The 115,343-nt window shown below is 62.6% G+C and carries 97 protein-coding genes and 5 pseudogenes (1 of these 102 running past the window's edge); 68 read left to right on the top strand and 34 right to left on the bottom strand.

Features of this window, described 5'->3' with window-relative positions:
- The 3 genes from ACAX43_RS07785 to ACAX43_RS07775 all read left to right on the top strand — a co-directional run.
- On the top strand, positions 1–1,806 hold the 3' portion of the coding sequence (locus ACAX43_RS07785; protein WP_370707834.1) for a type I secretion system permease/ATPase. Its footprint begins 321 nt before the window's first position; 1,806 of the gene's 2,127 nt are visible here — the last part of the coding sequence; its start codon lies off the left edge, out of view; it ends in the stop codon at positions 1,804–1,806.
- A complete protein-coding gene (locus tag ACAX43_RS07780) occupies positions 1,806–3,239 on the top strand; it encodes an HlyD family type I secretion periplasmic adaptor subunit (RefSeq protein ID WP_370707833.1) in 1,434 nt (477 codons plus the stop codon). Before ACAX43_RS07785 ends, ACAX43_RS07780 begins: the two co-directional genes overlap by 1 nt.
- Positions 3,240–3,360: 121 nt before the next feature.
- Positions 3,361–4,743, top strand: coding sequence for a TolC family protein (locus ACAX43_RS07775; protein ID WP_370707832.1), 1,383 nt, complete (start codon positions 3,361–3,363; stop codon positions 4,741–4,743).
- A 181-nt stretch (positions 4,744–4,924) separates the two neighbouring features.
- Here the strand turns inward: ACAX43_RS07775 and ACAX43_RS07770 are convergent.
- Positions 4,925–5,257, bottom strand: a pseudogene (locus ACAX43_RS07770) (GNAT family N-acetyltransferase); the annotation flags it as partial.
- 73 nt (positions 5,258–5,330) lie between these two features.
- Complete coding sequence (locus ACAX43_RS07765; protein WP_370707831.1) at positions 5,331–6,776, bottom strand: NAD-dependent succinate-semialdehyde dehydrogenase; 1,446 nt, start codon at positions 6,774–6,776, stop codon at positions 5,331–5,333.
- A 375-nt stretch (positions 6,777–7,151) separates the two neighbouring features.
- On the opposite strand from ACAX43_RS07765, the gene ACAX43_RS07760 reads away from it, so the two are divergent.
- The 4 genes from ACAX43_RS07760 (at position 7,152) to ACAX43_RS07745 (ending at position 11,364) form a co-directional block, all read left to right on the top strand.
- Entirely contained in the window at positions 7,152–7,355 is a 204-nt protein-coding gene (locus ACAX43_RS07760) for a cold-shock protein (RefSeq protein ID WP_007181784.1), read from the top strand.
- A 303-nt stretch (positions 7,356–7,658) separates the two neighbouring features.
- Entirely contained in the window at positions 7,659–9,080 is a 1,422-nt protein-coding gene (gene hpnJ / locus ACAX43_RS07755) for a hopanoid biosynthesis associated radical SAM protein HpnJ (RefSeq protein WP_370707830.1), read from the top strand.
- Positions 9,077–10,261 carry a bacteriohopanetetrol glucosamine biosynthesis glycosyltransferase HpnI gene (hpnI, locus tag ACAX43_RS07750; RefSeq protein WP_370707829.1) on the top strand — a complete coding sequence of 395 codons (1,185 nt, stop codon included), beginning with the start codon at positions 9,077–9,079 and terminating at the stop codon, positions 10,259–10,261. Before hpnJ ends, hpnI (ACAX43_RS07750) begins: the two co-directional genes overlap by 4 nt.
- 80 nt (positions 10,262–10,341) lie before the next feature.
- Positions 10,342–11,364 (top strand): flippase-like domain-containing protein, encoded by a 1,023-nt coding sequence (locus ACAX43_RS07745; protein WP_370708303.1) that lies wholly within the window; start codon positions 10,342–10,344, stop codon positions 11,362–11,364.
- A 110-nt stretch (positions 11,365–11,474) separates the two neighbouring features.
- Here the strand turns inward: ACAX43_RS07745 and ACAX43_RS07740 are convergent, their stop codons facing one another.
- Both ACAX43_RS07740 and ACAX43_RS07735 read right to left on the bottom strand, forming a co-directional pair.
- A complete protein-coding gene (locus tag ACAX43_RS07740; RefSeq protein WP_370708302.1) occupies positions 11,475–12,878 on the bottom strand; it encodes an ATP-binding protein in 1,404 nt (467 codons plus the stop codon).
- Complete coding sequence (locus tag ACAX43_RS07735; protein ID WP_370707828.1) at positions 12,875–13,534, bottom strand: response regulator; 660 nt, start codon at positions 13,532–13,534, stop codon at positions 12,875–12,877. The genes ACAX43_RS07740 and ACAX43_RS07735 overlap by 4 nt, the downstream gene beginning before the upstream one ends.
- Positions 13,535–13,861: 327 nt before the next feature.
- Here ACAX43_RS07735 and ACAX43_RS07730 point away from each other — a divergent pair, with 327 nt between their 5' ends.
- From ACAX43_RS07730 to hpnK, 3 genes are read left to right on the top strand one after another with little or no spacing between them, the layout of a single operon-like run.
- A complete protein-coding gene (locus tag ACAX43_RS07730) occupies positions 13,862–14,212 on the top strand; it encodes a hypothetical protein (RefSeq protein ID WP_370707827.1) in 351 nt (116 codons plus the stop codon).
- Positions 14,213–14,224: 12 nt separating this feature from the next.
- Positions 14,225–15,487 (top strand): bacteriohopanetetrol glucosamine biosynthesis glycosyltransferase HpnI, encoded by a 1,263-nt coding sequence (hpnI, locus tag ACAX43_RS07725; protein ID WP_370707826.1) that lies wholly within the window; start codon positions 14,225–14,227, stop codon positions 15,485–15,487.
- Complete coding sequence (gene hpnK / locus ACAX43_RS07720) at positions 15,477–16,301, top strand: hopanoid biosynthesis-associated protein HpnK (RefSeq protein WP_370707825.1); 825 nt, start codon at positions 15,477–15,479, stop codon at positions 16,299–16,301. The genes hpnI (ACAX43_RS07725) and hpnK overlap by 11 nt, the downstream gene beginning before the upstream one ends.
- 828 nt (positions 16,302–17,129) lie before the next feature.
- On the opposite strand, the gene ACAX43_RS07715 is transcribed toward hpnK, so the two are convergent.
- Genes ACAX43_RS07715 through ACAX43_RS07705 form a run of 3 tightly spaced genes read right to left on the bottom strand, consistent with a single transcriptional unit; the run spans position 17,130 to position 22,793 of the window.
- Positions 17,130–20,180: an efflux RND transporter permease subunit gene (locus ACAX43_RS07715; RefSeq protein WP_370707824.1), complete on the bottom strand. Its 3,051-nt coding sequence runs from the start codon at positions 20,178–20,180 to the stop codon at positions 17,130–17,132.
- Positions 20,177–21,313, bottom strand: coding sequence for an efflux RND transporter periplasmic adaptor subunit (locus tag ACAX43_RS07710; protein ID WP_370707823.1), 1,137 nt, complete (start codon positions 21,311–21,313; stop codon positions 20,177–20,179). Before ACAX43_RS07710 ends, ACAX43_RS07715 begins: the two co-directional genes overlap by 4 nt.
- Entirely contained in the window at positions 21,303–22,793 is a 1,491-nt protein-coding gene (locus tag ACAX43_RS07705) for a TolC family protein (protein ID WP_370707822.1), read from the bottom strand. The genes ACAX43_RS07710 and ACAX43_RS07705 overlap by 11 nt, the downstream gene beginning before the upstream one ends.
- A gap of 212 nt (positions 22,794–23,005) precedes the next feature.
- On the opposite strand from ACAX43_RS07705, the gene ACAX43_RS07700 reads away from it, so the two are divergent.
- The 3 genes from ACAX43_RS07700 (at position 23,006) to ACAX43_RS07690 (ending at position 25,809) form a co-directional block, all read left to right on the top strand.
- Positions 23,006–23,665, top strand: coding sequence for a response regulator (locus ACAX43_RS07700; RefSeq protein WP_370707821.1), 660 nt, complete (start codon positions 23,006–23,008; stop codon positions 23,663–23,665).
- Positions 23,665–25,029: an ATP-binding protein gene (locus ACAX43_RS07695; RefSeq protein ID WP_370707820.1), complete on the top strand. Its 1,365-nt coding sequence runs from the start codon at positions 23,665–23,667 to the stop codon at positions 25,027–25,029. The genes ACAX43_RS07700 and ACAX43_RS07695 overlap by 1 nt, the downstream gene beginning before the upstream one ends.
- Positions 25,030–25,104: 75 nt before the next feature.
- Positions 25,105–25,809 carry a ProQ/FinO family protein gene (locus ACAX43_RS07690; RefSeq protein WP_370707819.1) on the top strand — a complete coding sequence of 235 codons (705 nt, stop codon included), beginning with the start codon at positions 25,105–25,107 and terminating at the stop codon, positions 25,807–25,809.
- Between the two features lie 17 nt (positions 25,810–25,826).
- On the opposite strand, the pseudogene ACAX43_RS07685 reads toward ACAX43_RS07690, so the two are convergent.
- Positions 25,827–27,175, bottom strand: a pseudogene (locus ACAX43_RS07685) (TAXI family TRAP transporter solute-binding subunit).
- A 329-nt stretch (positions 27,176–27,504) separates the two neighbouring features.
- On the opposite strand from ACAX43_RS07685, the pseudogene ACAX43_RS07680 reads away from it, so the two are divergent.
- The 18 genes and pseudogenes from ACAX43_RS07680 (at position 27,505) to ACAX43_RS07595 (ending at position 44,510) form a co-directional block, all read left to right on the top strand.
- Positions 27,505–27,847 (top strand): annotated as a pseudogene (locus ACAX43_RS07680) (copper resistance protein CopC).
- Positions 27,848–28,006: 159 nt separating this feature from the next.
- Positions 28,007–29,062: a HoxN/HupN/NixA family nickel/cobalt transporter gene (locus ACAX43_RS07675; protein ID WP_370707818.1), complete on the top strand. Its 1,056-nt coding sequence runs from the start codon at positions 28,007–28,009 to the stop codon at positions 29,060–29,062.
- A 338-nt stretch (positions 29,063–29,400) separates the two neighbouring features.
- Positions 29,401–30,459: a hypothetical protein gene (locus ACAX43_RS07670; RefSeq protein WP_370707817.1), complete on the top strand. Its 1,059-nt coding sequence runs from the start codon at positions 29,401–29,403 to the stop codon at positions 30,457–30,459.
- 48 nt (positions 30,460–30,507) lie between these two features.
- Positions 30,508–32,322 (top strand): nickel-dependent hydrogenase large subunit, encoded by a 1,815-nt coding sequence (locus ACAX43_RS07665; RefSeq protein WP_370707816.1) that lies wholly within the window; start codon positions 30,508–30,510, stop codon positions 32,320–32,322.
- Positions 32,319–32,885, top strand: a complete 567-nt coding sequence (locus tag ACAX43_RS07660; RefSeq protein WP_370707815.1) for a NifU family protein — start codon at positions 32,319–32,321, stop codon at positions 32,883–32,885. Before ACAX43_RS07665 ends, ACAX43_RS07660 begins: the two co-directional genes overlap by 4 nt.
- Positions 32,882–33,520: a DUF5947 family protein gene (locus ACAX43_RS07655; protein ID WP_370707814.1), complete on the top strand. Its 639-nt coding sequence runs from the start codon at positions 32,882–32,884 to the stop codon at positions 33,518–33,520. Before ACAX43_RS07660 ends, ACAX43_RS07655 begins: the two co-directional genes overlap by 4 nt.
- Positions 33,513–34,160 carry a DUF6084 family protein gene (locus ACAX43_RS07650; protein WP_370707813.1) on the top strand — a complete coding sequence of 216 codons (648 nt, stop codon included), beginning with the start codon at positions 33,513–33,515 and terminating at the stop codon, positions 34,158–34,160. Before ACAX43_RS07655 ends, ACAX43_RS07650 begins: the two co-directional genes overlap by 8 nt.
- Positions 34,157–35,587: a hypothetical protein gene (locus tag ACAX43_RS07645; protein WP_370707812.1), complete on the top strand. Its 1,431-nt coding sequence runs from the start codon at positions 34,157–34,159 to the stop codon at positions 35,585–35,587. Before ACAX43_RS07650 ends, ACAX43_RS07645 begins: the two co-directional genes overlap by 4 nt.
- Positions 35,584–36,159: a hydrogenase maturation protease gene (locus ACAX43_RS07640; RefSeq protein WP_370707811.1), complete on the top strand. Its 576-nt coding sequence runs from the start codon at positions 35,584–35,586 to the stop codon at positions 36,157–36,159. The genes ACAX43_RS07645 and ACAX43_RS07640 overlap by 4 nt, the downstream gene beginning before the upstream one ends.
- Positions 36,160–36,176: 17 nt before the next feature.
- Positions 36,177–36,278 (top strand): hypothetical protein, encoded by a 102-nt coding sequence (locus tag ACAX43_RS07635; protein WP_370707810.1) that lies wholly within the window; start codon positions 36,177–36,179, stop codon positions 36,276–36,278.
- 24 nt (positions 36,279–36,302) lie between these two features.
- Positions 36,303–38,714, top strand: a complete 2,412-nt coding sequence (gene hypF, locus ACAX43_RS07630) for a carbamoyltransferase HypF (protein ID WP_370707809.1) — start codon at positions 36,303–36,305, stop codon at positions 38,712–38,714.
- A gap of 62 nt (positions 38,715–38,776) precedes the next feature.
- Complete coding sequence (locus tag ACAX43_RS07625) at positions 38,777–39,100, top strand: HypC/HybG/HupF family hydrogenase formation chaperone (protein ID WP_370707808.1); 324 nt, start codon at positions 38,777–38,779, stop codon at positions 39,098–39,100.
- Positions 39,087–39,803, top strand: a complete 717-nt coding sequence (locus ACAX43_RS07620; RefSeq protein ID WP_370707807.1) for an SIS domain-containing protein — start codon at positions 39,087–39,089, stop codon at positions 39,801–39,803. The genes ACAX43_RS07625 and ACAX43_RS07620 overlap by 14 nt, the downstream gene beginning before the upstream one ends.
- A complete protein-coding gene (gene hypD, locus ACAX43_RS07615; RefSeq protein ID WP_370707806.1) occupies positions 39,800–41,080 on the top strand; it encodes a hydrogenase formation protein HypD in 1,281 nt (426 codons plus the stop codon). The genes ACAX43_RS07620 and hypD overlap by 4 nt, the downstream gene beginning before the upstream one ends.
- Positions 41,077–42,168: a hydrogenase expression/formation protein HypE gene (gene hypE / locus ACAX43_RS07610; RefSeq protein WP_370707805.1), complete on the top strand. Its 1,092-nt coding sequence runs from the start codon at positions 41,077–41,079 to the stop codon at positions 42,166–42,168. The genes hypD and hypE overlap by 4 nt, the downstream gene beginning before the upstream one ends.
- Before the next feature lie 18 nt (positions 42,169–42,186).
- Positions 42,187–42,516 (top strand): hydrogenase maturation nickel metallochaperone HypA, encoded by a 330-nt coding sequence (hypA, locus tag ACAX43_RS07605; protein WP_370707804.1) that lies wholly within the window; start codon positions 42,187–42,189, stop codon positions 42,514–42,516.
- Positions 42,516–43,484, top strand: a complete 969-nt coding sequence (gene hypB / locus ACAX43_RS07600) for a hydrogenase nickel incorporation protein HypB (RefSeq protein ID WP_370707803.1) — start codon at positions 42,516–42,518, stop codon at positions 43,482–43,484. The genes hypA and hypB overlap by 1 nt, the downstream gene beginning before the upstream one ends.
- A 279-nt stretch (positions 43,485–43,763) precedes the next feature.
- Complete coding sequence (locus ACAX43_RS07595) at positions 43,764–44,510, top strand: glucose 1-dehydrogenase (protein ID WP_370707802.1); 747 nt, start codon at positions 43,764–43,766, stop codon at positions 44,508–44,510.
- A 60-nt stretch (positions 44,511–44,570) separates the two neighbouring features.
- Here ACAX43_RS07595 and ACAX43_RS07590 read toward each other — a convergent pair whose 3' ends face one another.
- The 8 genes from ACAX43_RS07590 to ACAX43_RS07555 form a co-directional block, all read right to left on the bottom strand.
- Positions 44,571–45,764 carry an amidohydrolase family protein gene (locus tag ACAX43_RS07590; RefSeq protein ID WP_370707801.1) on the bottom strand — a complete coding sequence of 398 codons (1,194 nt, stop codon included), beginning with the start codon at positions 45,762–45,764 and terminating at the stop codon, positions 44,571–44,573.
- Positions 45,765–45,850: 86 nt separating this feature from the next.
- Positions 45,851–48,727 (bottom strand): Hsp70 family protein, encoded by a 2,877-nt coding sequence (locus ACAX43_RS07585; RefSeq protein WP_370707800.1) that lies wholly within the window; start codon positions 48,725–48,727, stop codon positions 45,851–45,853.
- Positions 48,724–50,574, bottom strand: a complete 1,851-nt coding sequence (locus ACAX43_RS07580; RefSeq protein ID WP_370707799.1) for an Hsp70 family protein — start codon at positions 50,572–50,574, stop codon at positions 48,724–48,726. Before ACAX43_RS07580 ends, ACAX43_RS07585 begins: the two co-directional genes overlap by 4 nt.
- Entirely contained in the window at positions 50,571–51,146 is a 576-nt protein-coding gene (locus tag ACAX43_RS07575) for a DUF2760 domain-containing protein (RefSeq protein WP_370707798.1), read from the bottom strand. The genes ACAX43_RS07580 and ACAX43_RS07575 overlap by 4 nt, the downstream gene beginning before the upstream one ends.
- A 499-nt stretch (positions 51,147–51,645) precedes the next feature.
- Positions 51,646–54,171, bottom strand: a complete 2,526-nt coding sequence (locus ACAX43_RS07570) for a fused MFS/spermidine synthase (RefSeq protein ID WP_370708301.1) — start codon at positions 54,169–54,171, stop codon at positions 51,646–51,648.
- 240 nt (positions 54,172–54,411) lie between these two features.
- Positions 54,412–56,094, bottom strand: a complete 1,683-nt coding sequence (locus tag ACAX43_RS07565; protein WP_370707797.1) for an arylsulfatase — start codon at positions 56,092–56,094, stop codon at positions 54,412–54,414.
- Positions 56,095–56,205: 111 nt separating this feature from the next.
- Positions 56,206–57,273: an HAD family hydrolase gene (locus ACAX43_RS07560; protein ID WP_370707796.1), complete on the bottom strand. Its 1,068-nt coding sequence runs from the start codon at positions 57,271–57,273 to the stop codon at positions 56,206–56,208.
- Between the two features lie 83 nt (positions 57,274–57,356).
- Positions 57,357–58,478, bottom strand: coding sequence for a formylglycine-generating enzyme family protein (locus ACAX43_RS07555; RefSeq protein ID WP_370708300.1), 1,122 nt, complete (start codon positions 58,476–58,478; stop codon positions 57,357–57,359).
- A gap of 393 nt (positions 58,479–58,871) precedes the next feature.
- On the opposite strand from ACAX43_RS07555, the gene ACAX43_RS07550 reads away from it, so the two are divergent.
- From ACAX43_RS07550 to ACAX43_RS07525, 6 genes are all read left to right on the top strand, one after another.
- Entirely contained in the window at positions 58,872–59,831 is a 960-nt protein-coding gene (locus tag ACAX43_RS07550; RefSeq protein WP_370707795.1) for an AAA family ATPase, read from the top strand.
- 96 nt (positions 59,832–59,927) lie between these two features.
- Positions 59,928–60,857, top strand: a complete 930-nt coding sequence (locus ACAX43_RS07545) for a DUF58 domain-containing protein (protein WP_370707794.1) — start codon at positions 59,928–59,930, stop codon at positions 60,855–60,857.
- Positions 60,854–61,384 carry a DUF4381 domain-containing protein gene (locus ACAX43_RS07540; protein ID WP_370707793.1) on the top strand — a complete coding sequence of 177 codons (531 nt, stop codon included), beginning with the start codon at positions 60,854–60,856 and terminating at the stop codon, positions 61,382–61,384. The genes ACAX43_RS07545 and ACAX43_RS07540 overlap by 4 nt, the downstream gene beginning before the upstream one ends.
- Positions 61,371–62,408, top strand: coding sequence for a VWA domain-containing protein (locus ACAX43_RS07535; RefSeq protein WP_370707792.1), 1,038 nt, complete (start codon positions 61,371–61,373; stop codon positions 62,406–62,408). Before ACAX43_RS07540 ends, ACAX43_RS07535 begins: the two co-directional genes overlap by 14 nt.
- A complete protein-coding gene (locus ACAX43_RS07530; protein ID WP_370707791.1) occupies positions 62,398–63,990 on the top strand; it encodes a VWA domain-containing protein in 1,593 nt (530 codons plus the stop codon). Before ACAX43_RS07535 ends, ACAX43_RS07530 begins: the two co-directional genes overlap by 11 nt.
- Complete coding sequence (locus tag ACAX43_RS07525) at positions 63,987–65,330, top strand: BatD family protein (protein ID WP_370707790.1); 1,344 nt, start codon at positions 63,987–63,989, stop codon at positions 65,328–65,330. Before ACAX43_RS07530 ends, ACAX43_RS07525 begins: the two co-directional genes overlap by 4 nt.
- Positions 65,331–65,361: 31 nt before the next feature.
- Here ACAX43_RS07525 and ACAX43_RS07520 read toward each other — a convergent pair whose 3' ends face one another.
- A complete protein-coding gene (locus ACAX43_RS07520) occupies positions 65,362–66,336 on the bottom strand; it encodes a helix-turn-helix domain-containing protein (RefSeq protein WP_370707789.1) in 975 nt (324 codons plus the stop codon).
- A 93-nt stretch (positions 66,337–66,429) separates the two neighbouring features.
- On the opposite strand from ACAX43_RS07520, the gene ACAX43_RS07515 reads away from it, so the two are divergent.
- Positions 66,430–67,674, top strand: coding sequence for a DUF1479 domain-containing protein (locus ACAX43_RS07515; protein WP_370707788.1), 1,245 nt, complete (start codon positions 66,430–66,432; stop codon positions 67,672–67,674).
- Between the two features lie 83 nt (positions 67,675–67,757).
- On the opposite strand, the gene ACAX43_RS07510 is transcribed toward ACAX43_RS07515, so the two are convergent.
- Positions 67,758–68,813 (bottom strand): LacI family DNA-binding transcriptional regulator, encoded by a 1,056-nt coding sequence (locus ACAX43_RS07510; protein WP_370707787.1) that lies wholly within the window; start codon positions 68,811–68,813, stop codon positions 67,758–67,760.
- 197 nt (positions 68,814–69,010) lie between these two features.
- Here ACAX43_RS07510 and ACAX43_RS07505 point away from each other — a divergent pair, with 197 nt between their 5' ends.
- The 5 genes from ACAX43_RS07505 (at position 69,011) to ACAX43_RS07485 (ending at position 75,373) form a co-directional block, all read left to right on the top strand.
- The gene (locus ACAX43_RS07505; RefSeq protein WP_370707786.1) at positions 69,011–70,036 is read left to right on the top strand and encodes a TRAP transporter substrate-binding protein; all 1,026 of its coding nucleotides are present in this window, start codon (positions 69,011–69,013) and stop codon (positions 70,034–70,036) included.
- Positions 70,037–70,123: 87 nt separating this feature from the next.
- Entirely contained in the window at positions 70,124–72,010 is a 1,887-nt protein-coding gene (locus ACAX43_RS07500; RefSeq protein WP_370708299.1) for a TRAP transporter large permease subunit, read from the top strand.
- 116 nt (positions 72,011–72,126) lie between these two features.
- Positions 72,127–72,666, top strand: a complete 540-nt coding sequence (locus tag ACAX43_RS07495) for a VOC family protein (protein ID WP_370707785.1) — start codon at positions 72,127–72,129, stop codon at positions 72,664–72,666.
- Positions 72,663–73,961, top strand: a complete 1,299-nt coding sequence (locus ACAX43_RS07490; RefSeq protein ID WP_370707784.1) for a ribulose-bisphosphate carboxylase large subunit family protein — start codon at positions 72,663–72,665, stop codon at positions 73,959–73,961. Before ACAX43_RS07495 ends, ACAX43_RS07490 begins: the two co-directional genes overlap by 4 nt.
- Before the next feature lie 41 nt (positions 73,962–74,002).
- Positions 74,003–75,373, top strand: coding sequence for a four-carbon acid sugar kinase family protein (locus ACAX43_RS07485; protein ID WP_370708298.1), 1,371 nt, complete (start codon positions 74,003–74,005; stop codon positions 75,371–75,373).
- On the opposite strand, the gene fusA is transcribed toward ACAX43_RS07485, so the two are convergent.
- Complete coding sequence (gene fusA / locus ACAX43_RS07480; RefSeq protein WP_370707783.1) at positions 75,368–77,419, bottom strand: elongation factor G; 2,052 nt, start codon at positions 77,417–77,419, stop codon at positions 75,368–75,370. The genes ACAX43_RS07485 and fusA overlap by 6 nt on opposite strands.
- 204 nt (positions 77,420–77,623) lie before the next feature.
- Between fusA and ACAX43_RS07475 the strand changes: the two genes are divergently transcribed.
- Positions 77,624–78,109 carry an aminoacyl-tRNA deacylase gene (locus ACAX43_RS07475; protein WP_370707782.1) on the top strand — a complete coding sequence of 162 codons (486 nt, stop codon included), beginning with the start codon at positions 77,624–77,626 and terminating at the stop codon, positions 78,107–78,109.
- Positions 78,110–78,191: 82 nt separating this feature from the next.
- The gene (locus ACAX43_RS07470; RefSeq protein WP_370707781.1) at positions 78,192–78,929 is read left to right on the top strand and encodes a BON domain-containing protein; all 738 of its coding nucleotides are present in this window, start codon (positions 78,192–78,194) and stop codon (positions 78,927–78,929) included.
- A 109-nt stretch (positions 78,930–79,038) separates the two neighbouring features.
- Here the strand turns inward: ACAX43_RS07470 and ACAX43_RS07465 are convergent, their stop codons facing one another.
- Genes ACAX43_RS07465 through ACAX43_RS07450 form a run of 4 tightly spaced genes read right to left on the bottom strand, consistent with a single transcriptional unit; the run spans position 79,039 to position 83,667 of the window.
- Entirely contained in the window at positions 79,039–79,809 is a 771-nt protein-coding gene (locus ACAX43_RS07465) for an ABC transporter ATP-binding protein (protein ID WP_370707780.1), read from the bottom strand.
- On the bottom strand, positions 79,797–81,605 hold the full coding sequence (locus tag ACAX43_RS07460) for an ATP-binding cassette domain-containing protein (RefSeq protein ID WP_370707779.1): 1,809 nt from the start codon (positions 81,603–81,605) through the stop codon (positions 79,797–79,799). Before ACAX43_RS07460 ends, ACAX43_RS07465 begins: the two co-directional genes overlap by 13 nt.
- A 3-nt stretch (positions 81,606–81,608) precedes the next feature.
- On the bottom strand, positions 81,609–82,508 hold the full coding sequence (locus tag ACAX43_RS07455; protein WP_370707778.1) for a branched-chain amino acid ABC transporter permease: 900 nt from the start codon (positions 82,506–82,508) through the stop codon (positions 81,609–81,611).
- A 25-nt stretch (positions 82,509–82,533) separates the two neighbouring features.
- Positions 82,534–83,667, bottom strand: a complete 1,134-nt coding sequence (locus ACAX43_RS07450; RefSeq protein ID WP_370707777.1) for a branched-chain amino acid ABC transporter substrate-binding protein — start codon at positions 83,665–83,667, stop codon at positions 82,534–82,536.
- Between the two features lie 324 nt (positions 83,668–83,991).
- On the opposite strand from ACAX43_RS07450, the gene ACAX43_RS07445 reads away from it, so the two are divergent.
- Both ACAX43_RS07445 and ACAX43_RS07440 read left to right on the top strand, forming a co-directional pair.
- The gene (locus tag ACAX43_RS07445) at positions 83,992–85,236 is read left to right on the top strand and encodes a D-amino acid dehydrogenase (protein ID WP_370707776.1); all 1,245 of its coding nucleotides are present in this window, start codon (positions 83,992–83,994) and stop codon (positions 85,234–85,236) included.
- Complete coding sequence (locus ACAX43_RS07440) at positions 85,233–86,009, top strand: Asp/Glu racemase (RefSeq protein ID WP_370707775.1); 777 nt, start codon at positions 85,233–85,235, stop codon at positions 86,007–86,009. Before ACAX43_RS07445 ends, ACAX43_RS07440 begins: the two co-directional genes overlap by 4 nt.
- Before the next feature lie 30 nt (positions 86,010–86,039).
- On the opposite strand, the gene ACAX43_RS07435 is transcribed toward ACAX43_RS07440, so the two are convergent.
- Positions 86,040–86,585, bottom strand: a complete 546-nt coding sequence (locus ACAX43_RS07435) for a hypothetical protein (RefSeq protein WP_370707774.1) — start codon at positions 86,583–86,585, stop codon at positions 86,040–86,042.
- Between the two features lie 521 nt (positions 86,586–87,106).
- Between ACAX43_RS07435 and phaP the strand changes: the two genes are divergently transcribed.
- The 8 genes from phaP to ACAX43_RS07395 all read left to right on the top strand — a co-directional run bounded on the left by phaP (position 87,107) and on the right by ACAX43_RS07395 (position 93,000).
- Positions 87,107–87,658: a TIGR01841 family phasin gene (phaP, locus tag ACAX43_RS07430; protein ID WP_370707773.1), complete on the top strand. Its 552-nt coding sequence runs from the start codon at positions 87,107–87,109 to the stop codon at positions 87,656–87,658.
- A gap of 252 nt (positions 87,659–87,910) precedes the next feature.
- The gene (gene phbB, locus ACAX43_RS07425; protein WP_370707772.1) at positions 87,911–88,654 is read left to right on the top strand and encodes an acetoacetyl-CoA reductase; all 744 of its coding nucleotides are present in this window, start codon (positions 87,911–87,913) and stop codon (positions 88,652–88,654) included.
- A gap of 97 nt (positions 88,655–88,751) precedes the next feature.
- Positions 88,752–88,904: a hypothetical protein gene (locus ACAX43_RS07420; RefSeq protein ID WP_370707771.1), complete on the top strand. Its 153-nt coding sequence runs from the start codon at positions 88,752–88,754 to the stop codon at positions 88,902–88,904.
- 131 nt (positions 88,905–89,035) lie between these two features.
- The gene (locus ACAX43_RS07415; RefSeq protein ID WP_370707770.1) at positions 89,036–89,230 is read left to right on the top strand and encodes a hypothetical protein; all 195 of its coding nucleotides are present in this window, start codon (positions 89,036–89,038) and stop codon (positions 89,228–89,230) included.
- Between the two features lie 580 nt (positions 89,231–89,810).
- Positions 89,811–90,623 carry a protein-L-isoaspartate O-methyltransferase gene (locus ACAX43_RS07410; RefSeq protein ID WP_370707769.1) on the top strand — a complete coding sequence of 271 codons (813 nt, stop codon included), beginning with the start codon at positions 89,811–89,813 and terminating at the stop codon, positions 90,621–90,623.
- Positions 90,624–90,944: 321 nt separating this feature from the next.
- Complete coding sequence (locus ACAX43_RS07405; protein ID WP_370707768.1) at positions 90,945–91,415, top strand: universal stress protein; 471 nt, start codon at positions 90,945–90,947, stop codon at positions 91,413–91,415.
- Between the two features lie 234 nt (positions 91,416–91,649).
- The gene (locus tag ACAX43_RS07400) at positions 91,650–92,108 is read left to right on the top strand and encodes a universal stress protein (protein ID WP_370707767.1); all 459 of its coding nucleotides are present in this window, start codon (positions 91,650–91,652) and stop codon (positions 92,106–92,108) included.
- A 130-nt stretch (positions 92,109–92,238) separates the two neighbouring features.
- Complete coding sequence (locus ACAX43_RS07395) at positions 92,239–93,000, top strand: hypothetical protein (protein WP_370707766.1); 762 nt, start codon at positions 92,239–92,241, stop codon at positions 92,998–93,000.
- Positions 93,001–93,167: 167 nt separating this feature from the next.
- Here ACAX43_RS07395 and ACAX43_RS07390 read toward each other — a convergent pair whose 3' ends face one another.
- The gene (locus tag ACAX43_RS07390; RefSeq protein WP_370707765.1) at positions 93,168–93,434 is read right to left on the bottom strand and encodes a hypothetical protein; all 267 of its coding nucleotides are present in this window, start codon (positions 93,432–93,434) and stop codon (positions 93,168–93,170) included.
- A gap of 575 nt (positions 93,435–94,009) precedes the next feature.
- Between ACAX43_RS07390 and ACAX43_RS07385 the strand changes: the two genes are divergently transcribed.
- A complete protein-coding gene (locus ACAX43_RS07385) occupies positions 94,010–96,097 on the top strand; it encodes a Na/Pi cotransporter family protein (protein WP_370707764.1) in 2,088 nt (695 codons plus the stop codon).
- A gap of 1,234 nt (positions 96,098–97,331) precedes the next feature.
- On the opposite strand, the gene ACAX43_RS07380 is transcribed toward ACAX43_RS07385, so the two are convergent.
- From ACAX43_RS07380 to ACAX43_RS07355, 6 genes are all read right to left on the bottom strand, one after another.
- Positions 97,332–98,321, bottom strand: a complete 990-nt coding sequence (locus tag ACAX43_RS07380; RefSeq protein WP_370707763.1) for a 4,5-dihydroxyphthalate decarboxylase — start codon at positions 98,319–98,321, stop codon at positions 97,332–97,334.
- A 24-nt stretch (positions 98,322–98,345) separates the two neighbouring features.
- Positions 98,346–99,707 (bottom strand): MFS transporter, encoded by a 1,362-nt coding sequence (locus ACAX43_RS07375; RefSeq protein WP_370707762.1) that lies wholly within the window; start codon positions 99,705–99,707, stop codon positions 98,346–98,348.
- 308 nt (positions 99,708–100,015) lie between these two features.
- Complete coding sequence (locus ACAX43_RS07370; protein ID WP_370707761.1) at positions 100,016–101,005, bottom strand: ornithine cyclodeaminase family protein; 990 nt, start codon at positions 101,003–101,005, stop codon at positions 100,016–100,018.
- 2 nt (positions 101,006–101,007) lie between these two features.
- Entirely contained in the window at positions 101,008–101,556 is a 549-nt protein-coding gene (locus ACAX43_RS07365; RefSeq protein WP_370707760.1) for a hypothetical protein, read from the bottom strand.
- A gap of 42 nt (positions 101,557–101,598) precedes the next feature.
- Entirely contained in the window at positions 101,599–102,492 is an 894-nt protein-coding gene (gene dapA / locus ACAX43_RS07360; RefSeq protein WP_370707759.1) for a 4-hydroxy-tetrahydrodipicolinate synthase, read from the bottom strand.
- Positions 102,493–102,520: 28 nt separating this feature from the next.
- Positions 102,521–103,645 (bottom strand): cupin domain-containing protein, encoded by a 1,125-nt coding sequence (locus ACAX43_RS07355; RefSeq protein WP_370707758.1) that lies wholly within the window; start codon positions 103,643–103,645, stop codon positions 102,521–102,523.
- Between the two features lie 266 nt (positions 103,646–103,911).
- Here ACAX43_RS07355 and ACAX43_RS07350 point away from each other — a divergent pair, with 266 nt between their 5' ends.
- Positions 103,912–105,147 carry a citrate synthase gene (locus ACAX43_RS07350; protein ID WP_370708297.1) on the top strand — a complete coding sequence of 412 codons (1,236 nt, stop codon included), beginning with the start codon at positions 103,912–103,914 and terminating at the stop codon, positions 105,145–105,147.
- A 225-nt stretch (positions 105,148–105,372) separates the two neighbouring features.
- Here ACAX43_RS07350 and ACAX43_RS07345 read toward each other — a convergent pair whose 3' ends face one another.
- From ACAX43_RS07345 to ACAX43_RS07335, 3 genes are all read right to left on the bottom strand, one after another.
- The gene (locus tag ACAX43_RS07345) at positions 105,373–105,945 is read right to left on the bottom strand and encodes a hypothetical protein (protein ID WP_370707757.1); all 573 of its coding nucleotides are present in this window, start codon (positions 105,943–105,945) and stop codon (positions 105,373–105,375) included.
- A gap of 804 nt (positions 105,946–106,749) precedes the next feature.
- Positions 106,750–107,895 (bottom strand): WD40/YVTN/BNR-like repeat-containing protein, encoded by a 1,146-nt coding sequence (locus tag ACAX43_RS07340; protein WP_370707756.1) that lies wholly within the window; start codon positions 107,893–107,895, stop codon positions 106,750–106,752.
- Positions 107,896–107,929: 34 nt separating this feature from the next.
- Positions 107,930–108,199, bottom strand: coding sequence for a MoaD/ThiS family protein (locus ACAX43_RS07335; RefSeq protein WP_370707755.1), 270 nt, complete (start codon positions 108,197–108,199; stop codon positions 107,930–107,932).
- A 466-nt stretch (positions 108,200–108,665) separates the two neighbouring features.
- Here ACAX43_RS07335 and ACAX43_RS07330 point away from each other — a divergent pair.
- The 11 genes and pseudogenes from ACAX43_RS07330 to ACAX43_RS07280 form a co-directional block, all read left to right on the top strand.
- Positions 108,666–110,357: pseudogene (locus ACAX43_RS07330) on the top strand (phage integrase family protein).
- A gap of 212 nt (positions 110,358–110,569) precedes the next feature.
- Complete coding sequence (locus ACAX43_RS07325; protein WP_370707754.1) at positions 110,570–111,265, top strand: tyrosine-type recombinase/integrase; 696 nt, start codon at positions 110,570–110,572, stop codon at positions 111,263–111,265.
- 161 nt (positions 111,266–111,426) lie between these two features.
- Positions 111,427–111,681 carry an AbrB/MazE/SpoVT family DNA-binding domain-containing protein gene (locus ACAX43_RS07320; RefSeq protein ID WP_370707753.1) on the top strand — a complete coding sequence of 85 codons (255 nt, stop codon included), beginning with the start codon at positions 111,427–111,429 and terminating at the stop codon, positions 111,679–111,681.
- Positions 111,681–112,043, top strand: a complete 363-nt coding sequence (locus ACAX43_RS07315; protein WP_370707752.1) for a type II toxin-antitoxin system PemK/MazF family toxin — start codon at positions 111,681–111,683, stop codon at positions 112,041–112,043. The genes ACAX43_RS07320 and ACAX43_RS07315 overlap by 1 nt, the downstream gene beginning before the upstream one ends.
- Before the next feature lie 235 nt (positions 112,044–112,278).
- Positions 112,279–112,506 carry a hypothetical protein gene (locus ACAX43_RS07310; protein ID WP_370707751.1) on the top strand — a complete coding sequence of 76 codons (228 nt, stop codon included), beginning with the start codon at positions 112,279–112,281 and terminating at the stop codon, positions 112,504–112,506.
- On the top strand, positions 112,503–112,997 hold the full coding sequence (locus tag ACAX43_RS07305; RefSeq protein ID WP_370707750.1) for a hypothetical protein: 495 nt from the start codon (positions 112,503–112,505) through the stop codon (positions 112,995–112,997). Before ACAX43_RS07310 ends, ACAX43_RS07305 begins: the two co-directional genes overlap by 4 nt.
- A 22-nt stretch (positions 112,998–113,019) precedes the next feature.
- Positions 113,020–113,358, top strand: coding sequence for a hypothetical protein (locus tag ACAX43_RS07300; protein ID WP_370707749.1), 339 nt, complete (start codon positions 113,020–113,022; stop codon positions 113,356–113,358).
- A gap of 68 nt (positions 113,359–113,426) precedes the next feature.
- Positions 113,427–113,714, top strand: a complete 288-nt coding sequence (locus tag ACAX43_RS07295) for a hypothetical protein (RefSeq protein ID WP_370707748.1) — start codon at positions 113,427–113,429, stop codon at positions 113,712–113,714.
- A gap of 55 nt (positions 113,715–113,769) precedes the next feature.
- Positions 113,770–114,453, top strand: coding sequence for a DUF4145 domain-containing protein (locus ACAX43_RS07290; RefSeq protein ID WP_370707747.1), 684 nt, complete (start codon positions 113,770–113,772; stop codon positions 114,451–114,453).
- Between the two features lie 82 nt (positions 114,454–114,535).
- The gene (locus tag ACAX43_RS07285; protein ID WP_370707746.1) at positions 114,536–115,213 is read left to right on the top strand and encodes a hypothetical protein; all 678 of its coding nucleotides are present in this window, start codon (positions 114,536–114,538) and stop codon (positions 115,211–115,213) included.
- A 10-nt stretch (positions 115,214–115,223) separates the two neighbouring features.
- Positions 115,224–115,343 (top strand): annotated as a pseudogene (locus tag ACAX43_RS07280) (IS5/IS1182 family transposase); the annotation flags it as partial.

The following is a 115,343-nucleotide window of genomic DNA, read 5'->3' as shown; positions in this document are numbered from 1 at the left end:
CCGCGCGCACAACCGCTCAATGAAGTGATCGACCGCTCCAATGGTCGCATGCTGCTGTTCACCTCCCGTGCATCGCTCGCAAGCAACCTGGCCCGTTTCGACTTCTCGTGGTTTATTCCCGCCGTCGTCAAATATCGGCGACTTCTTCTTGAAGTGCTGCTCGTCTCGATGGTCTTGCAGGTGTTCGGGCTAGTCTCGCCGCTGATGTTCCAGGTGGTGATGGACAAAGTACTCGTCAACCGGGCTTACAGCACGCTTAACGTGGTTTGCGTGGCGTTGCTCGTCAGCTCTGTATTCGAAGTGCTGCTTACGGGCGTACGAAATTACGTCTTCTCACACACTACCAATCGGATCGATGTCGAACTTGGCGCGCGGCTCTTCCGTCATCTGCTGGCATTGCCTCTTGCGTATTTCGAAGCGAGGCGAGTAGGTGACACCGTCGCACGCGTGCGGGAACTTGAAAGCATCCGCAGCTTTCTCACGGGCCAGGCGTTGACGGCATTCATCGACTTGATCTTTTCGGTGATCTTCCTCGGCGTGATGTGCATCTACAGCGTCTGGCTGACGCTGATTGTCGCGATCTCGCTCCCCGTCTATGCCGCTATTTCCATGACACTGAATCCTCTGCTACGGGAGCGGCTCAATCAAAAATTCGCGCGTGGAGCCGACAACCAGTCGTTTCTGGTCGAAGCCGTGTCCGGGGTGCCGACGGTCAAGGCAATGGCGATCGAGCCGCAGTTCACCCGCCGCTGGGATAATCAGCTCGCCGCCTATGTCACGGCGAGTTTCCGGGTCAACGCGTTAGGGAACGTCGGGCAACAGCTCATTCAACTGGTGGGCAAACTGGTCACGCTGGCGACACTGTTCTTCGGTGCCAAGCTCGTGATTGACAGCAAGCTGACCGTTGGCCAACTGATCGCGTTCAACATGATGTCGCAACGCGTCAGTGCACCCGTACTGAGGCTGGCCCAGCTTTGGCAGGATTTTCAGCAGGTCGGAATCTCGATGCAGCGTTTGGGCGATATTCTTAATACGCGCACGGAACTGCCGCCAAGCCGCCAGGCGCTGCCTGCGGTGAAAGGAAAAGTCAGCTTCGAGGACGTGCGCTTCCGCTACCGCGTGGACAGTCCGCCGGCGCTCAATGGGGTCAGCCTGACGATTCTGCCGGGAGAAATCGTCGGCATCGTCGGCCGGTCGGGATCGGGGAAAAGTACGCTAACCAAACTCATGCAGCGCCTCTACACGCCCGGAAGTGGACGCGTGCGTATCGACGGAATCGATCTCGCGCTGGCCGATCCGGCGTGGCTGCGGCGACAGATTGGTGTGGTGCTGCAGGAGAACCTGCTTTTCAATCGCTCGATTCGCGAGAACATCGCCGTGACAGATCAGGGCGCGTCGCTTGACGTGGTGATCCATGCTGCCAGGCTCGCTGGCGCGCACGACTTCATCTCGGAGCTACCCGAGGGGTACGACACGGTTGTAGGAGAACACGGTTCCACGTTATCCGGCGGACAGCGTCAGCGCGTTGCCATCGCACGCGCGCTCGTGACCAACCCACGCATCCTGATTTTTGACGAAGCCACCAGCGCGCTCGACTTCGAGACCGAACGGGTGATCCAGAACAACATGCGTGCGATGTGTCAGGGCCGCACGGTCATCATCATTGCGCATCGATTGAGCGCGGTGCGTCATGCCCACCAGATCATCGCGATGGACAAAGGCCAGATTGTCGAGCGCGGCAGCCACGACGAGTTGCTGGAGAAGAACGGCTATTACGCGCACCTTGTCTCTTTGCAAAACACCTGATGCCCCCACATTTCCTGACGTTGCGCGCCATTGCTGATCTATGCAGGCGCTACGGCGCGACTTTCCGTTCAGTTTGGGCGATCCGAGATCAACTCGATACGCCGGAGCGCACGGCACAGGAACTGCAGTTCCTGCCCGCGAATCTCGAACTGGTCGAGACCCCGTCGCACCCTGCGCCACGGTGGACGATGCGGGTCATCGTTGCACTTAGTGCCCTGATTTTGCTGATTGTTATATTCGGTAAGCTTGATATCGTCGCAACCGCCAAAGGCAAACTGATCCCGGCCGCACGCGTGAAAACCGTTCAACCGGCTATCACAGGGGTCGTGCGACAGATTCTGATTCGTGACGGTGAGCGTGTCACGCAAGGACAGGCGCTATTGGTTCTCGACGCGACCCAAGCCGCTGCCGATGCACACAAGGCGCGCTCCGCACGGATCGACTCCGCGCTATCGGCTGCACGTGCGCGTGCGCTTTTAGGCACGCTCAAAACGGGGCAAGTCCCGGCACTCGCGACGGTGGAGGGCGCTTCGCAAACGCAGCAGGAAGAAGCGCAACGCTTCGCTGAAGGACTGTATCGGGAATACGCCGATAGGCTCACCGTATCCCGGGCGGCGCTTCTGAAGCGCGAAGCCGAGTTGGCAACCATCCAGCAGCAAGTGGCAAAGTTGCGCGCAACCGTGCCGCTTGCACGTAGTGAAGCCAACGACTACAAGACACTTGCACGTGATAAGTACGTGGCGCAACACGACTATCTTGGCAAGGAGCAGACCGCCCTCGAACAGGAGCACGAACTCGCTGCCCAGCAAAGCCGTGCACGCGAACTCACTGCGGGCATAGCCGAACAACGTGCGACGATTGAACAGACAACCTCCCAGTTCTCGCGCGAACAACTTGACGCACTAAATAAGTCGACCGGGCAAATCGCGCAGAACAGCGACGACGAGACCAAGGCGACGACGCGTCAAGGGTTGCTGACGCTCTACGCGCCCGTCGCCGGTACGGTCCAGCAGTTGTCGGTACACACGCTTGGCGGAGTCGTGACCACGGCGCAGGCGCTGATGGAAGTGGTACCGGACGACGCGGTGGAGGTCGAAGCCAACGTCGAGAACAAGGATGTGGGTTTCGTCAATGTCGGGCAGGACGCGATCGTCAAGATCGACGCTTTCCCGTACACCCGCTACGGCTATCTGACAGGCAAAGTGATTTCCGTCTCGAACAATGCTGCGCCATTGAAAGACAGAAAGCAGCAGTTGACCTTTACGACGAGGGTAAGCCTGCCCACCAACCAGATACGAGTCAACAACAAGTCGATCAATCTGACGCCCGGCATGGAAGTGACAGCCGAAATCAGAACCGGCCGACGTAGTGTCGCAAGTTATTTTCTCGATCCGCTAGTGGAGACTGTCGGGGAGAGCTTGCGTGAGCGTTGATCTCCGGGTTGGCAAACCCTTTCGAATGCGACTGCGGCCGCGTTGGCTTCCGGGTTCCGTGTCCGGTGCGATCCGTCTGCTGGGGGTGCTATCGCTGTCGACTGGAGCACCGGGAGCAGCGATGGCTCTGGATGTGTTCAGGACTGGCAATGACGTTTCCGAAACACCGGCTGCAGGGTTTGTCTCGGCTAATGCCGGCAATGCCGGTTCGCCCTGTGTGTTCGACGCGCCGGGACAGCCACTGCGTCTCGACGAGGCCGTGAATCGGGCGTTATGCAACAACCCCAGGACACGCGAAGCGTGGGGGGACGTCAAGCTACAGGCCGCGGGCGTTGGCGCGGCAAAGGCGGCGTATTTGCCGAATGTTTCGGCTACGTGGCAGGAAGTGCGCGACGATTCAGTCACCGATGTGAGCGGCTATCCACGCCTCAGTTCAGCGAACCGGTCAACGGTCCACTCCGGTTCGGTTTCGCTCAATTGGGTGTTATATGACTTTGGCGGCAGACGGGCTGCGTTGCGCAATGCGCAGGAACTGCTTGCTGCGGCCCGTGCGAATCAGGACGCCACGCTGCAAGCCACATTCTCTTCTGTGGCGACAGATTACTATTCGGCGCAGGCTGCAACCGGGCAGTTGGCCGCCGCGCAGGAAACGGAGCGTATTGCACACGACAGCTATGCCGCCGCGTCCGCTCGTGTAAATCACGGTGTCGCGGCAATTTCCGATCAGTTGCAGGCGCAGACCTCGTACGCACAGGCTACCTTCAACAGGGCAAAGGCGGCGGGGAACCTGCAAACAGCGCTCGGTACGCTGGCCGCCGATATGGGTCTCAGCCCGACTCAATCCATCACTCTGCCTGCGGTTGAAGATGGTGTGGTGCCCGATAGCGACTTCACCGAAGCGGTCGCTGAGATGATCGCAGACGCGGAACGCATGCATCCGAGCGTCGCGGCTGCCAAGGCGACACTCGAAGCAGCGGTTGCCAGGGAGCAGCAGACGCTGTCCCAAGGTTTGCCTAACGTAAGCTTCGTTGCGAAGTACAGCCAGAACAACCAGCCTGCCAGTCTGGGGCTCGGCGAGCCGCAATTTCCTGCGACTGGACATGACTGGTACGTCGGTGTCCAGGTACAGATTCCATTGTTCGAAGGTTTCGGCCGGACCTATCAGGTCCGGCAAGCGCACGCTCAGGTGGAAGTCCAGCAATATAGGCTCGATGAAGCCCGGCAGCAGGTTGGGCTCGATGTCTGGAAGAGCTATCAGGCACTGCAAACGGGTATCGAAAACGTGGGGAACGGTATTGTGCTGCTGCAGATCGCCCAGCGTTCTTTCGACGCCGCGAAGCACCGATATGTCGCCGGTGTTGGTAACGTTCTTGAGTTACTCAACGCCCAATCCTCATTGTCGGACGCTCACCGCCGCCGTATCCAGGCGCTGACGGACTGGCGAGCAGCGAGACTCGACCTCGCGGCGAAGATGGGACGTCTGGCACTACATGATCTGCGTTGAAAGCCGCTAGAGACAGCCGCTGTTCATAGCGCTTCAGTCTAGTACGGGAAAAGCTTTCGGCGCTCCTGCGAAACTGGTGTGGCGCGTGACGAAGGTGTCAGCGTGTGGCATTTCACCATCGCCCAAGCTTCCCCTCCAACATCACCTTCACCTCCGCCCACTCCTCATCGATGATGCTAAAGCGCACCGATTTGCTTAACCACGTGTGGCCGATTTCCAGCTTCCGGTTCGTCCGGTCGATCTTCCAGACCCGCGTGCTGCCGACAATCGCACCCGTATCCCGTCTGACGATCACGAAAGGCATCACAGTACCGGCCTCGCGTCCGTCGAGCGCGGTAGCAATATAGCTGCCGATGGTTTCAGGGCCCGGCACGACAGTCAGCTTCAGGGTCCACAACTGACCGTCCGCGGCGGCGTCGAGCAGACCCTGTGCGTGTTCCTGCTGAAGCGGCCGGAGCTCCACAGAGCGTCCCGTCAGCGTTGGTTGCATAGGTTCAACGGTGTTGTCGTTCATAACAAGAAAAAGGTCCGCGAACGAGCGCTCGCGGACCTGGCACAGTGAGCCGGTAAAAGTCTAAAAACCCGCCTTAAACCGCCATCACCGAAACCGCCTTCGTGACCAGATAGCCGTCCATCGCTTCCGGACCCCCTTCCGAACCGTAGCCCGAATCCTTAACGCCGCCAAACGGCATTTCCGGCGAAGGCGTGGCAGGCTGGTTGATCCACAGCATGCCGACTTCCATCTGTTGCGACAGCAGATGCACGTTGCGGAACGACTTCGTGAACGCATAACCCGCGAGACCATACGGCAGACGATTCGCTTCAGCGATCGCTTCTTCGAGCTTGTCGAAACCGCGGATCGCCGCGATCGGGCCGAACGGCTCGTTGTTGAACACGTCCGATTCGAGCGACACGTTGGTCAGCACAGTGGGCGCGAAGAAGTTGCCTTCCGAGCCCACGCGTTCGCCGCCCGTCTCGACCTTGGCGCCGGTCTTGCGCGCGTCGTCGAGCACTTTGCTCATCGCGGTGAGACGGCGCGCGTTGGCGAGCGGCCCCAGGGTGGTGCCTTCCGCGAGACCATCGCCAAGCTTCAGGCTCTCGGCGTGCTTGACCAGCGCGGCAGCGAATTCCTCGCGAATGCTGTTGTGCACCAGAAAGCGCGTCGGCGAGATGCAGACCTGGCCGGCATTGCGGAACTTCGCGCCACCGGCCGCTTTAACCGCCAGCGCCACGTCGGCATCCTCGGCCACGATGACCGGCGCATGACCGCCCAATTCCATCGTCGCGCGCTTCATGTGCGCGCCGGCGAGTGCCGCCAGCTGCTTGCCGACCGGCGTCGAGCCGGTGAACGTGACCTTGCGGATCACCGGATGTGGAATCAGGTAGCTGGAAATCTCCGCCGGATCGCCGAACACGAGGCCGACCGTGCCCGCCGGCACGCCGGCTTCCACGAACGCCTGCAGCAGCGCCGCCGGCGACGCCGGGGTTTCCTCCGGCGCCTTGACGAGGAACGAGCAGCCGCTCGCGAGCGCCGCGCTCAGCTTGCGCACGACCTGGTTGACCGGGAAATTCCACGGCGTGAATGCCGCCACCGGGCCGATCGGCTCCTTCAGAACCAGTTGCTGCGCCGCCAGGTTGCGCGACGGCACGATGCGGCCATAGACGCGGCGGCCTTCATCGGCAAACCATTCGATGATGTCGGCCGCGGCCAGCACTTCGACCCGTGCTTCGGCGAACGGCTTGCCCTGTTCCTGGGTCATCAGGCGGCCGATGTCGGAGGCGCGCTCGCGTACCAGCGCGGCGGCTTTGCGCATGGTGCTCGCGCGTTCGTTGGCCGGGATCTTGCGCCAGGCTTCGAAGCCGCTTTGCGCGGCGGCCAGTGCCCGGTCCAGGTCGGCGATGCCGGCATGGGCCACCTTGCCGATGGCCCGGCCGGTGGCCGGATTGATGACGTCGAGGGTTTTGCCGCCGGCGGCATCGCACCACTCGCCGTTAATCAGAAGTCGGGTATCGGTATAGCTCGAGGTGGCCATGCTGGGTTCCTGTAAGTGGGACAACGATAGGTCGCGCGGTCGTGAGTGAAAAAGCTGTGAGTCAACGGGCTGGACCAGCGCGGCCAAGGATGGACTGCCGATAACAATCATCTTATCTGATTGCGCGCGATCGCATCGCTGGGTGCCCACGGCGGATGCGCGGCATGCGCCTGGCGGCGCCCGTTGCGGCAGCGCGGAAATGACTGCCTGAGCGGCGTCGCGCAAACAGGCGTAAAGTCAAGCCGCAGTAGCAGAAACCGGCGGGAGCCAGCGGCGTTAGACGGTGCTTGAAGTAAGCAGGAGCAACGCTCGAAAGCAGCAGGCGAAAGACGGCGAACGCAACCCGATCAACCCAGCTGCAAACGAGGAATCGACATGCCAACCGGTACAGTGAAGTGGTTCAATGACGCGAAGGGCTTTGGCTTTATCACACCGGATGACGGTGGCGAGGATCTGTTTGCCCATTTTTCAGAAATTCGCAGCGAAGGATTCAAATCGCTGCAGGAAAACCAGAAGGTCAGCTTCGAAATCAAGCAGGGACCCAAGGGCAAGCAGGCGGCCGACATCAAGCCGGTGTGAAAGCAGTGGCCGGTCCGCGCACGCAGGTGGGCGGCCGGCAAATTTTCGTTGCGGCAAGGGCGATTCATTCACGTTCATTATGTGAATCGCCAGCCTCTTTAAATGCAGAAGCGCGAGCTGGGCAAAGCCGGAAGTAAGCCGCTGGAACAACGCGGCAGGACGTATTTTTCTTAAGGTTTCCTTCAGCTTTGCTCCGTAGTATTTGCGCGATTCCCTGTGCCCTCGTGTATCCTGCGGGCAATAGTTCCGATCGTTTTCCGACAGAAAGCTGAAAGCGCCGATCAAAGGCTTGCTGGAGCATCCATGAAAACCCTGTTCTTGCAGGCGCCGTCGTACGACGGCTTCGACGGTGGCGCGGGTTCGCGCTACCAGGCCAAGCGTGAAGTTCGCTCGTTCTGGTATCCGACGTGGCTCGCGCAGCCCGCCGCGCTCGTCCCCGATAGCCGTGTACTCGACGCCCCGGCGGACGGCCTGTCCGTCGAAGCAACACTCGACATTGCGCAGCAATACGATCTGGTGGTCATCCACACCAGCACGCCGTCCTTTCCCACCGACGCCCTGTTCGCCGAAGACCTGAAGAAGCGCAAGCCTTCGCTGCTGATCGGCATGGTCGGCGCGAAGGTCGCGGTCGATCCGCACAATTCGCTGACGGCAAGCGAGGCGATCGATTTCGTCTGCCGCGAAGAATTCGACTTCACCTGCCAGGACGTTGCCGAAGGCAAACCGTTCGCCGGGATCAAAGGTCTGAGCTATCGCGCCCCCGACGGCTCGATCGAACACAACGAAGCGCGCCCGATCCTCGAAAACATGGACGAGCTGCCGTTCGTCGCGCCGGTCTACAAGCGCGATCTGAAGATCGACAACTATTTCATCGGGTATCTGAAGCACCCGTACGTGTCGATCTACACGGGCCGCGGCTGCCGTTCGAAATGCACCTTCTGCCTGTGGCCGCAAACGGTGGGCGGCCATCGCTACCGCACGCGTTCGGTCGAAAACGTGCTCGAAGAAGTGAAGTGGATTCGCGACAACATGCCTGAAGTCAAGGAGATCATGTTCGACGACGACACCTTCACCGACTTCAAGCCGCGCGTCGAGGAAATCGCCCGTGGTCTCGGCAAGCTCGGCGTGACGTGGTCGTGCAATGCCAAGGCGAACGTGCCCTACGCGACGCTGAAGATCATGAAGGAAAACGGCCTGCGCCTCCTGCTGGTGGGCTACGAGTCCGGTGACGACCAGATTCTGCTGAACATCAAGAAGGGGCTGCGCACCGACATCGCCCGGCGCTTTAGCGAGGATTGCCGCAAGCTCGGCATCAAGATTCACGGCACGTTCATTCTGGGGCTGCCCGGCGAGACGCAGGACACGATCCAGAAGACCATCACGTACGCGAAGGAAATCAATCCGCATACGATTCAGGTCTCGCTCGCGGCGCCATATCCCGGCACGACGCTCTACAACCAGGCGGTCGAAAATGGCTGGCTGGAAGAGAACAAGGTGATCAATCTCGTCAGCAAATCAGGCGTGCAGCTCGCGGCGATCGGCTATCCGCATCTGTCGCGTGACGAGATCTACCACCAGCTCGAGAACTTCTACAAACGCTTCTATTTCCGTCCGTCAAAGATCTGGGAAATTCTGCGCGAGATGCTCACGAGCTGGGACATGATGAAACGGCGCTTGCGTGAAGGCGTCGAATTCTTCCGCTTCCTGCGCGCCCACGAAGCGTGAGCGCCGTGCATCTGCTTGCCGTCGCGCTGGGGTACGCGTGTGCGGCGAGTGCGGTTTTCGGCGTCGCCTACACGGTGTTGGCCAGTGCGCTGATCGGCCGGTTCTTCGCGAGAGCGGTGTCCGAGCCGACCAGTTTTCCACCGGTCACGATCGTCAAACCGTTGCACGGCAATGAGTGGGCGCTGCTCACCAATCTGTCGAGCTTCTGTCGGCAGGACTATCCGGGTCCCGTGCAATTCCTGTTCGGCGTGCACGATTCGGCCGATCCGGCCTTGCAAGCCGTCGACGATCTGCGGCGCCTGCACCCCGAAGCGGACATCACGGTGGTTGCCGACGCGCGCCTGTATGGTCCGAACCGCAAGATCAGCAACATCCTCAATATGCTGCCGCAGGCACGGCACGACGTGCTGGTGTTCGCCGACAGCGACGTGAGCGTTGGGCCGGATTATCTGCGCAATGTGATCGGCGAATTGCAGAAGCCCGGCGTCGGACTCGTCACCTGCGTGTATCGCGGCGCGCCCGATCCCGGTTTCTGGCCGCGCATGTCGGCCAAGGCCACCAACTATCAATTCTTGCCCGGTGTGGTCACGGGTCTTGCGCTCGGTCTCGCGCGCCCGTGTTTCGGGCAGACCATCGCGATGCGGCGCGATACGCTTGAAAAAATCGGCGGGTTCACGCCCTTCGTGAAGCACCTGGCCGAGGACCATGCAATCGGCGAAGCCGTGCGCATGATCGGCGAGAAGGTGGTGATTCCGCCGTTCACGATCGCGCATGCCTGCGTCGAATCGAGCGCGACGCAATTGATCGCGCACGAACTGCGCTGGAGCCGCACGATTCGCAGCATCGACCCGCTCGGCCATCTCGGCTCGGCGCTGATTCATCCGCTCGCGTTTGCGCTGCTCGCCATGGTCTTCTCGGGTGGCGCGTTCTGGTCGTGGCCGCTCGCGCTGGTCGCCATCTGCGCTCGGCTCGTGCTGAAACGGCTGTCCGATCGCGCGTTGCGTCAGGCACACGGCGACCTGTGGCTATTGCCGATATGGGATATCGTGTCGTTTGCGATTTTCGTGGCAAGCTTCTGCTCCTCGCGCGTGATCTGGCGGGGTTTCAGCTTCAAGGTGGATGGCGACGGCCTGTTGTCGGCGGCACAGGACGGAATGACGGATGAACAGCAGGTTGGGTAAGCCATGATGGGTGGGTCTTTCGAACAGGACGGTGTCAGCAGGGCGGCGGGAGTCAGGCACGCGCGAAGGATGGCCGCGTGATGAAGCATCTCGGCCGCGTCGCCGCGCTTGCCGGCTTACTGGTGTCACTGTGGCTGGTCTGTCACGACAACCCCGGCGCCGTGCTCGACGCGCTGCGTGCCGCGGGCGCGGGTCTCTTGCTGGCAGCGATCGCGCACGTGCTGCCCATGCTCGCCAATGCCTGCGACTGGCGCTCGCTGATTCGCGGCGCGAACCGGCCGGGCATCGCCAATATGCTGCATCTCGTCTGGGTGCGCGAATCCGTCAATAGCATGTTGCCAGTGGCCCGTATCGGCGGCGAGGTAGTGTCGTTCCGGATGCTCAAGCGTTGGGGCGTGCGGCCGCCCACGGCGGTCGGCAGCATCATCGTCGATATGCAGCTCACGGTGATCAGCCAGTTGCTGTTCACGATGGTCGGCATCGGTTTTCTGTTCGCGCACGCCCACTCCGACACGCTGCGGCTCGCCGGGCAATTGGCGTGGGGCGTCGTGGTGCTGACGCCGCTGCTGGTGTTGTTCGCCCTCGTGCAGCACGCCAGTCCGTTCGAGCGCATCACGCGCATGCTCAATCGCATGACGAGCGGCAAGCTCGCCGCGCTCGTCGGGCAGTCCGCGCAGATCGATCAGGCCATCAAGCTGATCTGGCGGCGGCGCGGCGTGGTGTTGCGCTATCTGTTCTTCTGGCAACCGCTGCAATGCTTCCTGACGTCGCTGGAAATCTGGCTCGCGCTGTACTTTCTCGGCGTGCACGTGACGCTGGTCGAAGCGGTGGTGATCGAATCGCTGATCCAGGCGATCAGCAGCGCGGCTTTCTTCGTGCCCGGCGGCCTGGGCGTCCAGGAGGGCGGTTTCATTCTGATCGGTGGCGCGCTGGGCCTCGATCCTTCCATCTGCCTCGCGCTTGCCGGCGCGCGGCGCATTCGTGACCTGCTGATCTTCGTGCCCGGGCTCGTGGCGTGGCAATTTGCCGAGTCGTCGAATCGCGCGCCGAAGCGGGCGGAACGCGCAGGACAGACCGCGGTGAGCGAGGCAGGTCAGCGCTAGGGCGGCACGAACGCGAAACGCTTCCCTTGTTCGCCCGACTCCGCAAAGGTCTTGTCCGCGGTTTCCGCAGCAGTCGTATCGGTTGCCTCAGCGACACCCAAAGGACGCCCTCAGCGCCCGCCCGCATAAGCAGGAAACGACACTTCGACCGCGAGGCCGCGCTCGTCGATGCCCGCGCCGAGACGCAGGCTCGCACCGAAATGTTCCGCGATCCGCGCCACGATCGAGAGGCCGAGCCCGCTGCCGGTTGCGTGAGCGCCGGTCGCGCGGAAAAATCGATTCGTCAGGCGAGCGAGATCGCTGGGTGCGACGCCGGGACCGTCGTCGCGTACGGTCAGCTGAACCCGGTCGACGTCATGCTGTACCGCCACCTCCACGGTGCCGCCGGTGTGCCCAAACTTGATCGCGTTATCGAGCAGGTTATCGAGCAGGATGCCGATCAGCACGGGCTCCGCCTTGATCTCGGCGCGCAGGTCGCCAGTGAGCGTCACACGAATGTTTTTCTGCCGCGCGTTGCGTTCATTGGCAAGCAGCGCGTCTTTTGCCACCGCTGCGGGCCTGAGCGGCGCCGTCGACATTTTTTCGTGCGCGTCCAGACGCGCAAGCAGCAGCAATTGCTCCGCGAGCCGCGCGCTGCGATCGACGCCTTGCACCACGCGTTGCATTGCCAGCTGCCGTAGCGCCGTGTCCGGTTCGGCCAGTGCGACTTGCGCCTGCACCTTGATCGCGGCAAGCGGCGTCTTCAGTTCGTGGGCGGCGTCGGCGGTAAACGCGCGTTCGCGCTCGATGGAGTGCCGCAGGCGCGACAGCACGAGATTGATTGCATCGACGAGCGGCCGCACCTCGGTCGGCGCCCGGCCGATGTCGACCGGTTCCAGCCGGTTGATATCGCGCGCGCGGATTGCGCCCGAGAGGAGCTTCAGCGGCGCGAGACTCCAGCCGATGCTGAACCACACCAGCAGCGCCAGCACCGGTAGCGCCAACAGCGTGGGCCGGGCGATCCGGCTCGCGACGCCGCTTACCAGATCGCTGCGCGTATTGGCCGGTTCGAACACGCGCACGGTGTGGCCGAGCGGGGTGTCGCGCAAGGTGAACGAGTGCCACAGCTGACCGCCCAGCGTGATGGTTTGCGCGCCGCTTGCGGCCGGCACGGGCAGGTCCCACGCCTGCAGTGCATGCAATTGCGGGCTGCCCGCCAGCACCTCGCCGTTCGCGTTGCGCACCTGGAATAGCGCGTCGCGCGGCAGGGAGTCGTCGTCGTCGCTATCGTTGGCGCCGGGCTCGCCGCCTTTTTCTTCCTCGCGCACGTCGATGCGCGCATTGGCAAGCGTGGTCAGATTGCGCTGGTCGAGCAGTGCGAGGATTTGCGCGAGCTCAGCGAGGCGCGCCTGTTCCCATTCGGCGACTTCGCGCGTGGCTTGACCGTAGCTCGATATCAGCGCGATGCCCCAGATCAGCACGATGCTGGTTAAGACCAGCAGCATCAGGCGCCGGCGGATCGATGCCGACATCAGGCTTTCTCCACCACATACCCGATATTGCGCACGGTTCTGATCAACTTGGCACCGAGCTTTTTGCGCAGATTGGACACGTGCACCTCGATCGCATTGCTTTCGATTTCTTCCTGCCATCCATACAAACTCTCTTCAAGGCGCGAGCGCGACTGGGGGATCCCCTGATTGATCAACAATTGCATCAGGATCGCCCATTCACGCGAGGTGAGGGACACGCGCGTTTCGCCAACTTCGACGGTTTGCGCGGCGGGATAGACCGTCAGGTCCTGATAGCGGATGATCTCGACACTGCGGCCTTGCGCGCGGCGCAGCAGGGCCCGGCAACGGGCGATCAGTTCGGTCAGGTCGAAAGGCTTGCCGAGGTAGTCGTCAGCGCCGGCTTCAAGGCCGTCCACGCGGTCGGCCACCGTGCCTTTGGCGGTCAGCACCAGCACCGGCACGTCCTTGCCGGCGTCGCGCAGCCGCCTCAGAAGCTCCATGCCCGACACCCGTGGCAAGCCGAGATCGAGCAGTACGAGCGCATAGGCGGTGGTGTCGAGCGCGAGACCGGCCTTGTGGCCGTCACGCGCCCAATCGACGGTGAAACCGGCTTGACGGAGTCCCGCTTCGATACCGCAGCCGATCAGGTCGTCGTCTTCTACGAGGAGTACGCGCATGGATAAGAGATTCCGTTCGATGTTTATTGCATGGCGGCAACCGCTTTTAAGCACGCGCCGAACCGCGCATTCGAAGTGTAACCAGCATATTGCTTACATGCTTTATACCTCTTTCTTCCTTAAGGTTACCTTCAGCTTGAATCGATACTATCGGCATTCAGCGGTTTAATGCCGCGCGCTCATCCTGGGCGCGCAAACTACGTCGTGTAATCAGAACATCGCGACTTAATCGTAAGCACATCGATGGAATGTACGGCCGGTGCTGGTGACCGGAAAATCGCGCTGCTGCGTATCGCCGTGCATCCCGTCAGGTCACGAGGCCACGCCATGAAGCCAGTCACTGTCGACATGCTGCGAGCCCATCTGATGGCGGCTTCACTCACGGCTATGGGTACCGAAGTCTTCGCTTTGCTGGCGCTGCTGGTCTTGCCGGTGTCCCGGCAGGTCTTCGGTTCCGCAACGTTCCAGCTCCTTGCGCTCGCGCTGATTATCGGCGGCGTGATCGTGATGCGGCGATTCGCGTATGCCGCCTTCGAGCTCGCCATTCAGAGTCGTCATGCGATCCCGCATATCGGGCCCACGCGGCCAGTGTCGGTCGCGGCGAATTGTCCGAGGCGCTGGCTCGTCATTCTTCATTTGCGCTTTACGGGCAGACCGTTCGTGCTGGCCGGGTACTGACGGAACCAGGCGATGGCAGCGCACGCATTGACGACATGCCAATGGGTTCTGCTAGCCGGCTGCATGGCGGCTTCGCTTTACGCGATGCTGGCGGCGGTGGCCATGCCGTTCTTCGCGGCGCGCCGCGCCGGTGCCGCGAGTGCCGCCACCCGGGCGTCGCATCCGCTGCATCCCTTCGCCAATGTGGGCGTGAGCGTGCTCAAGCCGCTGTGCGGCGCCGAGCCGCGTCTTTACGAAAATCTCAGGACTTTTTGCGACCAGCGCCACGGGCATTTCCAACTGGTGCTCGGGGTGTCTTCACCGGACGATCCCGCCATCGCCGTAGTGCGCCGTTTGCAGGCCGCCTTTCCGATGCACGACATCGAGCTCGCGGTCGATACCCGCGTGCACGGCAGCAATCTCAAGGTTAGCAATCTGATCAACATGGCGGAGCGGGCGCGTCACGACGTGATCGTCGTTGCCGACAGCGACATTGCTGTCGAAGCCGATTATCTCGACACCGTGGCCGCGCCGCTCGCCGATCCGCGTGTGGGCGTGGTGACCTGTCTTTACGTGGCGCAGGGCGTCGGCGGCTTCTGGCCGCGAGTGGGTGCGCTCTTCATCAACGAGTGGTTCGCGCCATCGGTGCGCGTCGCGCACGCGGCCGGTTCGCGCCGCTTCGGTTTCGGCGCGACGCTCGCTTTACGTCGAGCGACACTCGAGCGTATCGGCGGTTTCGACGCGCTAAAAAATTGTCTCGCGGACGATTACTGGCTCGCCGAACACGTGCGCGCGCTCGGGCTTCGCACGGTGCTCTCGCGCGTGATGGTGGCCACCGATGTCATCGAGCCAAACTTTTCGGCCTTGTGGCAGCGCGAGACACGCTGGCTGCGCACGATCCGCTCGGTGAACCCGCTGGGCTTCGCGTTTCTGTTCATCACGTTCCCGACGCCCTGGCTCTTTGTCGGCGCATGGCTCACTAGCGGCTTTGCGGGAGGGGCGTTTGACGGAGTACACCTGTGGGCGGCGCTTGCGAGCGGCGCCAGCACGGCAGCGGGTTTTGCCGCGCGCATGCTGCTGCATCTGCGTGCCGCGCGTCATGAACGCACTTTCTGGCGCGACCTGCCGCTTGTGCCGTTGCGCGATACGTTGCTGACATTCCAGTGGCTTGCCGGTGCGTTCGGCTCGTACGTGGTGTGGCGCGGCGCGCGCGTGCCGGTCGAGGCATCCGCGTCGGCGGCGCGCGGTGCGGGGTTGGGTGTGATGGATGTCATGGAGACTTCGGATGGCGGCTAAGCCACGCGGGCTGATTGTCACTGCCGACGATTTCGGCCTGCATTCACGGGTCAATCTGGCAGTCGAACATGCGCACCGGCACGGGGTGCTGACGACCGCGAGCCTGATGATCGGCGCACCTGCCGCGCGCGATGCGGTGGCGCGCGCCCGCGCACTGCCAGGGTTGCGAGTCGGGCTGCATCTGGTGCTGGCCGACGGCGATGCGGTCGCGCCGCGCGCGGACATATCCGCATTGCTCGACGGGCATGGCCGCTTTGGCGACAACATGGTGCGAGACGGGGTACGGTTTTTCTTTTTGCCGCATGTTCGGCAACAATTGGCGCGAGAGATTCGCGCGCAGTTCGAGGCGTTTGCCAGGACCGGTTTGACGCTCGATCACGTCAACACGCACAAGCATTTTCATTTGCATCCTACGGTGCTCGGATTGATTCTGGAGATTGGCCGGGAGTATGGGATGCGGGCCATGCGCTTGCCGTTCGAGGTTAGCGCGCCGCTGTGGTTGAGGCCGTGGATTTCACAGGTGCGGGCGAAGCTGGATCGTGCTGGGGTTGTGCACAACGATTATGTGGTTGGGATTGCTGATAGTGGGCGGATGGATGAAGCGGTGTGGCTTGCTGCGCTCGCCAGTTTGCCCGATGGAGTAGGGGAGATTTATTGTCATCCTGCCTTTGCCGGCGATCGGGCGTTGAGTCGGGGGATGCTGGAGTATCGGCATGCGGATGAGTTGCAGGCGCTCTTGTCGCCAAGGGTCGCTGCTGCGATTCGGGGGGTGGGTGTTAGGGTGGGTGGGTTTGGGGATGTGTTGGGAGTGTAAGTTTTTTTTTGCCTGCTCGGCGTTTGTTGGTGGTGGTTTTTATGGCTTTGGCCTTTTCTTGTTTTGTTAGTGGTCTATTGGCGTTGCCCCTGTGCGGGGCGGCACTTACTTCTCTTTGCCGGCTGCAAAGAGAAGTAAGCAAGAGAAAGCAGCTCAAACCGCTAATGCTAAGCGGCTCCCGCAGCCCGCAAACGGTAGTGGCTCCGTGGAATCCGTGTTCTCGCACATTCGGCGTTAGTGACAAAGGCGTCATACTTCCGGCGGCGCTGCGCGCGCCGAAGGGTGCTTCATCAAACCACTCACTGCGTTTTTACGCTGGCGTTTCGCTTGGTGCGGTAACTCACCGTTGCGTTGCCCCTGACTTTGCGGGGCGTCCCCCTTTATTCGATATCCGAAATTTTCATGGGTATGCGCAACCTGGCGGCAGCTCGTGGGGCAACGGCACCTCGAAGTACGGCCACATTTCAGCGCCTCGCCGAGGCGAAGCCGACGGCCCTCGCTGCGCCGAGGCGAAGCCCCTGGTTTCCCATGCAGACCGGTCCGCGACGCACGCAGTGCGGAGTGGGAGCTGATGACACCTTTGTCACTCGGGGTTGACGGTACGAGAGCCCGGATTCCACGGGGCCACTACCCCCTCCAAGCCAAGGGGGCCGCTTAGAATTAGCGGTTTGAGCCGCTTTCTTTTGCCTACTTTTCTTTGCGGCGGCAAAGAAAAGTAGGTGCCCCCCCGCACAGGGGGAACGCTAATAAACCACAACCAATTCAAGGAGAGGCCAATGCCATAAAAACCCCCACAATAAGCGCCGCCGCCAAAGGCAAAACCCCCCTTTATAAAACCCGCTTCGTCATCAACAACTTCAACAACACAGGCAACAACAACAAAACCAACGGCAACTGCACAATAAGCCCAGAAATAATAGCAATCGCCAGAGGCTGCTGCATAGCCGACCCTTGCCCAAGAGCAAACGCCAGCGGCAACAACGCCAGAATAGCGGCAATCGTGGTCATGGCAATCGGCCGCAACCGATTCCGCCCAGCGGCGATCAGCGCTTCCTCAAACACCGCGCCTTCATCCCTGATGAGCCCCTGCAACTCGGATACGTAAAAAATCGCCACCTCGGTCACGATACCGATAATCATCGTCATCCCCATCATCGCGGAGATGTTCAACTCGATTCCGGTGATCCATAACCCAATAAACACCGCGCCCGCTCCCAGCAACGGCATCGCCATCACCGCCAGCGCGACGCGGAAGCGCTCGTACAGAAACAGCAGCAACCCAAACACCAACGCAATCGCAGCGCCGAACACGGTCAACAAACCCTTGAACGCAATCTGCTGTTGCTGGTACAAGCCGCCCAATTCGTAATACACGCCGCTCGGCAACAAGCTCTTGTCGCTAAGCGTCTTCTGCACGTCGGCGATCGTCGAGCCCAGATCGCGGCCATCGATACGTGCCGTGACGGCCACCATCCGCTTGAGGTTGTCGCGGCTGATTTCCGGCTGGCCGGTCACGGTCACCTGATCGGCGACACGACGGAGCGCGAACAGATGGCCGTCAGGCGCGCGAATCTGCAACTGGCCCAGTTGCGTATCGGTCAGCTTCAATGCGCCGGCCACGTGCACTCGCACGCCGACTGTCTTCGGCCCGGTCTGGAATTGCGTCGCCACGTTGCCTTGCACCATGTCGGCGACCGCCTGCGCAATCGACTGCGGGTCCATGCCCTCGGCCGCAGCAGCGTCAGGCCGGATGTGCAGTTCGAGCGCGTCGCCGGCCGGGTTGATGCCGTCGTTCACGTCCACCACGCCTTGAATCTTGCCGATCTGCGCGGCCACTTTGCGTGCAGTCGTGTCGAGCGTGTTCTGGTCGTCGGAATAGATCTTGATCTGCACCGGCTGCGGTACCGCGGTCAGGTCGCCGATCAGGTCCTCCATCAACTGCGCGAGTTCGATACTCACGCCAGGCACCTGTGTCTCGATCTTCGAGCGGATTTCTTCCATCACCGTTGCGATCGGCTCTCGACCGCTCGACTTCAAGCGCACGAAAAAGTCGCCCCGGTTGGGCTCGTTCAGGTCGCCGCCGAGACCGGCGCCCGTGCGGCGCGAGTAAGTCGCGACATTCGGGTTCGCGCTGATGATGCGCTCGACCTGTTTCATCAGCCGGTCGGTTTCGGTGATCGAGGTGCCCGGTTCGGTGTGGTAGTCGAGCACGAAACCGCCTTCGTCCATGCTCGGCATGAAGCCGCTGCCCACCCGCGTGAAGGCGAACGCGGCCACCACGATCAGCGGCACCAGCCCGAACAACACGAGAATCGGCCGCGCCGTGACGCGTTCGATCAGAAACGCGTAGCGCCGGTTCATCCATGTCGCGAAGCGGGTTTCCTTGTGCTCCTCGGCGTCTTTCGGTTTCAGCCAGCGGTCGCACAGAATGGGCACCGCGAGCCAGGTGACGAGAAACGAAATGAACAGGGCGCTTGCCATCGTCACCGAGAGTGCTTTGAAAAACGCACCTGTCACGCCCGACAGAAACGCGAGCGGCACGAAAATGATCAACGTCGCCGCCGATGAACCGGCAAGCGGCCGCGTGAATTCGAGCGCCGCCGCCATCACGCGGCCGTGGAACTTGTGCGCGCCGGCTTCGCGCATGCGTCGCACGATGTGTTCGATCATGACGATCGCATCGTCGATCACGAGGCCCACCGCCGCGGCCATCCCGCCGAGCGTCATGATGTTGAAGCCCATGCCGAACACGTCGAGCAACAGGATCGTCGCCGCCATCACCACGGGCACCAGCGCGACGGCGATCGCGGTGATCTTCCAGTTGCGCAGGAAGGCAAACAGCGTGAATGCCGCCAGCACCACGCCGATCATGATTGCGTCGCGCACGCTGGTCGCCGAGGCGACCACCAGTTCGCTCTGGTCGTACCAGTTCGAGAGATGCACGCCCGCCGGCATCTGATGCTGGAAGTCGGCGAGCTTCGCGCGGATGCCCTTGGCCATCGTCACGCTGTTGGCGCCCGGCTGCTGATAGACGTTGAGCAGCACGGCGTCCTGACCGTCGGCGGTGACGCGCATCCACTGCGGCACCACGCCCTGACGGACCGTTGCGATGTCGCCGAGGCGTATTTGGGTCGCGCCGTTGGCCGACACCACCACGTTGCGCAGTTCGTCGAGTCGCGTGATGGTGCTGTCGGCAATCACGAGGTACAGCTTGTCGTGATCTTCGATGCGGCCAGTGGCCATCAGCACGTTGCTCGCGCCGATCGCCCTGGAGACATCGGAAAGCGCGATTTTGTACGCGGCGAGGCGCGCCGGATCGATCGCGACTTCGAACTCGTCCTGCGCCCCCCCCATCACATCGACGCGCGCCACGCCTTCCACTGACGACAACAACGGCCGCATCTGGAACTGCGCCAGATCGTGCAACGCTGAGAGCGACTGTTGCTTCGAGGTGAGGCTGTAGGCGAGGACTGGAAAGACCGTGGGGTCCATGCGCCGCACCTGCATCGAGGTGCCTTGCGGCAGCTTCGCGAGAATTTCGCTGATCGCCGACTGGGCCTGCAACGTGGCTTGCGCCATGTCGGTGCCCCAGTCGAAATTGATCGAGATTTCGGCCGCGCCGCGGCTCGTTTTCGACTCGACGTCGCGTACGTTCGGCACGCGGCGCAAGGCTTCCTCGACCGGCATCGTGACGAGCGCCGCCATTTGTTCGGCGGGGCGGTCGCCCGCGTCGAGCGCGACCACCGCGCGCGGAAACGCGACGTTGGGGAACAGCGAAATCGGCAGGCGAAACGCCGTGAGCGCGCCCGCGAGCGCCAGCAACGCGATCACGAACAGCAGCGAGCGCCGGTGCTTCTGCATCCATTGACCGAAATTCATCGCGGCGCGCCTCCGCGTGCTTGCACCGCCATGCCGTCCTTCAACTCATAGTTGCCGCTGACAACCAGCCCTTGCGCGGCGTCGATCGGACCGTCCACGCCGTACTGATTGCCGTTCTCGACCTGCGTGACGACCGCCACGCGGTGCGCCTTGTTTTGCGGCGTGATCTGGAATACGTAGGCGCCCTTATCGTCCTTCAGCACGGCGGCGCGCGGCACGACCCAGTGCATGCCGCTTTTCGTGGCGATGTCGGCGCTGACACGGGTGCCCGGAATGAACGCGGTCTGTCCGAGCGGGACGTTCGCGCCAACGTTGACGAGCTGGCTTTGCTGATCGACCGATGCGCCGACCAGCACCACGTGGCCGTCCGCCGCGGCCTTCGCGAGCGAGGTGGACAGGCCGTGCAGCGTGACCATGTCGCCGGCGTGGATGGCGGTGACGTCCGACGGCTCGACCCCGAGCATCACGTTCGCACGGGCATCGCGGCCGTTGCCGCCGGCCAGTTGCAGGATCGCGGCGCCGGGCTGCACCTGATCGCCCTGAGCCGCCGAGATCTGCAAAACCACGCCGTCGAGCGGCGCCACGATGATCTTGTTGCCGCTTGCGACACCCGTCTGGTTCTGCGCGGCGAGGGCCTGCTGCGCGTCCTCGGCGGCCTTGCGCGCGGTGGCGAGCTGCGATTGCGTGGCCAGGCCCTTGTCGTACAGCGATTGCGTGCGTGCCAGTTCGCCTTGCGCCAGCGTGACGGCGCTTTTCGCCTGCGTGGCGGCAAGCACCACGGCAGGATCGGCTTGCACGACGAATAGCGGCGTGCCGCGCGTCACGCGCTGGCCGGCCTGCACGCGCATCTGCACAATGCGCGCGATGTACGGCAGATTGATGGTGGTGAGGTTCGATACGGAGGCCGCGACGATGCCATACGCACGGACCGGTTGCGCGATGGTGGCGCGCTGCACGCGTACGGTTTGCACGGATACGACGGCTTTGTCGGCGGTATTGTCGGCAGCGGGGGCACTGGCTCCGCTGGCCGCACCGGCTGCATGGACGACGGCGCTCATCAGCAAAGCGCAGGCAAGCGTCATCGCATACGAGGCGACGCGCGGCCGCCGCGTCGGAAGTTGACTATTTCGCATGAGTTTCCGTGAAGGTCTGAGCGGAAGAAAAGGCGTCGGGAATCGCGCTGCCCAGCAGCGCCTGCAATCCGACGCGTTGTTCGGCGAGCGATTCGCGCAGCGTGGCGACGTCGATCCGTTTGGTGAGCGCGGCGCTTTGCGCGTCCGTGTAGGCGCCGAGCGTGAGGTTGTGTTCCGCGTAGGCCGCGGCCGCATGCTGCGCGGCGACATCGACGTCGGGCAGCGCGGCTTCGGTCTGCTGCAATTGCCGCGTGAGAATGACGCTGTCCGCGCGCAGATGGGCGACATCGGCGTAGGCCTGATTCAGGCGCGTCTGATATTCGTCACGCAGACGCTGACGCGTCGCTTTTTCGATCGCGACGTTGCCCTGGTTGCGGTTGAAAATCGGCAGGCTCAGATTGATCTGGAAGCCGGTGGTGTAAATGTTCGACGTGTCGCGCGCGCGCACGAAACCCACCGACAGGTTCGGGAACTGGCTGAGAATGGCCGCGCGGTATTTCTGCTCCTGCGCTTCATAGCCCGCTTGCAGGGCGATCAGGTCCGGGCGGCGCTGTGCGAGCCTGGCGAGCGCTGCGTCGAGCGTCGTGTCGGATAGTCCGGTGGTGTCTTCGTTGCCGGTGAGCTGCAGTTGCACCTCCGGCGAAAGACCGAGCAGCGCGTTCAGATCGTGATGTGTCTGTTCCGCCGCGCGCTCGGCGTCGATATATTGCTTGCGCGCGTCGCTGTAGGCGGTGAGCGCGGCCGTCAGTGTGTCGTCGGTCAGATCGCCGTCGCGGTGCGCTTGGGCCATGCGCTCGTAGCGCGTGCGCGCGAGATCCCGCTGCTGTTGCAGGAGCGGCAGCGCGTCCTGCTGGAAGCGTGTCTTGATGAACAGCTGCCGCGCCTGGGCGACGATCTGCCATTCCTGCCACAGTAAGCCGAGATCCGTCCTGGCCACTGTCGCGTCGGCGGATTGTTTGTTCGCGCTGCGCAGCACGATGGCCATCACGTCGATGCTCAAGCCGTAATTGAATGCTCGAGTGGTGCCGGTCGCGCCCGGATAATCGCTCGACACGCTCAGTTGCGGATCGGGCAACAGCCCGGCTGAATAAGCCTGAGCGCGGGCGATGCCGAGGTCGTCGCGAGCCACCTTCAGATCGGGATTGTTCGCCACTGCGAGCATCGCGACTTCCTCGATGTCGAGTCCGTCGGACGGATCGAAACGATGCGCGGCCAGTTCGGGCAGCGGCATGCTCGACGGGTCCACGCGGATGCGTTCGAGCGAACGGGCCGAGGTCGACGTATCTTGCGGCGCCAGCGGCTCAGGGTGATACCACGTGCAGCCGCCGAGCAGCATCGCGCAAATCGGTGCAAGGACGCGCAGCCGGGCCGCGGGGGTGGCCGCCCATCTGGCCGCCAGCGCAGCCACCGGCGTGGCCGGCCGCCTGGCTGATGAGGTCGCCGCTGAAATGGCCGCGGGTGCGGCGTTGAAAACGGGCAAAATCCGGCTCCTGAACAAAAAGGGGGGGCAGCCGCGAGCGGATGCCGCAGAGGTGCCGATTCTGCTGATCGGGAGCTTAAGGAACGCTTAACGGAAATTAAGCGTCCCATAAGTATCCCTTCAGCGTTGCTTAAGCCTCCCATAATGAAGGCATAAGGAAACGTTAAGCTGACGGGCCGGATAATGCGGGCAAATTGAAGAGAGGAGAGACCATGCGTCTGCTACTGGTCGAAGACGACGACATGATCGCGGAGACGGTATTGGGCGCGATGCGGCGCTCGGGCTACGCGATCGACTGGGCCGAAGACGGCCGCGCGGCAGAGTTGTCGCTGGGTAACGGCGTGTACGACCTCGTGCTGCTCGACCTCGGCTTGCCGAAAAAAGACGGCATCGACGTACTCAATGCCTATCGCAAGAGCGGCGGCGCCGCGCCGGTGATCATTCTGACCGCCCGCGACGCGGTCGACGAACGGATTCGCGGCCTCGATGCCGGCGCCGACGACTACCTGATCAAACCATTCGACCTCGACGAACTGGCCGCGCGCGTGCGCGCCCTATTGCGGCGGCGTACCGGCCAGAAGCAACCCATCTACGCGCACGGCGAGCTCACACTGGACCCCGCGGCGCACGAAGTCACCAAAGATGGCGAGCCGTTGCCCCTCGTGCCGCGCGAGTTCGCGCTGCTGCAGGCGCTGATCGAAGAGCCCACGCGGGTGTTCACCAAGGCCGAACTGGAAGAAAAGCTGTACGGCTGGGGCGAGGAGGTGGGCAGCAACACCATCGAAGTGCACGTGCACAGCTTGCGGCGCAAGATCGGCGCGGAGCAGGTGGTGACGGTGCGCGGCGTGGGCTATCGTCTGAAGAGGTGCTGATGACGTCGATTCGCCGCTGGCTGCTGGGCTGGCTGATTTTTGGGCTGGCAGCGGCCTCGGGCGTGGCCGGCTACGGCATCTTTCATACCGCGCGCGAGGAAGCCAGCGAACTGTTCGACTACGAGCTGCGCACGGTGGCGCTGTCGTTGCCGTTGAATCTCGCGAGCGCCGGCGACGGCGAACACCGCAGCCCCGACATGGGCGATCTGGCCGACGACCGGGTCGTCATCGAAATCTGGGACCGTACCGGCAAGCTCGTCTATCACTCGATGCAGGCGCCGGTATTCGCGCGCTTACCTGCGGGCTTCAGCACCGTCGAGCGCGGCGAGAACCACTGGCGCACGTTCGGGTTGGAGCAGCAAGACCGTTACGTCCAGGTGGCGCAGCCGATCTCCGTGCGCGAGGACCTGGCATTGCAACTGGCGCTCCATACGTTATGGCCGCTCGGTGTGCTGGTGCCGGTGACGATCGTGCTGGTGCTGCTGGTGGTGGCACGAGGGCTGGCGCCGATCGGCGGACTGACGCGCGCGTTGACGACCCGCTCGATCGATTCCCTGGAGCCGTTTCATCTGGACGGCGCCGTGCCGATCGAAATCAAGCCGCTGGTGGAAGCGCTCAACGATCTGCTACAGCGGCTGAACGCGGCGTCGCAGGCGCAGCGCACGTTCATTGCGGATGCCGCGCATGAGTTGCGCTCGCCGCTCGCCGCGCTGAAGTTGCAATTGCAGGCTGCTTCGCGCGATGGCTCGTTAAAGGGCGAAGGGCAAACCCTGGAGCGTGTCGAGGGGCGGGTCAACCGGATCATTCATCTGGTGCAGCAGTTGTTGACGCTGGCGCGTGAGGATGCGCATCCGGTGACATCGAGGGTGCCGGTGAGTTTGCGCCGGATCGGCGAGCAGGCCGTGGGGGATTGTTCGTTGCTGGCGGAGACTAAGGAGATCGATCTCGGGCTTGAATGTGAGGGCGCGCGCAGCGGTAATGATGCTTATACCGTGCTGGCTGAGCCGCATGGGATGAGTGTTTTGTTGGGGAATCTGATCAACAATGCGATTCGGCATACACCACGGGGTGGGCGCGTTGATGTGATCCTCAAGCGGTCCGGCGAGCGGGTGGGATTTGACGTCGTGGATAGTGGCTCCGGAATACCGGAGGCTGAAATCGAGCGGGTTTTCGATCGGTTTTATCGCGGGGAAGAGGCTCAGGGCGAAGGTAGCGGGCTCGGTCTTGCCATCGTGTCCCGGATCGCCGCGCGGCATCAACTGCACCTTTCCATGCGGAATAACGATGGACGGGCTGGGTTGTGTGTGTCGGTTTTTGGCCTGACGGCGTGTGAGCTTGCGGGTCCCGTTCCGGTTAAAAGTTGAGTGGACGCGGTCGCCGGGCGCGAGCGTGTTTCCACACGCTGATACAATCTCATCTTTCTCGATTGATTGTGCGCTATGGGTTTCGAACAACTCGCTGAATTGAAGAAGCAACTGGCCGCGGCCCGCGCCGAAGCTGCGCCGGCGGCCAAGCCTGTCGCCAAGCCCGGCGCGAAGCTTGCCCGCAAGCCTTCGCCGCCGCGCCGCGCCGCGCCCGCTCCCAAGGTTGACGCGAAGCCTGTGGACCCGGTCGTGAAATCGATCGGTAAGCTGCAAAAGCGCTTCCCGAATGCCTTCCCGAAGAATCCGGCCCCCAAGCTGCCGCTGAAGGTCGGCATCTTCGAGGACCTCGTGGTTCACGCGAAGGAACTGTCGTTGACCGAAGCCGAACTGCGCGACGCGATCAAGACGTGGTGCCGTGGCAGCCGCTACTGGAAGTGCCTGGTCGAAGGCGCCGCGCGTGTGGATGTCTCGGGCGGCGAAGCGGGCAAGGTAACGGCGCAGGAAGCGGCCGGCGCACAGCGTCTGCAGGCGCATCGGGCGAACAAGGGTGCGCCTAAAGCGGCTGCCTCGCTGGCCGGCGCGTCCGCCGTTGCTTCGGCCGAAGCAGCAACCAACGCCCCAACCAACGCACCAACCAACGCACCAACTGAAGCACCAACTGAAGCAGCGGCCACCCCGCAAGGCGACCCGGATAGCCAGCCGCAGGGCGGCTCGACGGACACCCCGGCCGTCGATTCGACCACACCGCCGGCAACACCCCCGGCCACCACCGAAGCATAAAGAGGCCCCCACCCCGTCTAGGGGTGGCTGTCTTGCCGCGCCGCCCCCAACCGGCTGCGCACGAAGCCGACGTGCTCGCGCAGCACATAGAACGCGTCGGCATAGGCAAGCGGCATGCGCAAGCGGTTAAGCGACGCCTCGATCTGATCGAGTTCCTCGAAAAGCTTCTTGCGCTCTTCCTCGGTCGAATCGGCGAGTGCGCCGCGTTCGATCGCAATCAGCGAACCGTAATAGCGGTAAATGCGCGAACGCACGCGCCACCGGTACAACGCCGGGATCAGCCGCATTGCCGGAAACAGCAGCACGGCCATCGGCAGCAGCAGAACGAGCGTGCGGTCGCCGATGCTCGCGAGCCAGAACGGCAGCGCGCGGTATAGAAAGCTCTTGCCGGTCTTGTAGTAGCGCTGCGCATCTTCACTGATCTGATATTCATGGGCGACCGGGCTCGGGAATTCCCCCGCGTGCTGCAACAGCCCCGGCATGCCGTGCACTTCCTGCGCGGCCTCGATCAATAAGTCGGAAATGGCCGGATGCAGATGGGTCCGGGCCACGAGTTCGACCGTCGGGCTGATCAGATGGATGGTCTCGGGCGGAATTCTGCGCTTGAGATCCAGCACGCCGGGCGGCAGGTCGATCTCGTCGAGATACGGAAAGAGGCGCGTATAGGCGCTGGCTTCGTCGAAATTCATGACGGAGATGCCGGGCACTTTCAGGAGCCGCAGCATCAAACCCCGTGTGGCCGAGTCGCCGTTCAGGATCGCTGCGTCGACATTGCCCGCCACCAGTTGCGTGGCGGCCTGCAAGCCATCGCTTGGCACCAGCACGGTGTCGCCATCCGGTTCGATGCCATTTGCATCCAGCAGTTTGAGCGCCAGCAGGCGCGTGCCGCTGCCTTCGCGGCCAATTGCAATGCGTTTACCTTCCAGTTGTGAAAGCTGGGTGATACCCGTGCCGCGATAGAACACCACTACCGGAATATAAAAAACGCTGCCGAGCGACATCAGCGAAGACGTATCGAGACCATCGGCCACGCCGCCTTGCACGAGCGCGAGATCGACATGTTGTTTCGGGTCCAGCAGACGACGCAGATTCTGCACCGAGCCATCGGATTCGAGCACGTTCAGCGTGATGCCGTTCTGGGCGAGGATCTTCTTGTACTGATCGGCGGCAACGAGGAAGGAACTGTCGTGCGGGCCCGCGCTCATCGTGATCGTTTTCGGCGGTGCCGGATCGACCACCCAGACGATCAGCGTGGCCATCAGCACAACGAACGCGGCCACGATGACGTAAGGCAAGGTGTGATCGCGCCACGCCGCATGCAATGATCGCCGGGAAAGTGCGGGGGACGCGGGCGATGCGCTTTCATGGACACTCCATGCCGATGCCGGGATGACGCATTGTCCACTGTCCGCAGCGGGTTTGCCGTTGGCAGTTTGCTCTATTGCGGCGTCCGCCTGAATGCACGATAGGCCATGGCATAATCCGCGACAGCTTCGAATCGTGTTGCCGAGCGCATCTTGGGTCGTTTCCCTCGAAAGATTCGAGTCGCACTGGCGCGATGCCATGAACGCATCGCGATGTCGCCGTATGTCTTTTCGACTGTGGGCTCCGATGTCGTCACTCTTTCAGTAACCGAGGAGCCACGCGATGAAAAACGATCGACATGACGGGCTGCGTGCCGCACGGAATGTGCCGATGCTGATCGCAGGGCTCGCGTTTGCGAGCGCCGCTTTTGCGCATGTGTTTCCGCAGAAGCAGGAGCCTCGCGCGGGCGCGACGGTGGCGTCGCCCGCGCAGGTCCGCGCAGGTCCGCGTGATTTTCGACGGGCCGCTCGAGCCGTCGTTCAGTTCGCTGACGGTCACGGACGCGAGCGGCAAACAGGTCAACACGGAAAAATCCGGGGTCGACGCGCATCAGGCGGCGGCGATGGCGGTGCCGCTGCCGCCGCTCGCGCCTGGCCACTACATCGTGCACTGGGTAGCCGTGGCCTCCGACGGGCATCGCACGCATGGCGATTATGCGTTCGATGTGAAGTAGTCTGAAACAGTGGTGCGTTGCGTCATCGCCGGGGGCGATGACGCAACATGTCCGATCCCGCCTGGGATCGAACGCACGCGAAAAGTACTATCATCGAAAACAGGCATCAAGGGCCACGCTGTGCAACGCAGCAGCTTTTTGCCTCAGGGGAGAGAACTCATGACGGAGTTTGTGAAGGCACTCCTCGGCGAGGAAGGCGGCCATCAGCGCCGGCAGATCGCGTGGCTCTACGCGTTACTCCTTGCGTTCAATATTGCGGCATGGGTGGCGGCCTTCGTGGCGTTTCGCGGCTACCCGCTGCTGATGGGCTCCTGCCTGCTCGCATACTCGTTTGGTTTGCGGCATGCGGTGGACGCGGATCACATCGCGGCGATCGACAACGTCACGCGCAAGCTGATGCAGTCCGGCCAACGCCCGGTGACGGTGGGGCTGATGTTCTCGCTGGGACACTCCACCATCGTCGTACTGGCGACGCTCGGCATTGCGGCGACCGCCATGGCATTGCAAAGCCGGATGAGTGGTTTCAAGGAAACCGGCGCCATGATCGGCACGCTCGTGTCGACGTTCTTCCTGTTTGCCATTGCGCTCCTGAATCTGATCGTACTGCGCTCGGTGCTGCGCGCTTTTCGTCGCGTACGCCGGGGCGAACCTTACGTCGATGAAGATCTCGACATGCTGCTCGCCGATCGCGGCTTTCTCTCACGCATCTTCCGGCCGCTCTTTCGCCTGATTACCCGGAGCTGGCACATGTACCCGCTCGGCTTTCTGTTCGGCCTCGGTTTCGATACCGCAACCGAAGTCGGACTGCTCGGCATTTCCGCCGCCGGAGCCGCGCAAGGCATGTCGATCTGGTCGATTCTGGTGTTTCCCGTGCTGTTCATGGCCGGCATGACGCTGATCGACACCACCGACAGCATCCTCATGCTGGGCGCCTACGGCTGGGCCTTCGTGAAGCCGGTCCGCAAGCTCTATTACAACATCACCATCACGACGATTTCGGTGTTGGTGGCGCTGCTGGTCGGCGGCATTGAAGGACTCGGATTGCTGGCCGACAGACTGCATCTGAGTGGCGGATTCTGGCAGGCGGTGGGTAGTCTGAACGAGAACTTCGGCATGATCGGCTACGCGATCATTGGCGTGTTTCTGGCGAGCTGGTTATTGTCGGCGGCGGTTTACAAATGGAAGCGCTTCGAAGAAATGGAGATCCGTTCCTGAGCGTTTCGAACTCGCCCGCACGCAATGACATAAACCCTTAAGGGCTATTGTCAGAGAATTGCGGAACGCCCAATGGCCGGTAGGTTGGACCGCGCTACGCTGTGTGAGCGGGTGACGAAAATTGGGTTATTTCGCATCGCTGAACTATACTCCAACAAGTTTTTCGGGCTCATCACGGTGGGCACCATTCGAACTAGAACATGCAGCCAATCCGATCCTTTTGTCCGCGTTATGCGGAAATTTTTGCGGATCGATTGCTGGACACGTGACTGCCGTGCGGCACTCGCCACGTATCTTTGCCTGACGAAAAAGAACGCGGTTCGCAGTGGAGACACATCATGGCAGAAGCAGACAACGTCCCCTATGGGCGCAAGACTCAGCACGCGCCGGCTCTCAAGGAAGTGCACATCATCTGGATCACCGCGGGCCTCGGCTGCGACGGCGATTCAGTATCGATTACCGCGGCGACTCAGCCGAGCATCGAGGACGTCATTCTCGGTGCGATTCCCGGTTTGCCGAAGGTGCATTTGCATAACCCCGTACTGGCGTATGAAAACGGCGATGAGTTTCTCAAGCCGTTTCATCAGGCCGCGCGCGGGGAGCTTGAGAACTTCGTGCTGGTAATGGAAGGCTCGATTCCAAACGAACGTATCAATCGCGAGGGATATTGGGCCGCATTGGGCACCGACCCCGATACGCAGGAACCGATCACGATTCCGCAATGGCTTGACCGGCTCGCACCGCGCGCCCTGGCGGTAATCGGCGCGGGCACCTGCGCGACTTACGGCGGCATTCACGCAATGGAAGGTAATCCGACCGGCTGCATGGGCCTTGCCGATTATCTCGGCTGGGACTGGAAGTCGAAAGCGGGCCTGCCGATCGTCAACGTGCCTGGGTGTCCGGTGCAGCCGGACAACTTCATGGAGACGCTGCTCTATCTGCTGTATCAGCTAGCCGGCCTCGCGCCGATGATTCCGCTCGACGAAGCATTGCGGCCGAAGTGGTTGTTTACCCGCACCGTTCACGACGGCTGCGACCGCGCGGGCTCATACGAACAGGCGATCTTCGCGACCGAATACGGCAGCCCGAACTGCATCGTCAAGCTCGGCTGCTGGGGGCCGGTCGTGCAGTGCAACGTGCCCAAGCGCGGCTGGATGGCAGGCATTGGCGGCTGTCCGAACGTGGGCGGTATCTGCATCGGCTGCACGATGCCGGGCTTTCCCGACAAGTTCATGCCGTTCATGGATGAGCCGCCAGGAGCGGTGCTGTCGTCGAATCTCATCAAGAGCTATGGTCCGCTGATTCGCAGCCTGCGCAAGCTGACCAAAAACACGCTCAACGACGAGCCGAAATGGCGTCACAACCGTTCGGAACTCACCACCGGCTACCGTCGCTGATCCGGCGGCGTATTGGGCTGAATTCGACTTGTCAGCAGGGAGAAGGTCATGGCCGTTAGCACTGCACCTGAAGCGACCACAAGCACCCAGGCAGCGCCGGGCAAGCTGGTCGAAATGAATTGGGATCCGATTACGCGGATCGTCGGCAGTCTGGGGATTTACACCAAGATCGATTTTGCGAACCGCCGTGTGGCGGAGTGCTACAGCACGTCGTCGATCTTTCGCGGCTACAGCATTTTCATGAAGGGCAAGGACCCGCGCGACGCGCACTTCATCACAAGCCGCATTTGCGGGATCTGCGGCGACAATCACGCAACGTGCTCCGTCTACGCGCAGAACATGGCGTACGGCGTGAAGCCGCCGCCGATTGCCGAGTGGATCGTGAATCTGGGCGAAGCGGCCGAATACATGTTCGACCACAACATCTTCCAGGATAACCTGGTGGGTGTGGATTTCTGCGAGAAGATGGTCAAGGAGACCAATCCCGGCGTGTGGGACAAGGCGCAGAAAACGCCCGCGCCGCATGCGGACAAACATGGCTATAAGACCATCGCGGACATCATGACCGCGCTCAATCCGTTCACTGGCGAGTTCTATCGCGAGACCTTGATGGTCAGCCGCTATACGCGCGAGATGTTCTGTCTGATGGAAGGGCGCCACGTGCATCCGTCGACGTTGTATCCCGGCGGTGTCGGCACTGTGCCGACCATTCAGTTGTTCACCGATTACATCACGCGCCTGATGAAGTACGTCGAGTTCATGAAGAAAGTCGTGCCGCTGCATGACGATCTGTTCGACTTCTTCTACGAGGCGCTGCCGGGTTACGAAGAAGTAGGCCGGCGCCGCGTCCTGCTCGGTTGCTGGGGCTCCTTCCAGGACCCGAACGTGTGCGACTACAGCTACAACTCGATGACACAATGGGGCCGCGGCATGTTCGTCACCCCCGGCGTGGTGGTGGACGGCCAGCTGGTCACGACCGATCTCGTCGACATCAACCTGAACATCCGTATTCTGCTGGGCAGTTCCTATTACGACGACTGGGATCACGAAGAAACCTTCGTCAAGAACGATCCGCTCGGCAATCCGGTGGACCGCAAGCATCCGTGGAATCAGACCACGCTGCCACGTCCGCAAAAGCGCAAATTCGACGGCAACTATACGTGGGTCATGTCGCCGCGCTGGCTCGACAAGCGTACCGGCGATCATCTCGCGCTCGACACCGGCGGCGGTCCGATCGCACGCTTGTGGGCGACGGCGCTGGCCGGGCTCGTCGATATCGGCTATATCAAGGCGACCGGCCACAGCGTGAAGATCTATTTGCCGAAAACCGCGCTCAAGCCCGAAGTCGAATTCGAATGGAAGATTCCGAAGTGGAGCAATGCGCTGGAACGCAATCGCGCCCGCACGTATTTTCAGGCGTATTCAGCCGCGGCGGCGCTGCACTTCGCGGAGATGGCGCTGGGCGAACTGCACGCCGGCCGCACTCGCACCTTCAGCGATTTCAAGGTGCCGGAAGAAGGCATCGGCTGTGGTTTCCATGAAGCGGTACGCGGCGTACTCTCGCATCATCTCGTGATCCGCGGCGGCAAGATCGCCAACTATCATCCGTATCCGCCCACTCCGTGGAACGCCAATCCGCGCGATATCTACGGCACGCCTGGACCCTATGAGGACGCGGTGCAGAACACACCGATCTTCGAAGAGAACGGGCCGGACAAGTTCAAGGGTATCGACATCATGCGCGCGGTGCGCAGCTTCGATCCGTGTTTGCCGTGCGGCGTGCATATGTATGTCGGTAATGGCAAGACGATCGATACGACGCACTCGCCGACCTTCGGCGTGATGCAGGGAGCGCACAAGTGAGCGACGAAGGCGCGGTCGCCGCCCAGCAACACCGCATCGACGAACTGATTGTGGCGCTGGAAGCGCTCGACGATCCGCGCGCGCGCGAGCCTGCCAGGGAATTGCTGCAGGTGGTGCTCGATCTGCACACGAACGGACTCGCGCGCCTGATGGAGATCGTGTCGGCGGCGGGCGTGATGGACGAGGCCATGATCGAAGCGTTCGAGCGCGACGCCGGCGTGTCGGCGTTGCTGCTTTTGCACGGCTTGCATCCGCAGGATCTGCCGACCCGCGTCTCGCGTGCGGTGGAAAAGATGCGGCCATTGCTCGGCGCACAGGGCATTCAGATCGAATTGCTCGACGCCGCGGAAGAGGCCGTGCGCGTAAGGGTGGCCGGCCGCTTGCAGGGCAAACATAATTCTGTAGGCGAGTTGCAGCAGGAAATCGAACGCGCGATCTTCGAAGCGGCGCCTGAAACGATGCGCGTCGACATTGCAGGTCTGCCGGACGTCAATGTGCATGAACTGCACTTTGTGCCGCATCACACCGAGACAGCAAGCCGGACCGAGGCCGGCGCGCAATGACGCCCGCCGCCGCTACGACACGCGGCTGGGTCGCGCGGTTACGCCATTTCGTGCGCAAAGCCGACGACATGCAGTGCGAGTTGTGCGGCCTGCCGCTTTTATCCGATCATCAGCATCTGTTCGAAACCGCCAAACGGCAGCTCTTTTGCTGTTGCCGTGCGTGTGCGCTGCTGTTCGGCAGTCAGCAGAACGCGCGCTATCGACCCGTGCCGCGCGACGCGCATTATCTCGATGGCTTCCGGATGAGCGATTCGCAATGGGATGCGTTGGCGATTCCCATCGATATCGCTTTCTTCTTTCATGACAGCGCCGCGCAACGCGTCGTGGCGCTTTACCCCGGCCCGGCCGGCGGCACGCAATCGCTGCTGGCGTTGCAAGCGTGGGACGAGCTGGTTGCCGACAATCCGTTGCTCGCGCAACTACAACCCGACGTCGAAGCACTACTCGTGAATCGCAGCGAAGGTGCACGTGAATATTATCGTGTGCCGATCGATCAGTGTTACGCGTTGACCGGGGTGATCCGCGCGCGTTGGCGCGGACTTTCAGGCGGCAGGGAGGCGTGGGATTCGATTCATCGCTTCTTTGCCGCGCTGAAGACCCATGGTCGTGTACCGGAGGGCTTGCTTCATGCCTGATCTCGGGTTCACTGTCGAATCAGCGGAAGTCGTCCCGTTCGCCGCAGCGCCGCTGCTGACGTTCAGGTTGCACATCGCCAATACGCCGGCGCAGGAAGAGATTGCCAGCATCACCTTGCAATGCCAGATCCAGATAGAAGCAACGAAGCGTCGCTACGCGCCCGCCGAGCAATACGGACTCGAGGACCTGTTCGGCACGCCGCCGCGTTGGGGCGAGACGCTACGCACGCTGCTATGGACACATACCACGGCAATCGCGCCACCGTTCACCGGCGAATGCACGCTCGATTTGCCGGTACCGTGCAGCTACGATTTCAATGTGGCCGCAACCAAATATTTTCACGGCCTCGAAGAAGGCGAAATTCCACTCATGCTGCAATTCAGCGGCACGGTGTTCTATCGCGAAGCCGACGGTGCCTTGCAGGCCGCGCCGATTCCGTGGCACAAGGAAGCGCCGTACCGGCTGCCGGTTGCGCTATGGCGCGACATGATGACCCACTACTACCCGAACGGTACCTGGCTGTGTTTGCACCGGGAAGTGTTCGATCGCCTCTCGCGTTTCAAAAGCCGGCGGGGTCTCACGAGCTGGGAGCAGGCGGTGACGAGCCTGCTCGACGGCGTCGAGGAGGACATATCGTGAACGCGGTCGAGAGTGTGGTTCAGGCGGTGCTGTACGAAGGCTACATGCTGTACCCGTATAGGCCGACCTCGGTGAAGAACCGGCAACGTTGGACCTTCGGCGGCGTGTATCCGCGCGCCTATGCCGAGGCGTCCGGCAGCGATCCGTGGGTGACGCAGACCGAATGCCTGCTGCGCGGCGATGAGCGCACCCGCGTGGCGGTGCGGCCCGGTTTTCTGCAGGTAATCGAGCGGGCGGTGCTGGATGTGGCGGATGGGGCCGCCGCGCGGCCGGAGTCGGGTGAGCCGTCGTGGCGCACCGTGCCCGCGCTCGATATCGACGAACGGCGTTACACCGCGTGGCAGGAGGCGGCCGAGCGGCACATCGCCGTGCCGATTCTGATCGTGGGCGAATTGCTGAACACACCGTTGGAGATTGCGTTTTCATTTGACGCCGGCAGTGAACTCGAACCGCTTGGGGACAAGCACGGCACGCTACGTGGCGCACTGCGGCGTACGCGTGCTTCGCTGCGCGGCCATGTCGAACTGTGTGCCGTTAGCGTGGCGGCCGGAGTCTATCGTTTGAAGGTGCGCATCGTCAACGAGACGCCGCTCGACAATGCACGCAGCCTGAAGCGCGATGCGGCGTCGCTGTATGCACTGGTGTCCTGTCATACGGTGCTGACCATCGAGGGCGGCACATGGATTTCGTCGATCGACCCGCCCGACGAACTGGCGGCGGCCGCTGCTGCATGCCGCAACATCGGCGTATGGCCTGTATTGGTGGGCGATGAGCAACAGCCCGACACGATGCTCGCTTCGCCGATCATTCTCTACGATTTCCCGCAGATCGCGCCTGAAAGTACCGGCGATCTGTTCGACTCGACAGAGATCGACGAGATCCTCACCCTGCGCATTCTCACCATGACCGACGACGAAAAGCGCGAAGTGATCGCCACGGACGAGCGTGCGCGTGCGTTGCTCTCGCGCACCGAAAGCCTCGGCGCCGAGCAGATGGAGAAGCTGCACGGCACCTTGCGCCAGGTGCGGGCACTCGACGCGGCGAGCGTGGATGCATTGACACCGCTGGACGATCCCGCCATGCCGGTCTCGCCATGGGCCGAGCTCGACGCACGGCCGCATCTCGCTTGCGTGCGGGTGGCGGGCGTCGAGATTCGTATCGGCGATCAGGTGCGCTTGCGGCCACGCGGCCGGGCGGACATCTTCGATATCACGCTGAGCGGCATGGTGGCCACGGTCGAATCGATCGAACGCGATTTCGACGACCACGTCCACGTTGCCGTCACGATCGACGACGACCCCGGCAAGGATTTCGGCATGCAGCGCATGCCCGGTCATCGCTTCTTCTTCGGGCCGGACGAGATCGAGCCGCTGGGCGAAGCGTCCAGTCCGGCCGGCCCATCCAGTCGCAAAGGAGGCCACGCATGAGTGCGGTTCTGGTGGCCGGTATCGGCAACGTGTTTCTCGGCGACGACGGCTTCGGCGTCGAAGTGGTGCGCTGTCTGCGGGAGAAACTTGCCACGGGTGAGTTGCCGGCCTTGGGCGACGGCGTGAGCGTCGCGGACTTCGGCATTCGTGGCATCGATCTTTGCTATGCGCTGCTCGACGGCGTGGACAGCGCGATTCTGATCGACACGACGCAGCGCGGTGGTGCGCCCGGCACCTTGTATGTGATCGAGCCGTCTGTTGAAGATGCCGTGAGCGATGAGCCGGGCGATCCGTACGCGGTGCCGATTCTGAGGTCGCCGCACGAAATGGATCCCGCCAAGGTGCTGCAAACGGTTCGAATGTTGGGCGGCAGTTGCGACGACATCGTCGTGCTCGGTTGCGAGCCGCAGGATTTCGGTTTTGAAAACGGCGAAGAAGGACGGATGGGGTTGAGCCGCGCGGTGGCGGCGGCGGTCGAGCAGGCGGTTGAACTGACCGTGAAGCTGGTGACCGCAAGGATGGAGCGGCTGAGTTCTTGTGAGGCAGGCCGCCATGGATACGGTGTGAAATAGCTGAAGTGGGAGGCGTCATGAAAGGCTTTCTGAAGTACCTTTTATTGCCGGCGCTGGTAGTCGGCGTGCTCGCGAATATGAAGGACATCAAGCGTTATATCCGCATCCGCAACATGTAAGCGGTAGCAGCCAGGGAGTTGGCGATGAGCACGCACGCACAGTCTGCCGGGCCGTCTTCGACCCAGCGTTCGGCGGTCCCCGCACCCGTCGGCGAGGAAATCCGGGTGCGTGGACTGGTGCAAGGCGTCGGCTTCCGGCCGACCGTGTGGCGCATCGCGCACGCGTGCGGGGTGGTTGGCGACGTGCGCAACGATAGCGACGGCGTGCTGATTCATGCATGGGGCGACGCCTGGACGTTGCAGCACTTCATCGATAGCCTGAGCGCGGAGTGTCCGCCGCTCGCGCGTATCGACGCGATCGAAAGGCATCGACTGAGCGAAGCGGCGGCGGACAGCGACTTTCGGATCGTGGCGAGCGTGACCGGCCATGTGCAGACTGGCGTCACGCCTGACGCAGTGATCTGCGCGGACTGTGCCGCCGAGATTGCCGACCCGGCGAACCGCCGCTACCGTTATCCGTTCACGAACTGCACGCATTGCGGTCCGCGTCTTTCGATCATTCAGGCCATTCCCTACGATCGCGCTAACACGACCATGGCCGCGTTCGACATGTGCGACGCGTGTCGCGCCGAGTATGAGAATCCCGCCGACCGCCGCTTTCATGCGCAACCGGTGGCGTGTCCTTCATGCGGCCCGCGTGTCTGGCTGGAGGGGCGGCACGGCGCGCGGAGCGATGGCGACGATCCTTGTCGCGCGGCGAGTCTCCTGTTGCGCCATGGCGCGATCGTCGCGATCAAGGGACTAGGTGGTTTTCAGCTCGCCTGCGACGCCTGCGATGAAGTCGCGGTCGCACGTTTGCGTCAACTGAAGCGGCGCGAGCGCAAACCGTTTGCGCTGATGGCGCGCGATCAGCAAGCAGTACGCCGCTATTGCACGCCCGATCAAACAGAACTCGCACTGCTGCATGGCACAAGCGGACCCATTGTCATCATGCGTGCCGACGGCGCCGAGTGTGTCGCGCCGAGCGTTGCGCCAGGTGTGGGCACGCTCGGCTTCATGCTGCCGTCCACGCCGCTGCATTGCTTGCTGATGGAGTCGGTCGATTCAGCGCTCGTAGTGACAAGCGGCAACACCAGCGACGAGCCGCCATGCATCGACAACGCGGATGCCCGCGCGCGTCTGGGCCGGATCGCGGATGCCTTTCTGATGCACGATCGCGACATCGCGCGGCGGGTCGACGATTCGGTGACCCGCGTGGTGCAGGGTGAACCGCGCGTATTGCGGCGCGCGCGAGGCTATGCGCCGGCGCCGTTGCTATTGCCCGAGGGTTTCGCGGAAACGCCGGCTGTTCTGGCGATGGGCGGCGAGTTGAAAAACACTTTCTGTCTTGCACGCAACGCGCAGGCCATCGTTTCGCACCATCTGGGCGATCTGGAAGACGCATTGACTTACGCGGACTATCGCCGCTCGGTGGCGCAGTATCTGCGCCTGTTCGAACATGAGCCGCAGGTGGTGGCGCTCGACTTTCATCCCGAGTATCTGTCGCGCAAGATCGGCTACGAGCTTGCGCGGACATGGCAAATTCCCGTGGTCGAGGTGCAGCATCATCACGCGCATCTGGCCGCGTGCATGGCCGAAAACGGCGTCGCGTTCGATGCGCTGCCGATGCTGGGTATCGCACTCGATGGTCTTGGTTATGGCGACGACGGCACGCTATGGGGTGGAGAATTCATGCTGGCGGATTATCGTGGCTTTACTCGTCTCGGCATGCTCAAGCCGGTTGCGATGCCCGGCGGCACGCGCGCCATCGACGAACCGTGGCGCAACGCTTATGCGCATCTGCTGGCGGCATTCGATTGGAATGGCTTTACGCGTCGATACGCCGGACTCGACGTGCAGCAGTTCCTGAGCAGCCGCCCGCGTGCCGCGCTCGATACGATGATTGCGCAAGGCGTCAATAGCCCGCTGGCAAGCTCGGCGGGCCGCCTGTTCGACGCCGTGGCCGCCACGCTCGGCGTGTGCCGGGAACGTGTGCTTTACGAAGGGCAGGCCGCCATCGAACTGGAGGCGCTGGTCGATCTGCAGGCGCTGCGGAACGACAGCGACGCTCACAGGTATCCATTCGAAATCACCCGCACCGTGCCGGACGGTTTGCACTGCATCGAGCCGCGGCCAATGTGGGAAGCCTTGCTCGACGACCTGCAGCGCGGCACCTCCGTGCCGGTGATCGCGGCGCGGTTTCACAAGGGGCTGGCGATCGCGATCGTGCGAATGGTCGAATGTCTCGCCGACCTGCTGACGGGGTCGGTTGACGCGCGCAGTGTCGCGCTGTCCGGCGGTGTTTTCCAGAATCGCATCCTGTTCGACCAGGTGGCCGGCCGGCTCGGTGCGGCGGGTTTTCGCGTGCTGACGCACCGGCAGGTGCCGGCCAACGATGGTGGCGTGTCGCTCGGGCAGGCGGTCGTGGCGGCGGCGCAGCAATGCGATGGCGCCTGAACGCGGTGCGCAAGCAGCGGTGCGGAAGTAGCGGTGTAAAAGCGGGTTAAGGGGAGAACACCATGTGTTTAGGCATCCCAGGGCAGATCGTCGAAGTAACCGACGCAGCGAACGACCTCGCGCTCGTCAACGTGGGTGGCGTGCGGCGCGTGATCAACATCGCCTTCGTGATCGACGAAGGACGGCCGGCGAGTGCGTGCATCGGCCAATGGGTACTGGTGCACGTGGGCTTCGCGATGAGCCGGCTCGATGAGAGGGAAGCGGCGCGCACGCTCGCGTTATTGCATGAACTGGGCGTGGCGCAGGGCGAGATGGACGACATGGACGAACAGCGCGCCATGAACGCGCGAGCGCAAACCAACGGAGACCGGCATGCCCGAACATGAATCGCTGCAGGCGTTGTATCCGTTCCTGCATGGCGCTCGTCAGGACCCCGACAAGCTCGACGCGGCACTGCTCGAATCGGTGCATCTGAAAGCACAGGACAGCGCCGACACGAAGCGGCGCTTCTTCGACGAAAGCGGCCCGGCGGTGGTGCGGATCGCCCATGCGCTAGCCGACATGTACCGCCGCGACGGCCGGCTCTTCGCCATGGGCAACGGCGGGTCGAGCTGCGATGCGGCGCATATTGCCGTCGAGTTTCTGCATCCGGTGACCACCGGCCGGCCGGCGCTGACCGCGATCAATCTGGTGGCCGACATGGCCATGCTGACGGCGGTCGGCAACGATGTCGGCTTCAGCCACATTTTCGTGCGGCAGCTGGTGGCGCAGGCACGGCGTGGTGATGCGCTGATCGGCGTGTCGACCAGCGGCAATTCGGAAAACCTGCTGGCCGCCTTCGCGAAGGCGAAAGAGCTGGGCCTGCTGACCATCGGGCTGTCGGGCCACGACGGTGGACGCATGGCGACGAGCGCCGCTGTCGATCATTGCCTGGTGGTGGGGAGCGACAGCATTCATCGCGTGCAGGAGACCCACGTCGCGATCTATCACATCCTGTGGGACCTCGTGCATACGCTGCTCGCCGACGACCGCGGCGGCCTCGCCGGGTCGGCTGGCCTGGCAGGCTCGGCAGACGGAGGCGCGCCATGAAATACGTCGATGAATTTCGCGACCCGCACAAGGCAAAGGCGCTGGAGAAGGAAATCCGCGCGCTGGTGTCGCGCATCGAACGGGCCAAACAACGGCCGCTGCAAATCATGGAAGTGTGTGGTGGCCATACCCATACGATTTTCCGCTACGGCATCCAGCAGTTATTGCCCGATGCGGTGGAGTTCGTGCACGGCCCAGGTTGTCCGGTGTGCGTCCTGCCGATGGGCCGCGTCGACGATTGCGTCGCGTTGGCCGAGCGGCCGGAAGTGATCTTCACGACTTTTGGCGATGCGATGCGTGTGCCGGGTTCGAAGAAGAGCCTGCTGAAAGCGAAAGCCGACGGCGCCGACGTGCGGATGGTCTATTCGCCGCTCGACGCGCTGAAGATCGCGCAACTCAATCCGGATCGGGAAGTGATCTTCTTCGGTCTCGGCTTCGAGACGACCATGCCGAGCACCGCGATGACGGTCCTGCAGGCGCATGCGCAAAAGGTCCACAATTTCTCGCTGTTCTGCAATCACATTACGATCATCCCGACCATCAAGGCGATTCTCGATTCGCCAGATTTGCACCTCGACGGCTTTCTCGGCCCGGGGCACGTCAGCATGGTGATCGGCACCCGGCCTTATGAGTTTATTGCGCGGCATTATCGCAAGCCGATCACGGTGGCGGGATTCGAGCCGCTCGATATATTGCAGTCGATGTGGATGGTGTTGCGGCAGATCGAAGAGCGCCGCTGCGAAGTGGAGAACCAGTACGGCCGGATCGTGACGAAGGACGGCAATGCGCAGGCTTTGTCGGCGGTGGCGCGCGTGTTCGAGATGCGCGAGTTTTTCGAATGGCGCGGCCTTGGCTCGATCGATCATTCCGGCGTCAGGATGCGTGAGGCGTTTGCCGGCTTCGATGCGGAGCGCAAGTTCGACGTCCCGAACCTGAAGATCGCCGACCCCAAGGCGTGCCAATGCGGTGAAGTGCTCAAGGGCGTGATCAAGCCGCATCAATGCAAGGTGTTCGGCACTGCCTGCACGCCGGAGTCGCCGCTTGGTTCGCTGATGGTGTCGAGCGAAGGCGCGTGCGCTGCTTACTACAACTATGGGCGTATCGATACGTCGCGGATCGATGCGCGGCGCGTCGCGCGGCAAACGGTGCGTACGGAGGAGAGGGGCGCGCCGGGTTGCCTCGGTGCGAGTGGTGTTGATGTCGCGATTGCGCCTGCTGCTGCCGCCCCCGACACCGCCGACGCGGTCGCCACGTCTCTCACGCGCGGTGCGCTATGAACGACCGCGCGTCCGATCCTTTGCAGCCCACCACGCCACGGCGCGTCGCTCGCGTGCGCGACGTCTCCGTCAATCTGGCGCACGGCAGCGGCGGTCGCGCGATGCACGATCTGATCGAAGACGTTTTCGTTTCGGCCTTCGACAATCCCACGCTGGCCGGACTCGAAGATCAGGCCGTATTCGCGCTCGCCGATCTTGCCACGCGCGGGGACCGTCTCGCCTTTACGACCGATAGCTACGTGGTCGATCCGCTGTTCTTTCCGGGCGGCGACATCGGCACGCTGGCCGTATCGGGAACGGTCAACGATCTGGCTGTGTGCGGGGCGACGCCGTTGTATCTGTCGTGCGCGGTGGTGATCGAAGAGGGGCTTGCCGTCGATATCTTGCGGCGCGTCGCCGCGAGCATGCAGCGGGTTGCGCTCGAAGCCGGCGTCGCGATCGTGACGGGCGACACAAAAGTGGTTGAACGCGGCTGCGCGGACAAGCTGTTCGTCAACACCGCCGGCATCGGCATAGTGCGCCGCGACGTGTCGATTTCGGCGCGCAACGCGCGTCCGGGCGACGTGGTGATCGTCAACGGTTATCTCGGCGATCACGGCGCGGCGATTCTCGTCGCGCGCCGGCAACTCGCACTGGAAGCCGATGTAGAAAGCGATTGTTGTCCGCTCAATGGCCTGATTGCCGCGATGCTCGACGTGTGCCCGCGGATTCACTGCCTACGCGATGCGACGCGCGGTGGCGTCGCGACCGTACTGAACGAGTTCGCGCAGAGTTCAAACGTGACGATACGGCTGCGTGAAGCGGACCTGCCGTTGCGCGAGCAGGTGAAGGGCGCCTGCGAGATCCTCGGACTCGATCCACTGTATCTGGCCAACGAAGGCAAGCTGGTGGCCGTCGTGCCCGCCGACGCGGCCGAACGGGTACTCGCGGCCATGCGCGCGCATCCGGCGGGACGCGAGGCGGCGGCGATCGGCACAGTGGAGACGGGCGACGCGGACACAGGCGGTCTCGTCGTCATGCAGACGGCGTTTGGCGGCCAACGCATCGTCGACATGCTGGTAGGCGAACAATTGCCGCGCATCTGCTGACCGTTGGAGGCTCTCGCCATGCATGAGTTGAGTATTGCCAACAGCGTCGTCGAAATTTGCGCGGAACAGGCCAACGGTGCGCGCGTGAGAAGTGTGACGCTGGAGATCGGGAAATTGTCGGCGGTGATGCCGGATGCGATCCGGTTTTGTTTCGACGTCTGCGCGAAGGACACGGCGGTAGAGGGCGCGAGCTTGCAAATCGTCGAGATACCAGGGCAGGCGCGTTGTCTTGCATGCGGCGCGACGCTCGACATCGAGGTGCCGTTCGGGCAGTGCGATTGCGGGAGCGAAAATATCGAGCTGATTTCCGGGCAGCAGTTGAAGATCCGGCAGATGGAGGTGGTGTGATGTGTACGACATGCGGATGCTCGAATACGCAGGGCGCGGCGGTGACCGATCTGGATGCGGAGGAAGCGGCGAAATCGCAAGCGCAGGCGCAGGCGCCGCAGGAGGCCGGCGCGATCGGCGCGCATGAACCCGCTTACCGGCGAGTGACCGAACATGAACACGGACATACGCATCCGCACGGCCATTTGCATTCACACGACCACGCGCATTCAAATGACGCGCCACATTCACACGACCACGCGCACCCGCACGAGCACGTGCATGACCATGATCACAAGCACGGCCACGATAGCGAACGCGGCACTTCAATCACGCTGGAGCAGGACATTCTGGCGAAGAACCAGTTGCTGGCTGAGCGCAATCGCGGCTGGCTTGCGGGTCGTTCGATTCTCGCGCTGAACTTGATGAGTTCGCCGGGCGCGGGCAAGACGACGTTGCTCGAACGCACGATCCACGATCTTGGCGAGACGTTGCCGCTCACGGTGATCGAAGGCGATCAGGCGACGCTCAACGACGCCCAGCGAATTCGCGCCACCGGTGCGCGCGTGGTTCAGATCAATACTGGCACGGGTTGTCATCTCGATGCGGAGATGGCGTCGCGGGCGCTGACGCAGCTCGATCCGCCGATGCATTCGGTCGTGATGATCGAAAACGTCGGGAATCTGGTGTGCCCCGCGCTATTTGATCTTGGCGAAGGGGCTAAGGTGTTGATTCTTTCCGTTACGGAGGGTGAGGATAAGCCGATCAAGTATCCGCATATGTTTCGGGCTTGTTCTTTATTGTTGTTGAACAAGATCGATCTGCTGCCGCATTTGCGGTTTGATGTCGAGCAGTGTGTCGGGTATGCGCGGAGGGTCAATCCTGGGATTGAAATTCTGCAGGTGTCGGCGCAGAGCGGAGAAGGAATGGACGCATGGTATACGTGGCTTTGCGCGATGCGCGCGCCTGGAGGGCGCGCCGAGAGTTGATGTCGGGTGCTGCCCGGAGTCGGAAACCCGGACCGCAGGCGTTAAAAGAACACCGCTCGCACTCGTCTGACCTTTGCTCGTGCGTTCTGCACTCAACACCTTCCCGATTGTTCGGCTCACCCGACGTATCTATTCGCTTTCAGCCGCTTTATCCGTACGGCTTGCGTGCCTACATTGTGTCCTGTGACAGCGCCATTGCATTGTCCGGCTTCATCGACGTCTGCCCGCGAATCTTCGCGGCAGGACGTCGGCGCGAAACCCCATCCAAAGGAATCGATCATGAGCAAGCTCACAGGTAAAGTTGCTGTTGTAACGGGCGCATCGAAAGGTATCGGTGCCGCTATTGCGAAGGCACTGGCCGCGCAAGGTGCGTCGGTGGTAGTGAACTATGCGTCCAGCAAAGCGGGCGCGGACGGCGTGGTTGCCGCAATCACCGCGGCGGGCGGCAAGGCGGTGGCCGTTGCCGGCGATGTCTCCAAGACAGCCGACGCGAAAGGCATCATCGACAGCGCGGTCGAAACGTACGGTCGTCTCGACATTCTCGTCAACAACTCCGGCGTGTATGAATTCGCGCCAATCGAAGAGATCACCGAAGAGCACTTTCATAGGCACTTCAATGTAAACGTGCTCGGTCTGTTACTGGTCACGCAAGCGGCGGTGAAGCATCTGGGCGAAGGCGGCAGCATCGTCAATGTCAGTTCGGTTGTCAGCCGTATCACGCCGCCGGGCAGCGCGGTCTATACCGCCACCAAGGGTGCGGTGGACGGCATCACGGGTGTGCTCGCCCGTGAACTGGGCCCGCGCAAGATTCGCGTCAACTCCGTGAATCCAGGCATGGTCGCAACCGAAGGCACGCACAGCGCCGGCATTGTCGGCTCGGACTTCGAAACGTGGGCCGTCGCTCAGACGCCGCTTGGCCGGATTGGACAGCCTGACGATATCGCCGACGTCGCCGTGTTCCTCGCGTCCGACGACTCGCGCTGGATGACCGGCGAGAGCCTGATCGCCAGCGGCGGTTCGCGCTAACAGGTTGCGCGCAGCGGGTATTGAGGTGATGCGTGCAGCGTCGCGTCTGCCGCACGCAATTCAACCGCTCAAGCCTGCGCCGTTGCGCGCGACGATGCGGCCGTTGGCGACCACCAGCTTGCGCGGCGGCCGCGCGACGATCGCCTGGGCGACCGTGTCCGCATCCAGCAGGACAAGGTCGGCGCGTGCGCCGACGTGCAAGCCATAATCGGTGAATCCGCAGCCGCGGGCGGCGGCGGCGCTGACACAGTCGAACGCGATCGCGAGATCGTCGTCGCGACGCAGGCCGTAGCGCATGCCGATCAGCATGGCGCGCTCGAGCATGTCCGGAGAACCATAAGGCGTCCACGTATCACGCACGCCGTCGTTGCCGCCGAAAATCGTCACGCCTTGTTCGATGCTGGTCTTGAGCGGCGGCACGGGTGTCGAAGGCGGGGCTGTCGTCAGGAGCGCGACGCGCAGTTCGGCAAGGCGCGCGAGCAGGGCATCGCGTTCGCGCTCGGGCAACGCGCCGAGACAGAACGCGTGACTGACGACCACGTGCCCTTGCATGCCGAGCGCCGCGACACGGTCGAGCAGAAGGCCCAAGGTGAACGCGCCGATTTCCCCGGGCTCATGAAGATGGATGTCGATCGGCTTGTGATGACGCTCGGCGAGCTCGAAGGTCAGGTTCAGCGACGCAACCGGATCGCCGTCGATCAGTGCGGGATCGAGTGCGCCGAGCACATCGGCGCCCACGCTCAGCGCACGGTCGAGCAATGCGTCCGTGCCGGGACGGCCGAGCACACCCGACTGCGGGAACGCGACGATCTGCATATCGAGCACGCCGCGCAGCACATCGCGGGTGGCGAGCACGCCTTCGAGGTGACGCAGGCCCGCGTCGGTATCGATATCGACGTGGGTGCGCAGCCGCGTCGTGCCCGCATGCACGAACGCATGGGCGAGCGCGAGCGACTGTGCGCCTGCGTCATGACCGCTTTCCGCGCGCCAGCGCCGTTCGTTTTCGATGCGATCGGTCAGTTTCGGGCCGACCGCGTTGCGATACCAGCTCATGCCCCATGTGGTTTTGTCGAGGTGCGTATGACCTTCGACGAAACCGGGCAGCAGCAGCGCGCCCGCGCCGTCCTCATGGGCGACGCCGGGCGCACGCGGCAGATCCGGGCCGATCGCCGCGATGCGGCCGTCGGCGATCGATACGTCGACGGTCGTGCCGTCAGGCTGACGGACGTTGATGATGAGCAGGGCGTTTGTCATGGGATGATGGGTTGTCGATGTCATCAGCGTGTTCGGCTGCGGGGCGAAAGATCCGGGTTGCGTCATGGCGGGCTGCACGGGTCTGTTTAACTGTTCGTTGCCACTATCAGCTTCAGCCCCGCGGGCAGCGACTCGCCGAACACGCGGCCTTCGTCGGCATTGTCGAGCTCGACAGTCTCGCTGACCATTGTGATCCACGCACGCGGTGCATTGGTTGCTTCGAGCTTGCGCACCACCGCCTGGCGCACGTCCTCGGGCAACTCGCGCGTGCGGTCGCCGGTCATGCGGGCGATCTGCACGGCAGCGAATGCCGCGGGGTCGACCTTCTTCCAGTCGAGCGCGAGGATCGTGTTCAGCCAACGCGCTGCGACCTCCGGCGGCACGACGCCATGCGCGCTGCCATAGAACGGCCGCCGTGCGCCGATGCGGCCCACCGCCCACCAGCTCTGATGATTTTCAGCAGGTTTCTTCAGCCGCGTGAGCACCGATTCGCCAAGTTCGATCTTGCGTTCAACCGGGATGCGTTCGAGCGACGCGCTCAGGCGGACCATGTCGGTAAAGCCCGTTTTCGCCACGTCGAACGGGAGCTTGTGACGCGATTGCGCGGCCGTTTGCAGATACGCCATCGCGTCGAGCACGCGCAGTTGCGCGCTTTCGTCGAGGCCGCCCGCGGCGCGGCGCCATAACGTCCACCACTCCGACCAGACCTGGCTTTCGTTGACGTACTGAATACCGTCGTCGAAGAGCGACCAGAGTTGCTCGACGCGCCATTCGTCGAGCGGATAACCGAAGCCAGGTCTGACGCAATAACCGGCCAGATTCAGCCACAGCCGTTCGTGATCCGCCGAACGCCGCCGACGGCGCGCGCGTTCCCACAGCGCGCCGAACAGTTCGCGCAGCAGCGCGCTGTTCCAGCTTTCGCGTGGCCCGAGCAGGTGTTCGAGTTGCGAGCGCAGCCGTTTGACTTCTTTAGGGCCGACATTTTGCGCGCGCGAGCCGAAACTGCGATCGATATGGTCGATCGCTTCGTCGAGCGCGGGGTGCCGGGCGTGACCTTCACCGGCCGACAGATTCACCTGCGCGTCTTCACGGCGCAACTGGAATTCGAGCAGCCAGCGTTGCGCGGGATTGTCGAGCTCGATGCAATGCACGTCGAGCGTGCCCACTTCCGTGAGCGATGTCGCGATCCGCACCGCTGTTTCGCGTGCGGTGCTCGCACCACGCGATTGCACGATCGTCGCGATGGGCGGCAGGCGAATGAAATCGCCTTGCGCGAGGTCCGCCAGTTCGCCGGGTCGATAGACCGTGTCCGCGCTCGTGGAGGCCAGGTGAAAGCGCACGGGATGGCCGAGGCGCAGCGCGAACGTGCGGTCCTCGATGAGAATCTCGTGGCCTTCTTCGGTGCCGCGCGGCAGCAGGCAAATGCCCCGTGGCGATGGTTCGGTGTCCTGCTCGCCGCCGCTGGTTGCGTCGAGCACCAGGAAGTAACTGCGCGCCGAGCCGCCACCGATTTTCGGCGCGTGGCCGGCGCGGGCGAGGGCATAGGCGACCGCGCCGCGCGCCACGGCGACGTCGGGATTGTCGTTGTGCAGAACGTTGAGCGGTTCGCCGCGCCATGCGCCCAGGGTGCTGGACAGACGTTCCGTCAACGCTTTGGCACGGAACACGCCGCCGTTCAAAAGCAGCGTGTCGGGCATTGGCAAAGGCGCGTCTTGACCTTCGCCCGCGTCCGCAGAGCCCAGCGCTTGACGCGACTGCGTCGCGAAGCGGCTCAGAAAGGCCGCGATATGCCGCGTGACTGCCGCATCGGTGGCATAGGGCAGGCCGAACTCGACGATCGCCCCACGCGGCCTTCCGGGCCGTTCGTTCGAGGCGACCGCCGGAAAGAATCCGTCGACGATGATCTGCTCGATTTCCTCACGCGTGACCTGCGCGGTACGCGCGCCGCCGATCAGCTTCGAGCCCGCGCCGAGCAGCGTGATCGAAGCCGACTCCGGCGCTTGCGGGCCGAGCAGTTGTTCCTTCGCGCCGCGGCAGCGCTCGACCAGTTGCGACAGACTCGCCGCCGACAACCGCGTCCGTTCGCCACCGGCTTGCGGCAAACGCGCCTCGACTAGATGTGCGAGCGCGAGATCCATGTTGTCGCCGCCGAGCATCAGATGGTTGCCCACGCCGATGCGCGTGAGCTCCGGCTCGCCGTCACGCATGTGGACTTCGATCAGCGTGAGGTCGGTGGTGCCGCCGCCCACGTCGCAGATCAGTACGAGCCGTGTGTCCGCGAGTTCAGCCGAAAGGCGCTCCCGATGATGAAACAGCCAATCGTAGAACGCGGCCTGCGGTTCTTCCAGCAGTCTTAAGGTGGGCAGGCCCGCCCTACGCGCCGCTTCCACCGTCAACGCTCGCGCGCCTTCGTCGAAGGAAGCCGGCACCGTCAGCACGACGTCCTGATCTTCGAGCCGCGCCTCCGGAAAGCGCTGATTCCAGGCCGCTCGCACGTGCGCCAGATAGCTCGCGCTGGCTTCGACCGGCGAGACCTTGCGGACATCGTCGGCGGCGCCCCACGGCAGGATCGGCGCGGTACGGTCGACGGATGCATGGGACAGCCAGCTCTTCGCGCTCGCCACCAGCCGTCCCGGTACCTGGCCGCCGAGCGCGCGAGCGAGCCGGCCGATCACCACCGGCTGACTGTCCGCGCTATCGGTCGAATGATCTGCAACCCGCCAGGGCAAGTGCAGATCGCCCGCGCTCAGTTCGCCCGGCGCCGCCTGATAGCGCACCGACGGCAGCAGCGGCCGCGCCGCCACCTCGCCGAGACTCACCAGCTGATCGATCTCGAAGACGCGAATCTCCCGCGACCCCGTCGCGGGATTGCCCGCCGCGGGTTCGCCCGCCGCGGCATAGGCGAGCACCGTGTTGCTGGTGCCGAGGTCAATGCCGACGCTGTAGCGCTTCATCGCACTCATGCATGGGCGCTGCCGCGCACGTCGAATTCGACCTTCCAGTGTTCGTCGGTGCCGCGCGGCATGGCTTCGAGTTCGAGCGTGCCGGCTTCGGTGACGCGCGCATGCAGCTTCACGGGCACGACTTCACCGGCGGTGCGGCCGGCGGATGGCAGCGTCGCCTGGATTTCCTCCAGTTCCTGCAATTCCTCGGGGCTCCAGAAGTCGAGCAGCGTGCCGACCTGATCCTGACGACGCACCGACGATCCGAAGAAGCGGAAGTGCACCGGCTCGCCGACGACGAGCCCGAACTCCTGCGCCGGCAACTCGGCATCCGTGCCTTCCTCCATGCCGAACGGTGCGACGCACAGCGCCTGCACGGGCGGTTCGAGACCGGGGACCGCCGGCATCGCCGATTCGATCGCGATGTAGTACGCGCGTGCCGTGCCGCCACGAATACGCACGCCCTTGCCGCGCCGCACATAGCCGTAATACGCAGCGCCGCGCGCGACCGCAAGGTCGAGATCGGCGCCTTCGAGCAGGCGTGCTTGCGGCGCGCCTTCAGCGGCGAGCCAGTTATTGAGCGTGCCCATGATGCGCTCGACCAGCAGCGGCGACTTGAACACGCCGCCGTTGAACAGCACTGCCGTGGGGTGCAGAAAGGTCGCGCCGTCCGCAGTGGCGATATCGCGCAAGCCTTCGAGTTCGGCCAGCGCGCCGACCTGACGGCCGAGGAAGGCCGCCAGATGCCGCGTGATGCCCGCGTCCTGCGCATACGGCAGGCCGAGTTGCGTCAGACCGGCGCGCGCACGGCTTACCGGACGGGCCGCGCTCTCCACGTGCGGGAAGAAGCCTTCGAGGATGGTCTGGGTCAGTTCGGCGCGCGTCAGCTCGGTACGGATCGACCCGCCGATCAGTTTCGAACCGCGGCTTGGCACGACGAGCGGCACGGTGTCGGTGGTGGGATCGCTGAGCAGCGTTTCTTTCGCCGAGCGGCATGCATAGGTGAGGGCGCGCAGTTGCCAGGCGTCGGCCTGGGTGCCAAGCGCGGCGAGCTTGCGTGCCACCCCGTGCGCGAGCGCGAGATCCATGTTGTCGCCGCCCAGCAGAATGTGTTCGCCGACCGCGACGCGATGCAGTTCGAGATTGCCGTCGCGCTCGATCACGGCGATCAGCGAGAGGTCGGTGGTCCCGCCGCCCACATCGACCACGAGGATGATGTCGCCGATCTTGACCTGCTTGCGCCACTGGCCGCCGCTTTTTTGAATCCAGCTATACAGCGCGGCCTGGGGTTCTTCGAGCAACGTCATGCGACCGTAACCGGCAGCCTCGGCGGCTTCGGCGGTCAGCTCGCGGGCGGCCGGATCGAACGACGCGGGAATCGTCACCGTGATGTCCTGCTGGCTGAACGGCGCCTCCGGATGCGCGTGGTCCCACGCTTCGCGCAAGTGGGTCAGATAGCGCACCGAGCTTTCGAGCGGCGAGACGCGCGCCACTTCAGGCGGCGCGTCGTTGGGCAGAATCGCCGCGCGGCGGTCGACACCCGGATGGCACAACCAGCTCTTGGCGCTCGACACGAGGCGGATCGGCGTGGCCGCGCCGCGGCTGCGGGCGAACTCGCCGACCGCGAATTCGCGCTGGCCGGTCCACGGCAGGTACAGGTCGCCCGACGCGAGTTCGTCGGGATGCGGGAGGTAGAGGAACGAGGGCAGCAGATCGAGGTTGTCGATCGCGCCGGGGCCGGTGAGTTGCACGATCGGCAGCACGCCGTGGGCGGTCTTTTCGCCATCGCTGGCCGCGGTGTCCACGTAGGACAGCGCGCAGTGCGTGGTGCCCAGGTCGATGCCGATCGAAAAGCGTGCGTCGCTCATAGCTCCACCTCCGCCGGTGCGATCACCTTGGCGTTATGGCTGCCGGTCAGCTTCGGCAGACGCACTTCGTCGACACGCCAGCCGCGGTGGCTGATGCTGCCGTTGAACGGCGCCTGGCCGACGACGTTGCCGGTCAGGCGAATCGAGGTGGCGTCGAAGCCTTCGGCCAGCGTCACCCGGCTGCCTTCGGCTTCGTCGCGCACCGGGCGGATCGTGAAATGCTCGCGCAACGTTGCGCGGCAGCCGTCGTGGACGAGGCGCGCGGCGGCGCCGATGTCGGCGTCGCTATAGCCCTTGATGTCTTCTTCGACGAAGTCGATGAAGCGTGCGTCGCGTTGCAGCAGGCCGAGCAACTGAAGCGCGGCGTCGGGGCTCGCTTCCTTCAGGATCGGCGCCGGCTGCGGCGCAGGGGCAGGTGGCGTTGCAGGCGCGGGCGCCGCGCTCGCGGCAGCGGCGTCGCCATTACGCAGACGCAGCACCCCGGCGGCGAATTCGCCGTCGCCGAGGATGCTGAAAAACGTGCTGACGGCAAGTGAAATTCTGCCGAGGAAAGACGGGTTCGAGTCGGTCATAAATGCTCCTGAGGGGCTCTCTTAAAGGACGAGCTGTCCTGGCTGCGCCGCACGCGATGGGCCCAACGTGCCTGATTGGCTTGCTGGGCCGTCGTCATGCGTCTGGGCGAAAGTCGGCGGCAAGCATGCCGCCGAGGTCGAATTCATCGAATCTTGCGGCGCGCTTTGCACGCGCAAACCCGTATTTTGCCTTGTGGCGCGCCCGAAGCGGGCAAAGCCGGCAATTCTAGCGGTCAACGGGTGGAAATTGGCGGGTGGCGGCGGGTGCTTTCAGGCGATGCCCAGCGCGTGATTTCACGCGGCGGCCGGCCCGAATTCGGTCGGTACCAGGTCGATAAGCGCCTGCAATTTCGGCGTGATGCGGCTTGCCGGAAACCCCGGATGCATGGGGCCCGGCGGCGCTGATCAAGCGGTACGGCTTGCAAAGAGACCCGCGGAGTACAGCAGCGTGTTCACCATTCGGCATCGGCGCAGAACGGTTGCTGCTTGCCCTGCGGGCTCAGGGTGCCTGACGATCGTCGCCGATCAGCCATCGGTAATAAGCGTTGCCCGGGTCCATGCGCAGAACATTGCCGAGGTTCCGTGCCCAGGCATCGCGGTCGCCTCTGTAGGCGTCCAGGCCAGCTGTGTAGAAGCTCTGCAAGGCACTGCGCGAGTGCTCCACGGCGGCGCGGAACGCGTCGTCGGCAGCCTGCAACGGCGGCTCGGTGCGAAGCGCCAGCAGGTGCGTCAGCGTCGTAGGGAACGCGGCGCGGCGGACCCACGTCGCATACTCAATGCGAGGCTGGTCGTCCGTGACCGGCTGGGCGTCGGCGGCGTAGTACTCGAGGCCGGCGCGATCGGTGATCCATGTAGCCAGCAGGGCCGCCGGCGATGCAATGCCAACTTCGCGCAACGACGCCGCGACCTCCGGTTGAGCAAAGCGCGCCTCGATACGCGGCACGTCCAGTTCAAGCGCCTGCATCGAACCGACCAGCATCATCTCGTGCAACTCGGTCGTCCACAACGTGGCGTGAGGAAACACCTGGATGAAGCTCTGGATCAGCGAGCGTGTGTCCTCTTCGTTTTGCGTGGGCAGCGGCAGCCATTGCGCGACGATGCCGCCCGGCTGCAAACGTGACGCCGCCAGCCGGTAGAAATCCGTCGAGTACAGATTGACGACGCCCGCAGCGGACGGTGGCGGCGGCTCCAGCGTAATGAGGTCGTAGCGTTCGGCGTTGTGCAACAGTTCGCGCCGACCGTCGCGCTGCCGGATGTCCATCCGCGGATCGGTGCTCATGTTGTAGTTGCCTTTGAACTGCGGTGCGGCGCGCACCACCGCCGGCAACAGTTCGGCGACCACGCGTTTATCCAACCCCGGCCAGGTCAACAGCGCCCCGCCGGTAATCCCGGTGCCGAGCCCGATCACCAGCGCCGTACGCGGCGCCTCACGGTGGATGATCAAGGGCAGCAGCGCTTGCAGACGCATATATCGCAGCGACGTCATCGTGTCGCCGGAGTTGGAGACGCCCTGGATATAAAGGCGCCGGAAGTGCCTTTGGCCCGCGTTCTGTTCGACTACCGCGACCGTGCCGCCCGCACTTTCTTCGTAGAAGTTCAGGGTGCCCCCACGTGCCTCGGCGAGCAGGGTGGCGAGCCGGTCGGACGGCGTCAGCACCACCGTGACCAAAGTCAGTGCGGCGAGAACGGGGACGCTCCAGCGCGCGACCGGCCGCACGTCCGATCCGCGTAGCACGGCGATCAGACTCAATACGCCCGCGAGGACGGCAAGCGCGGCGAGTGCGTGAACGAGACCCAGCTTCGGCACGAGCACGAAACCCGCGAGCAGGGTGCCGGCGATGCCGCCAGCCGTATTGAGCGCCACCACCGTGCCCACGTCACGCCCTGTGTGCCGGTTGTCCACGTTAAGACGCAACGCGAAGGGGAATGCGGCGCCTAACAACAGGGTAGGGACGAGGACAACGCACATGGCCGCCACCGCGAAGCTGGCGCACATGGCCGTCAGCAGGCTGCCCGTGACACCGAGCACGGCTTCTCGCGCAAGGCTTTGCCAATGCGGCAACCAGCCGCCGAGGACGGCGATCTCCAGCAACGCGACCAGTCCGGCCGATGCGATCAGCACCGCAAACGCGCCCCACGGATCGCGCACCCGGTCGACGTAGCGCGATGCCAGCGCGCTGCCGAGCGAGAGGCCCAGCAGATAAGTGGCCAGCACCACGGCGAAGGCAAAGCTGCGCGTGCTGATGAACTGGACGATCACCTGCGACCACACCACCTCGTAACCCAAAGCGACGCCGCCGGCGATCGCGTAAAGCACGAGTGCGAGGCGAGCCTTCGAGGCGGGCGTGGCGTGCGCGGTGTTGTTCGCGGCGGGCAGGGCGGCCGCTTCGCGTGCGCTGTCCGTCGGAACGTGCGCCAGGGCGGCCGATTCGGTCCCCGGCACCAAGGGCGGATTCACGCGGCCGAGAAGCGCGGCGCTGAGCGCTGCGACGGCATTCAGCGCGGCGGCGGCCCACGCGCTGCCCTGAACGCCGAGCCACGGAATCAGAACAAAGCTCGCAGCCAGCGTGCCGGCAATCGCACCGGCCGTATTGGCCGCGTACAGGCGGGCGCCGAGGCGCCCTACACGAGCAGCGGCGGGACGCAACGCACGCATCAGCACCGGCAGCGTACCGCCCATCAGCACGGCAGGCAGCCCGACCAGTGCAAAGGGCAAGGCCCACGCGAATGGCCCGACGTGATCCTGTAGCAACGCGAACGGCGCCGCCGCCCGTGGCAGCATCCACGTGCCGCCGACGGCCAGCAACAGCACCCCGGCTTCGAGCAGCGCGTACAGGCGCAATGGTCGTGCTAACCGGTCGGCCAGCCTGCCGAAGAGCCAGCCGCCCACTGCAAGGCCGGCAAAAAAGGCGCTGACGCCAGTGGTAACGGCTTGCACCTCGACGCCGACCACCAGCGCGAGCTGCTTGATCCACAAGACCTGGTAAATCAGCGACGCGGCACCCGATGCGAACAGAAGCAGCATCGGCCAGGCGATCGACAAGGTTGGGGTAGCGGCTTCGCCGAGCGGTTCGTGCTCGTGTGTATCGGCGCGACGCTGTGCGCGTTCATGTGCACGGCGCTCACGGCGTGTGCTTTTGACAGGGTCGGCCAGCGTTTGGGTCATCGGATAAATTGCGTTGCGGCGGTGTGAACCGCTTCGATCGGCTCGAAGCGGTTCACACCGCCGGCCGGCACGGGCCGGCCGGCGCAACGACACTACGCTTTACTCAAGTCCGCGCTTCTTGAAGGACTCGTCGATCTTCCTGTCGACCTGCCTGCGCACGCCGTCCACGCTGAAGCTCGCGGGCCGCTGGCTCGGCGGATAGTTGACGAAGGTCTGCAGGAACGCCGACGCTTTCAGTGTGGCGATGCCGTTCAGGTAGACGTTCCTCGTTACCCAGTCGTTGTACTGGTCCGACGTGATGTCCGCGCGTTCATAGGGATCCATGCGCAGGTTGAATAGCTTGGGCAGACGCAGGCAGACAAGCGGGTCCTGCCAGATGTTCAGGTTGCCCTTGGCGCGCTGCTCGCAGAAGACCGCCTTCCAGGCATTGCCGTCCTGATCCCAGCGCATTGCCACCAGATCGCCGTCGTCGTCGAAATAATAGAACTCGGTTCGTGGGTCCTTGGTGGTCTGTCCGGTCAGGAACGGGAGCTGGTTATAGCCGTCGAGGTGATTCTTGAAACTCGCACCGCCCGCCTTGGGCGCCCATCCTTTCAGGAGCCGGTCCTTGATGCCGGTATCGCCTGCCGCGGCGAGCAGCGTCGGGAACCAGTCGAGCCCCGAGAACATCTCGTTCGACACTTCTCCCGCCTTGATATGCCCCGGCCATCGCACCATGGCCGGCACGCGAAACGCGCCTTCCCAGTTGGAGTCTTTCTCGCTGCGGAAGGGGGTGGTCGCCGCGTCCGGCCACGAGAACTGATTCGGCCCGTTGTCGGTCGTGTAGATGACGATGGTGTTGCTGGCGATTTTCAGGTCGTCCAGCAGCTTGAGCAGTTTGCCCACGTCCTGATCGTGCTCCCACATGCCGTCGGCATATTCGTTGCCGGGCATGCCGCTCTTGCCTCTGAATTCAGGCCGCACGTGCGTGAAGACGTGCATGCGCGTGTAGTTCATCCAGACGAAGAAAGGCGTGCCGTTCTTGACCTGCTTGCGGATGAATTCTTCCGCGTGCGCACCGGTTTCGTCGTCGATGGTCTCCATGCGTTTGGCCGTCAGCGGGCCGGTATCCTGCACCTTGCCGTCCGAGGTGCTATGAATCACCCCGCGTGGCGAGAAGTTCTTCACATACGGGTCGTTCTTGTCCTTCGGCCAGTAGGGACGCTCGGGTTCTTCCTCGGCATTCAGGTGGTACAGGTTGCCATAGAACTCGTCGAAACCGTGGTTGGTCGGCAGGTACTCGTTCTTGTCGCCAAGATGGTTCTTGCCGAACTGGCCGGTCGCATAGCCGAGCGGTTTGAGCGCCTGGGCGATCGTGATGTCGGTCTTCTGCAGGCCGACCGGTGCGCCAGGCGCGCCGACCTTGGAGAGCCCGGTACGCAACGGCGTCTGCCCGGTGATGAAGGACGAACGCCCCGCCGTACAGCTGTTCTCAGCGTAGTAGTCCGTAAAGATCATCCCTTCGTTTGCAACGCGATCGATGTTCGGCGTCTTGTAGCCGACCACGCCGCGCGTGTAGGCGCTGATATTCGCCTGCCCGATGTCATCGCCGAAAATCACGAGAATGTTGGGCTTTGCCGAGTTTTTGGCGGCAGGTGGGGGCGGGTTCGCCGCCGCCGGTTTGGGCGGCGGCTGAGTCTGCGCGGGCGCGTTGATGGAAGGAAGAATCAACGCGCTGAACGCGGCGAGGGCGATGACTGTCGCCCCGGCTGCGTAGCGCCCCTTTCGCAGGAACATTCTCATCGTGTCGCTCCAATGGAGTTGACTTCGGTTCACCCGTTGCACGCTCCTCGTGCCCAGGTTGCCTCGTAGCGGCCGCCTGATACGCGCGGCTCGCGCTCTCCCGCATCCGTTCTATTGCTTCGGCGCGGGGTAGATGGTTTGCCAGTCGTCCTTCATGCTGATCACGGTCCAGCCGTCGGTGATCGCTTCGTCCCATGCGCGATCGAGCTTGCCGATCTTCGAGGTGCGGTCGTAGGCGAATTCGCGCACGGCGTCGTCGTGATGCACCAGCAATGCGAGGTGCGGGCCGCTGCCGGAGACTGTGTACTGAAGCATCTGCAGATCGCCGTCGGAATTGCCGAATGCGAGAATGGGCTTGCGACCGATGTTGCGATAGATGCCGACCGGTTTGCCGGGACCGTCATCGACGAAATCGATTTTCGGCTGGCGCACCAGTGCCGCCTGACCGTCGCGCAGCTGGTACTGCACGAGCTGGCTGGAGCCGATCACCTGCTCAGGCGGAATGCCATACGCTTTCTCGACCCACGGACGCATGAACTCAATGGTGCCGCCCGAGACGATGAAGGTCTTGAAGCCGTTGGCGCGCAGATAAGCGAGCAGTTCCAGCTGCGGCTGATACACGAGCTCGGTGTAGGGGCGGTTGAATTTCGGGTGACGGGCGGTGGCCAGCCAGTCGCGGATCGTCTTGTCATAGTCGTCCACCGTCATGCCGCTGTTGGCGACAGCGACCAGTTGCAGCAACTGCTTCTGCTGGCTCGCCAGCACGCCGTAGTTTTTGGCGGCCAGCGCCTTGAAGGCCGGATTGGTCTTCCACTCAGGATGCTTCGGCGCCGCAGCCTTCACCTGGTCGAGCATGAAGACGAACTGGAAATAGAGCGGCTGCTCGCTCCATAGCGTGCCGTCGTTGTCGAATACGGCGATGCGTTCGGCCGGCGGCACAAAGTCAGGCGAGCCTTCACGGGTGACATCGGCGACGAATTTCTCGATCGTCTGTTTGGCTGGTCCGTCGCGCCAGGACGGTAACGCGGCGGCCGGACTGACTGCGGCCGGGGGCGTTGCGCTGGTGCCGCCGGGCGCCGCGCAACCGGCGACACACAGCGCGACCAGCACGGCGCCGAACACCGCCCCCATCAAACCAGCGGCACGCCTCGACCCACTCAGTTGGCAACGCGATTGCATCCAACCTCCGTTTTGATTGCACCATTCGATGATCGCCCCCGAACCGCAGAGGGGACGTATACAGCGCGAAGGAACGAGGCGCGCTAGCTGCCGTCGGCGCCGGCAGCGCGGGCCGACGCCTGACGTGCGAGGGGTTCCTTCCAGGTGCCTTCGTCCATCACCAGCCGGAAACCGAGATGCGACATGCTGTTGTAGGGGTCGGTGCCGCGCCGCGCGCTCGGCCGGTAGCTCAGGCAGTAGTCTTCATTGCAAAGAAACGAGCCGCCGCGCGTCACGCGCTTGGGTGCGTTCACGGGCACGCCCTGATCGGCCGGATCCCACGAATCGCGCGGACCGACCGGGTTGTCGATCACGCTGGTGCTCACCGCCTCGCGGCGGAACTGGTCGGCGCGATACCAGTCGGCCACCCATTGCCACGCGTTGCCGGTCATGTCGGAAAGCCCATAGCCGTTGGCGGGAAAGGTGCCGACCGGGCTCGTGCCGAGCGCGCCGCCCGCTTTCGGGCTGACCACCGGGAACGACTGCGGATGCTCGCCTTGCCATACGTTGGCCATCTGCTTGCCGTTCGGGGCGAACTGATTGCCCCATGCATAAGTGGCCTGTTCGAGACCGCCACGTGCGGCGAACTCCCATTCGGCTTCGGTGGGCAGGCGCTTGCCGGCCCATTTCGCATAGGCCTCGGCATCTTCGTAGGACACCTGAACCACCGGGTGATCGTCTTTGCCGACGATGTTGCTGTCCGGGCCGCCCGGATGACGCCAGTTCGCGCCGGGCACATAGCGCCACCACTGCGAATAGTCTTCCAGCGGCACGGGATGATTGGTGCCGACGAACACCATGGCACCCGCCACCATTGCGCTGTCGGGCGGACGTGGCGTGCCGGGCGGCAATTGCACTTTCAGGGTGTCCCAATCGGGCTTCTTCTCTGCCGTGGTGACGTAGCCGGTGGCTTCGACGAACTTGCGGAACTCCGCGTTCGTCACGTGATGACGGTCCATCCAGAAACCGTGGACACGCACTTGGTGGGCGGGACGCTCGTTGGGTTGCGCCTGTTTCGAGTCGCTGCCCATCAGGAACTGTCCGCCGGGAACCCATGCCATGCCGAGCGGACCATGCGTGCCGTCGCCATAGACAACTTGCGGATGAGGCGGTGTGCGCGAAGAGACGGCCCAACTGACCGCCGCACCGACGCATGCAGGAAGCATAACGAGCAGTACTGCCCAAAGCAGCACCTTGCGATAGCGGGTCGCGGGTGTTTTCGTTACAGAGGGCGTGCCGGTAGAGTGGGCCGCCTTTACCGCGCCACGGTTTCGTACATTCATCATCTCTTCTCTCACGCCGATGAAGCTGCCAGCCCTTTAGTCAAACATGGGCCAGTTCTCTTTTGCACAGAAGAAGCTTAGCGATACGGAATAACGAAACTACGTCGGTAAGAAATGCGCCAGATGCAGGCTAACAATTTTTTAAACACATTTCACGCTTTTTTTCATTCATGCGTGAAACTTTGACGGAAAGGCAGTCGTGCATTAACGTATCTGGCGGCAGGCATCCGCATCCACGTCGTCCAACCACGAAATAGATCGGGAAAATCGAGAGCTATGCGCGAAACTATCATGCGCTTTGAATCAAGCGTCAATGAAGCGATAGTAGGCCAGCAAGCGGTTGTCCGGCAGGTATTGATCGCGCTTCTCGCGGACGGCCACGTGCTGCTCGAAAGTCTGCCCGGACTCGCCAAAACCCGCACCGTCAAGGCCATTGCAACGCGTCTGGCGGCCTCGATGAGCCGCATTCAGTTCACTCCCGACCTGTTGCCGTCCGACATAACCGGCGCTGAAACGCTGTTGCAAAACGGCACGGAGCGAATGCTTGGTTTTCAACCCGGCCCTATCTTCGGCAATCTGATTCTCGCGGATGAAATTAACCGCGCGCCTGCAAAAGTCCAATCCGCATTATTGGAGGCGATGGAAGAGCGGCAGATCTCCGTTGCCGGCAAAACGCATAAAATGCCGGACCTCTTTCTGGTGATGGCAACCCAGAATCCGATTGAACAGGAAGGCACTTATCCATTGCCTGAAGCGCAGATGGACCGGTTTCTTCTTAAAGTACTGATTAGTTATCCGTCGCCGCAAAGCGAAGTCGATATGTTGAAGTTATTGCGGCGTGAAAGCAACGACATTGCAGGCGCGCCCGGTGTTCTCGCACAAGACGTCATTTTCGCGGTGCGTGAAGAAATCAGGCGGATTGCGGTTGCCCCGGCAATTGACGACTACATTGTGTCGCTCGTCAATGCTACCCGGCACGGTAAGGACATCGATGCAGATCTCGGCAAATGGATCGAAATCGGTGCGAGCCCGCGCGGCTCGATCGGGCTCGACCGGGCGAGCCGCGTGCAGGCCTGGCTTGCCGACCGCACATTCGTCACGCCCGACGATGTGCGCGCCGTCGTTCATCCGGTGCTGCGGCATCGGCTGATCCTCTCTTATGACGCCAATGCCGAAAACATCAGCGCGGACGCGGTTGTCGACCGCCTGATCGAAAAGGTTGCCGTGCCGGCCTGATAGACATTGCAATCAGCGTTTTCGCATCATCGCAGGGGGATCGCCGTGGCTGGAGTGTCCGAATCTGCGGAATCTGCGGAATCTGCAATTGGCAGTGTGTATGTCGACGCAGCGTATCTGGCGAAGCTCGAGTTTCATGCGCGCGGGCTCAGCTTTGTTGCGCCCGCACCGGTCAGGAGCGTGCTGTCCGGCAGCCATGCATCGCGGCTGCGCGGACGTGGACTTAATTTCGAAGAAATTCGCGCGTATCGGCCTGGCGACGATGTCCGTCATATCGACTGGAAGGTCTCGCAGCGCCTGGGCAAACCTCAGGTGCGCGCCTATACCGAAGAACGTGACAGGCCGCTGCTGGTCGTCGTCGATCAGCGCATGAGCATGTTCTTCGGGTCGCGCCGCGCGTTCAAGTCGGTGGTTGCCGCTGAAGTCGCCGCGCTCGCGGTGTGGATGGGGTTCAGCGCCGGCGACCGGGTCGGTGGCGTGCTGTTCGACGACAGCCGCGTGGTGCGGGTGCGGCCGCTGCGCAGCCGCACCCGGATCAAGGTGCTATTCGGCGCGCTGGCGGCGATGAACAACGCGCTGCACGCCGATAGCGAAGCGCGCACCGACTACGCTCAACTCGACGCGGCACTCGAAGGCGTGCTTCAACTGGCGGGCCACGACTATCTCATCTGCATCGTCAGCGATTTTGCCGGCGCGAGCGAACGCACGCGCCGGCTCTTGCGGCAACTGTCGGCGCACAACGACGTCGTCGCGGCGATGATCTTCGATCCCTTGTGGCAACAGATGCCCGAACACCGCGCGTTGGTGGTCAGCGAAGGGCATCTTCAGGTCGAACTGCGGATCGAGCAGGCGCGGGTGCGGGCGCCGCTGTCGAGCCTGTTCAGCGGCCGCACTGCCGAAGTCGCGGAATTGCTGCGTTCGAGCGGCGTGCCTCTGATGGCGCTGTCGACCGCGGAACCGGCGGTCGCACAAGTGCGGCGCCTGTTCGGTGAGCGTGCCCGGCCTGCCACGGGGAGCGGCCTATGAGCGGCGCGGTGCTTGTGCCGCCTGACTCGTCAGGGCAACTCCAGCCGTTGCAGGAACTGCCGTTGCCTGAAGCGGTGTCTTACGTGCCGCACACCATCGGTTGGGCTGTCGTCGGCGTCGTGCTGCTGGCGGTGGTCGTGCTGGCGATCCGGCTTGTCTGGCGCCGCCGCCGGATGCAGCGCTACCGGCGGGTCGCGCTCACGGAGCTCGCGGGCATCGAAGCCAGTCTTGCATCCGCGCAGGCGGATGGCGTGCAACGCGCGAACGCGCTTGCCGCCATACCGCGTCTGATCAAGCGGACTTCGCTCGCGGTTGTGCCGCGCGAGCAGATCGCGGCGCTCACCGGCGACGAATGGCTTGCATTTCTGCACCGCACGCGTGGCCGCTTCGACGCGAGAAGCGGGGCGCTGCTGGCGCTCGCGAGCTATGCGCCACCCGCCCAGGTCGCCGCTATTTCAGAGGATGACGCGGCGGCGCTCATCGGCCACACACGCGACTGGATCGCACATCATCATGTGGAAGTTTGATTTTCCGTGGATGTTCGTGCTGCTGCCGCTACCCCTGTTCGTGTGGTGGCTGGTGCCGGCTTATCGCACGAGAGCCTCCGCCGTGCGCGTCCCGTTCTTTCACGAAATGGCCCAGGCCGCCGGCGAAAAGCCGGCGCCCGGCGGCGTGCGGCTGCGCCGCAACTGGCTGCAACGCGTGCTGATGCCGCCGCTCTGGGTGCTGCTCGTGATCGCCGCCGCCAAGCCGGTCTACGTCGAGGCGCCGGTGGTGCGCGAAGAACCCGCGCGCGATCTGATGCTGGCCATCGACCTGTCCGGATCGATGGCCACGCGCGACTTCGTCAACGCCGCCGGCGAGCGGATGGACCGGCTGAGCGCAGTTAAACGGGTGGTGGCCGATTTCATCGCGAAGCGCAAAGGCGATCGCATCGGCCTTGTCGTGTTCGGCGATGCCGCCTATCCCCAGGCGCCGCTGACGCTCGATCATGATGCCGTGCAGGTGTTGCTCAACCAGATGCAGATCGGCATGGCGGGGCCGCGTACCGCCATCGGCGATGCGATCGGGCTGACCGTCAAGCTGATGGCGAGCTCGCCGGCGCAGGAGAAAGTGCTGATCCTGCTGACCGACGGCAACGATACCAGCAGCGCTATTCCGCCCGAGCGCGCAGCCGAAATCGCGAAAGACCACAAACTGGTGATCCATACCATCGGCATCGGCGATCCGGATGCGACCGGCGAAGACAAGGTCGATCTCGATGCGCTCGCGCGCATGTCCAGCATGACCGGGGGCCGGGCGTTTCGCGCTCTCGGGCGCCAGCAGGATCTCGTCGACATCTATGCCGCGCTCGATACCCTCACGCCCGAGAAAGTGAAGCGCGAAATCTACCGGCCGCAGCGCGACTTTTATTGGGTGCCGGCCGCGATAGCGGTCGCGATTTTTGCGCTCTATCACGTGCTCGCACTGCTGACCGCGGTGTTGCGCGCGCCGCGTCGCGAGCCGCCGCCGGCGCGCGCAAAGATCGCGGAGGCCGGTCATGGAAATTGATCTGACGGCCTTCCATTTTTTAAGGCCGGGATGGTTGCTGCTGCTGATTCCCGCGATTCTGTTGCCGCTTTTCTGGCTGCGCCGCCACAACGTGCGCGCGCGTTGGCGCAACGTCATCGATCCCGTGTTGCTGGAACATCTGATCGTCGGCGAGACGAAGCGCCGCGTGATTCAGCCGGTTCATACATTGGGGCTGCTGCTCGGCGTCGGCGCTCTCGCCGCCGCGGGGCCGACCTGGCAGCAGGAGCGCCCGCCGTTCAATCAGGACAAGGCGCCACTTGTCGTCGTGCTGGAACTCGCCCGCTCGATGGACGCGACCGATGTGGCGCCCACGCGGCTGGAGCGCGCCAAACAGAAGGTGCTCGACCTCGCGAGGGCGCGTAAAGGCGCGCGCACCGGACTGGTTGTGTTCGCCGCCACGGGACACCTCGTCGTGCCGCCCACCGAAGACCCGACCATGCTCGAACTCTATGCGCCGGCGCTTTCGCCCGCGTTGATGCCACGCGACGGCAAGAACGCCACCGCAGGCCTCGATGCGGCCGAGCGGCTTCTGGCCAACGATCCCGCCGCGGGCACGATTGTTTTCATGAGCGACGGCTTCGATACGAATCAGGCGGACGCGTTCGTACAAAAGGCCAGGGCGATCCGGCATCAACTGCTCTGGCTTGCGGTCGGCACGGAAAACGGTGGCCCGATACGCGGGCCCGACGGCATGATTGCCATGGACCCGGAAGGCCACCCGCTGATGGGCACCTTCGACGCCGACGCGATCCGCAAGGTTGCCAATGAAGCCGGCATTCCGCTCGCCAGCATGCGTGTGGATGACGACGACGTGGTGTGGGTCCAGCACCGTGCGCAGGCCTATCTCGCGCAAGTGGAAGAAGCGAAGATCGTGCCGCGCTGGAAAGAAACGGGCTACTGGCTCGTCATGCCGTTGCTGCTGCTGGCGCTATGGGGTTTCAGGCGGGGCTGGACCGTCAAGTGGCTACCTGTGGTGCTGATCTCGCTGGCCTTCGGCGCCGTTCCCCGTCACGCGCAAGCGGCCGAGTGGCGCTGGATCGATCTGTTCGCCACGCACGACCAGCAGGGCCGCTGGAATTTCGAGCACGGCAACTATAAGGCGGCTGCGCAACGCTTCGACGATCCGATGTGGAAGGGGCGCGCGCAATACCTCTCGGGTGACTATGCCGGCGCCCTCGAAAGCTTTTCGCGTCTGAAGACGGCGCCGGCGTATTTTTACATGGGCAATACACTGGCGCATCTCGACGATTACCCCGCTGCGATCAAGGCGTACGACAACGCGCTCCAGTTGCAGCCTGCCCTACGCGAGGCAGCCGCCAATCGTGCGTATCTGCAACGGCTGCTTGCGAAAGACCAGCATGACGACGCCGACCCGGAGGAGGATCCGCCCGATCAGGTACAGACCGACAAGAAGAAAGGGCGGGGCACCTCGGTTGTGATCGAAGGCGCGCCGCGACCGAGCGAAGAGGTCTGGATGCGCAATCTGAATACGTCGCCGGCGGTGTTTCTGCAACAGCGGTTTGAAGAGGAATCCGATGCAAAAGGAGCCGCAACACCATGACAGCGGTTTTCGTGCGGCTTCTGCTCATCGTGACGTGGCTCGGTTCGGCGAGTGCCGCGGCCTTCGCCGATCCCGCGCCTCAGACTAGGGTTCGCGCGCATCTCGAACCGGCCGGGCCGGTCGTCGCGGGCAGCGAGGTCAAGCTCGTCGTCGACCTGTTGACGACGACATGGTTTACCGAAGCGCCGAACTGGCCGCTGTTTACGGTTGCCGACGCGATTGTGAGCCTGCCTGACGAACAGGCGGACAACCTCTCGGAGGAGATCGACGGGGTGCACTGGTTCGGCGTGAGCCGGGCCTACCGCATTGCGCCTCAAGCGGGGAAGACGTATGACATCGCGCCGTTTGCGATCACCGTCTACCCGGGCGGTACGAACACGCCGGTGCAAGTCATGACGCCCGCATTGAAACTCGTGACGACCTTGCCGCCAGGCGCACAAGGCATGACTTCATTCTTTCCGACCTCCGGACTCACGGCCACGCAAAAAATCGAACCGCCGAAACAGCAGCTCCGCGTGGGCGATTCGATCACGCGCACGATTACACAAAGCGCCGCCGGCACCGAGTCGATGCTGATTCCGCCGGTGAGCCTAGGGGAGGTCGATGGCTTGAAGCGTTATGCGAGGCCGTCAACGACGCGCAACATCGTGCGGGACCGAGTTGGTCTGGTCGCGGGCGAACGGACCGACAGCGTGACCTATATCGCCGATCACAACGGCCGGTTCAAACTGCCGCCGGTCACGATCGAATGGTGGAACACGGCGACCCAAAAAAGAGAGACGATCGTGCTGCCGGGCGTGACGTTTTCCGCGGCCGCGGCGCACGAAAAGCCTCTCTTCGATATACCGGTCGATGCGATGAGCCAGGGCTTCCCACACAGAATCATCGTGATCCACAGCCGGCAGTTGATCGCCGGCTTTGCGATCGTGCTGGGCCTTATCGGGGTGGTGTGGGCGCGCGTGCGCATCGCAACGTTCTTGCGTCGCATGAGGATGGGCGCGAGCGAAGTACACAAGCGATACCTCGAAGGCGACGCCGTTGCGTGGCGCAGGCTTTGCGCGATTGCACGTCAAGGCGACTGGCGGCGAACCATTCCGGCTTTGTATCGCTGGATGGACAGAACCCGCGACTTCGGCCATCCGGCACGGCTGGCAAGCATTCCTCGCGCGGACGACGCCGGAGTCGCGGAACTGGTCGAGGCTGTGACCGCGCACTATGCCGGAACCGCCGCGCCCGACCTTCGCTGGGAGGATGCGGAAACCGCGCTGCGGCAGGCTGGGAAAAGGACAAGGTTGCAGCGGGAGGAAATGTGCCCGCTTCCGCCGCTCAATAATTATTGAACCGGTTCGACCCAATTCCGGCTGACGCGTACTAGTCAGCGGTTTCTTCGTCGTGGCGCTCACCCGTTAATTTCCGCTTCCTTTGAAGTGACGGCGGCCGTTCGGTCAAGCGAGCCGCTGCGTCCTTATCCGGAGACCCCGCGGCCGCGAACAGCCGTCGATATTCCGCCGGCGTCGTTTGCTTTGCGGCCCTGAACTGCCGATTGAAATTGGCGACGTTCGCGAAGCCCGAACGAGCAGCGATGACGGCAACGGGCAGCGAGGTGTCAGCCAGCATTCGGCACGCATGCCCGATGCGAACCCGGGCGATATACCGCCCAACGCTCTCACCGATATGTTGAACAAAGTAACGCGTGAGCGAGCGTTCCGACAGGCTGGCGGCCGCACAGAGTTCTGACAGCCGCAGCGGTTCGGCAAAGCGCGCGTCAATCATCGAAAGAACTCGGTTGATCCGTTCGGGCTCGTGGCCGGATGGGCCCGCGGCTCCCTGGTTGAAAGCAATCGGCGAGGCGAGGGGCTGGCCCGGCGCGTCGGCGAGCGTGCACAAAATATCGAGGGCGGCGCCAAGGCGGTCGCGTGCCCCGCTCGATAGCAATGGATCCAGGCGGCCGCGCACCGCTTTGCCGGCCGGCGGCTCGAAGGCCAGCCCGCATGCGGCCCTGCGTAACAGCTTGCGCAGCGGTTCATATTCGGGGCAGCAATCCGCCATACGCCGCGCCCAATCGCCGTCGAACCAGATAACGATGGCGACCTGCGGCGAGGATGGCTCGATGGAACGATTCGACGCCCAGGTGTGCGGGAGATCCGGCGGCACGAGAACGAGATCCTCAGCCACGTATTCGTTGACCGAGTCGCCGATGTAGCGCTTGCCATGACTGTTCATGGTCAGCGTTAGCTCGTACTCCGGATGGTGATGCCACTCGAACGGAATACGCGGGAGCCGGCGATGGTAAACCCGGACCGAACAGTCCTCACCGAACTCGACGTGTTCATAGGCGGGTTTCATGGCTGAAAACGCAAATAAATTGCCTGAATAGTATCACCAAGGTCCGCGTGCACGTCCTATCCTCGGGCATACGAGATCCCTACGGAGACAATCATGGCGTTGAAAATCGAAGATTTGCCGACGGCAATCCGGCAAGCAAAAAAGGCGTTGCGCGCGGCGTTGCCGAACTACCGGGAGGTTTTCGCCGAAGTCGAAGAAGCGATCAGCACTGAGGCGAAGCGAATCGCCGGGCAACGTGATCGTGGAGAAGACGTCATTCCCGAGATCCAGTTTTCCGACATCACCGAACAACGCGTCACCGCGGACCAAATTGCCGTCGTCAAGGCGCGCGGCGCATGCGTGATTCGGAATGTCTTCCCTCGCGCGCTGGTGCAGAGTTGGGACGAGGAGATTGCCGGCTATGTCGAGCGCAATGATCTCGACAAGCGCCTCGCGAACCGCGCCGAGGACAACTACTTTGGTCAGTTGGCGTCCAGCAAGCCGCAGATCTATGGTGTGTACTGGTCGAAGCCACAAGTGCTGGCCCGTCAGTCAGCTTCGTTGACTGCGGCGCGTGTGTTCCTGAACCGGCTGTGGCGCCATGAGAGCGAGGGCCGCCTGCACTTCGATCCGGAGCGCGTGCCTGTCTATGCCGATCGTCTGCGTCGCCGGCCGCCAGGCTCCGAATCGCTCGGCTTGTCGGCGCATTGCGACGGCGGGTCGGTCGAGCGCTGGATCGAAAGCAATTTCCGAAAGGTATACCGCCACGTGTTTGCTGGGAACTGGCGCGACTATGACGCGTTCGACGCGGCGTTCCGACCTGACGTGCAGGAGATAGCGTCGCCCGCCGTATGTTCGATGTTCCGCACTTTCCAGGGCTGGACTGCCCTGACGCCGCAAGGCCCGGGCGACGGCACGCTGCAACTCGTACCCATCGCCAATTCGATGGTGTACATCCTGCTGCGCGCGCTTCAGGACGATGTCGCAGAGGACGACCTGTGCGGTGCAATGCCCGGACGGGCGCTGTCGATCAAGCCGGAATTTCATGCGCCATTGTTCGAGGCGCTGTCGTCGATTCCCAAAATGGAAGCGGGCGACACCGTGTTCTGGCACAGCGATGTCATCCATGCGGTCGAAGACGAGCATCAGGGCGCGGGTTACAGCAATGTGATGTACATCGCCTCGGCGCCCGCGTGCGCCAAAAACGACGCTTATCTGAAGCGCCAGTTGCCGAGCTTCCTGAAGGGTGAAAGCCCGCCTGATTTCCCGGCTGATCATTTCGAAGTCGATTTCACCGGACGCGCGACGGCTGACGACCTGACACCGCTCGGCAAAGCGCAACTCGGGTTCGACCTGTAGATCCGCAAAGATGCCTGACCTGCTCGGGCGCTATCTCGCGGGTTCGTGTTGGGCCTGATTGCCGCCGCCTGCCCCCGCTCCCGTCAGGGCAAATTCTCGCGTAAGACGATACTGAACTGCACAGGTTTCACATCGCTCATTGCGTCGCGTTTTTCCCGGACGTTGCGGAAAATGCGCAGACAGTTGCCGACCATTGCCTGCGGTGTCTGCGTAATCAGCGCATCCATCGTCCCGTCGATCAGCAAGGCTCGGGTATCGGGCGTCAATCCATGCCCGACAAACAGGATCTTCTGTTCGGAGCGCGCTTCGACAATCGCGCGTGCCACACCATCCGAGCCGCCGCCGCTGTTATAGATTCCAGCGAGATCCGGATGTTGCTCCAGCAGCTTCCGGGTCTGCTCATAATTGCGCTCGCTGTCGTCGTGCCCTTCACGGAGTCCGATGACGCGTACCTGCGGAAACGTGGATTCGATCAGATGGAGAAAACCGATTTCGCGTTCCTCATGTCCGCGATAGTTCAGGCTGCCCGCGAGCATCGCAATCTTTCCGCTTGGCCGCGGTCCCATGAAGCGCCCCAGCAGCAACGCGGCGGTCCGTCCGGCAGAACGATTGTCGATGCCCACATAAGCGAGCCGCCGCGCATTCGATAAATCCGAAATCAGCGTGATGGCCGGTACACCCTGGTCCGCAAGCGCATTCACCGCATCGCGCACCACAGGATGTTCGAGCGCCATGAAGACTACGCCGTCCGCACGCTGCCCGTAATGCAGCAGACGATCGGCGAGTTCTTTCGGGTTAAAACTCTCGACGTAATGGACGCGGCATTTCATGTCCAACGCGTTCCACTGATCGTGCGCGAAGTCGATATAGTCGCCGAGCATGTGCAAATAGCGATTGGTGCCGGCAGGCAGCAGAAACGCAATGCGCATCGGCTTTGAAGCAGACGCTGCCGGCGCCTCCGGCGTCAGCAGATAGCCGAGCTGCGCCGCCGCCTGAAGGACACGGTGCGCGGTGACGGCGCGCACCCCTTCGCGGCCGTTGAGTACGCGATCCACCGTGGCGGTGGAGACGCCGGCGGCGCGCGCAATGTCGGGAATGCGCGCCCGTGCAGCGGCGGGGAGGAAAACCGGATCGGACATACAAGCCCTTCGCAGAGTGGAAGTCCATCAAAAACCATCAAGCTCGCGGTTTGACGTAGGGACTGCGCACGCCTAGTCTTGCAGCTATTGCACTGCGACTCAACACCTGGCGAATGGAAAGCAGGGCTGGTCAGCGTGCGATGATGGTTTTTGATGGATTGAACAGTCACATCAATTATAAGCAAGGAGACACTCAAATGACCAATCTCGCGAGACGCACGTTGCTGCGTGCCGCTGCCGCCGTGCCCGTAGCCAGCGCGCTGGGCTTTCCGGCGATCGTGCGCGCGGCGTCCGGCCCGGAGTTCGTGTTCAAGTACGGCAACAACCTGCCGCTGACGCATCCGCTGAACGTGCGCTCGCAGGAGGCGGCAAATCAGATCAAAGAGGCGTCGAAAGGGCGCATGGAGATCCGGATATTCCCGAACAACCAGTTGGGCGGCGACACCGACATGCTCGCGCAAGTGCGCAGCGGCGGCATCGAAATGTTCACGCCCTCGGCGCTGGTGGTCTCGACGCTCGCGCCGTCTGTGGCGATCAATGCGGTCGGCTTTGCCTTCAGCGACTACAACCAGGTGTGGAGCGCGATGGACGGCAAGCTCGGCGCCTACGTGCGCGCCGCGATGCAGAAGGCCGGGCTCGAATCGTTCGAAAAGATGTGGGACAACGGCTTTCGTCAGACGACCACCAGCACCGGCCCGATCACGAGCGCGCAGACCATGCGCGGACTGAAGATCCGTGTGCCGGTGAGTCCGCTCAGCATCGACATGTTCAAAGGCCTCGGTGCCTCACCCACCAGCCTGCAATTCAGCGAAGTCTATTCGTCGCTGCAAACGCATATCGTCGATGCCCAGGAAAATCCGCTGCCGATCGTGCAGGTCGCGAAACTCTACGAAGTGCAGAAGTACTGTTCGCTGACCAGCCACATGTGGGATGGCTACTGGTTCGTGTTGAACCCACGCGCGTGGCAACGCTTGCCGAAGGACTTGCAAGGCATCGCCAGCGACGCATTCAATCAAAGCGCGCTGAAGCAACGCGACGACGTCCGCAAGCTCAACGACGCGGCCGTTGCCGATCTGCAGAGCAAGGGCCTCGCGATCAACCGGCCGGCACCGGACACGTTTCGCGCAGCGCTGCGTCAAGCGGGCTTCTACGCCGAATGGAAGAGCAAGTTCGGCACGCAGGCGTGGGATCTGCTCGAACAATCGGTCGGCAAGCTGGCGTGACTGTAGGCCGTGAACCGAACTCCGACCGTGCAGCGCACCGGTGAGCATGAGACGAAACGCGGCGAGCGGCCGCGAGGGGGCATCCGCATGTCGAATCACGCATTGAATCCTGCAGAGGCGGCCGTTGCATTGCACGCGGCGAGCACGCCGCGCCGCTGGCTGAGAACCTTTGATCGCGGCCTGATTGCGCTTGTCGAGGTGGGTGCGGCGGCGCTGCTCGCGGTGGAGATCGTCGTGATGCTGGCGGGCGTGATCTGCCGCTACGTGCTGCACCAGCCGCTAGTGTGGTCGGACGAACTCGCCGGGATTCTGTTCTTGTGGCTCGCCATGCTCGGCGCCGTGCTCGCGTTGCGGCGCGGCGAACACATGCGGATGACGGCGCTCGTCAGCCGTCTTTCGCCGCAGCGGCGCGCATTCGTCGATACATTGGCGATTGCCGCATCGATCGCATTGCTCGGACTGTTGATCGGACCCGCCTACGACTATGCGTCCAGCGAGGCGGCGATCGTCACGCCCGCGCTGGAGATCAGCGATGCATGGCGCGCACTCGCGTTGCCGATCGGCGCCGCACTCATGCTGCTGGTCGGTCTGATCCGTCTCGCGCAGGTGAGCCGCATGCGCGATGTGCTCATCGTGCTGGTGATCGCCGCGGTGCTGGGGGCGGCGGCCGTGTTCGCGGGTCCGTGGTTGCAGACGCTCGGCAAGACCAACCTTGTGATCTTCTTCGTCGGCGTGGTGGCGATCGGTATTTTTTCGGGCGTGCCGATCGGCTTTTCTTTCGCGCTCGCCACGTTCGGCTATCTCGGCCTCTCGACTTTCACGCCGCTCGAAGTGGTGGTCGGCCGCATGGACGAGGGGATGTCCCATCTGGTGTTGCTGGCGGTCCCGCTGTTCGTATTCCTCGGCTTGCTGATCGAAATGACCGGCATGGCGCGCGCAATGGTCGAGTTTCTCGCGAGTCTCGTCGGTCACGTGCATGGCGGTTTGTCGTTCGTGCTGATCGGCACGATGTATCTGGTGTCGGGCATCTCCGGTTCGAAAGTTGCGGACATGGCGGCGATCGCACCGGTGCTGTTCCCGGAAATGAAAAAACGCGGCGCGTCTGAAGGCGATCTCGTCGCGCTGCTCGCCACTACGGGCGCGCAAAGCGAAACCATCCCGCCCAGCATCGTGCTGATCACGATCGGTTCGGTGACCGGCCTGTCGATCTCCGCGCTCTTCACGGCCGGGATGCTGCCGGGCGCCGTGCTCGCGTTGATTCTGTGCGTGGTGGTGGGGTGGCGCTACCGCAAGGAAGACCTGAGCGGCGCGCAGCGTTTCAGCAAGCGGCAGATCGGGCGTCTGTTCATCGTGTCGCTGCCCGCGCTCGCGTTGCCGTTCGTGATCAGGATGGCGGTGGTCGAAGGCGTGGCGACAGCGACTGAGGTGTCGACCATCGGCATTGCGTATTCGGCGGTGATCGGGCTGCTGATCTACCGCCGGTTTGAATGGAAGCGCCTTGGCCGCATGCTGGTGGATGCGGCGACCTTGTCGGGCGCGATCCTGTTCATCATCGGCTGCGCGACGGCCATGGCGTGGGCGTTGACGCAATCCGGCTTCTCGCAGGACCTCGCGCAATTGATGGGCGCGATGCCCGGCGGCGCGTATGGTTTTCTTGCGGTGTCGATCGTCGTGTTCGTGATGCTCGGCAGCGTGCTTGAAGGGATTCCCGCCATCGTGCTGTTCGGACCGCTGCTGTTTCCGATCGCGCGGCTCGCGGGCGTCAATGAAGTGCACTACGCGATTGTCGTGATCCTGTCGATGGGCGTCGGTCTGTTCTCGCCGCCGTTCGGCGTCGGCTACTACTCGGCGTGTGCGATCAGCAAGGTCAATCCCGATGCGGGCATTCGTCCGATCGTCGGCTACATGGGCGCCTTGATTGTCGGCCTGATCCTGGTCGCGGCGATTCCCTGGATTTCGATCGGGTTTCTTTAAGGTCTCTTTTTAGTCTCTTTTTTTATTCTCTTTACAGGTTCGACCTTCGGGCGCTGCGTTCTCGCCGCGCCGGGGCGTCGCTCGCCTTTTAAAACTGGCAGCATCGGGAGAGTTTCATGAGTCGTTTCTTTGGCGAGATCCGTCAGGCCGGGTACGTAGTGCGCGATATCGAGGCCGCAATGGACTACTGGAGCCGTGTGCTCGGCGTAGGCCCCTGGTTCTACAACGAACGCGTGCCGATCGAGAACTACACCTATCGCGGGCAATCGTACGACGTGCATAACTCGGTTGCCCTGGCGAACTCGGGATCGCTGCAGATAGAACTGATCCAGACGCGTAACGATGCGCCCTCGATGTATCGCGACTTTCTTGCCGCGGGCAATACCGGCTTGCAACACAACGCGTATTGGACCACCTCGTTCGACGCGGACCTTGCCCGTTTGCAGGAGCAGGGTTTCAACGTGGCGATGAGCGGTGAAGTAGGACGCAACGGGCGCTTCGTCTATTTCGACACTGAGAATCATCCGGGCACGGTGATCGAGTTGTCGGAAATCGCCGGGCCGAAAGGCAAACTGTTCGACATGATCTATGCAGCGTCGCGCGATTGGAACGGTCGCGAGCCGGTACGCCGGTTTCCCGATCTGAGTGCGCTATGAGCGCGACGCCGCAACGGCCGTGCGTCAACGACGATCGTCTCGAAGCCGACTATCTGATCGAGACACCGCTCGATCCCGCGCGCGTCGCCGACGTGATGGCAGGCGAGCAGTCGAGCGGCACCTTTGTGCGGGTTGCCAACGAGTCCGATACGCTGCGCGCGCGCAGCCGCGCGAGCGTGCTGCGCATCGAGGAACTCGAGCCCGCCGCCCAGCCGAGCTTGCCGAGCGCATGGCTGGCGCGTCAGGGCACGACGGGACCGTGGCGGCGCGCGCGCGTGACGCTGTCGTTTCCGCTTGCCAACATCGGCGCGAATCTGCCGACACTTGCCGCGACCGTCGCCGGCAATCTGTACGACCTCGGCGAAGTCACTGGCATGCGGCTGTTGTCGCTGCGCTTGCCGGCGTCATATCGTGCGCGCTTCGAATTGCCGCGTCATGGCGTAGCCGGTACGCGGGCACTGACGCAAGTCGCGGGCAGGCCGATGATCGGCACCATCATCAAGCCGAATGTCGGCTTGACTGTCCCGGAAACAGCGGCACTCGTGCGCGAGTTGTGCGAAGCGGGCGTCGATTTCATCAAGGATGACGAAGTGTGCGCGAATCCCGTGCATGCGCCGCTCGCCGAACGCGTGCGGGCAGTGATGTCGGAAGTGCGCAGCTACCGCGAACGCAGCGGCCGCCCCGTGATGGTCGCGTTCAATATCACCGACGATCTCGACGCCATGCGCCGTCACGCGCACATGGTCGAGCAGGAAGGCGGCAGCTGCGTGATGGCGAGCATCAACTGGTGCGGCTTCTCCGCGATCCAGTCGCTGCGCCGCGCGACGCCGCTCGTGCTGCACGCGCATCGCAACGGCTACGGGATGATGTCGCGTGATCCGGCGCTCGGCATGTCGTTCCAGGCGTATCAGACGCTTTGGCGGTTGACCGGTGTCGATCACATGCACGTGCACGGCCTCGCCGGTAAATTCGCACAGAGCGACGCCGAGGTGATCGAGTCGGCGCGCGATTGCGCGATGCCGCTTGCGTCCGGTTGCGACGACGCCGTGCTGCCGGCGTTTTCGTCAGGGCAGTGGGCCGGCACCGCGCCAGCCACATTCGATGCGGTGCGCTCCACCGACTTGCTGTTCATGTCAGGCGGCGGCATTCTCGCGCATCCGGACGGCCCCGCGGCGGGCGTCACGAGCGTTCGCCAGGCATGGACCGCGGTGCAGGAACATACGCCGCTGCCAGCGTACGCCGAGCACATGCCGGAACTGCGGCGCGCGCTGGAATTTTTCGGCGGCCGCACGTGAGCCGCGTTGGGGACGTCAATTTCATGGCCGACGTAAGCGATATGGGCGACACGAACGAGTCGAACGACAGGCGCGGCGACGGCCCGAAATACGCCTTTTACGGCGACGACTTTACAGGCGCCACCGACACGCTCGCCCATCTCGCCCGCGCTGGCCTGCGTACCATGCTGTTCCTTGACCCGCCGAACGCCGCGCGTCTTTCAACGCTGGGCAGGCTCGACGCGCTCGGCGTGGCAGGCGCCGCGCGGACGATGCCGCCGCCCGAGCAGCAGCTCGAAGTCGCTCGCGTCGGTGCTGCATTTGCCGCGCTTGGCGTGCGCGTGATGCATTACAAAGTGTGCTCGACTTTCGATAGCGCACCGCAGAGCGGCAGCATCGGCGTGGCGATTCGCACCTTGAAGGCGTTTTGCGCGAATCCGCTCGTGGCCGTGGTTGGCGGTCAGCCTAATTTGCGGCGCTATTGCGTGTTCGGCGCACTCTTCGCGGCAGCTGGCGCGGACGATCATCATCAATCGATCTACCGGATCGACCGTCATCCGACGATGAGCCGCCATCCCGTGACGCCGATGAACGAAGCGGACTTGCGTGTACATCTGCGGCGCCAGGGGTTGGAAAACGTGCAATCGATCGATTGGCGCTGCTTTGCAGCCGGCGAGGCCGCCTTGGAAATCGAGGTGCAGCGCCGGCTCGAGTCGAAACCCGACGCGTTGCTGTTCGACGTACTCGACGACTCGCACCTGAGGGCGATAGGCCAGGTGATCGCACGTCATGCCGCGGCATCAGCGCCACTGCTTGCGGTCGGTGCGAGCAGCGTGGCGCAGGCCTATGCCCTGGCGCGTGATGATTCCGCTGACCACGCAGCCGTGCCTAAGTCCGCGCTGCTGGCCCGCGCGCGTGGTCCCGTGTTCGTGCTGGCCGGCAGTCTTTCGCCCTTGACCGCAGTGCAGATCGCAGCCGCGCATTCCTATCTGCGGGTGGAATTGGACCCTCTGCAAATGACTGGCGATTCTGCGTCGGACTATCTGGCAACGCGCGTTGCAGCGATTGCAGGGCCGTTGCGTGACGGACGCAACGTGCTCGCCTTTACAACGCGCCGCGCGACAAACGCAGCAGGCAGCGCGGGCGTGGGCGGCGCGTTGCCGCAACTCGCGCACGGCTGCGCCGCGCTGCTGCAACAAGTGGTCAGTACCGTGAGATTGCAACGCATCGGCATCGCGGGCGGCGATACCTCGAGCTTCGCCGTGCGGGCGCTCGGCGCATGGGGCTTGTCCTATCTCGCGCCGTTATCGGCGGGCGTCACTCTGTGCCGTCTCCACGCCGATCGCACTGAGCTGGACGGCATGGAGATCATGCTCAAAGGCGGGCAGATGGGCGATGCCGATCTGTTCGAGCAGCTTCTCGGCTGGTCATGACGCCGGGCCGTCGCCATGGCTTTTGTGCTGCGACGCCATCCGCACCTGCTGGGCGGGGGGCACCGGATCGTAGTGGCTGAGCTGGATGCTGTAGTGGCCGTGCCCGCCGGCGATAGCGTTCAGACGCGACTGATAGTCGTTGAGTTCGGACAATGGCACCTGCCCCGCAACGACGACGGCGTTGCCGGCGGCCATGCGTGTGCCATGGAGCTGCCCGCGCTTGGCGGACAGGTCGCCGATGATGTCACCCATCGCGGCTTCCGGCGTCATCACCTCGATGTCCACGATAGGTTCGAGCAGGATGGGCTGGGCTTTCAGCACGGCATCGATGAAGGCCTTGCGCCCGGCGGAGACGAATGCCACTTCCTTGGAGTCGACGGAGTGGCTCTTGCCGTCGAAGACGGTGACGCGTACGTCCTGCATCGGGAAGCCGGCAAGCGGCCCGCTGTCGATGACCTGCAGGATGCCTTTTTCCACGGCGGGCATGAACTGGCCGGGGATGGCGCCGCCCTTGACGGCGTCGACGAACTCGAAACCGGTGCCTCGCGGCAGGGGTTCCACGCGCAGCATCACTTCGCCGAATTGGCCGGCGCCCCCGGTTTGCTTCTTGTGGCGATAATGCCCCTCAGCCTTGGCGCCAATGGTTTCCCGATAGGCGATCTTTGGTGGCCGCGTCACGACCTCGAGCTTGTACTGCTCGGATAGCCGCTCCAGCATAAGGCGCAGATGCAACTCGCCCAGACCTCGCACGACCGTCTCGTTGGTGCCGACCGGGTGTTCGATGCGCAGGCACGGATCCTCCGCACTCAGCTTTTGCAGAATCTCCCAAAGTCGCTGCTCGTTGCCGCGGCGCGCCGGCTCGATCGCCAAACCATAGACGGGCGTGGGGAAGTCGAGCGGGGTCAGGTGGATATTGCCGTCCTCGGGGGCGTCATGCAGCACGGCATCGAACCCGATCTCGTCGATCTTGGCCGTGGCGCAGATATCGCCTGGACCGGCTTGCGGGACATCCACGTGCTCCTTCCCCTGCAGCATCATCAGATGGGCGACTCTGAATGGCTGGCGAGCGTCACCGATATAGAGCTGGCTATCGCGCTTGACCGTGCCCTGATGGATGCGGAACACGGCCATCTTGCCGATGTAAGGGTCCATGACGATCTTGAAGACGTGGGCCAATACGTGCTTGTCGGCGACCGGTTCGGCGCGCATGACTTCGTGGCGGCCGCCGGCATCGCGGTAGAAGAGCGGCGGATTTCCTTCCATGGGATTGGGCAGGAGCCGGACGAACACGTCGAGCAATTCCGCGATGCCGGCGCCGTTGGCCGCTGACGTGAAGCAGATCGGCACCAGATGACCTTCGCGCAGCGCCCGCTCGAAGGGCTCGTGCAATTGCTCCGGGCTGATGGCCTCGCCTTGCTCCAGGTAAAGCTCCATCAAGGCGGAGTCGATCTCGACCACTTGATCGACTAGCGCATTGTGCACGGCCGCAACAGACAGGAAATCGGCGTCGCCGGCAGGGTTGAAAAAGCAATCCACCACCTGGCGGCCGCGCTGCGCCGGCAGGTTGATGGGCAGACATCCCATGCCGAAGGTCTCCTGAATTTGCGTCAGAAGCCCCGGAAGATCGACCTTTTCGCCATCGATACCGTTCACGATGATCATTCTGCAGAGCTTGCGTTCCTGCGCCCACGTCATCATGCGCCGGGTGGTCATTTCGATGCCGGTCTGTGCGTTGATGACGATAGCGGCAGTCTCCACAGCGGGCAGGGCGCTGATCGACAGTCCGGAAAAGTCCGGATAGCCGGGCGTATCCAGAAGATAGATGCGTGTTTCCCGGTAGTGCAGGTGGACGATCGCGGCGTTCAGCGAGTGGTGATATTTGCGCTCGAGCAGGTCGAAATCGCAGACCGTCGTGCCGCGCTCCACGCTGCCGGGCGCGTGTAACGCGCCGCCCTGGTGCAGCAGCGCTTCGACCAGCGAGGTCTTGCCGCACCCGGCATGTCCGACCAGGGCGATGGTACGGATGGAATCGGGGCTGTAACGCATGGTCGCCCTCGTCCGGTAGTGGATGTGGGACCATTATTGGCGAAAACGGACCCGTGTGCCATACGCGGGAATCGTCTCATTCGTCGCCACGCGCGCGCAGTCAACGTGCTGCCGCCAGCATGTTTTTCACACCGGCGCGAAAGCGAACTATCCTTAAGGAGTCTTGCGCAATAATCTCCCGTTTCCTTCCACCGGAGGTGCGTCATGTCAATGTCTGCCACTCTCCAAGACTGCCTGCGCAGCAAGGGTTGCCAGTACGAAATCGTGCATCATCCGTATAGCCATTCCAGTGTCGAAACCGCGGCGGCAGCGCATATTCCCGGCGACCGCCTCGCCAAGACAGTGCTTCTTGAAGACGAGCATGGGTACGTGGCGGCTGTGCTGCCATCGACCTACGCCGTGCGGCTGTCCGAGCTTTGGGCACAGACCGGACGCCAGCTCCGGCTGGCCAAAGAGGTCGATCTGCGCGAACTGTTCAAGGACTGCGACGCGGGAGCGCTTCCGCCGGTTTGTACAGCCTATGGCATGCGAACCTATCTCGACGAGAGCCTCGCCCAGCAGCCGGACGTCTATTTCGAGGCCGGCGATCATGAAGAGCTGATTCACATGGGCTCGCGTCAATTCCTGGATCTGATGGACCGAGCCGAGCGGACTCGCTTTGCCCGGCGCATGCAGGGTATGCCAACCTGAGCGGTGCTCGCCTGGTGCGGCAAGGATTGCGCAGTGCGGCATAAAGGGCACTGCGCCACCCAACCTTTGTGCGAGACGGATCATGCAAAGCGGCGATACGGTCTTGAAGCAGGTGATGGCAGTCTTCGAACGCGAATCACACCTGAAGCTTCACAATCATCCCATTCATATGAGTTTCGACGGCAGTGCCTTGATCGTGGCAGGCGAGGTGCCGGATATCGCATCCAAGAAACGTCTTCTTCAGTTGACCCGGATGCACAGCGAGGGGCAGCGTCTGGTCGACCAACTGCGAGTCACCGTCAACCCGCCGGTCGGCGATGGCGAGTTGCGCACGCGTATCGGCGAGCGGCTGGCGCAGGCGGCGGAGTTCCGCAACTGCGTGATTTGTGCGCGCGTCAAGGGTCAACTCGAAGTGCTGCGCGGCACCATGGATCAGGCGGGCAATGACGGCAGCGGCGTCGTTGAAGTGACGGTCGAGGACGGCGTGGCGACCTTGACGGGGCAAGTGATCAGCTTGTCTCACAGGCGCTTGGCGAGTGTGACTGCCTGGTGGGTCGGCGGCTGCCGCGACGTGGTGAACCTGCTGGAGGTGGTGGCCGTCGAAGCGGACGGCGACGATGAAATTTCCGAGGCCTTACACCTGGTGCTCGAAGCCGATCTGCGTGTGCGCGCCGAGCAGATCACCATCAATGTGAAAAACCACAGGATCACGTTAGCGGGTTGGGTGGCGAGCGAAGCCGAAAGACGGCAGGCGGAACAGGACGCCTGGTGTCTGGATGCTATCGGGGGCGTCGTCAATCGCATTCAGGTGCGGGCTTGATCTGACTGCAACAGCATCTGCGGCGAACCAGGCTTTTACGAAGCTCACGGCGACAGCGAGTTAATAGTCGATGTCGCTGACGCCTGCCTTGGCCAGCCTCATTGACCCGCTAGACACTGTCAATCGGTCCTCGCAACCCAGTGACGGGCCGCTCTTTCGTTACGGCGCTGCCGCCCAGATATGCGGCGCGGACGCGGCTATCCTGCGCCAGTTCCCCAGCCGGGCCGGCGAGCGCAACGCGGCCGCTTTCGAGCACGTAAGCCCGATGAGCGATGCGCAGCGCCTGGCGTACGTTCTGCTCGACGAGGAGGATCGATGTGCCTTCGTTGCAGATATTGGCAATCATGTCGAAAATCACGCGGACCAGCTTTGGCGCCAGCCCCATGGACGGTTCGTCCAGCACGACGAGGCGGGGCTGCAGCATCAAAGCGCGGGCGATCGCCAGCATCTGTTGTTCGCCGCCACTGAGCGTCCCGGCCAACTGGCTACGCCGCTCACCAAGCCGCGGGAAGGTCTGGTAGACCCTGGCCATTCTCTGTTCCAGCGCGGCGCTGTCGCGCCGGATCAGATAGCCGCCGAGCCGCAGATTTTCTTCGACTGTCAGCGCCCCGAACATGCGGCGGCCCTCCGGCACGTGACCGAGACCAAGCGCCACGATCTGGTGGGCCCGCAATCCGGTGAGCGGCTGCCCGGCCATCATGATCTGTCCCGCACGTGGGCGAATCAGGCCGGAAATGGCCCGTAGCGTGGTGGTCTTGCCCGCCCCGTTACTGCCGAGCAATGCCACGATCTCACCCTCCGCGACGTCCAGCGATATGCCATGCAGAACCTCTACGTTCCCATAGTTAACATGTAGATCGCGAATTTCTAGGAGTCCCACAGCGATGTCTCCCCGCCGGCATCGTCGGCCGCTTCGTCTATCCCTTCCGTGCCGAGATAGGCGTCGATCACACGCGGGTCGGCCTGGATCTCGGCTGGCGGACCCTCCGCGATGATGATGCCGTGGTCCATGACGATGATCCGGTCCGACACGCCCATCACCAGCATCATGTCGTGTTCGATCAGCAGCACAGTCACGCCAAGATGCCGGATACGCCGTATCAACTCCATGAGCGCGTGCTTCTCGGTCGGGTTCATCCCCGCTGCCGGCTCGTCCAGCAGTACCAGATGTGGGTTGCTGGCGAGTGCGCGGGCAATCTCCAGCCGACGTTGATCGCCATAGGGCAGGTCGGCCGCGCGTTCGCCCGCCCGCGCCCCGAGACCAACGAAACCGAGCCAGCGCAGGCCTTCTGCTGCGTGATCCGCCGCCTCGGCACGAGCAGAGGGCAGCGCCAGCAGTTCGGCGACGAGCAGCGTCCGGAGCCGATGATCCATTCCGACCAGCACGTTCTCGAAGGCAGTCATGTTGGTAAACAGGCGGATGCCCTGAAAGGTGCGCGCCATCCCGCTATGGACGATGCGATGCGGCGCCCCGCCGGCCAGCGAAGTCCCGCGCCAGAGAACCTGACCGCCGGTCGGACGGATCACGCCAGTGAGGCAGTTGAAGACCGTGGTCTTGCCGGCACCATTGGGGCCGATAAGGCTGAGGATTTCACCGCCGCGCACCGTGAAGCTGATACCGCCGACCGCCTGTACGCCGCCGAAGCGGCGCTGCATATTGCGCACCTCGAGAAGATTTTCATGGGTGACAGTTTCCCGGAGCGCGACCGTATCATCGCCGCCGGCATCCTTGCCCGGTGGCGCCACGCGGCGCAGCGGGGCCGGCCACAGCCCTTGCGGCCGAAGCAGCATCAGGATCACGAGCCCGATTGCGAAGGCGAAGATGCGCCAAAGGTTGAGGAACCGCAGCATCTCGGGCAGGCCCGCCACGATGACGGCCCCGAGGATCACGCCAGGAATGCTCCCTCGACCGCCGAGCACGACGATGATCAGGATCGTGACGGACTGCAGATAGGTGAAGCCGGTCGGGTCGATGGTCCCAAAGCGCGCGGCGAACAGGCTGCCGCCAAAACCCCCGATCAAGGCGCCCATGACGTAGGCAAGCAGTTTGACGCGCAGCGTCGGCACGCCTACAGCCTCGGCGGCCGCCTCGTCCTCACGGATGCTGGTCCAGGCGCGGCCGAGGCGCGATTGGCCGAGCCGGAGCGCAAACACGAGCACCACAGCGAGGAACGCGATGCCCAGTTCGTAGACCGCACGCGGTGAACTGATTTCATAGCCGAACAGGCTTGGGCTGGCAATGCCGTAGATGCCGTTCGGGCCGCCCGTGATGCGGAGATTGGTGGCAACGATGCGGGTGATCTCACCGAACCCTAGCGTGACGATCGCCAGATAGTCGCTGCGCAGGCGAAGGGTCGGGTAGCCGATAACGATGCCCGAAGCCGCCGCAAACGCAAGGCTGAACGGCAGCGTTTCCCAGAACGAGAAGTGCAACAGCGTTTCCAGCAGCGCTGTCGTGTATGCGCCGATTGCAAAGAAGGCCGCATAGCCCAGATCCAGCAACCCGGCATAACCCACCACGATGTTCAGCCCAAGGCCCAGGATCGAATAGGTGGCGATGGTCAGGCCGACATCGACGATATAGTTGCTCGCGATAGCAGGCAGCGCCGCGGCGGCGGCAAGAAGAACGATGCCGACCGGACGAGACCACCGCGATGACGCCTGCATCGTGCTCATAGGCTACATTCTCTCAACGACGCGTTCGCCGAACAACCCGGTCGGTTTGATCACGAGTACACCGATCAGCACGCCGAACACGAACACATCGGTCCACCGCGAGGAGACATAGCCGGCGCCGAAGGCCTCGAGCAGTCCAATCAGAATGCCGCCGGCCATCGCGCCCGGAATGTTGCCGATGCCACCGAGTACCGCGGCGGTGAAGGCACGCAGACCCAGGACGAAGCCCATGAAGAAATTGATCTGCGTGTAGTAGAGCCCCTCCATGACCCCGGCCACCGCGGCCAGCGCCGAACCGAGGAAGAAGGTTAGCTGGATCAGCCGCTCGACATCGATACCCATCAGACGCGCCGCGTCCTGATCGATCGCCAGCGCGCGCATCGCGGTGCCGACGAATGTGCGGTGAACGAAGAAATACAGCGCGAGCATCAGCCCAAGGCTCGCCGCGATAATGCCGATCTGTGTGAAGGTGACCTGCACGCCCTGGAGATCGAACCCTGCCTGGCTGAGCACGTGGGGATAGGTGTCGAAACCGGCGCCGTAGATCAGCAGCACACCGTTCTCCAGCGCCAGGGAAACACCGAGCGCCGTGATCAGAATCGACAACCGCGGTGCGCGCAGCAACGGCTGATAGGCGAGGCGCTCGATAGCGAGGCCCAGTGCGCCTGTGACTGCCATCGAGGCCACCAGGGCAATCAGCAGCGCCAGGGCGAGCGGCAGGTGCGCTGCAGCAAGCACGGTCAAGCCGGTCCAGCCGATGAACGCACCGACCATGAACAAGTCGCCGTGAGCGAAGTTGATCAGCCGGATGATCCCGTAGACCATCGTGTAGCCGAGGGCGACGAGGGCATAGAACGAGCCGATCGTCAGCCCTTCGACGACGAACTGGAAGAAGGTGCTCATGGCCGGGCGCGGCGCGCGACAGAGCCTACTTCATCGCCACCCAGTGTCCGCTTGCATCGAGCCGCTGGTAGGGCGTGAAATTGCCGCCGCGCACGATAATGACGATATACACCGCGTTGCTCCGGTCACCTTTCGGATTGAAGCTGATCGTCCCGGTGACGCCCTGGTAGCCCGAGATCTTGTGCAGGGCAGCACTGATCGCCGCGGGCTCCGTCGATTTGGCGTTCGCGATCGCTTTTGCGGTGACCCCGACGGCATCGTATTCGTAGACCGAATAGGGGCCGGGCCCTTGCCCGTACGCCTTCGTATAGTCATCGACATAGCCGTGCGCGGCGCTCAGGAACTGCGCCAGCGGCGCCGTGGTGATGACCATGTCGTCGGCGGCGGGGCCGGCTGTTTTCATCAGGGTGGGGTCGTTGGTCGCGTCGCCGCCCATGAGCGTCATCTTCAGGCCCAGTTGCCGCGCCTCCTTCACCATCAGGCCCGCTTCGGCGAAATAGCCGGTGTAGTAAATGACGTCCGGCTTCAGTGAGGCGACATGAGTCAGCGTCGGCGAGTAGTCCATCTGGCCGGGCGTGATCGCATCGTCGTAGACGACATCGACGCCGTTTTTCTTCAGGGCTTCCACCGTGTTGTCAGCGAGACCCTTGGAATAGGTCGTGTTGTCGTTGATGACCGCTGCGCGTTTCGCGTGCAGGAAGTTCTTGATGAAACTGGCTGCAAACGGACCTTGCTCGTCGTCACGGCCGATCGTGCGGAACACGTTCTCGTAGCCCATCTCGGTCAGTTTGGGATTGGTCGACGCGTCCATCACATAGGGAATGCCGACACGGTGAAATGTCGTCAATTCCGGCAGCGCTGCGCTGGAGCAGTAGCCGCCGGCCACCGCGACCACGCCCGCATCAACAAGTTTCTGCGCCGCCTGCACGGCTGTCTGCGCGTCGCAGGCGTCGTCTTCCGGCACCAGCTCGATCTGCTTGCCGAGCACGCCGCCAGCCGCATTGATCCTGGCGGCGGCAAGCTTGGCGCCGTTGACGATGTCTGTGCCAGCATTGGCAGAACTGCCCGACAGAGGCACGGGCACGCCGATTTTGATGGTGGCGCTCTGGCTTTGCGCCGAACCGGGGGCCATGCCGGCGAGCACGGCTAGCGCGGCCATTGCCGCGACTGTCGTTTGCCGCAAGACGCTCGCTGCGGCGGGCGTGCCATTCTTCCGAGCAATCATGGTGGTGACTCCTTATTTTTGAAAGGGATCGAAGCGATCCGTCACATGCTTGTACCGGCGACATCAGAAAACGGACGTTCGCGTGCAACGCATAGCCCGTTAGATCAGTAGCTTGCGGATCGGGCTCATCGCGGCGTCGTTACAAAAGTGCTCCTTTCATGATAGGTCTCGCCGCACATTGGACGGGTATCCGCGTAGAAACCACCCTTCAAAAGCGTCGACGGCACTATATTTGAAGGACGGGCAGGGGAGTCACGCATGAAAATCGTTGTGCTGGGGGGCGGAATCGCAGGCGTCACGACCGCCTGGTACCTCGCGAAAGAAGGACGCGAGGTAACGGTGATCGACCGCCGCCCGGGCGTCGCGCTCGAGACCAGCTTTGCCAACGCCGGTTTGGTCGCGCCGGGACATTCGTATACCTGGGCATCGCCGCGTGCGCCAAAGATTCTGCTGAAGTCACTTTTCGTCGAGGGGCAGGCGCTGCGGCTCAAGCTCAACGCGGACCCGCGCATGTGGATCTGGTGCCTCCAGTTCCTGCGAAACTGCACGGCGGCGCGCTCGCGCGTGAACACGACGCGCAAGGTCACGCTCTGCCGCTACGCGCAGACGCAACTGCAACGGCTGACCGCCGCCGAGAACCTGCAATACGATCGCATCAGCCGCGGCTTGTTGTATCTCTATCGCGACGAAGCGTCTTTCGCGCGCGGCACGCAGAACATGTCGATCCTCAAGGACAACGGCCTGCCACTCGAAACGCTCGATGCGGCGCAGGTCGTCGCGCGGGAACCGGCGCTCGAGCATGCGCGTGACAGGATTACCGGAGCAATCTATTGCCCAACTGACGAAAGCGGCGATGCGCACCTGTTCACCCGCGCCTTGAAGGCAGCGTGTGAACGCCTCGGCGTGCGTTTCGAATTCGATACACCGATTAGCGCGATCGAGGCGTCCGGTGACCAGATAGTCGGCGTGCACACGCCGGCGGGACTCGTGCAAGGTGACGAGTTCGTGCTTGCGCTCGGTTCCTGGTCGCCGATTGTTGCGCGTCGCTTGGGTTATCGGCTACCGGTGTATCCGGTAAAGGGCTACTCAGCCACTTTCCCTGTCGGGCCGGGTCACCGTCCGCCGGAGCTTGGCGGCGTCGATGAGAACAATCTTGTGGCGTGGGCGCGTTTTGGCCAGCGGCTGCGCTTTACTGCGACCGCCGAGTTCGCCGGCTACGACACCCGCCACACACCCGCTGACTTTACACAGATGCTGCAGGCCGCACGCGAGCTGTTCCCCGACGGCGCCGACTATGAGAGCCCGTCCTACTGGGCCGGTCTGCGCCCGATGACGCCCGAGGGTACGCCGTTGATCGGCCGCACGCGTCATAGGAATCTGTATCTGAACACGGGTCACGGGCACATGGGGTGGACGATGTCGTGCGGCACCGCGAAACTGCTGGTCGACATCATGACCGGTCGCCAACCCGAACTCGACATGACAGGGATGACACTGAAATGAGCACGATTGCACTGCAGGATGACGCCTACACAAAGCTCGATTTCGTGCTGGACGACGGCATCTGCCGGCGTGCCGCCATTGGCCTCGTGGTGCTCGCCACCGATCATACGATCGAACACGAATGGCGCAAGCTGCTGACGCAGGACGGCGTGGCGTTCTACGAAAGCCGCGTGTACAACTCGGCGGACATCACGCCCGAACGGCTGATGGAAATGGACGCGCGCATTGCCGCGGCGGTGGAGCTGATTCGCCCTGCCGAGCGGATCGATGTCGTGGCGTTTGGCTGCACGTCGGCATCGATGGTGATCGGCGAGGAAAAGGTGTTCGCACGCATCCGTGAAGCGCGTCCGGGCGTCGCGTGTACCACGCCGATCACCGCTGCGCTTGCTGCGCTGCGCGCGCTCGGCGTCCAGCGCGCCGCACTGTTGACACCCTATGTGCGTGCGATCAATGACTACATGCGCGACTACATTGAAGCGCGAGGCGTCAAAATTACTCGCATGGCGTCGTTCGAGCATGCGAACGACAACGAAGTTGCCCGGATTGACGCTGCATCTTTGCGATCCGCCGTCGAGCACCTTGCACAGAACGCCGACGTGGACGCTGTTTTCGTGTCATGCACAAGCTTGCGCGTCGCCGGGCTGATTCCAGAGCTCGAGGCGAGGACCCGCAAGCCAGTGATATCGAGCAACTTTGCGATGGCCTGGCATGCGTTGCGGCTCGCCGGTGTGGAGGATCGCGAGCCTCTTTCTGGGCGGTTGTTCGCGCTGTGATTGTAGATACAGCGTGTGATCCGAGAGCAGTCAGAACTGCTGGTTGTCCTCGTGTTCGTGGAGCGGGTCAGGGCTCTTCTGGGTGGAACGCAGCACGCCGGCACTATCGAAATAGAAGTGGAAAAGCTGGTACCACACGCCGTCTTCCAGATAGCGATAACTCCATACTTCGCGCTTCATCAAGGGGAAGTAAGCCGTTTCCTCCGGTCGGCCGAAGTTGACCAGGACGTCATTCTTCGTCCACGTGCCGGGCTCCGCGCGATAGAACTCGCTCGGCTGCAGCACTTGCCGGACGCTGATCACCTTGCCGGTCGCGTCAATGTCCGCAGCCGTGGTGACTTCACCCATAGGCTGCGTCGGCCACATCAGCCGCTTCGAACCGTCCGGGAGGTCGTAGATCTCGCGCGGTGGACCCAGCCTGGCGATGACGGCGGATTCCCGTTCGCCCGCCTGGAAGCCCTGCCACGACTGCGCGCAGGCGCCCAGTGCGAGCGCTGCCGCGCAGACCAGCGCGGTACGCGTGCTACAGGTCCGACGCAATCGAAGGCTGGCTATTCTCGATCGGAGGGATGCCATGTCGGACTCCTCGCATGAGGTCGCGCATGGCGTTTTGACTGGGGGCGCAGAAAAAGATTTGGGCAGATTCCGGACGCGTTCGCCGACGGCCCGTCGACGGAATTTACCGGGCTCAGCTGACGGCTTTTGCAAGCCGGTGTTCCGCCAAAAAATAAGGGTATTCACTTAGCAATCCAGCGGTTTCCTTTGGCATTTACCTGGTTAGAATAAATACTCTAATATTTATTTCTATGTGAATACATACATTGTGACCCCTGCAACGGAGGCTGCCCCACTGGTGAAACGGCTGGACCAGGCAAGTGTCCACCTCAACCGTTGGCCGTGACGCGATCGTAGAATCGCGCCATTTTTTAAGCCAGATGTGGGGTCAAGAGGGTCCGCTCTGAATTGGGCTGCCTTCCACTCAATTAGTCATACTAATTTCGGCCCCAGAACAAAGCTCTGCCTGCCCGGCAGGCAGAAAATTTGTGACGCACGCACCCGGCGGAGCGGGCGTTTCGAACATCAATCCAGGAGAGGCAATGAACGAATTTTCGTCTGAGGATCTGACGCACTTTTACAAGTCGAACATGTCGACCTTCTTTTCGCTGGCCAGCGAGGCGTTTGAGGGGGCGCAGAAGCTGGCCGAACTGAACTTGCGGGCGGGACGCACCGTTCTGGCAGAAAGCGTCGCGCATCTGCGGGAAATGAAGCCCGACCCGACGAGCGCAGAGCGGCGGCCTTCGCCATTGCACGTTGTCCAGTCCGCTGCCGGCAAGACGCTGTCATACCAACTGCATGTCTTTGACATTGCGGTCGCGACCCAGTCCGCATCGGCGAAGATCGTCAATGCGCAGTACGACCAGTTCAGCGGCGACGTACTGGCCCGCATCGACACTTGGGCCAAGCATATGCCGGCGGGTTCTGAGACTGCTGTCGTTGCCGTGAAATCAGCGCTTTCGACGGCCATCAACGCGGCGGAAACAGTGCGTAAGTCGGTCCACAGCGTAGTAGAAGCCGCGCAGGCCAATGTTTCCGCGATGGCCGCCGGCGCCAGCAGGAACGCTGCGTCGCAACCCGGCACGCGCGCCTGATTTTTCGGGACATCTGGAAACTTCGAGCAGTGCGCCGGCGCCGCAGAAGTTTCTAGTTCACTGGCGCACCAAACTCCGTTCGCGCAATACCACAAGCCTACAAAAATCCGCGCAGTTCCAATCAATGCTGAAGCCGTTGTCTCCCGCAACTCTGGGGACGGCAACGAATTGCAGCGAAGCAATGGCGGGTTTTGCGAGGCGGCCATTGGGTATTCATGATCCTCGCAGTTATTACGATCTCGGATGGAAAGGATGACGAAACGAATCGCTGTAGTGACGGGCGGTATGGGCGGCCTTGGAGAAGCGATCAGCACGAAGCTGCATGACGAAGGTTATGCAGTTGTAGTAACGCATTCGCTGAACAACACCGGCGCAGCCGAATGGTTAGCGAACATGGAGACTCAAGGCCGGAACTTTCGCGCCTACCCGGTTGACGTGGCCGACTACGACTCATGTCAGCACTGTGCGGCCAGAATTCAGGTTGAAGTCGGCCCGGTCGACATTCTGGTGAACAACGCCGGGATCACGCAAGACATGACGCTCAGGAAGATGGACAAAGTCAACTGGGACACGGTCATTCGCACCAATCTGGACTCGGTATTCAACATGACCAAACCGTTGTGCGAAGACATGGCCGCACGCGGCTGGGGGCGCATCGTCAACATTTCCTCCGTCAACGGTTCCAAGGGGTCAGTCGGCCAGACTAACTACGCTGCGGCCAAGGCTGGCATGCACGGCTTCACCAAATCGCTGGCGCTGGAAGTGGCGCGCAAAGGGGTAACCGTCAACACGATTTCACCGGGCTACCTGGCGACGAAGATGGTCACGGCGATTCCGCAGGAAATCCTCGATACCAAGGTCCTGCCGAATATCCCGATGGGACGTCTCGGCAAGCCCGAAGAAGTCGCGGCGCTCGTGTTTTACCTGTGCTCGGACGATGCCGGCTTCGTGACCGGCTCCAATATCGCGATCAACGGCGGCCAGCACATGCAGTAACGCGACGCGCGCGCCGGCCGGTTCGTGCAGGGACACCGCACGAATCGGCGTAAATCATTCACGCAAAATCCCTGTACCTCCATGAGAGGAAAGTGCCATGGGTGAAACCTGGGTGGGCCTGATCATCGGAGGCTCGGCCCTCAATATCGCAATCTTCATGACGATCGGTCACTATCGCCGTGAGCATATACGGGCACGAATGCTACGACATCTGAATGATCAGCAGCAGGGGCATCAAACACGTGGGTGAAGGTGATTGCACCGCCCGCGCGGCTAACAGGAAAAACACATGAGAGAGAGGGCTGGAGGATGACACCAGAAAATGCCGGGCTGCTAACGGCCAAAGGGCATCAGATCACGATTCGTACGAGATGCGGGGGTATGAGGGTCGCCGCGGTCTGGCAGGTGCTGATGCCGGTCGCCCTTGACGTCGAGCGCGTCTGGATTGCGACCAACAGCGATCGTGGTTTCGAGGACATGACGATATCGTTTGCCGAAACGTTCCGTGGGTCGCTGAGCGCCGTTCTCACGCAGTTCGAGAAGATGACGTGGGTAGCCAACGCAGAGCTTCGCTAAGCATATTCGGTAACCCCATGAGAGAAGCGGATGAAAACAGCAACCAGAATAGGGCGTGGAGAAATGGAGAGCTGTTACACGGTTCGAACTGCTGAAGATGCGATTTCCCATCTCGAACGGATCCTCTCGGCCGATGGTGCCGATTCATTGTTCAGCCAGACCTATTGGCGCACACGCGTTCAGCAGGTGAGTGCTACACGAGGACTGACTCCGCAGCAGCGAGCAAGGCTGGTGAGACTGCTTGAGTCTCTCCCTTTACCGGTTGGCGGCGAAGAGCCTTCGTAGAGCCGCGCCGTCGAGCGTTCGCGCAAACACCATGCTGTGCCCGTAGCGAATCGCCGACGAACAGCAGGTGAGCCTCGCGGCGTTCTTCCACCATTCTGCGCAAGAGGATGCGTTTGTTCAGGCTGTCACGATTCATTCGAACTAGTCGCGCATCGTCAGCGCGGCGGCCTACGCGACAAAATCGCAGTAATATTGTCGAGGAGAATTAGGGGCGTCCTGGTGTAAGCCCCAAGGGTCCGAGATGAATCGTGAGCAAAAGCTTGCCATCGTCCGCCGAGCGTATGCGAGGCGGGTCATGGCTTCACTCGGTCTCATCCATCCGGGCATCGAAGCGGCGTTCGCTACTGTCGAACGCGAACGCTATCTCGGTCCTGGGCCGTGGCCAATCTTGCGTTCCCACGGCTACAGACCTACGCCTGATGCCAATCCCGTCCACCTCTATTCCGATGTTTTGATCGGCATCGTTCCGGAGCGCGGACTTAACAACGGCATGCCGTCCTACCACATGCCGCTCATGGCCAGCGCTGACATTCGAGCCGGTGAGCACGTTGTTCATATCGGAGCGGGTGTCGGTTACTACACGGCCATCATGGCCTATCTCGCAGGCCCGACTGGCAGGGTGACCGCCATTGAGTTCGATGCCGCGCTAGCCACGCGTGCGGCTACGAATTTTTTGAATGCGACGAATGTCCGCGTTCTTCAGGGGGATGGGTTCTCGATGCCGTTTGATATGGCTGACGTGATCTATGTCAACGCTGGCGCGACGCATCCCGCTGACATCTGGCTCGATCGCCTGAATGACGGTGGCAGGTTGATTCTGCCGCTCACGGTGGAGAGGATATGGCTTGCTGGCGCCGATCGTCCGATTGGCGGGCACGGCGTGGTATTTCGAATTGAACGCAACGGTGGTGAATATCTAGCCCGTTGGATTTCCGTGGTCGGCCTCTATCCGTGCGAGGGAGGGCGCGATGATGCGTCGGAAGCCGCGCTTGGCGCAGCCCTTCAAAAAGGAGGCTGGCGTTCCGTGACACGTCTGTATCGCACCGGTGATCTGCCAGATGACCGATGCTGGCTGCGTGGCGCTCACTGGGCCCTGACGTACGACTGATCTGCCCGACAGGCCAAACAGTCAGTGACACGCAGAACGCTTTTGAGCGGCACGACCGCCCTAGCGATCGCGGTCGAGGAGTTTTACCTATATTTCGATACTTAAAATAATATGCGAGCCGGTCATAATCAGGGCGGCGGGTTTCGTCTTGACAATCCGCTGCCGCAGCGATCAAAGCGCCTGCATAGGGGCTGCCTCTCGGCACTGCGTCAGGGCGACTATACTCAAAGAGGCCGCCTCTGATCCAGGTTCGCCGGGCTTAGGTTGGAGAGGCGCCGAGCCGGATTTCAACGCCAACCGGTCTAGTCGCGGGAGAGATGTATGTTCAAGCATCTGCTGGTGCCGACCGATGGTTCGGCGCTTTCTGAGGCCGCCATTCAGATGGCGGTAACACTCGCGGTGGAAAGCGGAGCCAAAGTCACGGGTCTCCATGTCATCCCGGAGTTTCGTGTCTTCGCATATGGCACCGAGATGATCGCGGACAACGAGGATCGAATCATTCAGACCGCCCGACGACGTGCGGAAGACTACCTCGCGGTGGTCAAAAAAGCGGCTGTGCAGGCCGGTGTCGAGTGCAATACGGTTGCCATGAACCGCGCCCATCCCTATGAGGCGATTATCAGCGTTGCAACACAGGAGAACTGTGATCTCATTGTGATGGCGTCCCATGGTCGAAGCGGCATGAGGGCGTTTTTGCTCGGCAGCGAGACCCAGAAGGTCCTGACGCACAGTCACATCCCGATCCTCGTCGTCCGGCAGTCGACGCCAACCGGCGCACCTCCAGGGCGATAACCCAGTCAGTGATTTTGATTGGCGTCTTTGCATCAAGCTTCGTCGGCGCGTATTGCATTGAGGTGGTCTCGCAAATTCGAAATGAACGCCGCAGGTGTCGGACTTCGTCCGCCTTGATCTTCGCGGCATGCCCGGGAGCTGACAACACGCGCTGTTGCGCCGACGCGGCGATGTCGAGGAACGGTCGCGGTTCAATCAAAGCCTATTCCGGTTTGAACCGGACGGGAGCAGACCATGCAGAATGTACTGGTAGGTTATGACGGCTCGCCGTCCGCGCGACATGCTGTCACTTTCGCGGTCGACCTCGCGAAGCGCTTTGATGCGCGCCTGCATGTCCTCGTGGTGGCGCGCGAGCCGGATTGGGGTGCGATAGAACTGGAAAGAAGGGAAATGGTCGACTACGAGTTGCGCCACGCCAACGAGGTCCTCGCCGACATCAAGGCGACGCTCACCTCTTATGGCGAACATCCCGAGTTCGATCTCGCGGTAGGGCAGCCCGCGAAGGAGATCGTGCTCTACGCGGAGCAACACGATATCGATCATCTTGTCGTCGGGCATCGCGGCCATACGCCGTTCGATCGCTGGCTGATCGGTTCAGTCGCCCGCCAGGTTCTCGCCTATGCACCCTGCGCCGTTACGATCGTGCGCGATCCTGCGACGATTAAAAGAGGTCACGCGAAGACCGGGCAATAGTCGACAGACGACGCTCCGCTTGCCTGAACCCGGGAGGGGAGTGGATTGCATGTAAGGCTTGCGCGAAAAATGGAATAGACCGCGGCGCCGAACCGTTTATACGGCATGTCCTAACCCGCGGCAGACTTCGATGAACATTCGCCAGCAGCGCGTTATTCGATCCGTCGGCGGACTGCTGCTGGCGGCGTGGATCGCGTCGTTTGCCGCCTGTGGCGGTGGAGGCGGCAGTGGTGCAAGCAGTGTGTCCACGGTCGCGTTCACCGGCACGGCAGCAACTGGCAAGGCGCTGGCAAACGCGACGATCAACATCAACTGCGCGCGGGGCTCGATGTCGGTGGCGGCAGATGCGCACGGCAACTACCGCGCGACCTTCGGCGCGGTGACGCCATGCGTGATAGCAGCAACATCGGGGGGCACGTTGCTGCGATCGGCTGCGTTCGCCGGCGGCACGTTCAACGTCACGCCGGAAACGGATCTGCTCCTCTCGTATCTGGCGGCACAATTGGGCACGAACGAAAGCGGACTCATCGCCGGCTTCGCGGCGAATGCGCAGTTTCAGCAGGCGATGCAGAATCAGAACGCCGTGCTGACGGCTCAGGCCGCTGTCGTACAGAATTTGCAGCAAACTTATGGAGTCGTGCTGTCCATACCCAATTTCCTTATCACGCCTTTTACCGTGGGTCAGCCAGGCGTGGACAGCGATCTCGAAGCGCTCCTTGCCCGCGGCGCAATCGACACCAGCGGCCAGCCGAACGCCAGCGCGGTGGCGCTTATGGAGAGGATGGGCGCCGCCCATCCGATTTCGGCTTCGCCAGGTACGAGTACGGGTGGGGTCGGTGGAACCTCGTCGGGGGGCACCGGAAATCCAGGCGGAATCGGCGGGATGATGTGACACAACGAGATGCAACGCCCTGAACCCGGGGTCACCGTCGCAGGTATTGCTCCATAAGGGATGTCAGGTGCGACCACCGTTCACCGTCGTGAGCAGTGTGACAGACCGACATGCCCGATTTGACGCTGGCAGCGTGCCATATCCGGGCTCCGCGACTGCATGCCGAATTACGAAGTGAACAAGTCATCAACAATACGTCGGCCCGCGCTATATCCGCCCATCAGCGCTTCAGCTTCGCTGGTGAATGGCTTCCCCAGTGATTCGGCGAAACGCAGCGGGGAGAAGACTGCTACGGCAGCACCGGCCTTGAGGATTCGCACGATTGCGACGTATCCTACGCCGCGGTGTACATCGCGTTCGGCTCCCTTCCAGCTAAAGTCCGTCTCCACGGCGACTTCAATGTCGAAGCCGTGATAGTGATAAGTACGGCTCATGAACTCACTCGCTCCACTTGCTGCGAATCCGTCGGACGGCGTCCGATTCCGGAGTCCGGATATAACGGAAGAGAACGCCACGATTCCACGAGTCGGCATGCTGGCGGAAGGCGTCGCTATCTTGACCGGGGCGAACCCCCTCACTTGACGATTTCGTTGCCAGGCTGCGCGGCAGCGTGGCGCACCACGCGTGATCTCTCGCACATCAGTCGAAGCCGGCGGTGATGCAATATCGCCGGGTTTTATCAGGCATTGTAATTCCTGTCGAAAATACCACGCTGCGGCCTTACGGGTGCCGCACCGACAGGCACCGATGCGGAATGCGGCAATCCGTAAAGAACTGTTGTTTTCCGCTCCAACGGTCGGCAGAGCGCGCGTTAGACTGATCAAGGATGCGGTCAGGCACTTTTTTGCAGCTACAACGCTGCGTGCGAGCCACGCGCCGGATAGTTGAGGGTCAACCATACTCAAACGGGTTCGAGTCGCCTGCGTCGATTCGCCGTGACGCTCAGCCGCTTAATGGGCGGTGGCGAAGTTGCACGTGCAACGATTGGAGGCCAGGGGGAGTTCGATTCATGATAACGACGTTCACGCTGATCGATCTCGCAGGCTCCATTGCGCTGCTGTTGTTGGGCACCCAGATGGTTCAGACCGGCATGCACCGGGCATTCGGCGCCGGTCTTCGATCGCTTCTCGGCAAATCGCTGCGCGGACGCTTCCCGGCCTTTTTGGCGGGAATGAGCGTGACGGCGGTATTGCAAAGCAGCGCGACGACCGGGCTCATGATCGAGGGCTTCGCGAGTGAGGGCCTCGCCGGGCTTGTCCCGGCCCTTGCGGTAATGCTGGGCGCAAACGTCGGTGTGACATTGATTGTGCAGGTACTCTCACTCGACCTCGCGGCAGCGGTTTCGCCGGCCTTGATCCTTGTCGGCGCGCTGATGTTCCGCAAGGTATCGAACACGCGTGCGCACGACCTGGGACGCATGTTCATTGGTCTCGGCCTGATGCTGCTCGCGCTGCATCATCTGCTCGAGTTGATGACCGACTACGAGGATGCCCCCAGCCTGCGCATGCTGCTGGGCACAGCTTCCACCGCACCCATCGTCGATGTTCTGCTCGCGGCCGGCTTGACGTGGGCCGCGGATTCGAACGTCGCGGCCGTTTTGCTCATCACCTCGCTTTGCGCGCGGAACGTGGTTCCGCCCAATACCGCGTTTGCTCTGGTGATGGGCGCGAACCTCGGCATTGCCATCAATCCCGTGCTGGCAGGTACGGCACCATACGATCCCGTAGCGAAGCGGCTCCCGGTCGGAAACCTGCTTACGCGTTTAACCGGTGTTGTGGTGGCGCTCGCAGCGCTCGGACCGATCGGCCGCTTCATGGTCACCATGGAACCGGACAATGCGCGTGTGGTCGCGGATTTTCATACGCTGTTCAACCTGGTTTTCGCCTGCGCCTTTCTGCCGTTGCTTCCCCTCTATGCGAATCTGTTAAACCGATTGTTGCCCTCAGTCGCGGCGGTCGCCGATCCGCAACGGCCGCCTTACCTCGATCCCACTGCGAAGCAGATTCCGGCACAGACGCCCGAGACTGCGGCATCCACGCGACTTCGATTCTCAGATCACTTTGACGAGATCTTGGCGGGCACGCGTGCGGCACCGACAGATCACGAGCGAAAGCTCATTGTGGAGATCCGGACGCGTGACGATATTCTGGACAGCCTGAACAGCGCGGCCAGACCTTATCGGACCTCTCCGGATGCCCGGCAGCCTGGGGCGCCCCCGCATCCGCGCCTCGGTGAGAAAGTGGACCTGGCCTGTCGCGAGGAGAGCCGTGGAATTGTGAAAGAGTGCAGTGGCCACTCGCTCGAGCAAGTTGGGGCCGATGGCAAGACGAAGACGTATTACCCGGCCCGGTCATTATGGCTAACCCTGCAGGATCTCCAGATCGTTCAACAATTAGAGCCCACAGAGGGAGAAACGCAATCCACGCTTTCCACCAACGTTCGCGGGACCGCCTGCTTCGATGACGTTCGCCTGTCGATTATTGGTGAACCCGGGAACAGCACGCGCAAGGTCCAGGTTTCCTTTGCAGCCAGGGAAATCCATGCTGCAGACCGGCAAGGCCTGCGAGAATGGCAAGACGAACTGGGGACTACTTTCTCGGACGTCCCGCTGGGGGTGGCAAGGCTGGGCTATAACCGCGCGGACGGGGAGATGCAGGAACCGGATCAGTGGTGGGCGACTTGCCTCGTACCGGAAAGCAGCATGAAGGCGCTCATCCAGGGCGTGGAAGCCGGCCGGCTCACCGCGGTCAAAGTTGGCCTGTGTCTGAGGGACGTATACATGTTGCGGCCGGTCCTTGCTGATTTGCCGGATGAGTCGTGTCTGTTCCTCAGGCCGGGCAGGGAAAACAGTGCCACGGAATCGCCGGAAGTAGCGGTCGGATACCTCGTGCATCTCGCACTCGATCTGGGGAAAGTCAGTTTGCGCCCCCCCGAGCCAGGCGACAGCTTACGGGACGGGCAGCAGCACACACCCATTAGTGAGGCAAATGCGATGGGTGCACTGGTGGCGAAGCTCAGCAAGCTTATCGACAGCCTGAAATGGCTTGCGGCGCTCATAGCAGTCCTGGTTATCGTTTTCGCTTTTAAAAATCGATGATCATCAGATGCCCGCTCACGCCACCGATAAGCGGCCGTTCGCATGCCTCTTGGTGAAAACCCGCCCCCGCTCACTGGCGCGGTGGCTTTCACGATGTCCGCGCCGGAGGCACTGTTCAGACCGATTGCTCTTGAGGGAATATAAAGTTTTTTGGTCTCGTGAAAAACATTACTGCGTTTTTCTTTATCGAGCCCACGAGCATAATGCCTTGGGTCGGTACGGCCCGCATGACCCGACATGCTGTGCGAATCACGTGGCGACACCCTTTCCGGCAATGCTGATTGCTACACCGACGAGGCCTTTTCCCGATGATTGCCTGGCTGCATGCGCAAATGGAACTCGCCAGTACTAAGTCCGTTTAATGACCGGCGGGTTAATCGTCGACAATCCGCTGCAGCGCGCTGTCGGCGATGATCTATACGACCCGATGAAGTGGCTCACGCGGGCGTCGTCCGACTACCGCATACTGCGGACTGCCGGTCACCACAGCGGCAGCAGGCTTGCTGGTCGGTATCATTCTTTCGTCGTCTTCGGTTGTTCGGGTTGCGGGTCACGTCCGCGTTGCGTCGGTGCCCTCGTACACGCATCCGGGGGCGTCACATAGGGCACGTCGTCGCAGCAGCACGCATAGACCGGAAACCCGTATGCATTCGTGCGGATGATTTTCGTTGGCCCGTGCAGCGGGCACACTGCGTTCATATCGTCTCCTTAGGCTCGACCTGGTAGATGCGGCTCGTCAGTTCGGGACGGCCAAACACCGGTTCGATTCGTCGACTAAGTCGTGCGAGGTAACCGTTGCCGGTCGGGCGCTCGAAGAGGGCGCCGGAAAACGATCCACAGCAATATTCTACGACTCTCTTCGCGTCGTGGAGGCACGATGGATGTATGGCGCGAATGGCGTCCGTTCACACAGACCGCAATAAATCATTCACTGGCGAGGGCCGGTCGGCCAACTTCGAAGGGAGTCGGAACGAGATCGAGCTGGAAGGCGTGAGCGTGAAACTGCGCACACGGGAACAGGGCAGGGCAGACGTTGTAGCACCGTCCATTTCAATCCGGTAACCGCCGTTCGGATCGTACTCGCGCGTCGATGTCGAAGTGAGCGTTACCCGATAAGGCGCACGCCCGTCACGCTGACACGCCGTCCGCCGCCGAAGAAACTGCCCATCTTGCGCAGCGTGGTCATCGGCGGCTTCCGTTCATGTCGCTGCTTCGCTCCTTTCCCGCTTCGCGCTTATACGCGCACCACGCTGAGCGTTTCAGCAGGGAACAATTCCTCCGGCTTCAGCAGCCGATGGCACACGCCCTGCTCGTAGCCGAACTTGAGGAACGCTTCGAGCGTCGTGCGGTTTGGCTCGAGCCCGTACGGCCAGATGTCGGCGCCAAAGAGCGCCTGCGCTTCGGCGACGCGCGACGGCATCCACGGCAACGGAAAGTGCGAACAGGTGATATCGCTCAGGCGATCCAGGCTGTTGCGCTTCGCTTCTTCAAAAGCTTTCAGCAGATTGCCCGCAATCCATCGATGCTTTTCGAAGGTCTCGCGGCGCAGCACGATCAGGTGCATGATCGGAAAGATACGCGTCGCCTCGTAGTATTCGCGCTCTGTGTCGGCGAATTGGGAAAAGAGCCGCACGATCTCGCCTGCGCGCTCACTGCCCGGCTCGGGCGGGCGCGCGCTCAGCACGGCATCTATTTTGCCGTCGAGCAGCAGTGACGTCAGCGAATGCGACGGTTCCGAGCGATATGACACACCCTCGGGCACCTGCACATTCACCTTTTCCTTGCGGCCCGCCTGGTTCACGCCGGCCTGCACCCATTCGATTTCGGAGAGCGCAATGCCCAGCGAATGCGCGATCCAGCCGCGCGAATAGATCGCGGCCGTTTGCGCCCATTCGGGAATGCCGATGCGTTTGCCGCGCAAATCCTCGGGACGTGTCACGGCACCATCGCGGCGCACGTAGAGCGACGACTGCCGGAACGAACGCGACGGAAATACCGGCAAGCCGACGAGCCGGTCGTCGCCTTGCGAGCGCAGCGACGAATACTTGCCGAACGACATCTCCGAGATGTCCCACTCCTGGAAATGCGTCGTCCGATAAAAAATCTCCTCGACGTTCAGCACCGAAGGCAATAACTCGATGCCTTCGGCCTGCACGCGCCCGGTCACCAGATCGCGCACGTGGTCGTAATCGCTGATGGCGAGGCTCAAGGACAGTCTGGACATAGTGGCTCTCGTAGAAACGGAAATTCAATGGGCGTTGGTCACGACGGCATGCGGTTGCGAAGGGCTCACAGTCAGCACCAGCGCAGCCGTCATCAGCATGGCCGCGCCGATCGCGGCGAACATGATGCCGGGACCGCCCGACCACTGCTGCAGGATGCCGGCCACAGCCGGCCCGAACATCGCGCCGACGCGCGCCAGCCCGAGGAACACGCCCACGCCTGTCCCGCGCATCTCGGTAGGATAAGCGGAGGCGACGAGGTTGTTGAGCACCATCTGCGAGCCGACCACGAATGCGCCCGCGCCGGCCACGGCAACGAGCGTGGTGGTACGGTCGGTCGCCCAGGCCAGCAACGCGACCATTGCCGCGCCCAGCAGATACGACAGCGCGAGAACCCGGCGGCGGTCGCCGACGCCGTCGGCGGCGAAACCCGCAATCAGTCCGCCCGCCACCGCCATGCCGGCGAACAATGAGCCGTATGCGAAGCTCGCCGACAGATTCTCGCCGCGCTTGAGCATGATGGTCGGCAGCCAGCCCGACAGACCATAAGCCGAGAACAGGCTCAACGCGCCGGCACCCCAGAAACTCAATGTGCGCAGCCGGTAATCGCGCGCCAGCAGCAGACTGAGCGGACTCTTATTCGAAAGCGTGCCGCTCGTGGCGAACTCGCCGACGTCATAGGCCGCGGCGCGTTCCGGACGCAGCTTGTAGAGCAGCGGTTTCACTTCTTCCCAACGGCCGCGGCTTGCGAGAAAGCGCGGCGATTCCGGCAGCCACCACTGAATCGCCAGGGCGAACACGAGCGCAATGCCGCCGACGTAGTAAAGACTCTGCCATCCGTAATGCGGCGTGAGCCACGCCGCGATCAGCCCCGCCGACGACGATCCGCTCACCCATCCGAGCGAGAAGAACACGATCGTAAAGACGTTGGACGAGCGCGTCGGTGCGATCTCGTTGATGTAGGTGATGGCGAGCGGCATCAGCAGGCCGAGTGCGAGCCCCATCGTCAGACGCAGCGCGATGTACGACGCGAGATCGTGCGCGAACAGCGCGATCGCGAGACTCATTACGCCGGAGCCCCAGCAGCCGAGCAACAGGATCTTGCGGCGCCCGAAGCGATCGCCGAGCAGTCCGCTGACGGCCGAGCCCGCGGCGAACCCGGCAAGCCCGCTGGACAGCATGATGCCGATACGTACCGGCGACAGACCCCACGGTCCCGCCACGTAGTGAACGATATACGCCGAGTTGTACAGATCGTAGCCATCGAACAGCAGGATCAGCGCGATCAGGATACCCAGGCGAATGTGGAAGCCGCCGAGGCGTGCTTCCTCCAGCTCCTGACGAACATCGATGCGGCTAGCGGGCATCGACACTTTATGTTGAGCCATGATTTTCTCCGCTCTTAGAAGATGTGTTGGATGCCGGCCATTGCGCTGGTCCGGTTGCTGTCCGTCGTCACGTGCGTAATGCCATCGCGTGTTACCGAACTTTGCGCAAGGGCGGCCGGGACGACGGCGCATGGCATGGTGAACGTGGCGAGATTGCGGCGCTTTTTCACTATCGAGTCTCCAAAGTTATTGTATTCGTGTGTCTATTTATTCGGATTCCAAACCGGCTTGCCAGGACACCGCAAACCGATTGTGAGCGGGCCCGCGCACGAAGCGGCACGCGCGATGCTGCCGGGATAAAAGCGTTGTCAGTTCAGGTGCGGTGGCTCGCGACGCGGTTGCGGCAGCGGCGTACCGAACCCGGCTTCGCTCGCGAGCGCGTATAGACGCAGGCCGAGCGCGAGATCCGACACGCCCATGCCCATCGCCTTGAACACCGTGATGTCGTCGGATGCCGTGCGCGCGAGACGTTGCGCGACCACGTCGCAGAGCGGCATCACCTCGTCCCAGCTGTCCCGCGCGCCGTAGGCGCGCGCGAATTCCGTCGAAAGCCGCTTTGCCGCGCCGAGATCGTCGACCACGGCGCGCGTGCAGCGGGCGAACACATCGTCGGCAAGTTCGATTCGCTCTTCCGTGATCGCGCCCACCGCGTTCACGTGCGTGCCGTACGCAAGCGCCGATGCCGGCAGAAACGCTTCCGTGGCACGCGTCACTGTCGTGACGATCGGCGCGTCAGCGACAGCGGCTTCCACCGAACCTGCTTCGACGATTTCGATATCGAACTTGTCGCGTGCCCGTTCGACGAACGCGCGGCGCTTGTCGGGCGTCGGACTGTACACGCGCACCAGTTTCAGGCGTCGCACCGCGGCGACCGCCGCGAGTTGCGCGAGTGCCTGCTTGCCGGTACCGATCAGCGCGAGCACGTCCGCATCGGGCCGCGCGAGCCATTTGGTGGCGACGCCCGAAATGCCGCCGGTGCGCATCTGGCCGAGCGCAAATGCTTCGAGAATCGCCTTGAGCCGGCCGTTCGCGCTATCGAAAAGAATCAGAAGCGGACATGCGCCGCCTTCCGTATGCGCCCAGGTCTTGGTACCGGCCATTCCGGCCTGCTGAAACGCCGCGCCAATCGCGTGCAGATTGTTATGCCCCCAGGCGACGTGCGTCTTGCCCATGTTCCGCGCGGTCCCGCTCGCCTGTTGCGCGAGCCCGTCTTCGAGCGCTTCGATGGCGCCGGAAAGGTTCATCAGCGAAACGATCTGTTGTTCTGAAATCCACACGGGTGTGCTAGTCGCGTTCATAGTTAGCCCTCGAAAATGGACGGCACAGGCGGCTCGAGCCCCAGCGTATTGACGGCGATCGCGTGCGTGACGTAGCGGCCGATCAGCATCACGAACGCGACTGCCTCAGCGGGCGCCAGCAGGCTCGCGAGCGTGTCGAACTCCGCCTGCGCATCGAGCGCCCGCGTACGCAGCGCCTTGAGTGCATAGGTCTGCGCGGCCTTTTCGACGTCGCTCAGTTCCGTCGCGGCGGATGGATCGAGCCGGTTGACCTGCGCGATCCATGTGCGCGGAAAACCGAGCTTTTCGCTCAACCGTTCGTGCTGATGACGCTCATAACGATTCTCCATGTAGCCCGCCACCGTCAGCGCGCCGAGCTCCGTCAGACGGTCGGGCAACGCGTGCTTGAGCGCATCGGTGAAGTGCATGAAATGCAGCGTCACGTCGGGCGCATGGCCCACGCACTTGAACAGCTCGCCGAGATAGCGCAGCCGCTCGACGCGGGGCGTCAGATAGGCGGCCAGATCAGGCCGCATCTCGGCCATCTCCAGCCTTGGGATCCTGTCGCTCATCGTTGTCTCCGGATCGTTGTCGCTCGGGTCATCGGAGCGCGCTCACAGCAAGCCGGCGCGATCGAGCACGCCATCCAGTCGTGCTTCGAGTTCACGCGTGGCGGCCATCATCGGCAGCCGGTGCTCGTTAGCGGGAATCAGGCCCATACGCTTCATCATGTACTTGATGGGAATGGGATTCGTGTCGTAGAACACCGACTGGTTCAGCTCGAAGAGCGCGAAGTGCAGCTTGCGGGCCGCCGCATAGTCGTCGTGCTCGACGGCTTCGACCAGATCGGCGACCTTGCGTGGCGCCAGATTGCCGACCGCGTTCATCAGGCCGCACGCGCCGACCGCGAGCATCGGATAGCTGAGCTCTTCGAGACCGACGAACACGCGCCATTCAGGCCCGAAAGCGTCGAGCATGTGCGTCACGAAGCCCATGTCGTTGACCGCGTGCTTCATGCCGGCCATGTTCGGTACGCGTTCCCGGATCGCCTTCACGGTAGCGAGATCCATGCTGACCGCGGCGCGCCCAGGGATGTGATAAATCAGCAGCGGCCGATCCGTGCGCGCGCCGATGTCTGCGTAATACTCGACGAGGCCACGCTGTGGCGGTCGGATGTAGTAGGGCGTGACCACCAGCATCGCGTCGACGCCGGCCTTGTCGGCGTGCTGCGTCAGCTCGACGGTTTCGGCATGCGATTGCGAGCCGGTTGCGGCCAGTACCGGGACACGGCCCGCTGCCGCCTCGACGGCCACGTCGACCAGACGGTTGCGTTCGGCGACCGTAAGCAGGCTCGGTTCGGCCGTCGTGCCGTTGACGAGCACGCCGTGCCCGCCGTTGACGATCTGCCAGTCGACGAGCCGCGCATAGGTTTCGTAATCAACCGCCTGGTTGCGGAAGGGCGTGACGATGGGCGTGATCGAGCCCTTCAGCCATGAGATATCGCGCATAGTTCGGATTCCTTGTCGATGACGCCGCTCACGCGGCCTTGGAGTTCGCGCGATTGGTCGAAAAGCCGGTCTGCGTACCGAGCAGCGCAGGCGGCTCCTTCAGGCTCTCCTGCCACAGCAACGATTGCATGTAGATGTTGAGCGGCTGGTCCTGGATGGTCAGCTCGTACACGTAGTCGTCGTACGATGCATGGTTATGCACGGCCCAGCCGGGCGCCGACAGCATCAGGTCACCGGCTTTCCACTCGTAGCGGTTGCCTGCCACCATGCTGTAGCCGGAGCCTGAGAAGTAGTAGTTGATGGCCGAGGACACATGGCGATGCGGGCGGTCGACGATCTTCGGCGGACGGATCGTCATTGTCGCGAAGAAATTCGGCGTGATGCCGTTGGTGCGGCCCGTTACCGGGTTGTACATCATGTACAGCCGGCGGCCAACGTACTCGCTGCCGAGCGCCTCGAGCTTGTCGAGTTCGCTCTTCACCTGTTGCCACGGAAAGTGCAGCGGACGCGATTCAACCACCTGCGGATTGATCAACGTTTCGTACGGCATCAGCAGACCGCCCTCGTCGCCGATCGGAAACGTGCCGAACGGATTACGGCGCTTCGGGTCGTCGCTTGCATGCGCGGTTACCGTTTCAGTCGGTGCTTCGAGTTCGACACCGAACTCGGGCACATAGACCTCCATGTGCTGCAGCAGCGGTATGTTCGAATAGACGAGCCGCACCTGGATGTCGTTCGTGTCGTTCTTATGCGAGTAGGCGACGAAGGCCGGATGATTCCAGACATCGTATTGACGGAACGCGATGGTGCGGCCCGCAACGCGCGTCGAACCGCCCCCGCGTATGCAGAAGTTCACCTCGGTTGCGTTGTGCCGCATCGACTCGGTGGATTCGCCCGGCAGCAGCACCTGCAACGACACCTGAATGCCGGGCGCAAGTCCCGGCGAACCCGCTCGCGCGGACGGATGAACGATCAACGAATGACGGCGGCCGTCCTGCGGCCTGGGCAAAGCGGCAAGACGCGCCACTTCTGCGTCAATCTGCTCGCGGCTCACGATGACGGGCGCCCAGTAATGATTGTCGCGGGGACGCTGGCCCGTCTGATCGACGAAGCTCGCTTGCGCCGGCCCGAATTCGCGTCTCAGGTCATGCATCGGAAAGTCTCCTCAAGGCAACCATCCGAAGCGGAGCCGGACGGGTGCGGGAATGAAATCGAGGACTGAAAATTACTCCGCACCCGTTTATCAATCAAGATTGATATTTCAAATCAATATAAAATAAGCCAAGTTTCCATGCTGCGCTGAAAAATTGATTAAGAGCCCGTAATCTCGGCATTTTGTAGACTTTTTTCTGAACGTCATCTACGCTTCGATAGCGAATTTATATTGATTATATTGATTTCATGACGACCAAAGATCTGATGACCCGCGAGGAAGTGCTGGCGCGACTCAACATCAAGCCGGCCACGCTTTACTCCTACGTGAGTCGCGGGATGATCGGCACCGCGCCGCACGACGACGGCCGGCGCAGTCTGTACGTGCGCGCCGACGTCGAACGCGTGGGCAGCCGCAAGCGCGGACGCATGCCGAAGGCGGCCGCGGCGGAATCGACGATGCGCTGGGGCGAGCCGGTGCTTGCATCGGCAATTACGCACATCACGCCGCAAGGGCCGCTGTACCGTAACAAATCGGCCGTCGAGATGGCGCAGGCAGGCTCATCGTTCGAATCGGTTTCGCAGCTGCTGATGACGGGCGTTTGGCAGGACGGCGTCACCGCATGGGGCGTGCTCGACACGCCTCAAACGGTGCTGCCGCTATTCGGCGCGTATGCCGGCAAGCTGGAGGGCAGCGACATCGCCAATCTGCTCGGGATGGTGCCGCTCGCGCTAGGCATGCAAGGGCGCGGCGCCGCAGAAATCTCCGACGGCAGCGCCGTGCAGGCCGCGCGCCTCATCATGCAGACGATGGCGGGCTGCCTCGGCTTCCTGAGCAACGAACGTGCGTTCGTGATGCGGGAGCGCGGCGAGAGCCTTGCGGCCTATCTGCTGCGCGCGGCGGGGGGCACCTGCACGCCCGATGCCGTCTTTGCCGTCAACGGCGCGCTCACCGTGCTCGCCGACAACGAACTCGCCCCGGCCACGTTCGCCGCGCGCGTCGCGGCGTCGACAAATGCGGACCTCTACAACTGCATCGCAGCGGCGATCGGCTCGCACGTCGGCTTCTCGACAGGTACCGCAACCGAGAAAGTGGAGACCCTGCTGTTGCACGACGTCTCCCACGCCGATCCAATCGCTCGTCTGCAACTGGTTCGCGAAGTCGGCGCGAGCCTCTTCGGCTTCAACCATCCGTTGTATCCGGCGGGCGACGTGCGCGCCAATCTGGTTCTCGAACAGGTGCGCGCGCTCCGGCATGCGACGCCGGACACTGCCCCAACGCTGGAATTCCTCGCACTCGCCGAAGACAAACTGTCGATGCATGCGGGCGTGGCAATCGCACTCGTCGTGCTGGCGCGCGCCCTTGGACTGCCGGACGGCACCGCTACGGCCATCTGGATCATCAGTCGTACTGCCGGTTGGGTCGCGCATGTTTTGGAACAACGCGCGCAGGCCTTCTTGCTACGGCCACGGGCAAAGTACATCGCGGGCTTGCGCATGTAACGCGCGCGTGAATGTCGTGTGTGCCGGATAGGCGTGCCTGATCGGCGTTACGCGCCGAGTTGCAGGCGCTGCTCGAACGCGCGAGGCCATGTCGGCTCGTTCATGTCGGTGGTCGGTCCGCCCGATCGCGTTCCGGAGGCGACCCGGGCGTTTTCGGGTCGTTCTCCACGGATATCGGATAGCAGGTCGAATAGATGAGTTATCGATCGTCATCGTGAGCGGAGATTACCGGGTGCGAGCCGCGTTCAACCCCGCATCACGCGCCGTTTTCCGCGAGAGCAAATCCTGCTTCAGCATGAGTGCCTCACTATTGCCCGGCTGCAACGAAAGCGCCCAATAGATCCCTGATCGGGCCATAGCCAGATCATTTTTCTCGAGACCGCTGTGCGCTCGTGCAAGCGCGAGCGACATCAGCCTGTCTTTCCTGTCGCGATAACCCTTGTTGCTCGCTGACGAGCTCGGTGACGAGGCTTTTTCGTCCTGCGAATGTGTCTCGCGATCGGGGATTGCAGGCGCAACGGGTTGGGCGGACGCCACCGAGGAAGCACTTGCAGCAGGCGCAGCCGAAGAGGCGATCGCCGCTGCCGCGACACTTGCGGTTCTCGCCGGGTCTTGCACCGCCGTCGGACTTTGCGGCGTGATCGAGCCTTGTGCTGCCCCGGGGCCTTGGACCATCATCGGCACCTGCGGCGGCGTGGAGCCGTGGTTAGCGTGGCTCACGCCGTTTGTCGTGACGCTGCCTTCCACCGCGCTCGACGTCGTCTGCTGTTCACGCGTGGCGGAGTCATCCTGGTGCAACAGTACCGCTCCAACACAAAGGGCCACGCCTGCCAGCAGCGCCAGCGCTACGCTCGCTTTCAATCGCCAAGGACGGGCACCGCCAGGCGAATGCGGGCGCGTGTCGCCGTGGGGATGGGCATAGGCCGACGCGAATACGGGTCTCGACTGCGACGGCCACCGCAGCTTGTCATGCGGAACGTGCGCACGCGCGTGCGCTGCGCGCGGCGCGGCTGCATCGGGCTTCTTCGTCCACGGACGATTGCCGAACGCAAGCCACGCATGCGCGCCACAATGCGGACAGAAAGAAACCGCCTCCGAAACGCTGCCGCCGCAGCGAACGCAGGTTGCCGGAAAAATCGGGTCACGTTTGATTTCATCGCCCATTGTTGAACCTTCCGTCATACGAAAACGTGAACGGTGCGTGGGGCGTGGACGAGGGAGTCGAAAGGACAGGTACAAGTACCCGCTCGGTTCGACGTGGGTAAGTATTTATTGCCATGACGACAGGACCCAATCGAACTAATTGGCCAATATAGGTCAGCGACGAACCAGCGTCAACCCGCCATTGGAAGATTTGCACGCTCAATTTGCTTTGCATTCCTATTGATATGATGGATTGCGCGGGCGACCTGCGAATGGGGAATCTGAACGCGCCGGAATCGACTCCTGTTGTGCTTCGGGCGCTGGTTTCTTCGTGCTACGGGTCAGAGTTGGACAGGATGACAAGTACTACTGTGCATTCAGCGGAATCGCGGATCAATTCACGACTACATTTGAAGGGCGCGGAGCCGGGCAGGCTCGCGTCTAGGCCGCCCAGCGCTCTCATCCAAACCGAACACAATAAACAGGCGGCAGATGCGTTGAAACCAAATGCCAGCTTTCGCCGCCGTCGTCGGACGTCCACAGCGCGCCAGTGGTCGACCCCATCGCGAGGCGCGTGCCGGAGTCATCTACAACGAGCCCGTGCCGATACACGAGGTCATACGCCGGTGCCGGCGGCAACCCGTTCGAGAAATGCTCGAACGTGCGGCCGCCGTCGCGTGTGCGCGTGACGACGAACCGGCCGTCTACCGGGATCCGGCACTGGTCTTTCACGGCGGGCACGAACCACGCGGTGTCCGGCTCGCGCGGGTGCACGGCAACCGCGAAGCCGAAGCTCGATGGCTGCGCTTCGATCCGCTGCCAGTGCGCCGCGCCATCGGTCGAGCGGAAGATCGCGCAGTGATGCTGCGTCCACAGCACATCAGGGTTTGCCGCGCATTGCACGACGCGGTGCGGGTCTTGCACGTTGGCATCGCCGCGCCGCTCCGGCGGCATGTAGTCGGCCTCCATGCCCTCGGCACTCACACGCCAGGTCGCGCCGCCGTCGACGGTTTGCCAGACGCCGCCGCACGACACGCCGATCGTCACGTGCCGGCTCTCGCGTGGATCGACCATCACGGAATGGATGCCGGGCGCGTCGTAGCCGCCTCCGAACCATTCGCGGCACTCCGGGCGATCCCACAGCGCACGGTTGAGCACCCATGTGTCGCCGCCATCGTCGGAACGGAAGAGGCCGCCGGGAATCGTGCCAGCCCACAGGACGCCCGGCTCGTCCAGGCCGCCGGTTTCGAGCGACCAGATTTGCTGAAGCGTGCAGGGCGGCGGGGCGCTGGGCGCGGTGGCGCTCGCATTGTCCGCACTCGCGTTCGCGCCGTCACCGGTGCGCGTCTCGTCGGCAGGCTGCGGCGGGTAGACGGGGACCGCGCACTCTTCCCAATCCGCCATGCCCGCGCGCCGGCGATGCAGCTTCACGCCGAAGTGGCCGAGATTGAGCGCGGCATAAAGCGATCCGTCGCGCGGATCAGGCAGCACCATGCTTACCGGCTCGCCGACGAAATACGGCTCACCGAGCGTCCAGCCGCTCTCGCCGTCGGCTTGCAGAACGAACAGGCCCTTGCGGGTTGCGACAAGCAATCGGTCGCTCATGTCGAATGTCTCCTCAAATACCGACGGAACCACCTTATCCGCCCGACAGCGCCTGTACGACGTAAACCCGGCTTTCCTCGCCGAGCGCATCGGACAGATGGAGTCGGTCGCGCACCGGCAGGCCGTCGACAAACACGGCGAGATGCCGCCGCAGTGAACCCTGATCGTCAAGGATGTAGCCGCGCAGTCGAGGTTGCGCGGCGAAGACGGCTTCGAGCGCTTCGCCGAGCGTGCGCGCGTCGATTTCGCGCTCGGGCGTTGCGATATGCCGCTGAATCGAAGCAGCGAAGAAGATGTGCGCCATGGCGGGGGAGCCCGCGAGTAGCCACGCGGGAATGCTGTGTCCTGTCCGTTGGTACTGTAGTTTAGGCGATCCGCTGTGTGTTTCGGGGCATCGCTATACAGCGGACGATAGATTGCGCCTCCGACGCGGCAGTTGTGGGGTCGCGAGTCGGAATGGCCGTTCAGGGTCGGCGCGCTCGGTTCGTGTGTCGCCGAACCGCCCGAGCGGCGCGGCGGCGTCATCGGTCGGGGTCTGTTTAGGGTGGGTCGATGCCTGACCATCGTCAGCAGGCGTGTGAGTGCGCCGCTGCGCGTTGCTGGCAAGCTTAACGATAAGAGGAGTCAAGTCATCCCGACAGCGACCGTTCACGAACCCGGCGATGGGCCCATAGGATGTGAGGTCCCGGTCACAAATATGCTTGCTGACCGGCCCATTAAGATGAGTATCATTATCACAATAGCAGCATTGTTGTGCCAAACTGGCGCCTATGAAAACGCGCCTGACCCCGGCACCTTCGCCTGAACCTCGCCCGGTGGAATTTCCCGATGCTGACGAGCTGGCCATGCTGCGCGCCTGGTACGCCGGCATGCCGGTTCGCAAAGCTGTGGAACGCTACCTGCCGGAGTGCATCGGGGCAGGGCAGTCGGCGCGCGGCGTCCTTGGCGGAATTCGCCGACGGCTGGGAAAAATCGCACGGTAGGTGGGCCGGCTGGACCTCGCGACGGTTTTTGAACACGCCGAAGGTGAGCGTTTACGGGAAGCGAGGGCGGTCGCAGACGCGATCGAGGTGCTGCGGCACGCGCGCATGCCGACTCCGCAGATCAGTGATGACATCGGCATCTGGCTGCCGGCGCGAGCGGTCGCCACCCTGCGCGTGCACGCCATCTCGACGCTGGCAGACCTGACAGTACGGATTCCGCGCCGATGCCAGTGGTGGAAATCCATTCCCGGGCTTGGCCTCGCCAGTGCGCGGCGCATCGAGGCGTTCTTCGCCGCGCACCCGGCGCTGACGGAGCGGGCGAGGGCGCTCATCGCCGTCTCGCCAGCCAGCGATCGTGCCGTGGGAGCAACTGCGGCTACCGCACGAGGTCGACGGTTCTGCCGGCGCCTATCGCGCGCTGCCTGCACGCTCGATGCGGACAACGATTACCAGGCCGTTCAGGCTTGGCTGTCGCTACACGAGTCTGGCGCGACGCAGCGCGCGTACCGTAAGGAAGCCGAGCGCCTCATCCTGTGGGCGATCGTCGAGCGTGGGCGGGCACTGTCGTCGCTCACCACCGAGGACGCCGTCGCCTATCGCGCGTTCCTGCGCCGGCCGACGCCGCGGGAACGCTGGGTGGGACCGGTCCGGCCGCGCAGTGCACCCGACTGGCGCCCGTTCTCGGGCGGCCTGTCGGCCCGCTCGACCGCCTATGCCCTGTCCGTGCTGGGCGCGCTGTTCCGGTGGCTGATCGAGCAGCGGTACCTGCTCGCGAATCCGTTTGCTGGCGTCAAGGTGCGGGGCAGCGCCCGCGCGGGCGTGCTCGACACGTCGCATGTATTCACTGAAGGAGAATGGCTGCTGATCCGGGCGATCGCCGACGGCCTTGAGTGGTCATACGGCTGGGCACCCGAGGCGGCACAGCGACTGCGCTTCATCCTAGACTTCGGCTATGCGACGGGCCTGCGCGCGAGCGAACTGGTTGGCGCAACGCTCGGCGATATCGAGACCGACGCGCGCGGCGACCACTGGCTCAAGGTCGTCGGGAAAGGACGCAAGGCGGCCAGGGTCGCCTTGCCACCGCTCGCCCGCACGGCGCTCGATCGTCATCTCGTCGAGCGCCGGCTACCCGTGACGCCCAGCCGCTGGCGCCCGGACACGCCGTTGATCGCGAGTCTCGCCGAGGACGGTGCAGTACCCATCACCAGCGCGCGGCTCTGGAACGTGCTGCAACGGTTCTTTGCCAGAGCCGCAGACCTCGTCGAAGCCGATAGCCCGGCGGTTGCACAAAAACTGCAGCAGGCCAGTCCTCACTGGATGCGCCATACCCATGCGACCCATGCGCTCGCGCACGGTGCCGAACTGACCATCGTGCGAGACAACCTCCGCCATGCCTCGATCTCGACGACCTCGATCTACCTGCATGGCGATGACGTCAAGCGGACGCAGCAGATCGCAGGGGCGTTCGGGAGCAAATGATCACCGGGACGGCAATCGCGAGCGATGAGATCGACGGGGCCGACGGGTCATTTACCCGTCCGACTTGATCCGGCCGAAAGCTCACGTCCTTTCAGTGCAGGGGATTTTCCGAGAAAATGTGAGGCACATGGGGCGATATTCTGGAAAGGAGCGCCCAACGTTTTTTCTCTCGTAACAGGCTCGATTTTCGAGCGTATTCCGAGACAGGAAACATGGAACCCAAACGCGCCAAAGTCCTTATCCCCGCCAAATTTCGCCATCTGCTGCGCGTTACCGAAGCGACCCGCCAATTCCCCGAACGCGACACCTTGATACTTCTACTTGGCGTGACATGCGGTATGCGTGTCACAGAAATCGCGCGCATCGAAATCCGTGATGTGCTCGCCAGATCAGGAGCACGGCGCGAAGAAGTCAGCTTGCGAGGCTCAATCACGAAGGGTTGTCGCCCTCGATGTATCTACCTGTCGCACGAGCGCACGATTGCCGCGTTCGACCGCTACATTGAATGGCGCTATCAACGCGGAGCGGGCGCTGCCCTCGATCGCAGGGAATATCGCGGTCTCATGCCCCACACGCGGCTGATTCTCACGCAAAAGGGCAGCGCATTCGAGTTGAGTGATAAGCGACGCGTCAGCTTTGATGGCGAGACGGTCGAATACCTCGCGGCCGATAGCCTCCAGAGCTATGTCACCGGCCTGTACCGTGCCGCTGGTCTCGGTGCAGGACACAGCAGCCATAGCGGGCGCAGGACTTTCGCGAGCCGTCTGGTAGCACAGGGCCATTCGCTTGACACGGTGCAGTTGCTGTTCGGTCATTCGCACCTCGATCACGTTTTTTCGCCATATCTGGAAGTATCCGCCCGGGAGCAACGGGAAGCCGTTGCCGCGTTCGATGACGGATTCGACTAAAGCGGACGCATCGTCGCGCCGGTAGAACCGGATGACTAAGGCCAGCCAGCGGGCGTCGCTGCTGACGCGTTGAAGGAGGTTGGACGGTCGAATGTATAAACGCGTTGAAACCATCTGCAAACGCGTCTATACTTGTTTATACGTTAATGGAGGCTCGCATCATGGCAAAAACGGCAACGCTTACCATCCAGCAGTGGGGAAACAGCCTGGCTGTCCGCATCCCCGCTGCCGTCGCCCGCTCGGCTCACTTTGAGGCTGGCCAGGAAGTCGAAGTGACAACTGATGAGGTTGGTGTGACTGTGAAGCCCGTTGGTCCGCGCAAGCTCACGCTCGCGGAGAAACTGGCGAAATTTGACCCGGTCACGCACGGTGGTGAGGCGATGGCAACGGGTCGTATTGGTGCGGAGGTTTTCTGATGGCGGGAGCTTTGTGGGTGCCGGATCGGCGCGACATTATCTGGATTGATTGCAATCCGCAGGTCGGCCGTGAGATGAAGGATATGCACCCGATGCTGGTCCTGTCGCCGAAGCCGTTTAATGAACGCACGGGCATCGTCATTGGACTGCCGATGACGACGGCTCAATACAACGACACCAATCCCTTTGCGATCAAGTTTCAGGGGCCGAAGAACGTCACGAGCTACGTGCTTGGACACCAACCCAAGTCGTTCGACTGGCGAGCGCGAAGCGCAAAGGCACATCCGTGGAAGCGCGTCCCTGATGATGTTTTCGCGGCTGCGTGTGAACAGTTGAACCAAATCATCGCAATCTGCGACTAGGAAAAGCCGGTTACGCGCCGGAGAAACCAAGCCAAGAGCAAGGACCGTTTTGACTCACATCGAAGGAGCGTAGATTGCACAAGGTTATTTGCCTGAACTTCACTTGTTCCGGATCGTTGGAACAGCTTGCCGGACGTCGAGGGGTTGAAGAGGCAACTTGCGAGCGCGGCAATCGCATAGCGAGGTTCACGGCGTCGAGCTTGGTTTGTATGTGCCACCAGAGCAGGTGAGGGAGGTGAAGATCTCAGCCGCTGCGGCGGACCAGATCCAGTGTATGTGGCACGGCCATCGTGGCAAAGGGCAAATCTGTCCGCCGGTCATACCGCTCAAAATCTTCGTATTCGTTATGGGGCAAGACGCGCAGGGAACGTGGGTCGCTATAGAAGTTCACCCCGGCGTAGATGACTGGGAAGCTGATGAGCTATTGACAACGGAAAACAGCGCAAAGGAATATCTAGAATGAGCCGTAAAAAACAACGCGAGGCCTACGCAAGATCATTGGGCCGTATCGTTGACAATATCAACGCTCAAACTCCCGAAGTCCAACACAGGATGCTGTGGCAATGGTTTTTTGTGAAAATTGGCATGGCCATAGTTTGTGTGACTCCGATCATGGCCGCGTTGCTATCATGGCTAGGCGAGCTGCTTCTACGACCGTCTATCACTGCCTCGCCGTACTTTGAATATCTCGCATTCGTTGGTCTTTGCGCTTTAGCCCTTTTCCTGTATTGGTTGAAGGGGAGGCTTAAATATCTTTACGGCGCGATGGAAATGGCCTTCGCATTAGCAGTTATCAGTCAGTCTGTACGACAGGTTCAAGACCACGGCGTAACGGCGTGGACAGTCGCCGCAGCAGCAGTATACGTGCTCGTTCGGGGACTGGAGAATCTGGTAGCTGGATACCGAAATCCCCCCCCGTTTGTGGCCGTGTCCAACGAGAAATCATCTGCCTGAACGGGATAGGAAAACAGAAATCATGGGAAAGAAACGGATGCCTAGGGTCCGAGTTCACAAGGTCATCGCGCGCAATGTGCACAATCATACTCGCGAGTACATTGTTCCTGCCCCCAGCGAAAGCGCAGCATTACAGCAATTTAACGATCCTAACCTGCACTACGACTGCAAATTCGTCGGTTACAGTGACCCCGAGATTCATTGGGGTGCGTCGGGTATGACATTCCATTTGCTGGGCGTCGTGATCGAGCACGGGCATCCTAGCTACGAGTATATGTATGCCTATTACGCGCGAGACATCGGAGCATTCATTGCCGATCTTCAGCGGACCGGTCACATGTTGCCCGACGACCTAACCTAGACTGACTCGACGCTAGTTTAAGTCGCGACTATGCAACGGAAAAGCGGACCAACATGAACAGAAACGCTATGGACAAGATTGAGGTGGAAGCGTCGCAATATCTGGTCGATCTTTTCGGCAAGGTCGCTGGTTACGAGCTGACAGACGAAGAGCGCCGAGCCGCTTTCAAGGTCGCGTGTACTCTGCCCGATCATGCGACGCTGAAAGACTTCATCGCCGCTTGCGATGAAGGTGACGCGGTACGCGCCGGTCTACCGGTAGAAGTGGCCAGCACGCTGAAACCGCTGTCTTCGGCACTCGCACTACACGTCTCGTATGCGGGGAAGTACGCCTCACTGTTCAATCAACGGACGTAACGGAAAAGCCGCAAGGCCGTTTGAACAAAAAGACAGTTTCGCGGGGGAAAATTGAATGGCGACAATAAATCAAAATGGACACGTGCAAGCGCATTGCCCGACATGCAGCGGTGCGCTAACCTCGTTCCAGATCGGCGATCCTCAACGTGGGCACTACGGGCAGCTGTTCCGGCAGCTGGAAGGCGGGGGCGTTGAAACCTACAGACTGGCGTGCTGCTCTGGATGTGGCGCTGGTGCATTGATCACGCTACTGAACGACGGACGCCACACGACGCTCGAAGATTTTTACCCCGAAGCCGAAGAACGCCAAACTTTGCCTGCGAGCGTGCCGGACGGGATCGTCAATGAGTTTCGAGAAGGTGAAGAGTGTGCGGAGGTCAAGTGCTATCGGGCTGCCGCTGCATTATTTCGATCTGTCCTCGACAAGACGCTGCGGGCTAACGGGTACAAGCTTAAAAAGGGAACGCCCCTTGAGCAACAAATTGACTTGGCCGCTGAAGATGGTGTGATAACTGCGTCGCGACGCAAGCGTGCCCATGATGAAATTCGTACGCTTGGAAATGATGTTCTGCACGATGAATGGCGCAAGGTATTACCGGAAGAAGTGCAAACGGCCAAGGAATACGCGGCGCGTCTGCTGCATGACTTTTACGATGACCGTGAGACGGTACTATCCGTGCTTCGTGCGAAGGGGCGTGTTTCTGATGACGACAAGGCCGTCGAGCGCGATCTCGACTAACCACGGACACGGCTTGTTGGAGGCTATCGCTCGCAGCAACGCTCCAGGCAGAGGTTGATGGTGTCGACAGGAACGAAAGAACATGCCGGAACATAAAGAACACAAAGGGCGATCAGACCACGAGCTTTATGGTGTTTTCCTTCATGGTAAGTGGGTCTCGCACGCCCCTGTTTTTACGGAAAAACCGGCCGCCGAGGTTTGGTTGGCGAAGCGAAAGCCACCGGACGGCTACAAGGGGGCAGTGGTCAAAGGATTGAGAGCGGAAGCAAGCGAACTGCGCAGAAATGCTGGGAAAGTGTTGGCGGATGCGAAACTGGAATCGGACCGCTTACTTGAGGAAGAACCGCCCAGCGACGATCTATATCACCTGTTTATTAAAGGCAAGCTGGTTGGGGATGCGCCTGTCTTCGCCGATAGGATGACCGCCGAAATTTGGTTGTTGCTGCAGAACTCACAGGACTACAAGGGCGCGGCGTTCAAAAGCCTAAAGTCGGACGCGAAGCAACAGCGAAACCGAGCTGCGAGAGCATTGGTGACTGCCGAGCGGGAGTCAGTCCATTTACTTACCGCTGCGAAACAGCTTGATGCGGTGCCAGTACCGCTGCCGGGAACCAATTTCGTCAGCGTCGAGTTGGTACGGCCGAAAGCAGACAAGGGCTCATACAGTTCCTTTGGTCGGGAGAAAAACATGTTAGGGAAAGTCTGCAAAAGTCCTGGCATTGACGTGAGCGTGGACTATCCTGGGAGCAGGAGAATTTAAGGGGTGAGTGATGGCACAACTTGGCCTTGGTCTGGATCTGTCAACGAAACGCACGCGCAAGCGGGAATTTCTCGAAGAGATGAGGCGCGTGGTGCCGTGGTCGCAGCTGATTGCCCTGATTGAGCCGCAC

It is taken from the genome of Paraburkholderia sp. IW21 (genome assembly GCF_041321145.1).
Classification (GTDB): Bacteria; Pseudomonadota; Gammaproteobacteria; order Burkholderiales; family Burkholderiaceae; genus Paraburkholderia.
This window is presented reverse-complemented; position numbering and strand designations above follow the sequence as displayed.

Coding starts and splice junctions, on each gene's coding strand:
- ACAX43_RS07780 (WP_370707833.1), top strand. CDS start 1,806: ATGCCCCCACATTTCCTGACGTTGCGCGCCATTGCTGATCTATGCAGG.
- ACAX43_RS07775 (WP_370707832.1), top strand. CDS start 3,361: ATGGCTCTGGATGTGTTCAGGACTGGCAATGACGTTTCCGAAACACCG.
- ACAX43_RS07765 (WP_370707831.1), bottom strand. CDS start 6,776: ATGGCCACCTCGAGCTATACCGATACCCGACTTCTGATTAACGGCGAG.
- ACAX43_RS07760 (WP_007181784.1), top strand. CDS start 7,152: ATGCCAACCGGTACAGTGAAGTGGTTCAATGACGCGAAGGGCTTTGGC.
- hpnJ (WP_370707830.1), top strand. CDS start 7,659: ATGAAAACCCTGTTCTTGCAGGCGCCGTCGTACGACGGCTTCGACGGT.
- ACAX43_RS07745 (WP_370708303.1), top strand. CDS start 10,342: ATGAAGCATCTCGGCCGCGTCGCCGCGCTTGCCGGCTTACTGGTGTCA.
- ACAX43_RS07735 (WP_370707828.1), bottom strand. CDS start 13,534: ATGCGCGTACTCCTCGTAGAAGACGACGACCTGATCGGCTGCGGTATC.
- ACAX43_RS07730 (WP_370707827.1), top strand. CDS start 13,862: ATGAAGCCAGTCACTGTCGACATGCTGCGAGCCCATCTGATGGCGGCT.
- hpnI (WP_370707826.1), top strand. CDS start 14,225: ATGGCAGCGCACGCATTGACGACATGCCAATGGGTTCTGCTAGCCGGC.
- hpnK (WP_370707825.1), top strand. CDS start 15,477: ATGGCGGCTAAGCCACGCGGGCTGATTGTCACTGCCGACGATTTCGGC.
- ACAX43_RS07715 (WP_370707824.1), bottom strand. CDS start 20,180: ATGAATTTCGGTCAATGGATGCAGAAGCACCGGCGCTCGCTGCTGTTC.
- ACAX43_RS07710 (WP_370707823.1), bottom strand. CDS start 21,313: ATGCGAAATAGTCAACTTCCGACGCGGCGGCCGCGCGTCGCCTCGTAT.
- ACAX43_RS07700 (WP_370707821.1), top strand. CDS start 23,006: ATGCGTCTGCTACTGGTCGAAGACGACGACATGATCGCGGAGACGGTA.
- ACAX43_RS07695 (WP_370707820.1), top strand. CDS start 23,665: ATGACGTCGATTCGCCGCTGGCTGCTGGGCTGGCTGATTTTTGGGCTG.
- ACAX43_RS07690 (WP_370707819.1), top strand. CDS start 25,105: ATGGGTTTCGAACAACTCGCTGAATTGAAGAAGCAACTGGCCGCGGCC.
- ACAX43_RS07675 (WP_370707818.1), top strand. CDS start 28,007: ATGACGGAGTTTGTGAAGGCACTCCTCGGCGAGGAAGGCGGCCATCAG.
- ACAX43_RS07670 (WP_370707817.1), top strand. CDS start 29,401: ATGGCAGAAGCAGACAACGTCCCCTATGGGCGCAAGACTCAGCACGCG.
- ACAX43_RS07665 (WP_370707816.1), top strand. CDS start 30,508: ATGGCCGTTAGCACTGCACCTGAAGCGACCACAAGCACCCAGGCAGCG.
- ACAX43_RS07655 (WP_370707814.1), top strand. CDS start 32,882: ATGACGCCCGCCGCCGCTACGACACGCGGCTGGGTCGCGCGGTTACGC.
- ACAX43_RS07650 (WP_370707813.1), top strand. CDS start 33,513: ATGCCTGATCTCGGGTTCACTGTCGAATCAGCGGAAGTCGTCCCGTTC.
- ACAX43_RS07640 (WP_370707811.1), top strand. CDS start 35,584: ATGAGTGCGGTTCTGGTGGCCGGTATCGGCAACGTGTTTCTCGGCGAC.
- ACAX43_RS07635 (WP_370707810.1), top strand. CDS start 36,177: ATGAAAGGCTTTCTGAAGTACCTTTTATTGCCGGCGCTGGTAGTCGGC.
- hypF (WP_370707809.1), top strand. CDS start 36,303: ATGAGCACGCACGCACAGTCTGCCGGGCCGTCTTCGACCCAGCGTTCG.
- ACAX43_RS07625 (WP_370707808.1), top strand. CDS start 38,777: ATGTGTTTAGGCATCCCAGGGCAGATCGTCGAAGTAACCGACGCAGCG.
- ACAX43_RS07620 (WP_370707807.1), top strand. CDS start 39,087: ATGCCCGAACATGAATCGCTGCAGGCGTTGTATCCGTTCCTGCATGGC.
- hypD (WP_370707806.1), top strand. CDS start 39,800: ATGAAATACGTCGATGAATTTCGCGACCCGCACAAGGCAAAGGCGCTG.
- hypE (WP_370707805.1), top strand. CDS start 41,077: ATGAACGACCGCGCGTCCGATCCTTTGCAGCCCACCACGCCACGGCGC.
- hypA (WP_370707804.1), top strand. CDS start 42,187: ATGCATGAGTTGAGTATTGCCAACAGCGTCGTCGAAATTTGCGCGGAA.
- hypB (WP_370707803.1), top strand. CDS start 42,516: ATGTGTACGACATGCGGATGCTCGAATACGCAGGGCGCGGCGGTGACC.
- ACAX43_RS07595 (WP_370707802.1), top strand. CDS start 43,764: ATGAGCAAGCTCACAGGTAAAGTTGCTGTTGTAACGGGCGCATCGAAA.
- ACAX43_RS07590 (WP_370707801.1), bottom strand. CDS start 45,764: ATGACAAACGCCCTGCTCATCATCAACGTCCGTCAGCCTGACGGCACG.
- ACAX43_RS07585 (WP_370707800.1), bottom strand. CDS start 48,727: ATGAGTGCGATGAAGCGCTACAGCGTCGGCATTGACCTCGGCACCAGC.
- ACAX43_RS07580 (WP_370707799.1), bottom strand. CDS start 50,574: ATGAGCGACGCACGCTTTTCGATCGGCATCGACCTGGGCACCACGCAC.
- ACAX43_RS07575 (WP_370707798.1), bottom strand. CDS start 51,146: ATGACCGACTCGAACCCGTCTTTCCTCGGCAGAATTTCACTTGCCGTC.
- ACAX43_RS07570 (WP_370708301.1), bottom strand. CDS start 54,171: ATGCTGCTTCTGTTCGCATCGGGTGCCGCGTCGCTGATTTACCAGGTC.
- ACAX43_RS07565 (WP_370707797.1), bottom strand. CDS start 56,094: ATGAGAATGTTCCTGCGAAAGGGGCGCTACGCAGCCGGGGCGACAGTC.
- ACAX43_RS07560 (WP_370707796.1), bottom strand. CDS start 57,273: ATGCAATCGCGTTGCCAACTGAGTGGGTCGAGGCGTGCCGCTGGTTTG.
- ACAX43_RS07555 (WP_370708300.1), bottom strand. CDS start 58,478: ATGCTTCCTGCATGCGTCGGTGCGGCGGTCAGTTGGGCCGTCTCTTCG.
- ACAX43_RS07550 (WP_370707795.1), top strand. CDS start 58,872: ATGCGCGAAACTATCATGCGCTTTGAATCAAGCGTCAATGAAGCGATA.
- ACAX43_RS07540 (WP_370707793.1), top strand. CDS start 60,854: ATGAGCGGCGCGGTGCTTGTGCCGCCTGACTCGTCAGGGCAACTCCAG.
- ACAX43_RS07535 (WP_370707792.1), top strand. CDS start 61,371: ATGTGGAAGTTTGATTTTCCGTGGATGTTCGTGCTGCTGCCGCTACCC.
- ACAX43_RS07530 (WP_370707791.1), top strand. CDS start 62,398: ATGGAAATTGATCTGACGGCCTTCCATTTTTTAAGGCCGGGATGGTTG.
- ACAX43_RS07525 (WP_370707790.1), top strand. CDS start 63,987: ATGACAGCGGTTTTCGTGCGGCTTCTGCTCATCGTGACGTGGCTCGGT.
- ACAX43_RS07520 (WP_370707789.1), bottom strand. CDS start 66,336: ATGAAACCCGCCTATGAACACGTCGAGTTCGGTGAGGACTGTTCGGTC.
- ACAX43_RS07515 (WP_370707788.1), top strand. CDS start 66,430: ATGGCGTTGAAAATCGAAGATTTGCCGACGGCAATCCGGCAAGCAAAA.
- ACAX43_RS07510 (WP_370707787.1), bottom strand. CDS start 68,813: ATGTCCGATCCGGTTTTCCTCCCCGCCGCTGCACGGGCGCGCATTCCC.
- ACAX43_RS07505 (WP_370707786.1), top strand. CDS start 69,011: ATGACCAATCTCGCGAGACGCACGTTGCTGCGTGCCGCTGCCGCCGTG.
- ACAX43_RS07500 (WP_370708299.1), top strand. CDS start 70,124: ATGTCGAATCACGCATTGAATCCTGCAGAGGCGGCCGTTGCATTGCAC.
- ACAX43_RS07495 (WP_370707785.1), top strand. CDS start 72,127: ATGAGTCGTTTCTTTGGCGAGATCCGTCAGGCCGGGTACGTAGTGCGC.
- ACAX43_RS07490 (WP_370707784.1), top strand. CDS start 72,663: ATGAGCGCGACGCCGCAACGGCCGTGCGTCAACGACGATCGTCTCGAA.
- ACAX43_RS07485 (WP_370708298.1), top strand. CDS start 74,003: ATGGGCGACACGAACGAGTCGAACGACAGGCGCGGCGACGGCCCGAAA.
- fusA (WP_370707783.1), bottom strand. CDS start 77,419: ATGCGTTACAGCCCCGATTCCATCCGTACCATCGCCCTGGTCGGACAT.
- ACAX43_RS07475 (WP_370707782.1), top strand. CDS start 77,624: ATGTCAATGTCTGCCACTCTCCAAGACTGCCTGCGCAGCAAGGGTTGC.
- ACAX43_RS07470 (WP_370707781.1), top strand. CDS start 78,192: ATGCAAAGCGGCGATACGGTCTTGAAGCAGGTGATGGCAGTCTTCGAA.
- ACAX43_RS07460 (WP_370707779.1), bottom strand. CDS start 81,605: ATGAGCACGATGCAGGCGTCATCGCGGTGGTCTCGTCCGGTCGGCATC.
- ACAX43_RS07455 (WP_370707778.1), bottom strand. CDS start 82,508: ATGAGCACCTTCTTCCAGTTCGTCGTCGAAGGGCTGACGATCGGCTCG.
- ACAX43_RS07450 (WP_370707777.1), bottom strand. CDS start 83,667: ATGGCCGCGCTAGCCGTGCTCGCCGGCATGGCCCCCGGTTCGGCGCAA.
- ACAX43_RS07445 (WP_370707776.1), top strand. CDS start 83,992: ATGAAAATCGTTGTGCTGGGGGGCGGAATCGCAGGCGTCACGACCGCC.
- ACAX43_RS07440 (WP_370707775.1), top strand. CDS start 85,233: ATGAGCACGATTGCACTGCAGGATGACGCCTACACAAAGCTCGATTTC.
- ACAX43_RS07435 (WP_370707774.1), bottom strand. CDS start 86,585: ATGGCATCCCTCCGATCGAGAATAGCCAGCCTTCGATTGCGTCGGACC.
- phaP (WP_370707773.1), top strand. CDS start 87,107: ATGAACGAATTTTCGTCTGAGGATCTGACGCACTTTTACAAGTCGAAC.
- phbB (WP_370707772.1), top strand. CDS start 87,911: ATGACGAAACGAATCGCTGTAGTGACGGGCGGTATGGGCGGCCTTGGA.
- ACAX43_RS07420 (WP_370707771.1), top strand. CDS start 88,752: ATGGGTGAAACCTGGGTGGGCCTGATCATCGGAGGCTCGGCCCTCAAT.
- ACAX43_RS07415 (WP_370707770.1), top strand. CDS start 89,036: ATGAGGGTCGCCGCGGTCTGGCAGGTGCTGATGCCGGTCGCCCTTGAC.
- ACAX43_RS07410 (WP_370707769.1), top strand. CDS start 89,811: ATGGCTTCACTCGGTCTCATCCATCCGGGCATCGAAGCGGCGTTCGCT.
- ACAX43_RS07405 (WP_370707768.1), top strand. CDS start 90,945: ATGTTCAAGCATCTGCTGGTGCCGACCGATGGTTCGGCGCTTTCTGAG.
- ACAX43_RS07400 (WP_370707767.1), top strand. CDS start 91,650: ATGCAGAATGTACTGGTAGGTTATGACGGCTCGCCGTCCGCGCGACAT.
- ACAX43_RS07395 (WP_370707766.1), top strand. CDS start 92,239: ATGAACATTCGCCAGCAGCGCGTTATTCGATCCGTCGGCGGACTGCTG.
- ACAX43_RS07390 (WP_370707765.1), bottom strand. CDS start 93,434: ATGAGCCGTACTTATCACTATCACGGCTTCGACATTGAAGTCGCCGTG.
- ACAX43_RS07385 (WP_370707764.1), top strand. CDS start 94,010: ATGATAACGACGTTCACGCTGATCGATCTCGCAGGCTCCATTGCGCTG.
- ACAX43_RS07380 (WP_370707763.1), bottom strand. CDS start 98,321: ATGTCCAGACTGTCCTTGAGCCTCGCCATCAGCGATTACGACCACGTG.
- ACAX43_RS07375 (WP_370707762.1), bottom strand. CDS start 99,707: ATGGCTCAACATAAAGTGTCGATGCCCGCTAGCCGCATCGATGTTCGT.
- ACAX43_RS07370 (WP_370707761.1), bottom strand. CDS start 101,005: ATGAACGCGACTAGCACACCCGTGTGGATTTCAGAACAACAGATCGTT.
- ACAX43_RS07365 (WP_370707760.1), bottom strand. CDS start 101,556: ATGAGCGACAGGATCCCAAGGCTGGAGATGGCCGAGATGCGGCCTGAT.
- dapA (WP_370707759.1), bottom strand. CDS start 102,492: ATGCGCGATATCTCATGGCTGAAGGGCTCGATCACGCCCATCGTCACG.
- ACAX43_RS07355 (WP_370707758.1), bottom strand. CDS start 103,645: ATGCATGACCTGAGACGCGAATTCGGGCCGGCGCAAGCGAGCTTCGTC.
- ACAX43_RS07350 (WP_370708297.1), top strand. CDS start 103,912: ATGACCCGCGAGGAAGTGCTGGCGCGACTCAACATCAAGCCGGCCACG.
- ACAX43_RS07340 (WP_370707756.1), bottom strand. CDS start 107,895: ATGAGCGACCGATTGCTTGTCGCAACCCGCAAGGGCCTGTTCGTTCTG.
- ACAX43_RS07335 (WP_370707755.1), bottom strand. CDS start 108,199: ATGGCGCACATCTTCTTCGCTGCTTCGATTCAGCGGCATATCGCAACG.
- ACAX43_RS07325 (WP_370707754.1), top strand. CDS start 110,570: ATGGAACCCAAACGCGCCAAAGTCCTTATCCCCGCCAAATTTCGCCAT.
- ACAX43_RS07320 (WP_370707753.1), top strand. CDS start 111,427: ATGGCAAAAACGGCAACGCTTACCATCCAGCAGTGGGGAAACAGCCTG.
- ACAX43_RS07315 (WP_370707752.1), top strand. CDS start 111,681: ATGGCGGGAGCTTTGTGGGTGCCGGATCGGCGCGACATTATCTGGATT.
- ACAX43_RS07305 (WP_370707750.1), top strand. CDS start 112,503: ATGAGCCGTAAAAAACAACGCGAGGCCTACGCAAGATCATTGGGCCGT.
- ACAX43_RS07300 (WP_370707749.1), top strand. CDS start 113,020: ATGGGAAAGAAACGGATGCCTAGGGTCCGAGTTCACAAGGTCATCGCG.
- ACAX43_RS07295 (WP_370707748.1), top strand. CDS start 113,427: ATGGACAAGATTGAGGTGGAAGCGTCGCAATATCTGGTCGATCTTTTC.
- ACAX43_RS07290 (WP_370707747.1), top strand. CDS start 113,770: ATGGCGACAATAAATCAAAATGGACACGTGCAAGCGCATTGCCCGACA.
- ACAX43_RS07285 (WP_370707746.1), top strand. CDS start 114,536: ATGCCGGAACATAAAGAACACAAAGGGCGATCAGACCACGAGCTTTAT.